The organism is Amycolatopsis sp. cg9 (genome assembly GCF_041346945.1).
In the GTDB taxonomy this organism is placed as follows: domain Bacteria; phylum Actinomycetota; class Actinomycetes; order Mycobacteriales; family Pseudonocardiaceae; genus Amycolatopsis.
Genome location: NZ_CP166850.1, coordinates 9,927,956 through 10,038,706 on the forward strand (window position 1 = coordinate 9,927,956; position 110,751 = coordinate 10,038,706).

Annotated in this window: 118 protein-coding genes, 2 pseudogenes and 1 riboswitch (2 of these 121 only partly in view); of the genes and pseudogenes, 46 read left to right on the top strand and 74 right to left on the bottom strand. The window is 71.8% G+C overall.

The features are described 5' to 3' along the window. From AB5J73_RS45655 to AB5J73_RS45665, 3 genes are all read right to left on the bottom strand, one after another. Positions 1-236 carry the beginning of a hypothetical protein gene (locus AB5J73_RS45655; protein ID WP_370965984.1) on the bottom strand. 535 nt of this gene lie to the left of the window's left edge, so only the first 236 of its 771 coding nucleotides appear in the window; its start codon is at positions 234-236; its stop codon lies off the left edge, out of view. Between the two features lie 63 nt (positions 237-299). After that, positions 300-866 carry a carboxymuconolactone decarboxylase family protein gene (locus AB5J73_RS45660; protein ID WP_370965986.1) on the bottom strand — a complete coding sequence of 189 codons (567 nt, stop codon included), beginning with the start codon at positions 864-866 and terminating at the stop codon, positions 300-302. Positions 867-887: 21 nt separating this feature from the next. Beyond that, on the bottom strand, positions 888-2,246 hold the full coding sequence (locus AB5J73_RS45665) for an MFS transporter (protein WP_370965989.1): 1,359 nt from the start codon (positions 2,244-2,246) through the stop codon (positions 888-890). A gap of 24 nt (positions 2,247-2,270) precedes the next feature. Here AB5J73_RS45665 and AB5J73_RS45670 point away from each other — a divergent pair, with 24 nt between their 5' ends. The 3 genes from AB5J73_RS45670 to AB5J73_RS45680 all read left to right on the top strand — a co-directional run bounded on the left by AB5J73_RS45670 (position 2,271) and on the right by AB5J73_RS45680 (position 4,598). Then, positions 2,271-2,720: a MarR family winged helix-turn-helix transcriptional regulator gene (locus tag AB5J73_RS45670; protein WP_370965992.1), complete on the top strand. Its 450-nt coding sequence runs from the start codon at positions 2,271-2,273 to the stop codon at positions 2,718-2,720. 51 nt (positions 2,721-2,771) lie between these two features. Then, on the top strand, positions 2,772-3,122 hold the full coding sequence (locus tag AB5J73_RS45675) for a VOC family protein (RefSeq protein ID WP_370965994.1): 351 nt from the start codon (positions 2,772-2,774) through the stop codon (positions 3,120-3,122). Between the two features lie 63 nt (positions 3,123-3,185). Next, complete coding sequence (locus AB5J73_RS45680; RefSeq protein WP_370965997.1) at positions 3,186-4,598, top strand: protein kinase; 1,413 nt, start codon at positions 3,186-3,188, stop codon at positions 4,596-4,598. Here the strand turns inward: AB5J73_RS45680 and AB5J73_RS45685 are convergent, their stop codons facing one another. Continuing rightward, positions 4,599-5,132 (bottom strand): DinB family protein, encoded by a 534-nt coding sequence (locus tag AB5J73_RS45685; protein ID WP_370965999.1) that lies wholly within the window; start codon positions 5,130-5,132, stop codon positions 4,599-4,601. It abuts the gene before it with no gap. 49 nt (positions 5,133-5,181) lie between these two features. Between AB5J73_RS45685 and AB5J73_RS45690 the strand changes: the two genes are divergently transcribed. After that, a complete protein-coding gene (locus AB5J73_RS45690; protein ID WP_370966001.1) occupies positions 5,182-5,862 on the top strand; it encodes an alpha/beta fold hydrolase in 681 nt (226 codons plus the stop codon). A 4-nt stretch (positions 5,863-5,866) separates the two neighbouring features. On the opposite strand, the gene AB5J73_RS45695 is transcribed toward AB5J73_RS45690, so the two are convergent. From AB5J73_RS45695 to AB5J73_RS45750, 12 genes are all read right to left on the bottom strand, one after another. Continuing rightward, the gene (locus tag AB5J73_RS45695) at positions 5,867-7,678 is read right to left on the bottom strand and encodes a glycosyl transferase (protein WP_370966004.1); all 1,812 of its coding nucleotides are present in this window, start codon (positions 7,676-7,678) and stop codon (positions 5,867-5,869) included. Continuing rightward, complete coding sequence (locus AB5J73_RS45700) at positions 7,675-8,754, bottom strand: serpin family protein (protein WP_370966006.1); 1,080 nt, start codon at positions 8,752-8,754, stop codon at positions 7,675-7,677. The genes AB5J73_RS45695 and AB5J73_RS45700 overlap by 4 nt, the downstream gene beginning before the upstream one ends. Positions 8,755-9,220: 466 nt before the next feature. Beyond that, complete coding sequence (locus AB5J73_RS45705; RefSeq protein ID WP_370966009.1) at positions 9,221-10,495, bottom strand: deoxyguanosinetriphosphate triphosphohydrolase; 1,275 nt, start codon at positions 10,493-10,495, stop codon at positions 9,221-9,223. A gap of 34 nt (positions 10,496-10,529) precedes the next feature. Next, on the bottom strand, positions 10,530-11,183 hold the full coding sequence (locus tag AB5J73_RS45710; RefSeq protein ID WP_370966012.1) for a YdcF family protein: 654 nt from the start codon (positions 11,181-11,183) through the stop codon (positions 10,530-10,532). A 32-nt stretch (positions 11,184-11,215) separates the two neighbouring features. Next, on the bottom strand, positions 11,216-11,821 hold the full coding sequence (locus AB5J73_RS45715) for a DNA-binding response regulator (RefSeq protein WP_370966015.1): 606 nt from the start codon (positions 11,819-11,821) through the stop codon (positions 11,216-11,218). Next, positions 11,818-13,014 carry a sensor histidine kinase gene (locus AB5J73_RS45720; RefSeq protein ID WP_370966017.1) on the bottom strand — a complete coding sequence of 399 codons (1,197 nt, stop codon included), beginning with the start codon at positions 13,012-13,014 and terminating at the stop codon, positions 11,818-11,820. The genes AB5J73_RS45715 and AB5J73_RS45720 overlap by 4 nt, the downstream gene beginning before the upstream one ends. Before the next feature lie 24 nt (positions 13,015-13,038). Next, a complete protein-coding gene (locus AB5J73_RS45725) occupies positions 13,039-13,779 on the bottom strand; it encodes an ABC transporter permease (RefSeq protein WP_370966019.1) in 741 nt (246 codons plus the stop codon). After that, the gene (locus AB5J73_RS45730) at positions 13,776-14,708 is read right to left on the bottom strand and encodes an ABC transporter ATP-binding protein (protein WP_370966021.1); all 933 of its coding nucleotides are present in this window, start codon (positions 14,706-14,708) and stop codon (positions 13,776-13,778) included. Before AB5J73_RS45730 ends, AB5J73_RS45725 begins: the two co-directional genes overlap by 4 nt. 94 nt (positions 14,709-14,802) lie before the next feature. Continuing rightward, on the bottom strand, positions 14,803-16,191 hold the full coding sequence (locus AB5J73_RS45735) for a glycine--tRNA ligase (RefSeq protein WP_370966023.1): 1,389 nt from the start codon (positions 16,189-16,191) through the stop codon (positions 14,803-14,805). Between the two features lie 83 nt (positions 16,192-16,274). Then, complete coding sequence (locus tag AB5J73_RS45740; RefSeq protein WP_370966026.1) at positions 16,275-16,916, bottom strand: class F sortase; 642 nt, start codon at positions 16,914-16,916, stop codon at positions 16,275-16,277. Between the two features lie 170 nt (positions 16,917-17,086). Beyond that, entirely contained in the window at positions 17,087-17,725 is a 639-nt protein-coding gene (locus AB5J73_RS45745; protein WP_370966029.1) for a class F sortase, read from the bottom strand. Next, positions 17,726-18,814 (bottom strand): hypothetical protein, encoded by a 1,089-nt coding sequence (locus AB5J73_RS45750; protein WP_370966032.1) that lies wholly within the window; start codon positions 18,812-18,814, stop codon positions 17,726-17,728. A 266-nt stretch (positions 18,815-19,080) separates the two neighbouring features. Between AB5J73_RS45750 and AB5J73_RS45755 the strand changes: the two genes are divergently transcribed. Together AB5J73_RS45755 and AB5J73_RS45760 are read left to right on the top strand one after the other, a co-directional pair. Continuing rightward, a complete protein-coding gene (locus tag AB5J73_RS45755) occupies positions 19,081-19,440 on the top strand; it encodes an ArsR/SmtB family transcription factor (protein WP_370966035.1) in 360 nt (119 codons plus the stop codon). Beyond that, complete coding sequence (locus tag AB5J73_RS45760) at positions 19,440-19,853, top strand: Fur family transcriptional regulator (RefSeq protein WP_370966037.1); 414 nt, start codon at positions 19,440-19,442, stop codon at positions 19,851-19,853. The genes AB5J73_RS45755 and AB5J73_RS45760 overlap by 1 nt, the downstream gene beginning before the upstream one ends. 13 nt (positions 19,854-19,866) lie before the next feature. Here the strand turns inward: AB5J73_RS45760 and AB5J73_RS45765 are convergent, their stop codons facing one another. The 22 genes and pseudogenes from AB5J73_RS45765 to hrcA all read right to left on the bottom strand — a co-directional run bounded on the left by AB5J73_RS45765 (position 19,867) and on the right by hrcA (position 37,069). Beyond that, entirely contained in the window at positions 19,867-20,700 is an 834-nt protein-coding gene (locus AB5J73_RS45765) for a helix-turn-helix domain-containing protein (RefSeq protein ID WP_370966040.1), read from the bottom strand. A gap of 9 nt (positions 20,701-20,709) precedes the next feature. Then, positions 20,710-21,516 carry an alpha/beta fold hydrolase gene (locus AB5J73_RS45770; RefSeq protein ID WP_370966042.1) on the bottom strand — a complete coding sequence of 269 codons (807 nt, stop codon included), beginning with the start codon at positions 21,514-21,516 and terminating at the stop codon, positions 20,710-20,712. Positions 21,517-21,561: 45 nt separating this feature from the next. After that, positions 21,562-22,083 (bottom strand): annotated as a pseudogene (locus AB5J73_RS45775) (TIGR03943 family protein); the annotation flags it as partial. Positions 22,084-22,413: 330 nt separating this feature from the next. Continuing rightward, positions 22,414-22,596, bottom strand: a pseudogene (locus AB5J73_RS45780) (TIGR03943 family protein); the annotation flags it as partial. Continuing rightward, positions 22,593-23,600 carry a permease gene (locus AB5J73_RS45785; RefSeq protein ID WP_370973539.1) on the bottom strand — a complete coding sequence of 336 codons (1,008 nt, stop codon included), beginning with the start codon at positions 23,598-23,600 and terminating at the stop codon, positions 22,593-22,595. The gene AB5J73_RS45785 and the pseudogene AB5J73_RS45780, both read right to left, overlap by 4 nt. Before the next feature lie 149 nt (positions 23,601-23,749). Next, the gene (locus AB5J73_RS45790; protein WP_370966044.1) at positions 23,750-24,166 is read right to left on the bottom strand and encodes a YbjN domain-containing protein; all 417 of its coding nucleotides are present in this window, start codon (positions 24,164-24,166) and stop codon (positions 23,750-23,752) included. Next, on the bottom strand, positions 24,163-24,978 hold the full coding sequence (locus AB5J73_RS45795; RefSeq protein WP_370966047.1) for an isoprenyl transferase: 816 nt from the start codon (positions 24,976-24,978) through the stop codon (positions 24,163-24,165). The genes AB5J73_RS45790 and AB5J73_RS45795 overlap by 4 nt, the downstream gene beginning before the upstream one ends. A gap of 40 nt (positions 24,979-25,018) precedes the next feature. Beyond that, a complete protein-coding gene (gene recO, locus AB5J73_RS45800) occupies positions 25,019-25,843 on the bottom strand; it encodes a DNA repair protein RecO (protein WP_370966049.1) in 825 nt (274 codons plus the stop codon). Positions 25,844-25,895: 52 nt separating this feature from the next. Next, on the bottom strand, positions 25,896-26,363 hold the full coding sequence (locus tag AB5J73_RS45805; protein WP_370966052.1) for a CD225/dispanin family protein: 468 nt from the start codon (positions 26,361-26,363) through the stop codon (positions 25,896-25,898). A gap of 63 nt (positions 26,364-26,426) precedes the next feature. Then, entirely contained in the window at positions 26,427-27,542 is a 1,116-nt protein-coding gene (locus AB5J73_RS45810) for an RDD family protein (protein ID WP_370966054.1), read from the bottom strand. Positions 27,543-27,723: 181 nt separating this feature from the next. Then, positions 27,724-28,179, bottom strand: a complete 456-nt coding sequence (locus AB5J73_RS45815) for a DUF2752 domain-containing protein (protein ID WP_370966056.1) — start codon at positions 28,177-28,179, stop codon at positions 27,724-27,726. Then, entirely contained in the window at positions 28,176-28,532 is a 357-nt protein-coding gene (locus AB5J73_RS45820) for a CD225/dispanin family protein (RefSeq protein ID WP_370966059.1), read from the bottom strand. Before AB5J73_RS45820 ends, AB5J73_RS45815 begins: the two co-directional genes overlap by 4 nt. Positions 28,533-28,558: 26 nt before the next feature. Beyond that, positions 28,559-28,918, bottom strand: a complete 360-nt coding sequence (locus AB5J73_RS45825; protein WP_086858935.1) for a CD225/dispanin family protein — start codon at positions 28,916-28,918, stop codon at positions 28,559-28,561. Positions 28,919-29,072: 154 nt separating this feature from the next. Beyond that, complete coding sequence (gene era, locus AB5J73_RS45830) at positions 29,073-29,969, bottom strand: GTPase Era (RefSeq protein ID WP_370966062.1); 897 nt, start codon at positions 29,967-29,969, stop codon at positions 29,073-29,075. Then, a complete protein-coding gene (locus AB5J73_RS45835) occupies positions 29,966-30,304 on the bottom strand; it encodes a cytidine deaminase (protein ID WP_360769690.1) in 339 nt (112 codons plus the stop codon). Before AB5J73_RS45835 ends, era begins: the two co-directional genes overlap by 4 nt. Further along, positions 30,297-31,643: a hemolysin family protein gene (locus AB5J73_RS45840; RefSeq protein ID WP_370966064.1), complete on the bottom strand. Its 1,347-nt coding sequence runs from the start codon at positions 31,641-31,643 to the stop codon at positions 30,297-30,299. The genes AB5J73_RS45835 and AB5J73_RS45840 overlap by 8 nt, the downstream gene beginning before the upstream one ends. Before the next feature lie 9 nt (positions 31,644-31,652). Further along, positions 31,653-32,219 (bottom strand): rRNA maturation RNase YbeY, encoded by a 567-nt coding sequence (ybeY, locus tag AB5J73_RS45845; protein ID WP_370966066.1) that lies wholly within the window; start codon positions 32,217-32,219, stop codon positions 31,653-31,655. Beyond that, entirely contained in the window at positions 32,216-33,289 is a 1,074-nt protein-coding gene (locus tag AB5J73_RS45850) for a PhoH family protein (RefSeq protein WP_290060595.1), read from the bottom strand. The genes ybeY and AB5J73_RS45850 overlap by 4 nt, the downstream gene beginning before the upstream one ends. Positions 33,290-33,372: 83 nt before the next feature. Further along, a complete protein-coding gene (locus tag AB5J73_RS45855) occupies positions 33,373-33,732 on the bottom strand; it encodes a histidine triad nucleotide-binding protein (RefSeq protein ID WP_370966068.1) in 360 nt (119 codons plus the stop codon). Between the two features lie 361 nt (positions 33,733-34,093). Beyond that, positions 34,094-34,846, bottom strand: coding sequence for a 16S rRNA (uracil(1498)-N(3))-methyltransferase (locus tag AB5J73_RS45860; RefSeq protein ID WP_370966071.1), 753 nt, complete (start codon positions 34,844-34,846; stop codon positions 34,094-34,096). A 2-nt stretch (positions 34,847-34,848) separates the two neighbouring features. Next, on the bottom strand, positions 34,849-36,015 hold the full coding sequence (gene dnaJ, locus AB5J73_RS45865; RefSeq protein WP_160703538.1) for a molecular chaperone DnaJ: 1,167 nt from the start codon (positions 36,013-36,015) through the stop codon (positions 34,849-34,851). Between the two features lie 31 nt (positions 36,016-36,046). Further along, on the bottom strand, positions 36,047-37,069 hold the full coding sequence (gene hrcA, locus AB5J73_RS45870) for a heat-inducible transcriptional repressor HrcA (RefSeq protein ID WP_370966074.1): 1,023 nt from the start codon (positions 37,067-37,069) through the stop codon (positions 36,047-36,049). Positions 37,070-37,517: 448 nt separating this feature from the next. Between hrcA and AB5J73_RS45875 the strand changes: the two genes are divergently transcribed. From AB5J73_RS45875 to AB5J73_RS45890, 4 genes are read left to right on the top strand one after another with little or no spacing between them, the layout of a single operon-like run. Further along, a complete protein-coding gene (locus AB5J73_RS45875) occupies positions 37,518-37,961 on the top strand; it encodes a YbaB/EbfC family nucleoid-associated protein (RefSeq protein ID WP_370966078.1) in 444 nt (147 codons plus the stop codon). Further along, positions 37,961-38,278 (top strand): type VII secretion target, encoded by a 318-nt coding sequence (locus tag AB5J73_RS45880; RefSeq protein WP_370966081.1) that lies wholly within the window; start codon positions 37,961-37,963, stop codon positions 38,276-38,278. Before AB5J73_RS45875 ends, AB5J73_RS45880 begins: the two co-directional genes overlap by 1 nt. Then, positions 38,275-39,483, top strand: coding sequence for a hypothetical protein (locus AB5J73_RS45885; RefSeq protein WP_370966084.1), 1,209 nt, complete (start codon positions 38,275-38,277; stop codon positions 39,481-39,483). Before AB5J73_RS45880 ends, AB5J73_RS45885 begins: the two co-directional genes overlap by 4 nt. Beyond that, positions 39,480-40,010, top strand: coding sequence for a hypothetical protein (locus AB5J73_RS45890; protein ID WP_370966087.1), 531 nt, complete (start codon positions 39,480-39,482; stop codon positions 40,008-40,010). Before AB5J73_RS45885 ends, AB5J73_RS45890 begins: the two co-directional genes overlap by 4 nt. Here AB5J73_RS45890 and AB5J73_RS45895 read toward each other — a convergent pair. Beyond that, complete coding sequence (locus tag AB5J73_RS45895; RefSeq protein ID WP_370966090.1) at positions 39,991-41,049, bottom strand: aldo/keto reductase; 1,059 nt, start codon at positions 41,047-41,049, stop codon at positions 39,991-39,993. The genes AB5J73_RS45890 and AB5J73_RS45895 overlap by 20 nt on opposite strands. Positions 41,050-41,161: 112 nt before the next feature. On the opposite strand from AB5J73_RS45895, the gene AB5J73_RS45900 reads away from it, so the two are divergent. Beyond that, positions 41,162-41,968 carry a helix-turn-helix transcriptional regulator gene (locus AB5J73_RS45900; RefSeq protein ID WP_370966092.1) on the top strand — a complete coding sequence of 269 codons (807 nt, stop codon included), beginning with the start codon at positions 41,162-41,164 and terminating at the stop codon, positions 41,966-41,968. A gap of 1 nt (position 41,969) precedes the next feature. Here the strand turns inward: AB5J73_RS45900 and AB5J73_RS45905 are convergent, their stop codons facing one another. After that, positions 41,970-43,460, bottom strand: a complete 1,491-nt coding sequence (locus AB5J73_RS45905) for a CoA-acylating methylmalonate-semialdehyde dehydrogenase (protein ID WP_370966094.1) — start codon at positions 43,458-43,460, stop codon at positions 41,970-41,972. 131 nt (positions 43,461-43,591) lie between these two features. On the opposite strand from AB5J73_RS45905, the gene AB5J73_RS45910 reads away from it, so the two are divergent. Both AB5J73_RS45910 and AB5J73_RS45915 read left to right on the top strand, forming a co-directional pair. Beyond that, entirely contained in the window at positions 43,592-45,226 is a 1,635-nt protein-coding gene (locus AB5J73_RS45910) for a PucR family transcriptional regulator (protein ID WP_370966096.1), read from the top strand. 58 nt (positions 45,227-45,284) lie between these two features. Next, positions 45,285-45,617 (top strand): SSI family serine proteinase inhibitor, encoded by a 333-nt coding sequence (locus AB5J73_RS45915; RefSeq protein ID WP_370966099.1) that lies wholly within the window; start codon positions 45,285-45,287, stop codon positions 45,615-45,617. Positions 45,618-45,708: 91 nt separating this feature from the next. Here the strand turns inward: AB5J73_RS45915 and AB5J73_RS45920 are convergent, their stop codons facing one another. From AB5J73_RS45920 to AB5J73_RS45935, 4 genes are all read right to left on the bottom strand, one after another. Further along, positions 45,709-47,019: a DUF4153 domain-containing protein gene (locus tag AB5J73_RS45920; RefSeq protein ID WP_370966102.1), complete on the bottom strand. Its 1,311-nt coding sequence runs from the start codon at positions 47,017-47,019 to the stop codon at positions 45,709-45,711. A 251-nt stretch (positions 47,020-47,270) separates the two neighbouring features. Next, entirely contained in the window at positions 47,271-47,399 is a 129-nt protein-coding gene (locus AB5J73_RS45925) for a hypothetical protein (RefSeq protein ID WP_370966104.1), read from the bottom strand. 187 nt (positions 47,400-47,586) lie between these two features. After that, positions 47,587-48,567, bottom strand: coding sequence for an ATP-binding protein (locus AB5J73_RS45930; RefSeq protein WP_370966106.1), 981 nt, complete (start codon positions 48,565-48,567; stop codon positions 47,587-47,589). Next, on the bottom strand, positions 48,564-49,256 hold the full coding sequence (locus AB5J73_RS45935) for a response regulator transcription factor (RefSeq protein WP_370966109.1): 693 nt from the start codon (positions 49,254-49,256) through the stop codon (positions 48,564-48,566). The genes AB5J73_RS45930 and AB5J73_RS45935 overlap by 4 nt, the downstream gene beginning before the upstream one ends. 220 nt (positions 49,257-49,476) lie before the next feature. Between AB5J73_RS45935 and AB5J73_RS45940 the strand changes: the two genes are divergently transcribed. The 5 genes from AB5J73_RS45940 (at position 49,477) to AB5J73_RS45960 (ending at position 55,728) form a co-directional block, all read left to right on the top strand. Then, a complete protein-coding gene (locus tag AB5J73_RS45940) occupies positions 49,477-51,030 on the top strand; it encodes an NCS1 family nucleobase:cation symporter-1 (protein WP_370966112.1) in 1,554 nt (517 codons plus the stop codon). 10 nt (positions 51,031-51,040) lie between these two features. Then, a complete protein-coding gene (locus tag AB5J73_RS45945; protein WP_249027179.1) occupies positions 51,041-51,823 on the top strand; it encodes a nitrilase-related carbon-nitrogen hydrolase in 783 nt (260 codons plus the stop codon). Continuing rightward, positions 51,823-53,205: a dihydropyrimidinase gene (hydA, locus tag AB5J73_RS45950; protein WP_370966115.1), complete on the top strand. Its 1,383-nt coding sequence runs from the start codon at positions 51,823-51,825 to the stop codon at positions 53,203-53,205. Before AB5J73_RS45945 ends, hydA begins: the two co-directional genes overlap by 1 nt. A gap of 7 nt (positions 53,206-53,212) precedes the next feature. Next, on the top strand, positions 53,213-54,211 hold the full coding sequence (locus AB5J73_RS45955) for a TIGR03842 family LLM class F420-dependent oxidoreductase (protein ID WP_370966118.1): 999 nt from the start codon (positions 53,213-53,215) through the stop codon (positions 54,209-54,211). A 71-nt stretch (positions 54,212-54,282) separates the two neighbouring features. Next, the gene (locus AB5J73_RS45960; RefSeq protein ID WP_370966121.1) at positions 54,283-55,728 is read left to right on the top strand and encodes an alpha/beta hydrolase; all 1,446 of its coding nucleotides are present in this window, start codon (positions 54,283-54,285) and stop codon (positions 55,726-55,728) included. Here AB5J73_RS45960 and AB5J73_RS45965 read toward each other — a convergent pair. Together AB5J73_RS45965 and AB5J73_RS45970 are read right to left on the bottom strand one after the other, a co-directional pair. Next, complete coding sequence (locus AB5J73_RS45965; protein WP_370966124.1) at positions 55,659-56,927, bottom strand: styrene monooxygenase/indole monooxygenase family protein; 1,269 nt, start codon at positions 56,925-56,927, stop codon at positions 55,659-55,661. The two genes, AB5J73_RS45960 and AB5J73_RS45965, sit on opposite strands and share 70 nt — an antisense overlap. Positions 56,928-57,000: 73 nt before the next feature. Next, positions 57,001-58,398 carry a PLP-dependent aminotransferase family protein gene (locus AB5J73_RS45970; protein WP_370966127.1) on the bottom strand — a complete coding sequence of 466 codons (1,398 nt, stop codon included), beginning with the start codon at positions 58,396-58,398 and terminating at the stop codon, positions 57,001-57,003. Here AB5J73_RS45970 and AB5J73_RS45975 point away from each other — a divergent pair. Further along, positions 58,397-59,002, top strand: coding sequence for a DJ-1/PfpI family protein (locus AB5J73_RS45975; protein ID WP_370966129.1), 606 nt, complete (start codon positions 58,397-58,399; stop codon positions 59,000-59,002). The genes AB5J73_RS45970 and AB5J73_RS45975 overlap by 2 nt on opposite strands. 1 nt (position 59,003) lies before the next feature. Here the strand turns inward: AB5J73_RS45975 and AB5J73_RS45980 are convergent, their stop codons facing one another. The 5 genes from AB5J73_RS45980 to AB5J73_RS46000 form a co-directional block, all read right to left on the bottom strand. Next, the gene (locus AB5J73_RS45980) at positions 59,004-61,202 is read right to left on the bottom strand and encodes a restriction endonuclease (RefSeq protein WP_370966131.1); all 2,199 of its coding nucleotides are present in this window, start codon (positions 61,200-61,202) and stop codon (positions 59,004-59,006) included. A gap of 93 nt (positions 61,203-61,295) precedes the next feature. Beyond that, positions 61,296-62,525 carry a serine hydrolase domain-containing protein gene (locus tag AB5J73_RS45985; RefSeq protein WP_370966134.1) on the bottom strand — a complete coding sequence of 410 codons (1,230 nt, stop codon included), beginning with the start codon at positions 62,523-62,525 and terminating at the stop codon, positions 61,296-61,298. A gap of 9 nt (positions 62,526-62,534) precedes the next feature. After that, positions 62,535-63,347: a siderophore-interacting protein gene (locus AB5J73_RS45990; protein WP_370966136.1), complete on the bottom strand. Its 813-nt coding sequence runs from the start codon at positions 63,345-63,347 to the stop codon at positions 62,535-62,537. A gap of 59 nt (positions 63,348-63,406) precedes the next feature. Further along, positions 63,407-63,742, bottom strand: a complete 336-nt coding sequence (locus tag AB5J73_RS45995) for a hypothetical protein (protein WP_370966139.1) — start codon at positions 63,740-63,742, stop codon at positions 63,407-63,409. Continuing rightward, positions 63,739-64,155: an SgcJ/EcaC family oxidoreductase gene (locus AB5J73_RS46000; protein WP_370966141.1), complete on the bottom strand. Its 417-nt coding sequence runs from the start codon at positions 64,153-64,155 to the stop codon at positions 63,739-63,741. The genes AB5J73_RS45995 and AB5J73_RS46000 overlap by 4 nt, the downstream gene beginning before the upstream one ends. Before the next feature lie 171 nt (positions 64,156-64,326). Here AB5J73_RS46000 and AB5J73_RS46005 point away from each other — a divergent pair, with 171 nt between their 5' ends. Next, on the top strand, positions 64,327-64,944 hold the full coding sequence (locus AB5J73_RS46005) for a TetR/AcrR family transcriptional regulator (protein WP_370973541.1): 618 nt from the start codon (positions 64,327-64,329) through the stop codon (positions 64,942-64,944). Here AB5J73_RS46005 and AB5J73_RS46010 read toward each other — a convergent pair. The 3 genes from AB5J73_RS46010 to AB5J73_RS46020 form a co-directional block, all read right to left on the bottom strand. Further along, the gene (locus tag AB5J73_RS46010) at positions 64,941-65,861 is read right to left on the bottom strand and encodes an NADP-dependent oxidoreductase (protein ID WP_370966143.1); all 921 of its coding nucleotides are present in this window, start codon (positions 65,859-65,861) and stop codon (positions 64,941-64,943) included. The genes AB5J73_RS46005 and AB5J73_RS46010 overlap by 4 nt on opposite strands. Before the next feature lie 62 nt (positions 65,862-65,923). Further along, positions 65,924-67,141 (bottom strand): radical SAM family heme chaperone HemW, encoded by a 1,218-nt coding sequence (gene hemW, locus AB5J73_RS46015; protein ID WP_370966145.1) that lies wholly within the window; start codon positions 67,139-67,141, stop codon positions 65,924-65,926. Positions 67,142-67,155: 14 nt separating this feature from the next. Further along, entirely contained in the window at positions 67,156-67,572 is a 417-nt protein-coding gene (locus tag AB5J73_RS46020; RefSeq protein WP_370966147.1) for a VOC family protein, read from the bottom strand. A 125-nt stretch (positions 67,573-67,697) separates the two neighbouring features. On the opposite strand from AB5J73_RS46020, the gene AB5J73_RS46025 reads away from it, so the two are divergent. The 11 genes from AB5J73_RS46025 to AB5J73_RS46075 all read left to right on the top strand — a co-directional run bounded on the left by AB5J73_RS46025 (position 67,698) and on the right by AB5J73_RS46075 (position 77,081). Beyond that, positions 67,698-67,832, top strand: a complete 135-nt coding sequence (locus tag AB5J73_RS46025) for a putative leader peptide (RefSeq protein ID WP_370973542.1) — start codon at positions 67,698-67,700, stop codon at positions 67,830-67,832. Between the two features lie 55 nt (positions 67,833-67,887). Beyond that, a complete protein-coding gene (locus AB5J73_RS46030; RefSeq protein ID WP_370966150.1) occupies positions 67,888-69,582 on the top strand; it encodes a nitrite/sulfite reductase in 1,695 nt (564 codons plus the stop codon). Then, the gene (locus tag AB5J73_RS46035) at positions 69,579-69,728 is read left to right on the top strand and encodes an Insertion element protein (protein WP_086860657.1); all 150 of its coding nucleotides are present in this window, start codon (positions 69,579-69,581) and stop codon (positions 69,726-69,728) included. Before AB5J73_RS46030 ends, AB5J73_RS46035 begins: the two co-directional genes overlap by 4 nt. Continuing rightward, positions 69,725-70,420: a phosphoadenylyl-sulfate reductase gene (locus AB5J73_RS46040; protein ID WP_370966153.1), complete on the top strand. Its 696-nt coding sequence runs from the start codon at positions 69,725-69,727 to the stop codon at positions 70,418-70,420. The genes AB5J73_RS46035 and AB5J73_RS46040 overlap by 4 nt, the downstream gene beginning before the upstream one ends. A gap of 11 nt (positions 70,421-70,431) precedes the next feature. Further along, positions 70,432-71,352 carry a sulfate adenylyltransferase subunit CysD gene (gene cysD / locus AB5J73_RS46045; RefSeq protein ID WP_370966156.1) on the top strand — a complete coding sequence of 307 codons (921 nt, stop codon included), beginning with the start codon at positions 70,432-70,434 and terminating at the stop codon, positions 71,350-71,352. Continuing rightward, entirely contained in the window at positions 71,352-72,614 is a 1,263-nt protein-coding gene (locus AB5J73_RS46050) for a sulfate adenylyltransferase subunit 1 (RefSeq protein WP_370966159.1), read from the top strand. Before cysD ends, AB5J73_RS46050 begins: the two co-directional genes overlap by 1 nt. Next, positions 72,611-73,348 (top strand): sirohydrochlorin chelatase, encoded by a 738-nt coding sequence (locus AB5J73_RS46055; RefSeq protein WP_370966161.1) that lies wholly within the window; start codon positions 72,611-72,613, stop codon positions 73,346-73,348. The genes AB5J73_RS46050 and AB5J73_RS46055 overlap by 4 nt, the downstream gene beginning before the upstream one ends. Before the next feature lie 595 nt (positions 73,349-73,943). Beyond that, positions 73,944-74,573, top strand: a complete 630-nt coding sequence (locus AB5J73_RS46060; RefSeq protein WP_370966163.1) for a cyclase — start codon at positions 73,944-73,946, stop codon at positions 74,571-74,573. 42 nt (positions 74,574-74,615) lie between these two features. Then, positions 74,616-75,119, top strand: a complete 504-nt coding sequence (locus AB5J73_RS46065; RefSeq protein WP_370966165.1) for a DUF3291 domain-containing protein — start codon at positions 74,616-74,618, stop codon at positions 75,117-75,119. A 38-nt stretch (positions 75,120-75,157) separates the two neighbouring features. Next, positions 75,158-75,931 (top strand): enoyl-CoA hydratase family protein, encoded by a 774-nt coding sequence (locus AB5J73_RS46070; RefSeq protein WP_370966167.1) that lies wholly within the window; start codon positions 75,158-75,160, stop codon positions 75,929-75,931. 364 nt (positions 75,932-76,295) lie between these two features. Then, the gene (locus AB5J73_RS46075) at positions 76,296-77,081 is read left to right on the top strand and encodes a hypothetical protein (RefSeq protein WP_370973544.1); all 786 of its coding nucleotides are present in this window, start codon (positions 76,296-76,298) and stop codon (positions 77,079-77,081) included. 100 nt (positions 77,082-77,181) lie between these two features. Here the strand turns inward: AB5J73_RS46075 and AB5J73_RS46080 are convergent, their stop codons facing one another. Continuing rightward, entirely contained in the window at positions 77,182-78,483 is a 1,302-nt protein-coding gene (locus AB5J73_RS46080) for an MFS transporter (RefSeq protein WP_370966170.1), read from the bottom strand. Positions 78,484-78,585: 102 nt separating this feature from the next. Between AB5J73_RS46080 and AB5J73_RS46085 the strand changes: the two genes are divergently transcribed. Beyond that, on the top strand, positions 78,586-79,563 hold the full coding sequence (locus AB5J73_RS46085; RefSeq protein ID WP_370966173.1) for an Lrp/AsnC family transcriptional regulator: 978 nt from the start codon (positions 78,586-78,588) through the stop codon (positions 79,561-79,563). Here the strand turns inward: AB5J73_RS46085 and AB5J73_RS46090 are convergent. From AB5J73_RS46090 to AB5J73_RS46100, 3 genes are read right to left on the bottom strand one after another with little or no spacing between them, the layout of a single operon-like run. Then, positions 79,538-79,906, bottom strand: a complete 369-nt coding sequence (locus AB5J73_RS46090) for a barstar family protein (protein WP_370966176.1) — start codon at positions 79,904-79,906, stop codon at positions 79,538-79,540. The two genes, AB5J73_RS46085 and AB5J73_RS46090, sit on opposite strands and share 26 nt — an antisense overlap. After that, on the bottom strand, positions 79,903-80,382 hold the full coding sequence (locus AB5J73_RS46095) for a ribonuclease domain-containing protein (protein ID WP_370966179.1): 480 nt from the start codon (positions 80,380-80,382) through the stop codon (positions 79,903-79,905). Before AB5J73_RS46095 ends, AB5J73_RS46090 begins: the two co-directional genes overlap by 4 nt. An 11-nt stretch (positions 80,383-80,393) precedes the next feature. Then, positions 80,394-80,597 (bottom strand): hypothetical protein, encoded by a 204-nt coding sequence (locus AB5J73_RS46100; RefSeq protein ID WP_086863451.1) that lies wholly within the window; start codon positions 80,595-80,597, stop codon positions 80,394-80,396. Positions 80,598-80,656: 59 nt separating this feature from the next. Between AB5J73_RS46100 and AB5J73_RS46105 the strand changes: the two genes are divergently transcribed. From AB5J73_RS46105 to AB5J73_RS46115, 3 genes are all read left to right on the top strand, one after another. Then, entirely contained in the window at positions 80,657-81,622 is a 966-nt protein-coding gene (locus AB5J73_RS46105; RefSeq protein WP_370966183.1) for a zinc-binding alcohol dehydrogenase family protein, read from the top strand. Positions 81,623-81,771: 149 nt separating this feature from the next. Then, positions 81,772-82,815 carry an alpha/beta hydrolase gene (locus AB5J73_RS46110; RefSeq protein WP_370966186.1) on the top strand — a complete coding sequence of 348 codons (1,044 nt, stop codon included), beginning with the start codon at positions 81,772-81,774 and terminating at the stop codon, positions 82,813-82,815. A gap of 90 nt (positions 82,816-82,905) precedes the next feature. Continuing rightward, complete coding sequence (locus AB5J73_RS46115; protein WP_370966188.1) at positions 82,906-84,369, top strand: amino acid permease; 1,464 nt, start codon at positions 82,906-82,908, stop codon at positions 84,367-84,369. Here AB5J73_RS46115 and AB5J73_RS46120 read toward each other — a convergent pair. The 3 genes from AB5J73_RS46120 to AB5J73_RS46130 are packed head-to-tail and all read right to left on the bottom strand — an operon-like array spanning position 84,366 to position 86,347. Next, positions 84,366-85,415 carry an NAD(P)H-dependent flavin oxidoreductase gene (locus AB5J73_RS46120; protein WP_370966190.1) on the bottom strand — a complete coding sequence of 350 codons (1,050 nt, stop codon included), beginning with the start codon at positions 85,413-85,415 and terminating at the stop codon, positions 84,366-84,368. The two genes, AB5J73_RS46115 and AB5J73_RS46120, sit on opposite strands and share 4 nt — an antisense overlap. 17 nt (positions 85,416-85,432) lie before the next feature. After that, a complete protein-coding gene (locus AB5J73_RS46125) occupies positions 85,433-85,789 on the bottom strand; it encodes a nuclear transport factor 2 family protein (RefSeq protein WP_370966192.1) in 357 nt (118 codons plus the stop codon). A 48-nt stretch (positions 85,790-85,837) separates the two neighbouring features. Beyond that, a complete protein-coding gene (locus tag AB5J73_RS46130) occupies positions 85,838-86,347 on the bottom strand; it encodes a MarR family winged helix-turn-helix transcriptional regulator (protein ID WP_370966195.1) in 510 nt (169 codons plus the stop codon). A gap of 108 nt (positions 86,348-86,455) precedes the next feature. Here AB5J73_RS46130 and AB5J73_RS46135 point away from each other — a divergent pair, with 108 nt between their 5' ends. The 3 genes from AB5J73_RS46135 (at position 86,456) to AB5J73_RS46145 (ending at position 89,357) form a co-directional block, all read left to right on the top strand. After that, on the top strand, positions 86,456-88,228 hold the full coding sequence (locus tag AB5J73_RS46135) for a family 20 glycosylhydrolase (RefSeq protein WP_370966198.1): 1,773 nt from the start codon (positions 86,456-86,458) through the stop codon (positions 88,226-88,228). 75 nt (positions 88,229-88,303) lie between these two features. After that, a complete protein-coding gene (locus tag AB5J73_RS46140) occupies positions 88,304-88,750 on the top strand; it encodes a pyridoxamine 5'-phosphate oxidase family protein (protein WP_370966200.1) in 447 nt (148 codons plus the stop codon). Positions 88,751-88,775: 25 nt separating this feature from the next. After that, positions 88,776-89,357, top strand: coding sequence for a hypothetical protein (locus AB5J73_RS46145; RefSeq protein WP_370966203.1), 582 nt, complete (start codon positions 88,776-88,778; stop codon positions 89,355-89,357). Between the two features lie 10 nt (positions 89,358-89,367). Here the strand turns inward: AB5J73_RS46145 and AB5J73_RS46150 are convergent, their stop codons facing one another. Together AB5J73_RS46150 and lepA are read right to left on the bottom strand one after the other, a co-directional pair. Then, positions 89,368-89,937 (bottom strand): Uma2 family endonuclease, encoded by a 570-nt coding sequence (locus AB5J73_RS46150; RefSeq protein ID WP_370966206.1) that lies wholly within the window; start codon positions 89,935-89,937, stop codon positions 89,368-89,370. A 130-nt stretch (positions 89,938-90,067) separates the two neighbouring features. Next, positions 90,068-91,909, bottom strand: a complete 1,842-nt coding sequence (gene lepA / locus AB5J73_RS46155; protein ID WP_370966209.1) for a translation elongation factor 4 — start codon at positions 91,907-91,909, stop codon at positions 90,068-90,070. Between the two features lie 115 nt (positions 91,910-92,024). Between lepA and AB5J73_RS46160 the strand changes: the two genes are divergently transcribed. Then, positions 92,025-92,645, top strand: a complete 621-nt coding sequence (locus AB5J73_RS46160; RefSeq protein WP_370966212.1) for a class I SAM-dependent methyltransferase — start codon at positions 92,025-92,027, stop codon at positions 92,643-92,645. Positions 92,646-93,271: 626 nt separating this feature from the next. On the opposite strand, the gene AB5J73_RS46165 is transcribed toward AB5J73_RS46160, so the two are convergent. Next, complete coding sequence (locus AB5J73_RS46165; RefSeq protein WP_370966214.1) at positions 93,272-93,646, bottom strand: VOC family protein; 375 nt, start codon at positions 93,644-93,646, stop codon at positions 93,272-93,274. Between the two features lie 23 nt (positions 93,647-93,669). After that, a complete protein-coding gene (locus AB5J73_RS46170; protein ID WP_370966217.1) occupies positions 93,670-94,533 on the bottom strand; it encodes a DMT family transporter in 864 nt (287 codons plus the stop codon). A gap of 328 nt (positions 94,534-94,861) precedes the next feature. Here AB5J73_RS46170 and rpsT point away from each other — a divergent pair, with 328 nt between their 5' ends. Further along, positions 94,862-95,122, top strand: coding sequence for a 30S ribosomal protein S20 (gene rpsT / locus AB5J73_RS46175; protein WP_003091058.1), 261 nt, complete (start codon positions 94,862-94,864; stop codon positions 95,120-95,122). Between the two features lie 57 nt (positions 95,123-95,179). Here the strand turns inward: rpsT and holA are convergent, their stop codons facing one another. Beyond that, the gene (holA, locus tag AB5J73_RS46180; RefSeq protein WP_370966220.1) at positions 95,180-96,160 is read right to left on the bottom strand and encodes a DNA polymerase III subunit delta; all 981 of its coding nucleotides are present in this window, start codon (positions 96,158-96,160) and stop codon (positions 95,180-95,182) included. A 148-nt stretch (positions 96,161-96,308) separates the two neighbouring features. Then, positions 96,309-96,442, top strand: a riboswitch (SAM riboswitch). A gap of 13 nt (positions 96,443-96,455) precedes the next feature. Here holA and thrC point away from each other — a divergent pair. Continuing rightward, positions 96,456-97,721 carry a threonine synthase gene (gene thrC / locus AB5J73_RS46185; RefSeq protein WP_370966223.1) on the top strand — a complete coding sequence of 422 codons (1,266 nt, stop codon included), beginning with the start codon at positions 96,456-96,458 and terminating at the stop codon, positions 97,719-97,721. A gap of 42 nt (positions 97,722-97,763) precedes the next feature. Here thrC and AB5J73_RS46190 read toward each other — a convergent pair whose 3' ends face one another. The 7 genes from AB5J73_RS46190 to nadD all read right to left on the bottom strand — a co-directional run bounded on the left by AB5J73_RS46190 (position 97,764) and on the right by nadD (position 104,229). After that, positions 97,764-100,142: a ComEC/Rec2 family competence protein gene (locus tag AB5J73_RS46190; RefSeq protein ID WP_370966225.1), complete on the bottom strand. Its 2,379-nt coding sequence runs from the start codon at positions 100,140-100,142 to the stop codon at positions 97,764-97,766. Continuing rightward, positions 100,139-100,852 (bottom strand): helix-hairpin-helix domain-containing protein, encoded by a 714-nt coding sequence (locus AB5J73_RS46195; protein ID WP_370966227.1) that lies wholly within the window; start codon positions 100,850-100,852, stop codon positions 100,139-100,141. Before AB5J73_RS46195 ends, AB5J73_RS46190 begins: the two co-directional genes overlap by 4 nt. 147 nt (positions 100,853-100,999) lie before the next feature. Beyond that, entirely contained in the window at positions 101,000-101,857 is an 858-nt protein-coding gene (locus tag AB5J73_RS46200; RefSeq protein ID WP_370966228.1) for a DegV family protein, read from the bottom strand. A gap of 4 nt (positions 101,858-101,861) precedes the next feature. Next, a complete protein-coding gene (gene octT, locus AB5J73_RS46205; protein ID WP_370966230.1) occupies positions 101,862-102,590 on the bottom strand; it encodes a diglucosylglycerate octanoyltransferase in 729 nt (242 codons plus the stop codon). A 3-nt stretch (positions 102,591-102,593) separates the two neighbouring features. Continuing rightward, positions 102,594-103,208, bottom strand: a complete 615-nt coding sequence (locus AB5J73_RS46210) for a histidine phosphatase family protein (RefSeq protein ID WP_370966233.1) — start codon at positions 103,206-103,208, stop codon at positions 102,594-102,596. Beyond that, on the bottom strand, positions 103,205-103,600 hold the full coding sequence (rsfS, locus tag AB5J73_RS46215) for a ribosome silencing factor (protein ID WP_003067112.1): 396 nt from the start codon (positions 103,598-103,600) through the stop codon (positions 103,205-103,207). The genes AB5J73_RS46210 and rsfS overlap by 4 nt, the downstream gene beginning before the upstream one ends. Positions 103,601-103,659: 59 nt before the next feature. After that, positions 103,660-104,229, bottom strand: a complete 570-nt coding sequence (nadD, locus tag AB5J73_RS46220) for a nicotinate-nucleotide adenylyltransferase (RefSeq protein WP_370973546.1) — start codon at positions 104,227-104,229, stop codon at positions 103,660-103,662. A 197-nt stretch (positions 104,230-104,426) separates the two neighbouring features. Between nadD and AB5J73_RS46225 the strand changes: the two genes are divergently transcribed. The 5 genes from AB5J73_RS46225 to AB5J73_RS46245 all read left to right on the top strand — a co-directional run bounded on the left by AB5J73_RS46225 (position 104,427) and on the right by AB5J73_RS46245 (position 110,396). Further along, on the top strand, positions 104,427-106,538 hold the full coding sequence (locus tag AB5J73_RS46225) for a RecQ family ATP-dependent DNA helicase (protein WP_370966237.1): 2,112 nt from the start codon (positions 104,427-104,429) through the stop codon (positions 106,536-106,538). A gap of 98 nt (positions 106,539-106,636) precedes the next feature. Continuing rightward, positions 106,637-107,923: an MFS transporter gene (locus AB5J73_RS46230; RefSeq protein ID WP_370966239.1), complete on the top strand. Its 1,287-nt coding sequence runs from the start codon at positions 106,637-106,639 to the stop codon at positions 107,921-107,923. A 69-nt stretch (positions 107,924-107,992) separates the two neighbouring features. Further along, the gene (gene argS, locus AB5J73_RS46235) at positions 107,993-109,714 is read left to right on the top strand and encodes an arginine--tRNA ligase (protein WP_370966242.1); all 1,722 of its coding nucleotides are present in this window, start codon (positions 107,993-107,995) and stop codon (positions 109,712-109,714) included. A gap of 11 nt (positions 109,715-109,725) precedes the next feature. Next, the gene (locus tag AB5J73_RS46240) at positions 109,726-110,115 is read left to right on the top strand and encodes a PPOX class F420-dependent oxidoreductase (RefSeq protein ID WP_370966244.1); all 390 of its coding nucleotides are present in this window, start codon (positions 109,726-109,728) and stop codon (positions 110,113-110,115) included. Continuing rightward, positions 110,112-110,396: a putative quinol monooxygenase gene (locus AB5J73_RS46245; protein ID WP_370966246.1), complete on the top strand. Its 285-nt coding sequence runs from the start codon at positions 110,112-110,114 to the stop codon at positions 110,394-110,396. The genes AB5J73_RS46240 and AB5J73_RS46245 overlap by 4 nt, the downstream gene beginning before the upstream one ends. Here the strand turns inward: AB5J73_RS46245 and AB5J73_RS46250 are convergent. Beyond that, positions 110,366-110,751 carry the 3' portion of a TetR/AcrR family transcriptional regulator gene (locus AB5J73_RS46250; protein WP_370966248.1) on the bottom strand. 214 nt of this gene lie beyond the right edge of the window, so the window shows 386 of its 600 coding nt (coding positions 215-600); its start codon lies beyond the right edge, outside the window; its stop codon occupies positions 110,366-110,368. The genes AB5J73_RS46245 and AB5J73_RS46250 overlap by 31 nt on opposite strands.

Genomic DNA, 110,751 nt, shown 5'->3' on the forward strand with positions numbered 1-110,751 from the left:
ATCGTGCCGGAGTGGTACTCGCTGGTCACCGCGAGCGCGCCCAGCACCAGCACCGCGACCAGCGCGAGCTGGTAGCCGAACTGGGTGCTCGCGACGGTGGGCGGCAGCCGGGACTCGGTGGCGGTGAGCGCCGTGAGCGCGGCCGGGAAGGCCAGCGCGACGAGCGCGAAGAGGCCGCACACCCAGGGCGTGGCGATGCTGAAGAGCTTGATCCGTTCACTGGCGACGAGGTGCATGCGCAGAACGGTCCCGCGGCGGACCCCGGCGGCGCGTCCACCCGGGGTCCGATCCCCGGTGTCCTACGGCAGCGGGACGCGGCAGGCGTCACCCGAGGTGAACCCCTGGTCGACGATGCCGAGCGCGCTGTTCATCCGGGCGCGGGAGTTCTCCAGCGCGATCTGGTAGGTCAGCTCGACGACGCCTGCGCGGCCGAACTCGCGCTCGAGCTCCGCGACCTGCTCGTCGGTCACCGTGACCCGCTCGCCGGACATCGCGTCGGCGTAGGCGATCGCGAGGCGTTCCTGGTGGCTGAACGCGGGCGACGTCGCGTAGTCGTCGATCTTCTTCAGCCGTTCGACGTCCAGGCCGTCGTGCTTCTGCAGCATGGTGCCGAAGTCGACGCACCACGAGCAGCCGATCCGGGTCGCGACCCGGTAGACGGCGAGTTCGCGGACGTTCACCGGCAGCTTCTTGGCGGCGCGTTCCACCAGCAGTTCGTGCGCGAGGTTCGCGCGCAGCAGGCCGGGGTGGTGCGCGACGACGGCCATCGGCTCCGGCACGGCGCCGTAGCGGCGGCCGGCGATCCGGTAGCACAGCTTGAGGAGCGGTCCGGCTTCGGTGGTCTTCTTCGCGGTGATGCGCGGCATGTCCGTTCTCCTTCGTCTCGGTCACGAGGGGGACGAGACGGCTCCGGCGGACGTGACAACGGGCGCTGTGAGCCAGGCCACCAGCAGCACGGCGGCCGCGCCCGCGAACACGACGGTCAGGCCCGGCGCCGCCAGCCCGCCGGTCGTGGCCAGCGCCAGCCAGCCGAACACCGCGGCGCCGGCCAGGCCGCCCGCCTGCCGGGCGAAGGTCAGCGACCCCAGCGTGACGCCCAGCAGCGCGCGGTCCGCCCGCGTCTGGCCCAGCACGGTGTAGGCGGAGGTGCAGACGGCGAAGGCGGCGCCGATCGCGAACAGCCCCGGGACGAGCAGCCACGGCGCGCCGTCCAGCGCGGCCGCCGCGGCGATCGCGGCGAGGCCCGCCGTGCCGAGCAGGCAGCCGGAACGACCCCACGCAGTCATGTCCGGGTGCCGGCGGGCCAGCGCGGCGAAGGACGCGGAGAGGGCGAGCTGCCCGGCGGTCATCGCGACGAGCAGCAGCCCGGTGCCGGCCGCGCCGGAGCCGAGCGCGGCGACCAGCGCGACGTAGGTGAAGGTGCCGTAGAGCCCGGCGCCCGCCAGGCCGTTGACCACCACCGCGCGCTTGAGGACGGCGTCCGCGAAGACCTTGGGCGAGATCAGGGGGTTCGGCGTGCGGCGCTGCCGCCGGACGAACAGGAACCCGGCCGCGACGGCGGCCACCGCCAGCACCGGCGTCCACAGTGGACTCCGGGCGAGGTCGTCGAAGGTGCCGAGCGCCACCACCGCGGACCCCGCGACGGCCAGTAGCGCGCTGCCCGGTACGTCGAGCTTTTCCCTGGTGCCACGGGGTTTCGCGGGCAGTCCGCGCCACCCGAGCAGGAGGGCGGGCACGCACAGCGGCAGGTTGACCAGGAAGATCCACCGCCAGCCGGGGCCGGCCGCGAGCAGCCCGCCCAGCGGCGGCCCGCCGAGGGTCGCGGCCGCGAAGACGGCGGTCTGCCAGCCCTGGCGGCGCAGCAGCTCGTCGCGCTCGAACAGTTCGCCGAGCGCGCTCATCGCCGTCACGACCAGGCCGCTCCCGCCCAGCCCCTGCAGCGCGCGGGCGGCGATCAGCGACCCGATGTCGGGCGCGGCAGCGCACCACGCGGAGGCGGCGGCGAACACGAGGACCGACGCGGCGAAGGACGCCCGGCGGCCGTGGAGGTCACCGAGCCTGCCGTGCAGCGGGGTCGCGATGGTCAGGGTGAGCAGGCCCGCGGCGGTCACCGCGACCAGGCCGGTGCGGGCGTGCAGGTCGGCGCCGATCGAGGGCAGGGCCGAGGTGACGATCAGGCCGTCGAGCTGGGCCATGGCCATGCCGAGCAGGAGCCCGGCGAACGCGAGGTTCCGAGATGCGTGCATAAAGCACACGTTATAGCGTGCGTTGTGCACACATCAAGCGACGGTGGCCCCGCCCTCTTCCGCCTGGTCCGCCACTGGGCCCGCCAGTGGGCCCCGGACGTCGTCGAGCGCTTCGCCGCCGACGCGCCGCCGACGTGGACGGTGCCGAACCTCTTCGTCATCCAGGCGATCGACGGCGCGGCAGCCGACGAGGTCACCGTCGCGGACGTGGCCCGCCAGCTGGGCATCGACCGCTCGGTGGCCAGCCGGATGACGACCGAAGCGGCCCGCGACGGCTTCGTGACGCGCTCGACGTCGACCCGCGATGCACGCCGCGCGGTGCTGACGCTCACCGGCGAGGCCCGGGAGTTCCTCGCGGCTTCACGAGCCCACCAGCGGCAGGCGTTCGAGGCACTGGTGGGGCACTGGCCTGCCGAGGACCGCGAACGGTTCGCGGGCTACCTGAGCCGGCTCGCGGGCGAGGTCCTCGGCTGAGACCGGCCACCGGCTTGTGATCACGCCGGGAAGCGGCTTGGGTGGGCGGGTATGAACCCGGCTCACCCGACAGTGCTCCCGCGGATGGTGGTGCGCGACGTCGTCGCCGCCGTCGCGTTCCTGCGCACGGTGTTCGGCGCCACCGGCGAGACCGAGAGCGGGCGGCCCGCCGAAATCCGCATCGGCGACTCGCCCCTGCTGGTGTCCGCGGAAGGCGAGCGCGAGCTCTTCCCCGCATTCCTCTACGTCTACGTCGCCGACGCGGACGACACGTACCACCGCGCGCTCGACTGCGGCGCGACGAGCCTCGAGGAACCGGTGGACCAGCCCTACGGCGACCGGCGGGCGATGGTCCGCGACCCGTTCGGCAACGTCTTCCAGATCGCCCAGCGCCGCGGCTGACGTTGTAACGCGGTGCCGGTCGCGCGGCGACTCCGTGGCGTAGTCCGCCTGCGAAGGAGCCCCGTGAACCCGGAATTCGGGCCGTACCTCATCGAACGGCCGATCGCGCGCGGCGGCATGGGCGAAGTCCTGCGCGCCCGCGACACCCGGCTGGACCGGGTGGTGGCGCTGAAGGTGCTGCCACCCCACCTCGCCGCCGACGAGGAGTTCCGCGAACGCTTCCGCCGCGAAGCGCACGCGGCGGCCCGGCTGCGCGAGCCGCACATCGTCCCGATTCACTCGTTCGGGGAAATCGACGGCCGCCTGTACCTGGACATGCAGCTCGTCGAAGGCGAAGACCTGGCGACGCGGCTGAGCACGCGCGGGCCGATGGACCCGGCCGACGCCGTCGACGTCGTCGGCCAGATCGCCCAGGCCCTCACCGCCGCGCACGCCGAAGGGGTCGTCCACCGGGACGTCAAGCCGTCGAACATCCTCCTGACCGGCACCGGCTTCGCCTACCTGGTGGACTTCGGGATCGCGCGGTCGCAGGAGTCGACGAGCGGGCTGACCGGCGCGGGCGCGGCGATCGGCACGCTCGACTACATGGCTCCCGAGCGGTTCACCGGGGCCCGGCCCGACCAGCGCGTCGACGTCTACGCCCTGGCGTGCGTGCTCCACCAGTGCCTGACCGCCACCAAGCCGTTCGCCGCGACGACCGCGGCGTCCCTGCTCCACGCCCACCTGAACCAGGCGCCACCGCGCCCGAGCCTGCTGCGCCCGGGGATCCCCCCGGCGCTCGACGGCGTCGTGGCCCGGGGCATGGCGAAGAGCACGGACGACCGGTACCCGACCGCCGCGGCGCTCGCGGCGGGCGCGAACGCCGCCCTCGGCTCGCCGACGGCACCGCTGGGCTACGTGGCTCCGCTGGCCGAGACCCGGGCCTTCACCAGGCTCGAACCGGAGACCGCGCCGCGGCGGACCGGGCTGCTGATCGCGCTCACGATCGTCGTCGTGCTCCTGCTCGGCGGGGCCGGCACCGTGCTCGCACTCCCCGCCCTGCTGTCCCGGACCCCGGCCGGGACGCCGACGCCGGCACCGCTCGCCGCACCGGTTCCGGTGCCGGTCCGCACGACCGCGTCGACGACCGTGCCCGTCGCGGTGACCACGGCCGGTGCGAGCCGGCCCGCCCCGGCCGACCTCGCCGGGTTCGTCGTCCACTACTACGGGCTGATGCCGGACACCGCCGCCGGCTGGGAGCTGATCGGCCCGAACCTGCGGCTGCGGACGCGGGACAGCTACGACAAGTTCTGGAGCAAGTTCAGCGGTGCCGAGGTCGTCGGGTCGCCCGCGGTCGAGGGCAGCACGGTGACCGCGCGGATCCGGCTGCACTACCGCGACGGCCGCCCGGACAGCACCGAAACGCACGTGCTCGGGCTCGCCGTGCAGGACGGCGAGCTGCGCATCGACTCCGACGCCCTCGCCAAGAGCCGCTGACTACTCGCCGGTGCTGCCGTCGATCGACTCCCGGAGGAAGTCGGCGTGGCCGTTGTGGCGCGAGTACTCCTCGACCATGTGCACCAGGATCCAGCGCAGGGTCGGGGTGCCGCCGTCCCGCAGCGAGCGCCGGGCCCGCCGCGTCAAGTCGCCGTTCGCCTCCCGCACCGCCGTCCGCGACCGCTCGACCGCTTCCTCCCACAGCAGGCGAAGCTGCTCCGGGGTGTCGTCCGCGGCGGAATCCCAGTCCCAGTCCGGGGTCGCCGCCCAGTCGACCGCGTCGAACGGCGGCATCCGGTCGTGCTCGGACCACACGAACGAGAACCAGTTGTCCTCCACGTAGGCGAGGTGCTTGAGCAGCCCGCCGAGGGTCATCGTGGACGGCGCCACCCGCGCGCGCAGGCCCGCTTCGTCCAGGCCCGCGCACTTCCAGGCCAGGGTCGCGCGGTGGAAGTCGAGGAAACCGAGGAGGGTCGCGGCTTCGTCGCCGTCATAGGGCGGTTCGGGCCGGCCCTGGTCGTCCGCAGAGGTCACGGGCGCCGACTCTACCGAAATTGTCGGACCCCTCCGCTAGGTTCCGATCATGGCTCAATTCGTACTGGTACCGGGCGCCTGGCTCGGTTCGTGGGCGTGGGACGAGGTGGTCCCGCGCCTGCGCGAGGCCGGCCACGGCGCCCACGCGGTGACCCTGTCCGGCGTGGCCGAGCGGCGTGGCGAGCCGGTCGGCGGGCAAACCCACGTGCAGGACATCGTCGGCGTCGTCGAGCGCGGCGACCTGCGCGAGGTCGTGGTGGTGGGGCACAGCTACTCCGGCATCCCGGCCGGCCAAGCGGCCGAACGGATCGGCGACCGGCTGAACCGGGTGGTGTTCGTGGACTCGAACGTGCCCACCGCCGGCGAGTCCTTCACCTCGCACTGGTCCCCCGAACGGGTCGCGGAGCTCACCGCGCGCGGCTTCTGGCCGCCGTTGCCGGCGGAAGACTATGCGGGGCAAGGGCTTTCCGGCGAGGCGATCGCCCGGATCGTCGGCGGCTCGACCCCGCACCCGGCGGCGTCGCTGACCGATCCGGCCGTGCTTTCCCGCCCGCTCGGCGAACTCCCGGCGACGTACCTCAAGTGCTTGCTCGACGGGGACACCCCGAGCCCGGACGTCGTCGCGCTCCTGGAAAGCGACCGCTGGGAGCTCGTGGAGCTGGCCACCGGTCACTGGCCGATGTTCTCGAAACCCGAAGAGCTGGCCCGGATCCTGCTGGCGGCGGCGTGATCGCTCAGGGCGTCAGCGGGCGCACGTCCCAGATCCACACCCCGCCGACGAACTCCGCGGGCTTGCGCAGCAGCAGTTCCACTGTGGACTTGAGGGCTTCCTGGTTCTGCCGCGGGCCGACCACGAGCACGTCGGCCTTCCAGTACCGCAGGTCGTCCAGGGCCTGGGTGCGGTCCGCTTCGGTGACGTCGGCGGCCTGACCGGTGCGCTCGACCTCCGCGAACAGGTCCGACGTCGGCCGCGGGACGGCGCCGTAGCGGCCGCGGCGGTCGTCCGCCGAAGTCGGGCCGACGAAGTAGCCCTCCGGCATCGGGTAGCCGAGGCCGGCGTCGACCTGCCAGTGCAGCGGCTCGGCTTCGCCGGTGCTCGGCAGCGGGACGGGAACCAGCGAGCCGCCGGGAGCGATGTACTGGCGCCAGATGCCGTCGGCGAAGAAGGGCGGCGAAAGCGGGCGCTGGTGCGTCACCAGCTCCGTCGGCGCGATCGGGAGCAGCACGGCGACGACGGCGCCGATCCAGAGCATCTTCAAGGGAAAGCGAGGTTTGCCTTCGAGCGGTTGCGGCAGCTCGGCCGCCGCCGTCCAGACGCGGTGCGTCGCGATCGCCAGTAGCCCGCCGACCACGGGGATGCAGCCCATCGCGAGCCGGGACTCGATGAGCGAGTCCAGCAGCGGCAGCTGGCCCAGCCACTTCCACAGCCCCGGGACGCCGGTGTCCTGGTGCGCCACCGTGATTTCGACACCCAGCGAAAGGAAGGCCATCACGTACATCGTGATCGCGAGCGCTCGCGAAACGACGTCGCGCCACAGCCAGATCGTGAGCACGACCATGAGCACGATGAGCGGCCAGCCGAAGAACGCGTTCTCTTCGGTGCGGTTCATCGAGACGTCCGCGGCCGCCTCCGGGGTGCCGGCGATCGACTGCGTCGCGAAGCGCGTGAGCGCCGCGGTGTCGTTGCCCGCCGAACCGTGCAGGAGGGAGTGGAAGCTGTACGGGCCGAAGAACTGCCAGTACAACGGGAATCCGGCGATGAGCAGTGCGACGACCGCGCCGATGCCGACCCCCTTGCCCAGCGGCGCCAGCATGCCGCGGATTTCCGCGCGGCGCGGGATCAGGTAGGAGATCGCGAAGACGAGGAAGGTGAGCGCGAAGATCGCCAGCGGCTCTTCGCCGAGCAGGATCTGCCACGCGACGAGGACGCCGAGCACGATGCCGTTGCGCACCGAGCGTTCGCCGTGCGCGATCTGGATGGTCTTGAGGGCGATGAACGGCATCACGAACAGCACGACGAAGTTCGGGTGCGCGTTGCCGTGCGAGATCATCGGCGGGGCGAAGCCGCAGAAGGCGCCGCCGATCGCGGCCGCGGTCCGGTTCGGCACCAGGTGGCGGGAAAACACCCAGTACCAGCCGAACGCGGTGCCGGCGAGGCCGGCGGTCAGGACGATGGCCCAGGTGAGCGTCGCGCCGAAGGTCAGCGTGATCGGCGCGAGCGGGATGTTCAGGCCGAACATCGCCGCGTTCGCCGCCATGTTCACGCCGAGCGGGTAGTTCTGCAGGTCCGTGGTGAACGGGTTCTGGAAGTGCAGCACGGACTTCGCGACGACCGTCGAGTACCACTCCCACTGGCTCTGGTCGGACGCGCCGTTCCAGAGGTAGCCGCGCTTGAGGTCGAACCAGAGCCCGTTGTAGAGCAGGATCGTGAAGAGCAGGAAGCCGCCGCCGATGGCGGTGTCCTGCCACGCCCAGCGTTTCGGGCCGGTGGGTGCTTCGGGGGCGGGCGGGACGAGCTCGGGGACGGCTTCGGACTTCAAGCTCACGGTTCGACCACCCTGGCGAAGAAGTAGAGGGCACCCGTGGCGGCGTGCCGGACCAGCAGCAGGAACGGCCGGTCGACCGTGACGACGACCGGTTCGTCGATGATCATCGAGGTGAGCCGCATCGTCAGCGCGGTCGCCGCGGCCCCTTCGAAGCCCTGTTCGTCGACGCGCAGCACCGCCTGGTGCAGCACTTCGGAGACGGTCAGCCGCGGATCCGGGGAAAGCCCGGTCAGGTCGGCTTCGTCGGTGAACATCGTCCGCACGCCGAGCCCGCGCAGCACGCCGGTCAGCGAGCTGGGCACGTCGAGCGAAACTTTCGGGAGCGCGAGCTCCACCGGCTTGAAGCGGATTTCGCCGAGCAGGCTCGCCAGCTTCGCCTGGTCGAGCGCGGCTTCGGCGTCGGCGAGGTCGCCGTCGGGCAGCAGCACGACCGCCTGCAGCCCACCGCCCCCGGCCAGCTGCACGGCTTGCCAGCCGTCCGCGTGCGCGTAGCCGACGCTCTCGCTGAGCCACATGGTCGGCACGTCCCGGGTGCCGGCGGGCGCGTGGAAGGGCGCGTCGGAGGTGTTGGCCTCGCGGAACGGCAGCTTCCAGGCGGCCTTCAGGTACAGCGCGTTGACCAGCACGGCGGCGACGTCCCGATCGATCGACCCGGGCGGCAGCAGCTGCGGGATCAGCCCCCGCGTGGTCTGCCCGACATCGTCGTTGATCAGCGCCCGCGCGGCCTCGGGTTCCCGCTCGAAAGGCGCACTGGCGACGGCGGCCCCGGGCCACCCGGCGAGTTCGCTCTTGAAGGAGTCCTCGAGCGGCAGCCGGTCGTCGGCCCACAGCGTGTTCGCGACGGCCAGTTCGGGCTGCTCACCACGCTCTTCCCCGAGCCGGGCGGCCTCCTTGAGCAGACCGGTCTGCTCCCCGACCAGGGCGACGAGCTCCTCACGGGTCCGCCCCCGCGCGGCGAGCGCGGCGAGGGTGAGCGCACTGGCCACCGAATACGGCGAGAAACAGCTGTTCCCGCCCTCGGCACCGAGGGCCCCGTGAACGGCGAGGGCGAACCGGAGGTGGCTGTCCGTGGCCATGCGGGCGAGACTACCGGAACGCCCCACCCCACCGGGCGGCCACGCGCAACTCCGCCCACCGGTGACAAATCCCCCGCCGGCCGACGCGGAGAAGGGTGCTAGTGCGGCTCCCCCGAATGCCCGGCGGCCTCACCACCGGTGAGCGGAACCCCCAGCTCGCAGCGGCGGATGGCTCCGGCTCGCGCGCGCTCATTTCGCACGCTGGCCCGCCGCCGGGCTCGCGGGAATGGGCCCGCCCGAACCGCCGGCCCACACCATTACCCCAGCCGCACCCCCGCTAAGCCGGCTCAAGCTGGGAGCGCCGACTCGGACCGTCGCCGGCCACGCACCTCCGCGAGTCGGCCCAGGCCGGGAGCCGCCACCCTCGCGGAGCCAACGTAGGCCCCGAGCGCCGCCCCGGCGCCCGCCGAAGCGGCCGACCCGGCCGCCCGCGAAAGCCACCGCGGCCCCAACGAATCACCGACGCTCAGCGGTGCAAGCGGGTCACGTGCCACGAGTACCACACGTGGGCCTGCGCGTCCGTCAGCGAAGCGACCTGGTCGATCACCACCCTCAGCAACCCCGCGTCGTCCTTCGCCGCGTTCCAAGCCGGGACGAACAGCGGATCCAGTGACTCCGGTGCCCGGCGGGCCAGTGCGTGGACCAGCTCCGCCAGCAGCTCGCGCTGGCCCTCCTGCATCGCCAGCCTTCGGCGGTCGCTCATCACGTACCGCAGCGCCAGTGCCTTCAGCAGCGCCACCTCCGCGGCCACCTGTTCCGGGACCGCCAGCCGGGCGCCGTAACCGCTCAAGGGGCTCGTGCCGAATGCCGCTCGGGTGCCTGTGACCGCCGCTGTCGTGAAGCGGCCGACCAGTTCGCTCGTCAGTCTCTTCAGCGCGACCTGGGCGCCCGGTGAGCCGTCCGGCTCCGCCTCCGCCAGGGCCGCCACCGCGGGCAGGGCCAGCAGCTCCGTCGCCGCGTTCTCCAATGTGGACACCGACTGGGACGAGAAGTGCTTGGCCGCGGCTTCCGCGACCGCCGCGCGCTCGTCCGGGTGGGCCAGTACGCGGAGCTTGATCCGGCCGGCCAGCACGCCGTCCTCGACGTCGTGGACCGAGTACGCCACGTCGTCCGCCCAGTCCATGATCTGGGCCTCCAGGCAGGTGCGCTCTTCGGGCGCGCCCTCGCGGAACCACGCGAACACCGCGGTGTCGTCCGGGTACACGCCGTACTTCGCCGTGCCCGGCTTGCGGGGCCACGGGTACTTCGTCGTCGCGTCCAGGCACGCGCGGGTCAGGTTGAGGCCCGCCGGGGCGCCGTCGGGGCCGAGGAGCTTGGGCTCCAGGCGGGTGAGGATGCGGATCGTCTGCGCGTTGCCCTCGAACCCGCCGCACGCCGCGGCGACCTGGTCGAGCGCGCGCTCGCCGTTGTGGCCGAACGGCGGGTGGCCGATGTCGTGCGCCAGCCCCGCGGTGTCCACCAGGTCCGGGTCAGCGCCCAGCTCCTCGGCGATGCCGCGGCCGATCTGCGCGACCTCCAGCGAGTGCGTCAGCCGCGTGCGCGGGACGCCGGTGACCTCGGCGCCCTCCCCCGGCCCGACCACCTGGGTCTTGCCGGCGAGCCGCCGCAGCGCGGCGGAGTGCAGCACCCGGGCCCGGTCGCGCGAGAACGCGCTGCGCCCGTCCGCCCGGGCGCCGGGCAGCGCCGCGGCCTTCGCCGGCTCCGGGAGCAGGCGGGCGGTGTCGTGTTCGGTGTAACCCACCCGGCCAGCTTAGGCGGGAGCACCGACAAAAAGCTCAGCCCAGGAAGGTGGCGAACAGGTCGTCGGCCGGCGTCTTGGTCAGCCGGTAGTAGAGCAGCGCGCCGGTCTCGCGGACGATGTACCGCACCTGGGTGACGCGCTCCTGCACGATCGGCCCGCTGTGCGTCGGCGCCGTCCAGGCGTCCAGCCCGAGGTCGTCGGCCATCGTCCGGGCGCGGAAGGAGTGCCACGGGTCGCTGACGAGCACCGCCGTGTGCCAGTCGCGGGCTTCGACCTGCTGGGCGACCGCGCGCAGGCTCCGCAGCGTGTCGCTGCCCTCGCCGACGGCCAGGGTCGCCGACGCCGGGACGCCGTGCCGGGTCAGCCACAGCTGGCCGGCCCGCGCCTCGGTGAAGTTGTCCTCGGCCTTCTTGCCGCCCGCGGTGACGATCGTCTTCGCGACGCCCGCGTCGTAGAGCTGCTTGGCCTTGACCAGCCGGGCCGCGTAGATGTCCGACGGCCTGCCGTTGTACTGCGCCGCACCCAGCACCACGATGACGTCGGCGGGCGTCCGGTCGTTTTCGCGGGCGACCTGCCACACCCGGAACGCCGTACCGCCGACGAGCGCGAGCACCACGAGCACCACGCCGAGGGCGATCCGGCGCGCCCAGTTCGCGAGCGACGGTTTGGTGCGTTCAGCGGTACCCACCCGCCCCATCTTGTCAGAACGCCCCGGCCCACTCAGAGCCAGCCGCGCTCCTCGGCGACGCGGACGGCCTCGGCCCGGGTCCGCGCCCCCGTCTTGCCGATCGCGGCGGACAGGTGGTTGCGCACGGTGCCCTCCGACAGGTGCAGGGCGCGCGCCACGTCGGCCACCGTGGCACCGTCCTTGGCCTCCCGCAGCACGTCCAGCTCCCGCCCGGTGAGCGGGCTGGCCCCGGTGGCCAGGGATTCCGCGGCCAGCGCGGGGTCCACCACCCGGAGTCCACTGTGGACTCGCCGGACGGCTTCGACGAGCTGCTCGGGCGGGGCGTCCTTGACGACGAACCCGGCCGCGCCCGCCGCCATCGCGCGGGCCAGGTAGCCGGGCCTGCCGAACGTCGTGCAGATGATCACCCGGCACGACGGGAGCGCGACCCGCAGGTCGGCCGCCGCTTCGAGGCCGTCCTTGCCCGGCATCTGCACGTCCAGCAGGGCGACGTCGGGCTTCGTCTCGCGAGCGGCGGCGACTACCTCGTCGCCCGAGCCGACCTGCCCGACCACCTCGATGTCGCTTTCGAGCCCGAGCACGGTGGCGAGCGCCCCGCGCACCATGGCCTGGTCGTCGGCCAGCAGCACCCGGATCAAGCGAGTCCTCCCGCGGGTTCGGCGCGCACGGCCGGGGCGGCCGCGCGCGGTTCGGGCTGCGGGACTTCCGCCCGCACCAGCAATCCTCCCCCGGGCCGGACGGACGTCCGCAACGCGCCCCCCACCGCGGCGAGCCGCTCGGAAAGCCCGCGCAGGCCGTTGCCCGCGACGACGTCGGCGGCCCGGCCGTCGTCTTCGATCTCCAGCCAGGTGTCGCCCAGCCGCACGGCCACCTGCTTCGCACCGGAGTGCCGCAGCACGTTCGTGACGGCTTCGCGCAGCACGTAGCCGAAGGTGTTCTGCAGCTCCGGCCGGACGTTGTCGACGGCGTGCGGCAGGTCCGCGTCGATCTCCGCGGCCCGCAGCGCCGCCCGCGCGCCGACGAGCTCCGCCGACAGGGACACTTCGCGGTATTCCGAAACGGTCGCGCGGACGTCGGAGAGCGCGCTGCGGGTCAGGCTCTCGATCTCGCGGATCTCCTCGACCGTGCGCGGGATGTCGCCGGAGCTCTCCAGCACCCGCCGGGCCAGCCCCGCCTTGACGGTGATCGTGGTGAGGCTGTGCCCGAGCAGGTCGTGCAGGTCGCGGGCGACGCGCTGGCGCTCGTTCGCCACCGCGAGCGTGGCGATCTCCTCGTTGGCCCGCTCCAGCCGCCGGACCGCGCGGACGAGGTTGGCCATGAAGAACATCGCCAGCGTCACCGAGCCGACCGTGATGAGGTCGCCGTAGTCGGCCAGGAACCGGCCCTCGAGCAGCAGCACGACGGCGCCGGCGGCCAGCGCGCCCACGTCCAGGATCACCGACCAGGCGGCCGGGACCAGGAACACCAGCACCGCCGTGCCGTAGAGCAGGACGAACGCGCTCGCGCTGGTCGTCGCGAGCGTCCCGATCCCCAGGACGTTCATGACGATCCCGAAGGTCAGCTTCACCCGGCGCTCCCGCTGGAAGAAGAACGGGAAGATCGCGTAGCACAACGCGTACGCGTAGATCAGCACGCCGGTGAGCACGGCCTGGACCGAAACGCCGGGCTCGGCCAGCAGACCCCGCGTGACCGGGAGGAGGAACGGCAGCAGGAACACCACCGACATGACCGACCACCGCAGGCCCTTCGGGCCGCCGCGGCGCCCGGCGTCGGGCAGCGGGTCCTCCCACCAGGATTCCTTGCTGTTCAGCCCGAACTTGCGCTTCGCCATCGCCGTTCCTCGTTCTTCCGGCCCTCAGACGCGGGCGCTGTCCTTACGGTAACGCCTGATCACGAGCGCTCCGAGCACGACCGCCCACGCCCCGAGCACGCCGGCCGCGGTCGGCAGGGACACCACCATGTCGCCGGTCACCGCGGGCCGCGCCACCTGCAGCACCCAGTACGTCGGCATGATCTGGGCGACGTCGTGCATCCAGCCCGGCATCGACTCGATCGGGATCCACAGGCCGCCGAGGAAACCCATGCCGAGGGTGACGATCATGGTGACCGGCTGCATCGAATCGGGTGTGCCGAACTGGCCGAGCAGCAGCCCGAGCAGGACGAGCGGGATCGTGCCGAGCCAGACGCCGGCGAAGATCCGGACCCAGCCCGCGGCGTCGAGGTGCACGCCCTCGACCGCCACGGCCAGCAGCGGCACCAGGATCAGCGCGGGCAGCCCCACGAGCATCCCGGAAATGCCTTTGCCCGCCAGGTAACCGGTGCCGGTCAGCGGGGTCAGGCGCAGCTGGCGCTGCCAGCCGACCGAGCGTTCGAGCGCGAGCCGGGCCCCGCTGTTCGTGGCCGCGGCGAACGTCCCGAACGTCATCATGTTGATCATGATCACGGCGGCGATCGCGGCGTGGTCCGGCGCGTCCGCCTTCGTGAAGACGTTGGCCTGCAACAGGAACATCAGCACCGGGAAGGCGACGACGAAGATCAGGAACCGCGGGGCCCGGAAGTTGCGGCGGATCTCGGTGAGCAGGTAGGTGGCGTTCATCGGACGGGCTCCGCGGTCTCGTCGGCGGTCAGGGAAAGGAAGGCGCCTTCGAGGCCGACGGCCCCGATCTCGACGTCGTGCACGGCCGGGACGGCGGCCTTGAGCGCCCAGAGCGTCTCGTCGGAGTCGGCGCTGGAGATCGCGACGCGGTCGCCGCGCAGCTCGAACTCCTTGACGCCGGGCAGCGCGGCGATCAGCGCCTCGGTGGCGCCCGGGACGGCGGCGCGCAGGGTGCGGCCGCCGGCCAGCGCGCGGACCTCGGCGACGCTCCCGTCGGCGACGATCCGGCCGCGGCGCATCAGCACCACGCGGTCGGCGAACTCTTCGGCCTCTTCGAGGTAGTGCGTGGCGAACACGACCGTGCGGCCGGACTCGGTGAACGCGTACATCGACTGCCAGAACTCGCGCCGGGTCCCGACGTCCATCGCCGCCGTGGGCTCGTCGAGGATCAGCAGGTCGGGGTCGCTGACCAGGGCGACGGCGAAGCGCACGCGCTGCTTCTGCCCGCCGGAGAGCTTGTTCGCGCGGCGCCCGGCCAGTTCCTCGACGCCGGCGGCGCGCAGGGCTTCGGCGACCGGCATCGGGCGGCGGTGCAGCGCCGCGACCATGCCGACGGTCTCGCCGACGGTCAGGTCGTCCATCAGGGCGCCGCCCTGCAGCATCGCGCCGATCAGCCCGGCGCGGACGGCGTCGATCGGCTTGCGCCCGAACACGCGGACGTCGCCGGCGCCGGGCGTGGTCAGGCCGAGGATCATGTCGACGGTGGTGGACTTGCCGGCGCCGTTCGGGCCGAGCAGGGCGACCACCTCGCCCGGGGCGATCGTCAGGTCGAGGCCGTCGACCGCGTGGACGTCGCCGTAGTGCTTGCGCAGGCCGGTGAGGTGGATCGCGGCCCCCGCCGCCACCGCCTGGATGTCTGTTTCTCGCATGCCCCCAGGCTGCCGCCCGGCGGGCCCGGGACCCCAGACCGTGCGTCACGACCTCACCGTGACAGGTGTCAGGGGTGCCCGGGCCCGGGCGGGTTCAGCAGCCGATGAGGCGGGCCGCCAGGTAGGACTCGAGCTTGTCGATCGCGATGCGCTCCTGCGACATCGAGTCGCGCTCGCGCACGGTCACGGCCTGGTCTTCGAGCGAGTCGAAGTCGACCGTCACGCAGTACGGCGTGCCGATCTCGTCCTGGCGCCGGTAGCGGCGGCCGATCGCCTGCGCGTCGTCGAAGTCGACGTTCCAGTGCTTGCGCAGGGTCGCGGCGACCTCCTTCGCCTTCGGGGTCAGGTCGGCGTTGCGCGACAGCGGCAGCACCGCGACCTTGAACGGCGAAAGCCGCGGGTCGAGCTTGAGCACCACGCGGGTGTCGGTGCCGCCCTTGGCGTTCGGCACCTCTTCCTCGTGGTAGGCGTCGACCAGGAACGCCATCATCGACCGGCCGACACCCGCCGCCGGCTCGATGACGAACGGCCGGTAGCGCTGCCCCGACGCCTGGTCGAAGAACGACAGGTCCTGACCCGAGTGGTTCGAGTGCGTGGTCAGGTCGAAGTCGGTGCGGTTGGCGATGCCCTCGAGCTCGCCCCACTCCTGGCCCGCGTTGAACGCGAAGCGGTACTCGATGTCGACGGTGCGCTTCGCGTAGTGCGAAAGCTTTTCCTTCGGGTGCTCGAAGTGGCGCAGGTTCTCGGCCTTGATACCGAGGTCCTTGTACCAGTTCGTGCGCTCGTCGATCCAGTACTGGTGCCAGCGCTCGTCCTCGCCCGGCTCGACGAAGAACTCCATCTCCATCTGCTCGAACTCGCGCGTCCGGAAGATGAAGTTGCCCGGCGTGATCTCGTTGCGGAAGGACTTGCCGATCTGGCCGATGCCGAACGGCGGCTTCTTCCGCGACGTCGTCTGGACGTTGGAGAAGTTCACGAAGATGCCCTGCGCGGTCTCCGGGCGGAGGTAGTGCAGGCCCTCTTCCGACTCGACCGGGCCGAGGTAGGTCTTCAGCATCATGTTGAAGTCCCGCGGCTCGGTGTACTTGCCGCGCGTGCCGCAGTTCGGGCAGGGGACGTCGGACAGGTCGTCCTCGGTCGTCTCCTTGCCGCTGCGCGCGGTGTACTCCTCGGCGAGCTGGTCGGCGCGGAACCGCTTGTGGCAGGACAGGCACTCGATCAGCGGGTCGGTGAACACGTTGACGTGCCCGGAAGCCACCCACACCTGCCGCGGCAGGATCACCGACGAGTCGAGGCCGACGACGTCGTCCCGGCCCTGGACGACGGTCTTCCACCACTGGCGCTTGATGTTGTCCTTGAGCTCGACCCCGAGCGGTCCGTAGTCCCACGCCGAGCGGGTACCGCCGTAGATCTCCCCGCTGGGGAAGACGAAACCACGGCGCTTGCACAGGCTGACTACGGTATCGATGGTGTTCGTGGGCACTCCACGCTCCGGAAGCATGCGGGGACGGTTATCGGACTAGAACGTCCAGGGTATCCGCCGGGGCCCAGCGGTTATCGCGCAGGCTACGGCCGCGACACCAGCGACGCCGTCACGACGCGGTTGTCCTCGTAGCCCTCGGTCCCGCCGACGTATTCGCCACCGCAGGTGACCAGCAGCAGCTTGTGCGGGCCATCGGGGTCGAAGAGCTGCTCGGAGCGGCCGGCGAGGTCGGTCTTGTGGACGGTCTCGGTGGCGTCGATCCGGTAGACCCAGGCGCCGCCCGCGGTGTCGGTCAGCTTGACCTCCTGACCCTGCTTGACCTGCCAGAGTTCCATGAAGGGACCCTTCTTGCCCTTCCAGTTCACGTGGCCGGAGAGCAGGGCGACCCCGTGGTCGGCGCCCAGTTTGGCGCCCCACCAAGCGGCTTCGCCGAGACCTTCGGGGATCTTCAAAGCGCCGTTCGCGTCGAGGTCTTCCTGGACGAGCTTCGCGGTGCCGCCGCCGGGCAGGCTCAGGTTCACGGGGTCGCGACCGGCGTCTTCCCGTTCGGCGGGCTGGCTCGTCGCGGTGGGCGTCCCGGCGCCGTTCGCGACCGCGGGTTCATCCTTTCCGGTGAAGATGAGCAGGGCGGCGACCAGCGCGGCGACGACGAAAGCGCCGGCGACGCCGACGATCCACCAGCGGCCGGAGCCCTTCTTCCGTTCCGCCGGGTTCTGCTCCTGCATGGGGTCGGGCTCCTTCGCTCGGATGAGTTGGCGAAGGAACACATGCCGCGGCGGGCCCGGGAGGTTGCACCGGGATCGGCCCGGCCCGGCGGACGTCATGAACGAGTCGTTCATGACGTTGGGCGAGCCGGTCCTGCGCGCGCAGGGAGCGGCGGTGGGACTGGCCGGGCTCAGCCGGTCGGGCGGGTCACCAGCTTCGCCGTGACCAGGCGGTTCTCGTCGTACCCCTCGGTGCCGCCCACGTAGTCGCCGCCGCAGGTGACCAGGACCAGGCGGTGGGGGCCGGTCTGGTTGAACCAGCGCTGGGCCTGCTGCGGGAGCGCTTCCTTGGGGAGCGTCACCACCTCGTCGACGCGGTAGACCCAGCGGCCGCCGCGGGCGTCGACGATGCTCACCTCGTCGCCGGCCCGGGTGCGCCACAGTTCGTCGAACGGGCCGCGCTGCCCTTCCCAGTTCACGTGGCCCGACAGCAGCGCCGCGCCGCGGTCCGCACCCAGCTTCGCGCCCCACCAGGCCGCGTCCGACAGGCCGCGGGGAATCGGCAGGACCCCGGTGTCGGTCAGTTCCGTGCGGACCAGCCGCGCGGTCGCGCCGCCGGGGAGGCGGACCGTGCCTGGGCGCTGCTGGGCCGCCGATTCGCTGTCCGCGGGCAGCACCGCCGGGGCCGCGTTCTCGCCCGGCAGCGCGCCGGGCGGTGGTGCCGCCAGCGGCGCCGACGTCGGCGGCAGCCAGGTCAGCACGACGATCCCGGCCGCGAACGCCGCCACGGCCAGCGCGGCCGCGACGGCGGCCAGCGCGGTGCGGAGCACCTAGTCCGTCCCGGTCTTGCGCCGCCGGCCGAGCAGCAGCGCGACCGCCGCGAAGAACACGCCGCCGAAGAGCAAGCCGATGCCGAGCGGGACGCGGGAGCCGTCGCCGTCGGTCGCGGGGGCCGCCGCGCCGAGGTAACCGGCCGGGACCTGCGTCGGGACCGCCGCCTGCGAGGCGCTCGTGCCGCCCGCCTGGTTGCCCGCCTTCGCGACGAACCCCTTCGGGACCGAGCAGCTGACCCCGCCGAGCACGATGTTCGTCTGCACGTCCTGCAGCGCCGCGCCCTGCGCGTCCTTGACGTGGGTGGTGATTTCGACGCGCCAGCCGGCGACGGCGGTGAAGTCGCCGCCGCGCCAGCCGTCCTGCCGGATCAGCTGGTCGAACGTGCCGACGCGGGTCAGCTTGAGGTCGGAGACCGTGGTGGCCTTGTCGGCGTTGGTGATGTCGCCGGGCGGCCCGAGCCGCAGGTTGGTCAGCTGGAGGCCGGCGGAGCCGCCGGGCACCGGGACGATGCCGAGCGCGCCGCCGGCCTGGCGCACCCACAGCCGCGCGACGGACGTGGTGGCGGTGAGCTTGGCGGGACCGGTGCAGTCGACCGCCGACTTCGCGCCTTCGAGTACCAGCACGGTGTTGTCGGCCGGCTTCGCCGCCTCCTGCCAGACGTCGCGAAGCGCGTAGTTCGTCTCCGCGACGGCGGTGGGCACGGTGGTCGCCTGCAACGCCGCGACGACGTTGTGGTCGCGGCTCGCGACACCCGGCGGGTACGGGTCCTGCGACGGGCTGTAGCGGCCCAGGTCGATCTGGTAGTGCCCGCCGAAGGTCGCACGCTCGCCGTCGTCCTTGGGGACGGTGACCCGGTCGGTGCCGAGCTTCGACTGGCCTGGCAACAGCGGCGAGCGCTGCGTCTCGGTGATGAGGGCGCCGCCGCGCTGCCCTTCGCCGCCGATCCGGACCGACGCGATGTTCGCGAACGAGACCGGCCCGGTCTTCTCGTCGACGGCCTGCGTCTGCGCCCCGGCCAGACCCACTCCGACCAGCGGGAACACCACAGCCGTCAGCGCGGCTGCTTTCGTTGCGAAACGGGTCATGTCTCCCCACTGGATCTGCTCGGCCGCGGCGCCGGCGGACGAGAAGCGACGAAACGCTCCGCGACAACCTTGCACCGTCGGCCACTACATGCGAAGCCGAAGAGCCAATATCCCACGAACTCACCCGAACGGGGTAATACGACCAGCCGTACCCCGCAGCTCGGCGCCGGGCGGGGCTCCCGTCCGGGGGAACACTAGGATGGGCGGGGCCGTTATCGGCAATGACTACGGAATTCATGGTCCGGACGGGCAGGGTGGAGGCGGGCATGGCGACGGTGACCGGGAGTGGCGCCCAGCCGGGCCTCGCGGAGTGCACGCCGGGGTCGGCGCCGGTCCACCCGTCACCCTCGGTACTGACGGACGCGGGCGATCTGCTGCGCGCGCTGGCCGCGCCGGTCCGGATCGCGATCGTGCTGCAGCTGCGGGCCGCCGACCGGTGCGTCCACGAGCTGGTGGACGCCCTCGACGTCGCGCAGCCGCTGATCAGCCAGCACCTGCGGGTGCTGAAGACCGCCGGGGTGGTGCAGGGCGAACGCCGCGGCCGCGAGGTGGTCTACCGGCTCGCCGACGACCACCTGGCGCACATCGTGGTCGACGCCGTGGCCCACGTGCAGGAAGGAAAGTGATGAACCCCGCCGCGCCGCGCAGCCAGGCCCCGGTGCCCGGGCGCCGATCGACCCGGCAGCGAGCCGCGGTCGTCGAGCTGCTGAGCACCGTCGACGACTTCCGCTCCGCCCAGGAACTGCATGACGAGCTGCGCAAACGCGGCGACGGCATCGGCCTGACGACGGTCTACCGCACCCTGCAGTCCCTTTCCGAGGCCGGCGAGATCGACGTGCTGCGCACCGACTCCGGCGAAGCGATCTACCGGCGTTGTTCCGCGCACCACCACCATCACCTGGTGTGCCGCCGGTGCGGCCGCACGGTGGAGGTCGAGGGGCCGGCGGTCGAGCGGTGGGCGGAGAAGATCGCGGCCGAGCACGGGTTTTCGGAGATCTCGCACACGGTGGAGATCACCGGGACGTGCGCGGAGCACTAGCCGACCGCCTCGATCACGTTCGCGGGCCGGCCGGCCAGGCCACGTCGTCGATGGCGAGCCAGGGGGCGGTGGCCAGCTCGGTGGGGGTCAGGCCCGCCACGGCCCTGGCCTCGCGGTGCAAGTGGGACTGGTCCGCGTAGCCGCTTCGGGCGGCGACCGCCGCCGCCGGGTGGCCGGCGGCCAGCAAGTGGGCCGCGTGGTCGAAGCGCACCAGCCGGGCTGCCCGCTTGGGCGTCAGGCCCAGCTGGGAGCCGAAGCGGGACCACAGGCGCTTGCGGCTCCAGCCGACCTCTTCGGCCAGGCCCTCGACCCCGACGCGGCCCCGGGCGGCGAGTGTCCGGCGCCACGTGTGGAGCACTTCCGGCTCGACGCGCGGGCGGGCCGCCATCCGGTGAGCGAGGATGTCCGCCGCGATGGCGAAGCGTTCGTCCCAGGACGGAGCCGCGCGCAACCGCTCCTCGACGCGTCCGGCGTCGCGGCCCCAGACCTCCTCCAGGGTGGCCACGGTGCCGGTCAGCTCGGCCGAAGCGCCGAGCAGCGCGGCCGCGACCACCGGGGACAGCCGGATCTGGAGGCACGCGCCCTCGTGACCGCCGGTTCGGAGCGGGCCGGGGAGGAGCCCGGCGACGAAGCTGCCGCATCGGCGCGTTCCGCCGGCTTCGCGGACGATGCCGCCCGTCTCGCTCAGGTCGAGGAACAGGGTGACGGACGGGTGCGCGACCATCGTGATCCCGACGTCCCCGCGGATCCGCTGGCGGAAGCCGGCCATCGTGACGCCCGGCAGCCGCGTGCCCGGGCGCGGCACGGCGACCTCCACGTCCGCCCACTTCCAGCCGGTCGGCAGCACGTACGCAGCTTAGGCCGGCGCGGCGAAGCGCAGCAGCAGTTCGCTCGTCGGTCCGGGGGCTTCGAAGAGGGGGACGTGCCCGACGCCGGGGAGCAGTTCGACGCGCGCGCCCGGCACCGCGTCGTACTGGTGCGCCGACCGCGGGTCCCAGCGCGGGTCCGCCGCACCGAACACGACCAGCACGGGCTTTCCGAGACCGGCGAGACGCTCGGGGACGCTCCGCTCGGCGATGTAGGCGGAATTGCCGCGCAGGATCTTCCGGAACGTGCGGTAGCCGATGTTCCTGAGGTCGGCGACGGCGTCGTCCGGGACGTCCACCGGCCGGGCGGTCGTCGCGCGGATTCCCTTGCGGATCACCGCGTCCGAACGCCGCGCCCAGAGGAGCGGGCCGAACGGCGGCGCGAGCAGCGCCCGGATGATCCACGGCTGCGGCAGGAGCGCGCCGAGGCTCGGTCCGGTGCTGACCAGCGCCAGCGACCGCACCAGCTCGGGGCGCTGCTCCGCCAGCGCCGTCGCGACGTAGCCGCCGCTGGAGTGCCCGGCCACCGCGACCTGCCGCAACCCGAGGTCGTCGAGCAGCGCGGCCACGCGAGCGGCCTGCCCGGGCACCGCGTACGACGGCGCGGGCGGGGACTGGCCGCACCCCGGCAGGTCCACCCGGATGACGTGGTGCCGGGCGGCGAGGATCCCGGCCACCGGCCCCCAGGAGGCACCCGAAGCGCCCGATCCGTGGATGAGCACCAGGGGCGGCGCCTGCCCCGGACCGTTGTGGACCACGTGCATCCCGTGCGCGTACGCACTCTCGTGAACACTCATGTGCCGGACGCTAGGACGCCGCCGGCCGTCCGTCTTGGACGAATGTCAGTACTCGTAAGGATCTTTCGGGGCCGGGACGGTCGCCAGTGACTCCGGGGTGAAGTCCGGCGTGTAACTGTTCGCCCTCGTCGCGGTGCCGGGGACGACCTGGCCCGTCACCCGGATCCACGCGTCGCTCGCGAGGTGGTCCGCTTCGCCGCCGCGGAGGCGGACCGTCACCGGGAACGCGTCGGCCGCGCAGCAGCTGATCACCAGGCGGGCCAGCAAGGTGCCGCCATCGGTGTGGACGACGAACCCGGTCAGGGCGACGGTGCGGCCGTTCAAGGTGCCCGCTGCGTCCCAGCCCGCCCGGCTGACGAACTCGTTGACCGCCAACGGGACCGGGTCGCCCGCCGGGAGCGGGGGGAACGACGCCGCGTTGGCCGCCGCGGCGCTCGCCGGGACCCGCGCCTCCGTGCGGATCACCGAGTCGGCGCCCAGGGCCGGGGGTGCGACGAGGAACACCGCCAGTACCGGGACCAGCAGCAGCCACGCCGGGCGGGCGGAGTGGGTGTGGCCGTGGCCGTCGTCGGGGGCCGCTGGGGTGTCCGGGGCGGCCGGGTGTGCGTGGCCGCTCTGCAGGGCCGCCGAGGAGTCGGGCTCGACCGACGAGGCCGTGCCGCGCCCGGCCGGGGGTGTGTGGCCGCCGCCCAGGGCCGTCGAGAATTCCGGCTCAGCCGACGAGGCCCTGCCGCGCCCGGCCGCGAGCCACGCCGGCCGGGTCGAGTGGGCATGCCCGTCATCACCGTCCAGAGCCGCCGAAGACTCCGGCTCGACCGGCGGGGCCGTGCCGTGCCCGGCCGGGGGTGCGTGGTCGTCGTCCAGGGAGCCCGGCGAGTGCGAAGGGGCGCCGCCGGTGCGGGCGGACAGCAGGTCTCGGACGATCGCCACCGCTCCCAGCAGCACCATCACCGCGCCGCCCGTGATGATCCAGGGTTGCTGGGCCGGCTTCACGTAGCGCAGGTAGTCGCCGTTCACCGCGATCTTGATCAACGCGCCGCCCAGCAGGAGGAGCAGGATGTTCTGCGTTTCGCGCTTCACGCCACACCCACCAGAAGTCCGGCCACGACCGCGCAGGCCGTTGCCACCGCGAACGTCGCCGGGGCGAAGCGGATCGCGAACGAGCGGCCGAACGTGCCTGCCTGCAAGGCGAACAGCTTGACGTCCACCGCCGGGCCGACGACCAGGAACACCAGCTTCGGCAGCAGCGGCAACGCCGTCAGGGACGCCGCCACGAACGCGTCCGCCTCGCTGCAGAGCGCCAGCACCACCGCGAGCACCGCCATCACCAGCACGCCGAGCACGAGCTGGTCGCCCAGCACGCCGAACCACTTGGCCGGCACCAGCACGTTCAGCGCCGACGAGATCAGCGCGCCCAGCACCAGGAAGCCGCCGGCCTCCACCAGGTCCGTGCGGGCCGTCTCGGCGAACACCCGCCACCGCTGCCCGCTCGCCACCTCCGGGAGCCGCCGCAGCGCCCGCGAAGCGATCCACTCGAGCTTGCCCCAGCGGGCCCACAGCCAGCCCATCACCACCGCTGTCGCCAGCGAGCCGGCGAAGCGGGCCAGCACCATCTCCGGCTTGCCGGGGAACGCGACCGCGGTGGCCACCAGCACCACCGGGTTCACCGCCGGCGCCGCCAGCAGGAACGTCAGCGCCGCGGCCGGCGCCACGCCCTGTCCCATCAGCCGGCGCGCCACCGGCACCGACGCGCATTCGCAGCCCGGCAGCGCGACCCCGGCCAGCCCGGCCACGCCGACCGCCGCACCGGACCGGCGGGGCAGCACCTTCTCCAGCACGCGGGCGGGCACGAACGCCGCGATGGCCCCGCTGATCAGCACGCCCAGCACGAGGAACGGCAGCGCCTGCACGCAGACGGCGACGAACACGGTCGACCCGGTGCGCAGCGCGGGCACGTCGAACAGCTGCTGCAGCCAGCCCTGGCCGAGGATCGCGACCAGCAGGATCGCGCACAGCACCTCGACCGAGCTGATCCGGAAGCGGCGGGTGCGCCGCCCGGGCTCGGTGCCGGAAGTGGAAACGATGTTCACGACGACGATGATGCCAGGGCCCACCGACAGGAAGTGACCCGCACGGGCCGCGAACGGCCGGATACGGTCCGTTTCCGACCGGAATCCGCCGTTCGCGGCGGAATCTCCACCCCGGGTGGGTTACCCGGAGGGCCGCAAACCGGTCAGGCGATCCCGGGCAGGTCGGTCCGCAGCTGCGAGGCCGTCGACACGACCAGCATGAGCAACGTCCCCAGCGCCGACGCGTCCAGGCCCGCGGCCGGGAACGCGTACCGCAGCGTGACGTCGACCCCGGAGTCCGTGTGCCCGACGCCGAGCGTGCCGAACAGCCCCTGCCCCGCCCGTTCGGCGACCGCGACCGACAGCCCCGGCCCGTCCGCCTGGTCCCAGGCGACCACGCAGGTCAGCGAGAGCACGGTGAGCCCCTCGCCGAGCCGGGTCGCCTGGATGACGCACGGGACGTCGCCGTGGGAGAACGTCAGCGCGCCGTCGTCGTCGACGCGCACCTCGAGGTAGCGCTCGAGCGCTTCCTTCGCCTGCGTCAGCAGCTCCGCGGTCTCCGCCGCTTCCGTCGCGCTCACGACGACGCCGCCTGGTCCACGGCGCCGCCGAAGCGGCGATCCCGCTTCGCGAACTCCAGGCACGCCCGCCACAGGTGCGTCCGGTCGAAGTCCGGGAACAGCGTGTCCTGGTAGACCATCTCGGCGTAGGCGGACTGCCACAGCAGGAAGTTCGACGTCCGCTGCTCCCCCGACGGCCGCAGGAACAGGTCCACGTCGGGCATGTCCGGCTGGTACAGGTACCTGCCGATGGTCTTCTCGGTGACCTTGCCCGGGTCCAGCTTGCCGTCCGCGACGTCGCGGGCGATCCGCTGCATCGCGTCGCCCAGCTCGGCCCGGCCGCCGTAGTTGACGCACATCGTCATGTTCAGCGCCGTGTTGTGCTTGGTCTTTTCCTCGGCCGCCTGCAGCTCCTTGATCACCGACGCCCACAGCTTGGGACGGCGGCCCGCCCACCGGATGCGCACGCCGATCGAGCCGAGGTAGTCGACCTGGCGGCGGATGGTGTCGCGGTTGAAGCCCATCAGGAACCGCACCTCTTCGGGGCTGCGCTTCCAGTTCTCCGTCGAGAACGCGTACACCGAGAGCCACTTGACGCCGATTTCGACGGCTCCGGCGGCGACGTCGATCATCACCGCTTCGCCGCGCTTGTGGCCCTCGATCCGCGGCAGGCCGCGCTGGTTGGCCCAGCGGCCGTTGCCGTCCATGACCAGTGCGACGTGCTTCGGCACCAGCTCGCGCGGGATCTCCGGTGGCTTCGCGCCGGACGGGTGCGGATCCGGGGCCCGCAGCTCGTACCGCGACGCCTTGCTCTCGCGTCCCCTGCGCAGCACTGCGAGCCTCCCTGGATGGGCGAAACCGATCAGCCCGACCCTACTGCCCGGGCACCACCTGTTCTTCGGGGGTCCGGGTGGCGGAGTCCCCGGCTCGGGGCGAAGCCACGGACGTCGCCGCGGTCTCCCGGGCCCGCCGCTCGACGAGGGGAAGGGACCGGAGCTGGCGCTCCAGGTGCCACTGCAGGTGTGCCGCGACCAGGCCGCTCGCGTCGCGGCGGGTGCCCGGCAGAGTCGCCTCGGCCATCGGCCACTCGCCGTGCAGCAGGGCCGTGAGCAGGTCGAGGACCTCGGGCGCGGGGTGCACGGAACCCGGGACGCGGCAGTCCTGGCACATCGAGCCGCCCGCCGGGACGCTGAACGCGACGTGCGGGCCCGGCAGGCCGCAGCGGGCACACTCGGTGAGCGCGGGCGCCCAGCCGGCGTAGGACATCGCGCGGAGGAAGAACGCGTCGAGCACGAGGGACGCGTCGCGCTCCCCGGCGGCGAGTGACCGCAGCGCGCCGCAGACGAGGAGGTAGAGCTTGAGCACCGGTTCGCCTTCTTCGGCGGAGAGCCGGTCGGCGGTTTCGGCGATCGCGCTGGCCGCGGTGTAGCGCTGGTAATCGGCGACCAGCGGCAGCTGGAACGCGTCGACGGTCTCGACCTGGGTGATGACGTCGAGCGTGCGCCCGGTGTAGAACTGCACGTCGACGTGGCCGAACGGCTCCAGCCGGGCCCCGAAGCGGGACGACGTCCGCCGCACGCCCTTCGCGACGGCGCGGACCTTGCCGTGCCGCCGGGTCAGCAGGGTGACGATCCGGTCGGCTTCACCCAGCTTGTGCGTGCGCAACACCACCCCGGTGTCGCGGTAGAGGTTCACCACCCCGACATCGTCCCACTTCCGGGCGATGCCGGGGCGGTGCGCCCCGCGGGAATCAGCAGTAGTAGCCCGAGCAGTAGCTGACGCTGGAGGCGGCGGCCAGCGCGATGATCCAGACGATGATCACCGTCACGCAGCTGAGGCCACCGATGATGGTCGCGATCAGGCAGAGCGTCTTGGTCGTCTTCGACGCCTGCTCCGCCATCGCGTAGTTGCCCTGCATCTTGTACGTCTGGACCTCGTTGGACTTCATGATCGCGAAGATCGCGAGGATCCAGAAGAGGAAGATGCAGCCGATCGCCCAGCCCTTGTAGTCCTTGATCTGGTTGATGTCGCCACCACCACCGGGCATGCCGTAGCCGGGGGCGCCGAACCCGCCGGTGGGCGGCTGGCCGTACGGCGCGGGCTGGCCGTACGGCGCAGGCTGACCGTAGGGCGCGGGCGTGCCGCCGGACGGCGGGCCGTAGCCCGGCTGCTGCGGCTGCTGGCCGTAGGGCTGCTGCTGGCCGTAGGGATTGGTCATGAACTTCTACCCCAACTACTCGTGATTTTCCGCCGGGTCACCCCGGCGGTCGTGCGGGAAGTGCTAGTGCTGGCCGAACTGGCCCGGGTCGATCTTGCGGGTCTGCTCGGCCTCGTCCTGGTTTTCGGGACGCAGCATCTGGGTGCGCTCGGCCTGCTCGTCGAAGGCGGACGCGCCGCCGGCGTCCGGGCGCAGCATCTGCGTGCGCTCGGGCTGGTCGTCGAACGGGGACCCGCCCGGCGGCGGGGCGAGCGGCTGGCCCGGCTGCGGGAACCCGCCGGAAGGCGGCTGCGGCTGGCCGAACCCGCCCGGCGCGGGCTGCTGCGCTTCGAACCCGCCGGACGCGGGCTGCTGCGGGAAGCCACCGGACTGCGGCGGCTGCCCGAACCCACCCGGCTGCGGCTGCCCGAACCCACCCGGCTGCGGCTGACCGAAGCCACCCGGGGCGGCCGGCGGCTGGCCGAACCCGCCGGGCGCGGACGGCGGCTGCTCGAACCCACCGGAGGGCGGCTGCTGCGGGAACCCGCCGGGCGCCGGCTGGCCGAACTGGCCGGGCGGCGGGTAACCACCCGCGAACTGCTGCGCGCCCGGCTGCCCGAAGGGTGCGGGAGCGGCGTCGTCGGCCTGGACGACGACGGTGCCGACGATCTTGTCGGCCAGCGTCTGGGACTTGTCGTCCCACAGCGGCCACAGCCAGCCGAGGTAGCAGATGACGTTGTCGACGAAGTGGGCGAGGTCGCGCAGGAACGCCATGCCCGCGCCGACCGGCTGCCCGTTGTCCTCGCGGACCAGCTTGATCTTGGCCATCCGCTTGCCCATGGACTGGCCGGTGTTGCCCTGCTGGATCCACCGGTTGTAGATGGTCCAGGCGAGCCAGCCGAGCCACGCGAGCACGGCCAGGATGGTGATCAGCGACGCGACCTGCCCGGCGACGAGGAACAGCAGGCCGAAGATCAGGTAGAGCACGACGATGGGGCCGATGTCGACGAGCCAGCCGAGGGCACGCTGTCCCCAGGTCGCGTAGTTCCGCGGGGCGCCGAAGGGGGTACCCGGCTGGCCGAACGGCGCGGGCTGCCCGTACGGCGCCGGCTGGCCGTACGGCGCCGGCCCCGGCTGTCCGAACGGCTGCTGGCCCCCGGGCTGCTGCCCGAAGGACTGCTGGCCGTAGGGATCGGTCATTGGGTCTTCCCCTCGCTGGTCACTTCCCCGACGCGCGGAAACGGATCCGCCCTCATCGGTCCGGTCCGCGGGAGCGTACTCGCTCCGGTCACGGCCGCGCCTCCCAGGCGTCGGCTGTCCGGGTGACCCGCGCACCGGTCCGACGCGGCGAACGGATCACCGGTTCCGGGTCGCCCGGGATTCAGACGCGCAACGCGGTGAACGGCGCGAACGGGAGGTTGCGGATGACGAACCAGACGACGAACACGACGGAAAACACCAGCGGTGTCCAGCGCCAGTGCAACCAGCTGTCCAGCGCGCGACCGCGCAGGCGCCCGAGGGTCCACGCGGCCGTGCTCCAGACGAACAGGAGCACGACCACGAACGACACGGCGTTGTAGTGCAGGGCGGCCGGGATGTCCCCGTGCATCAGGCTGTACGCCATCCGCATGCCGCCGCAGCCCGGGCAGTCGATCCCGAACAGCGCCTTGGTCGGGCAGACGGGCAGGAACCCGCCCGGGGTGGTCGGATCGCCGACCCAGACGACCGCGCAGCACACGCCGAGCCCGGCCACGAGGGCCAGCGGCGGCGCGAGCGCCCGCAGCTTGGCCTTCGTGCCCCGAGCCGGGATTCCCGTGTAGACGGTCGTCGCGGTCACGGCGTGAACCGGTCCGCGTTGGCTCCGACGACCACGATCATCACCACGATGAACGCGACGTAGAGCACCAGGAGGATCCCGGTCGTGATCGCCGACCACATCGCCCACTTGCGGGCGTCGTCGGCCGCCTTCTGCGCCTCGGCGTGCATGCCTTGGAACCACAGCGAACTGACCTGGCTGGACTTCACGATCGAGACGATGCCCAGCGGCAGGCAGCAGAGCACCGTGCTCAGGATCGCCCAGACCATGTTGTTGTCCGGCGGTGGCCCGTAGTTCGGCGGCGGATAGCCGTAGCCGTAGCCGGGCGGCGGCCCGCCCGGGGGCAGGTACGGCGGCGGGTACTGGTCGGTCACCGGGATCCTCCTGCTGTTCGGCTACGTCAGTATGACGTCGTGCCCGTGCCGAACGTGAAGACGCCCGCGATCATCAGGATGATCCACAGCACCAGCCACGCGACACCGACGACCGCCGAGATGATCGCCCACTTCTTGGCGGAGTCGGCGGCTTCCTGCGCGGCGGCGGTCTGGCCCTGCGCCCAGAGCCCGTTCACCTTCGCGGCCTGCACGATCGACACGACGCCGAACGGGAGGCAGCAGAGGATGGTGGTGAGGATGGCCCACACCAGGTTGTTGCTCGGGGGCGGGCCCGGCTGGTACCCGCCCGGCTGGCCGCCGGGGTAGTTCGGCTGCCCGCCGGGCTGGTCGCCGGGGTAGTTGGGCATGCCCTGGCTGTCGGTCATTTTCGGTCGGTCCCCTTCGTCGTGCTCCACGGACGACCACCGGTTCCGCCGCCGCCCCGATCGGCCGCGGTGTGGTCGAGGTGCGAACTGTAGGGGTACTGATCCGCCCGCGCGCGGGGATTGCTCCCGTCGCGACCGAAATGAGACCAGGAATTCAGAAGCCGAGACGCCGCAGCTGACGGGGGTCGCGCTGCCAGTCCTTGGCCACCTTGACGTGCAGATCGAGGTAGACCTTGGAGCCGAGGAGCCGCTCGATGTGCTTGCGCGCGGTGGCGCCGACCTCGCGCAGGCGCTCCCCCTTGTGCCCGAGGATGATGCCCTTCTGGCTGGGCCGCTCCACGTACAGGAACGCGTGCACGTCGATGAGGTCGTCGCGGCCTTCGCGGGGCAGCATCTCCTCGACGGTGACGGCGATCGAGTGCGGCAGCTCGTCGCGGACGCCTTCCAGCGCCGCCTCGCGGATCAGCTCGGCGACCAGGGTCTGCTCGGGCTCGTCGGTGAGCTCGCCGCCCGGGTAGAGCTGCGGGCCTTCGGGCAGCCGCTCGACGAGCAGCTTCGCCAGCGTGTCGACCTGGAAGCCGTCCACTGCGGACACCGGGACCAGCTCGGCGAAGTCCATCACTTGCTGCAGGGCAAGCAACTGTTCGGCGACCTGCTGGGGCTGGACGAGGTCGGTCTTGGTGACGATGCCGATCACCGGCGTTCGCTTGGCGATCTTCGTCAGCTCCGCGGCGATGAACTTGTCGCCGGGGCCGATCTTCTCGTTCGCCGGCACGCAGAACCCGACGACGTCCACTTCGGACCACGTCGTGTGCACGATGTCGTTGAGCCGCTCGCCGAGCAGGGTGCGGGGGCGGTGCAGGCCGGGCGTGTCGATGAGGACGAGCTGGGCGTCCTCGCGGTGGACGATGCCGCGGATGGCGTGCCGGGTGGTCTGGGGCTTGCTGGAGGTGATCGCGACCTTCGTGCCGACGAGGGCGTTGGTCAGCGTCGACTTCCCCGCGTTGGGGCGGCCGACGAAGCAGGCGAAGCCGGAGCGGTGTTCCGTCATCGCTCGAGCACCTCGAGCACCGTGCCGTCCGGGGCGGCCAGGATGATCGGCGCGTACTTCGCGATGTCGCGGACCGCGTGCACGGACGCGCCCTTGAGCAGGCCTTCTTCGCTGACGACGGCGGCGGCCTCGATGCCCTCGGCGCCGCTGGACAGGGCGGCGGCGACCGCGGCCTGGAGCGCGGTGAGCTTGAACGACGGCTGGTCGACCGTGCCGGCGGCGTAGGTGCGGCCGTCGGTGTCGCGGACCGCGGCGCCCTCGGGGGCCTGGATGCGGGCGCGCGAGGACCGGGCCAGCACGACCAGCTTCTGGTCATCCGCCTCGAGGTCAGGCATGTTCGACGCTCCTGTCGCGTTCGTCGGGGTGGGGTACGCGGGTGCGGCGGCGGGTGGTCCGGTCGGCCGGGTCCGTCATCGCGTCGGCGTCGGCCGGGTGCACCACGACGGAGGTGATCCGCATGCGGCCGCGCCGGTCCTTGCCCCCTTCGGCGAACAGCCGAAGGCCGGCGACCTCGGCTTCGGCCCCCGGCAGCGGGACCCTACCCAGTCGTTCCGCGAGCAGCCCGCCCACGGTCTCGACGTCGTGGTCTTCGAGGTCGATGCCGAACAGTTCGCCCAGGTCGTCGACGCCCATCCGGGACGACACGCGGACGGCGCCGCCGTCGAGCTCCTCGACCTCGGGGCGCTCGTCGGCGTCGGACTCGTCGGTGATCTCGCCGACGATCTCTTCGAGGACGTCTTCGATGGTGAGCAGGCCGGCCGTGCCGCCGTACTCGTCGACCGCGATCGCCATGTGGTTGTGCGAGCGCTGCATTTCCTTCAGCAGCTCGTCGAGGCGCTTCGAGTCGGGGACGAAGGACGCTTCGTTCATCAGCGTGCTGACGATGGTGCTCGCGCCGTCCGGGTCCATGTACGCGGCCATCAGGTCCTTGATGTTGACGACGCCGACGATGTCGTCGACCGATTCGTCGATCACCGGCAGGCGGGTGAAGCCGGTGCGCAGCGCCAGCGCCAGTGCCTGCCGGACGGTCTTGGTGCGCTCGATCCAGACGATCTCGGTGCGCGGCACCATGACTTCGCGGGCGACGGTGTCGCCGAGCTCGAACACCGAGTGGATCATCTCGCGCTCGGAGTCCTCGACGACGCCGCGTTCCTGGGCGAGGTCGACGAGTTCGCGCAGCTCGACTTCCGAGGTGAACGGGCCTTCGCGGAAGCCCTGGCCGGGGGTGATGGCGTTACCGATGAGGATCAGCAGCCGGGACAGCGGGCCGAGGACGGAGCCGAGGACGCGGACGGGCCCGGCGACGTAGCGGCCGATGCGGTAGGGGTGCTGGCGGCCGAGGGTGCGGGGGCCGACGCCGATGAGGACGTAGCTGACCACGACCATGACGACCCCGGTGACCAGCACGGCGAGGCCGAGCGGCTGGAGCCGGGTGCCGACGAAGACGGTGACCAGCACGGTGGCGGTGAGCTCGCAGCCGAGGCGCAGCAGGAGCAGCAGGTTGATGTGCCGGCGCCGTTCGGCGACGACCGCGGCGAGGTGGCGGGCGCCGGGCAGGCCCATCCGGGCGAGGCCGTCGGCCCGGGCCTGGGACACGGTGCTGACGGCGGCGTCGGCCGCCGCGAACACGCCCGCGAGCAACACGAGCGCGATCGCGAAGAGGAGCTGGACCATGGCTGACGCCTAGGGCGTTTCTCCCGGCGGCGCGGGGCTCGGCTCGGCCGCGTCGAGTCCGGCGATGCCGAGGACGCGGTCGTCGGTGTTGCGCTGGGCATCCTGCTTGTCCAGCGCGGCGACGGCGTCCTGGTACTCGCCGAGGATGCGCTTCTGGAGCGCGAACATCTCGCGTTCCTCGGCGGGCTCGGCGTGGTCGTACCCGAGGAGGTGGAGGCAGCCGTGCACGGTGAGCAGGTGCAGCTCGTCGATCAGGGCGTGGCCCGCGGTCTTGGCCTGGTCCTTGGCGAACGCCGGGCAGAGCACGATGTCCCCGAGCAGCGCCGGTGACGCGTCGGGCGCGTCGGGGCGGCGGGAGGAGTCGAGCTCGTCCATCGGGAAGGCCATGACGTCGGTGGGCCCCGGCAGGTCCATCCAGCGTTCGTGGAGGTCTTCCATGACGTCGAGGGTGACGAGGAGGATGGACAGCTCGGCGAGCGGGCTGACCTCCATCTTGTCGAGGGCGTAGCGGGCGGCGGAGACGATGGACGTCTCGTCGACGTTGACGCCGGACTCGTTGGCGATCTCGATGCTCAACGCCGGTTGCCCTTCCAGCCGTTGCCCTGCTGTCCCTGCGCGTCCTGCACGGCCTGCCACTTCTCGTAGGCGTCGACGATGTCGCCGACGAGCTTGTGCCGGACGACGTCCTGGCTGGTCAGCTCGGCGAAGTGCAGGTCCTCGACGCCGGTGAGGATGTCGCGGACGACGCGGAGGCCGCTGCGCTGCCCGCTGGGCAGGTCGACCTGCGTGATGTCGCCGGTGACGACGATCTTGGAGCCGAAGCCGAGCCGGGTGAGGAACATCTTCATCTGCTCGGGCGTGGTGTTCTGCGCCTCGTCGAGGATGATGAAGGCGTCGTTGAGGGTGCGGCCGCGCATGTAGGCGAGCGGCGCGATCTCGATGGTGCCGGCCTGCATGAGCCGCGGGATGGACTCGGGCTCGACCATGTCGTGCAGCGCGTCGTAGAGCGGCCGCAGGTAGGGGTCGATCTTCTCGTTGAGGGTGCCCGGCAGGTACCCGAGCCGCTCACCGGCCTCGACGGCGGGGCGGGTCAGCACGATCCGCGTGACCTGCTTGGCCTGCAGCGCCTGGACGGCCTTGGCCATCGCCAGGTAGGTCTTGCCGGTACCGGCGGGTCCGATGCCGAAGACGACGGTGTGCTTGTCGATGGCGTCGACGTACCGCTTCTGGTTCAGCGTCTTCGGCCGGATGGTCTTCCCGCGCCGCGAAACGATGTTGAGGCTGAGCACCTCGACCGGCGACGCGTCCCCGGTCGAGAGCATCCCGATGGTGCGCCGCACGGTGTCGGGCCCCACCTGCTGCCCCCCACCGGCGAGCTGCACCAGCTCAGCAAACACGCGCTCCGCGAACGCCACGTCAGCCGGCGAGCCGGTCAAGGTGACTTCGTTGCCCCGAACGTGCACATCAGCGGCAAGCAGCTCCTCGGCGACCCGCAGGTTCTCATCGCGGGACCCGAGCAAGCTCAGAGCGGCAGCATCAGGAATGGGAAACCGCGACTGCGCAGCCTGAACAGCGCCATCCTCGGTCTTGGCGACGTCCCCGGGGACGTCGGGTCGGGCGGCACCACCCGGTACGGTTCCGGCCACGTGGCCTCAGGCCTGCTTTCTCGGTGAGTGACGACTGGACCCCACCGATGCTACTGGCACCCCCCGACAAGACGCAGGCCGGTTTACGCACCGGCCCCGAACAACCCGAGCGGCTCCCCACCGAGAACATGGGCATGCACGTGAAAGACGGTCTGCCCAGCATCACCATCAGTGTTGAAGACCACCCGATACCCGCTCTCGAGCACACCCTCAAGCTCCGCAACGCGACGCGCCGTCAACGCAACGTCAGCAAGCAACTGCGGCTCGGCAGCAGCGAGCTCCCCAAGGTTCCGATACCGCTTCTTGGGCACAACGAGCACATGAACCCGAGCCTGCGGCCGAATATCCCGAAAAGCAAAGGTCGTCTCATCCTGATAGACGACATCAGCAGGGATCTCACCAGCAATGATCCGCTCGAAGAGCGTCTCAGCAGCGTCACTCATGCAAGCACCCTACCCAGCCGCCCCGCCCCACACACCCGCACCGAGCGGCACTCGCGGGGGTCCGGGGCATGCCCCGGCTGGGGGTCTGGGGGTCTGACCCCCAGAAGACACAACGAACGCAACGCGGCAACTGACGAAGCGAAGCGGAGGAAGATGCCGCGGCGCGGTAGACCCTGGGGGTCGATCTACCGCTGCCGCGGCTGCCGCCGGACCGAGGGGGGAGGTGCCCGGCGGGGTCCGTGTTCTTCCCAGTGGCGCGCCGAAACGGTGGGTGGCGCGTTAGTAAACGAGAGTAACGGGTCGGAGTGTGATCGCGCCATAACTGGGCGCAAATTACCCGGTTTTTTCGGGGTTGATCTTTTCAGCGCCAGCGGGTGGTCAGGGCCCCTAGTGCACCGAGGGCGACCGCGGCGGCGGTGGAGGTGCGCAGGACCGTCGTGCCGAGGCGCACGGCCTGGGCGCCGGCTTCGCGCAGGGTGGTGAGCTCGTCGTCGGTGATGCCGCCTTCGGGGCCGACGACGAGGAGGAGGTCGCCGGTGTCCGGGAGGGTGAGGTCGGGGAGGCGGTCGGGGACGTCGGATTCGAGCACGATCGCGAGGGAGGTGGTGGCGATGAGGCCGGCGAGTTCGCGAGTGGTGACCGGTTCGGTGACGTCGGGGATGTGGGCGCGGCGGGCTTGCTTGGCGGCGGATCGGGCGGTGGCGCGCCAGCGGGCGAGGGCTTTGCCGCCGCGGCCGCCGTCGTCCCACTTGGCGACGCTGCGGGCGGCGCGCCAGGGCACGATCGCGTCGATGCCGGCTTCGGTGGCGAGTTCGACGGCGAGTTCGCCGCGGTCGCCCTTGGCGAGGGCTTGGGCGAGCACGACGCGCAGGGCCGGGGGTTCCTCGGTCCAGCGCGCCTCGACGGTCAGGGTCAGTGCGGCGTCCCGGCCCGGCTGGACGGCTTCGACGACGCAGCGGGCCATGGCGCCGGCGCCGTCGGACAGCACCAGCCGCTCCCCCGCGCGCAGCCGGCGGACGGTGGCCGCGTGCCGGGCTTCCTCGCCGTCGAGGACCGCGGTGCCGCTGGTGGGCACCGCGGCCGCGAGGAAGACCGGCAGGGTGGTGTCGGGCACGGTCAGCGGTGGTTCTTGGCGCGCAGCTTGGCGAACAGGCCGCCGTGCTTGCCGTTCGACGACAGCGTCGGGGCTTCCTCGCCGCGCTGCTGGGCCAGCTCGACCAGCAGCTCGCGCTGGGCGTCGTCGAGCTTGGTCGGCACCTGGACGTCGATGTGGACGTGCAGGTCGCCGCGGCCGTCGACGCGGCCGGAGGAGCGCAGCCGGGGCATGCCCTTGCCGGTGAGGACGAGCTCGGCGTTGGGCTGGGTGCCGGGTTCGATGTCGAGTTCGTAGTCGCCGTCGACGAGGGTCGCGATGGGCACGGTGGCGCCGAGCGCGGCGGTCGTCATCGGGATGCGGAAGTTGCAGTGCAGGTCGTGGCCCTGGCGGACGAAGACCTCGTGCGGGGTCTCGTCGATCTCGACGTAGAGGTCGCCGGCCGGGCCGCCGCCGGGGCCGACCTCGCCCTGGCCGGAGAGGCGGATGCGCATGCCGTCGCCGACGCCCGGCGGGATCTTGGCGGTGACGTTGCGGCGGGCGCGGATGCGGCCGTCGCCGCCGCACTGGCGGCAGGGGTCGGTGATGACCTCGCCGAAGCCGCGGCAGACCGGGCAGGGGCGGGCGGTGACGACCTGGCCGAGGAAGGACCGCTGGACGGACTGGACCTCGCCGGCGCCGCCGCAGGTGTCGCAGGTCTTGACCGAGGTGCCCTCGGAGGTGCCGGCGCCGCGGCAGAGGTCGCAGACGATCGCCGTGTCGACGGCGATTTCCTTGTCGACGCCGGTGGCGCACTCCTCGAGGCTGAGGCCGAGCCGGATGAGGGCGTCGGAGCCGGGCTGGACGCGGCTGCGCGGGCCCCGGCCGCGGCCGCCACCGCCGCCGCCCGCCGCGCCGAAGAAGGCGTCCATGATGTCGCCGAGGCCGCCGAAGCCGGCGAACGGGTCGCCGCCGCCCCCGCCGCGCGCGCCGCCGTCCATGGGGTCGCCGCCGAGGTCGACGATCTTGCGCTTCTGCGGGTCCGACAGCACTTCGTAGGCCGTGGTGACCTCGCCGAACTTGTGCTGGGCGTCTTCCGACGGGTTGACGTCGGGGTGCAGCTCCCTGGCCAGCTTCCGGTACGCGCGCTTGATCTCCTGATCGCTCGCGTTCTTCGCCACCCCGAGGATGCCGTAGTAGTCCCTCGCCACCGTCTTCGCTTCTCCTTCTGCTCTGCGCGGCTCAGCGGCCGTGCAGGATCTGCCCCACGTAGTTGGCGACCGCGCGCACCGCGGCGATCGTGCCGGGGTAGTCCATCCGGGTCGGGCCGACCACCCCCATGCCGCCGAGCACCATGTCCTGGCCGTAGCCGATCGACACGACCGAGGTGCTGCGCATCTGCTCGTCTTCATTTTCCTCACCGATGCGCACCGTGATCGCACCGGGGTTGCGCGCGGCGGCCAGCAGCTTGAGCACGACGACCTGTTCCTCGAGGGCTTCGAGGACCTGGCGCAGTGAGCCGGGGAAGTCGGCGACGTTGCGGGTGAGGTTGGCGGTACCGCCGAGGACCAGGCGTTCTTCCGGGTGTTCGGCCAGCGACTCGACCAGGACCGTGGTGACGCGGATGAGCGCGTCGCGCAGTTCGCCGGGCGACTTGTCGGGCAGCTCGGCGACCCGCGCCGCGGCGTCGTTGAGCCGCCGTCCGGTCATGGCGGTGTTGAGGACGGTCCGGAGCCGGCTGACGTCTTCTTCGGTGACGACGTCGCCGAGGTCGACCGTGCGCTGGTCGACGCGCCCGTTGTCGGCGATCAGCACCAGCATCAGGCGCGCCGGGGTGAGCGGCACGACTTCGAGGTGCCGCACCTTGGCGTTGGTCAGCATCGGGTACTGGACGACGGCGACCTGCCGGGTCAGCTGCGCGAGCAGCCGGACGGAACGCTTGAGGACGTCGTCGAGGTCGGTGCCGCTGTCGAGGAAGGTGGTGATCGCCCGGCGCTCGGCGGCGCTCAGCGGCTTGATTTCGGAGAGCCGGTCGACGAAGAGCCGGTACCCCTTGTCGGTGGGCACGCGCCCGGCGCTGGTGTGCGGCTGGGTGATGTAGCCCTCTTCTTCGAGGGTGGCCATGTCGTTGCGCACGGTGGCGCTCGACACGCCCAGGTTGTGCCGCTCGACGATCGCCTTCGACCCGACCGGCTCCTGGTTGGAGACGTAGTCCGCGACGATCGCGCGCAGCACGTCGAAGCGGCGCTCCTCCGCGTTGGCCACCGGTTCCTCACCTACCTCGCTCGCTGCCGACCCCGAGTTTACGGAAGCCTGAGCCGGTCGTGCTCAACCCCGGTCGTCGCCGCGGGGTGGTGGAGGCAGGGTCGCGCACGGACGGTGGTCTCGCCGGGTGAGGAGCGGCCGCCGCCGGGCCCGCCGCGGCCGCGCCGATCGTGCTCGACCTGGGCGAGGCCGAGGCGTCGCGAATGACTCATTCGGGACCCGCCTGGTCCCGAATGAGTCATTCGCGACCCTGGCGCACTCGACACCGACGCCCGACCCCGGCGGCCCAGCCGGGTAAAGGGAACCCAAATCAATTCCCATGCGCGGTTCTCGAAAGGGATTTCCGGCTTGATGGGGGAACCGAAAAGCGGTTTGCTGCCTCTGATCCGCATGCCCTTCCCCGACTTCCGAGGTCGCCGTGAACCGAATTGAACCGGCTTCGGCCGGAATGCCCGAAATCGCCCGGCGCGCGGCCGAAGCGAAAGCCCGGCTCCAGCACGTCTCGGCGACCGCTTCGAGTGCCGACGGGGCCGTCACGGTCACCGTCAACACCAGCGGTGCGCTGCAGGAACTCAGCTTCGGCCCGCGGGCCGACGAGCTGCCGCGGACCCGGCTCGCCCAGGCCGTCCTCGCGGCCGCCAAACGCGCGCAGGTCGATGCCGCGCAGCAGCTGACCGCGATCATGGCGCCGGTGATCGGCCCGGACAGCGACGCGATGCATTTCCTCCAGGAGCAGATCCCCGCGCCCGAATTGCCCGAAGAAGCAGAAAAAGCACCGCGTTGGGAATTCGCGGCCGAGACACCTCCGCCACCGCCGGTGCGCCCGGCCCGGCCACCTCGGCGGGATGACGACGAGGACTTCGGCGGCCCGATCCTGCGCCGGGGGCTCTGATGGCGATGAAGGTCGACTTCGACGTCCTCGGCGGGCACGAGGACGAGATCCGTGAGATCGCCGACAAGGTGCAGCAGGCCCTCGACGCCGCCGGCAGCGCGCAGGCGCTCGACTTCGACGCCTTCGGGCTCGTCGGGCAGGTCTTCGCGGCGCCGATCCAGATCTGGACGAGCCAGGCCGAGGACTTCCTCCGGGCGGCCGTCGACGCCGGGCACGAGGTCGCCGACCGGGTGAAGACCGCCCACGGTGCCTTCACCGAGCACGAACAGACGACGAAGGGCCTGATCGAAGGCATCGGCAAGGAGCTGCCGGCATGACCGAGACGCAGGAGAACCCCCTGGTCGCGACCAGCGAGCCGAGCACCGGCTTCTGGAGCGGGATGGGCGATTCGTCGAAGGGCGAGCTCGACAACGTCAACGCCCAGACCGGCGGCGCGGGCATCTTCAGCGACGCCGCGTCGACGCTCACCGACGCCCGCAACGGCGACTGGGGCAACCTCGCGATGGACGTCGGCACCGACGCCCTCGACCTGCTCGGCGCGGCGATGGACCCGCTCGGCACGCTGGCGAGTGCCGGCGTCGGCTGGCTGATCGAGCACATCAGCTTCCTCAAGGACGGCCTCGACAAGCTCGCCGGCAAGCCCGAGGCCGTCACCGCCAAGGCCGTGACCTGGACGAACATCGCGAAGCAGCTCACCGAGACGGCCGAGCAGTACGAGCAGCAGGCCAAGAAGGTCCAGCAGTCGTACAGCGACTGCGGGTCCGCCGAGGCGTACCAGAAGACGGCGGAGAGCTACGTCGGCGTGCTGCGCGGAGCGGCTTCGCACGCCGACAGCGCGTCGACGGCGATGAACGTCGGCGCCGCGCTGGTCGGCACCGAGCGCGGGCTGATCCGCGACATGATCTCGTCGTTCGTGGGCGAGCTGATCGTCAAGGCGCTGGCCGCGCTGGCGGCGTCGTGGTGCACCTTCGGCGGCACGATCGCGGCGTTCATCGCCGACACGGTCGTCGAAGGCGGGGTCCTCGCCGAGAAGATCAGCACGCGGATCGCGAAGATCGTCGAGAAGCTCGAAGGCCTGGCCAAAGGCGCCGGCAAGTCGAAGGCGGCGCTCGAAGGCGCGGCGAACGCCCTGAAGAAGGTCGGCAAGGGCGTCGACAAGATCGTGGACAAGAGCGTCGACACGGCGGCGAACATCGAGCGGCGGGCCAACGAGCTGAAGCAGGCGGGCAAGGAGGCGAAGTCCGCCGAGGAGACGGCCAAGGGGTGGAGCGACGCCGCCAAGGAGCACGTCCCCGGCCGCGAGAAGGTCGAAGGGCTCGGCGACAAGCTGTCCGACGACGGCCGCAGCTTCCTCAGTCAGAAGGAGTGGCGCGAAGGCGGCGGCAAGGTCCCCGGCTTCAACGTCGCGGACGGCGTCGGCGTGGGTGCCGAAGCCCGCCGCCAGGAAAACGAGCAGATCGACCGCTACCACGAAGGCCAAGAGGCCTACGAAAAGGAACACCCGGAGGGTGAAGGCGAGTGACCACGGCCGGGCAGGCGGAGGTGGAGCTGGCCAACCGGCAGGGCCGGCTCCACCCCGCGCAGCGGGGGAAGGTGCTCGACGGCTCGTTCTGGGTGGCCGCGGTCGTCGCGGTCGCGGCGCTCGTCGTCGCGGTGGTCGTGCCGGTCTCGACGATCGACACCCGGTTCGGCGCCCGGCTCACCGGCGCCACCGTGGCCGCGGCCCTCGGCACGGCGCTCCCCCTCCTCGCGCTGGCCGCTTGGCTGGCGTTCGTCTGCGGCCGCCGGCTGGCCGACGTGCGGGACGGGCGGCTGGTCGCGATCACCGGCTGGACCCACGACTTCGGCAGGCAGCGGCCCGACCGCGAGTACCCGATCGTGCTCTCCACCCGGCTCAGCAAGGGCATGAACGAGCACCACTACCTCACGGCGGGCGGCAAGGAGTTCCAGCTCTACCGGACGAGTGGCCTGCGGATCCAGCCGGACCGGAACAACACCGTCCTGCTCACCCCGCGGGCCCGGCTGCTGATCACCGTCCTGCCGGCGTGACCCGGGGCTCGATCTCGAGGTCGCCGCGGGTGACCGCGCGGATGTGCCCGCTGCCGAGCAGGTCGTGCGGGTAGCCGAGGTCGAGCGCGCTCACCTCGTCGAGGCGGGCCAGCTGGTCCGGCGTGAACTCGACGTCGAGCGCACCCAGGTTGCCTTCGAGCTGGGCGAGCGTGCGGGCGCCGACGACGGGCGCGGTCACGCCCGGGTTCCGCAGGGTCCAGGCCAGCGCGACCTGCGCGGGCGTGTGCCCCGCCTCGGCCGCGACCTCGGACACGACGTCGGCGATGGCGAGCGTTCGGTCGGTGACCATGCCCAGGCCGACGTTGAAGCTCCGGCGGGTGCTCTCCTCGGCGGCGGCGGCGCGGTACTTGCCCGACAGCACGCCGCCGCCCAGGGGCGAATACGGCGTCACCCCGAGCCCCAGCTCCCGCGCCATCGGGATCAGGTCGCGTTCGGCGTCCCGCCGGATCAGGCTGTACTCGACCTGCAGCGCGATCAGCGGCGTCCAGCCCCGCAGGTCGGCGATCGCCTGCATCCGCGAAACCTCCCAGGCCGGGACGTTGGACATGCCCACGTACCGGACCTTGCCCTGGCGGACCAGGTCGTCGAGGCCGCGCAGGATCTCCTCGACCGGCGTGGTGAAGTCCCAGACGTGCAGGAGCAGCAGGTCGAGGTAGTCGGTGCCCAGCTGCCGCAGGCTCGCCTCCACCGACCCGAACAGGCTCTTGCGGTGCGGGCCGCCGGAATTCGGGTCGCCGGGACGGCGCAGCGTCGTGTACTTGGTCGCCAGCACCAGGCTTTCGCGGTGGTCGCGGGCGAATTCGCCGAGCAGCCGCTCGGAGCTGCCGTCGGTGTACGTCGGTGCCGTGTCGACGAAGTTGCCGCCGCGCTCGACGTAGGTGTCGAACAGCTTGCGTGCCTCGGCCGCCTCCGCGCCCCAGCCCCACTCGGTGCCGAAGGTCGCCGTGCCCAGTGCCAGCGGCGAGACCCGCAGCCCGGACCGGCCCAGCAGCCGGTAGGTGTCGAGGGTGAGCGCCATCGTGTCCTCCTGTGTCCGTGATCCGTGCGCCCAGCCTCGGCCGGCGGCGCTCGGCGGGTAAGGGAAGGACCTTCCTGGGAACAGCGCTCCCACCCTGCCGGTTGGACCCGGCATGAGCACCGCCACCGTGGAGCTGGCCGCGTTCCTGCGAACCCGGCGAGAACGCCTGGACCCGCGTGACTTCGACCTGCCCGTGCGCCGGTCGCGGCGGACGCCCGGACTGCGCCGCGAAGAGGTCGCCGAGCTGGCCGGGGTCAGCGTCGACTACGTCGTGCGGCTGGAGCAGGCACGCGGACTGCGGCCGTCGGCGGCCGTGGTGGAAGCGCTGTCCGGGGCGTTGCGCCTGACCGCCGCCGAGCGCGCCTACTTCTTCGACCTCGCCGGGCAGCGCCCCCGCGCCACCGGGGAACCCGCCACCACCGCGGTGCCGTCGCTCGCGCGGCTGGTCGAGGACCTGGCGCCGCTGCCCGCCATGCTGATGAACCACCGCTTCGACATCCTCGCCTGGAACGACGGGATGGCGCGGCTGCTGCTGGACTTCGGCGCCCTGCCGCCGTCTCGGCGCAACGCGATGTGGCTGTGCCTGCTGCACCCGGAGATCCGCGAGTACTACGTCGACCGCGAACGTGTCGTGCGCGAGGGGATCGCCCACCTGCGCACCGCGTGGGCCACGCACCCCGAGGACGAGGTGCTGACCGGCCTGATCGCCGAATGCACCGAAGGCAACGAGGAGTTCGCGCGGTTGTGGGCCGAGCGGGACGTGAAGGTCAACGGCCGCGGGAGCAAGGTGCTGCGCCACCCCGGTGCCGGGGTGATCGCCGTGGACTTCGAGGTCCTGATGCCGCTGCAGGACACGGACCAGCGGCTGATGATCTGCCGTCCCGCCGACGCCGAGAGCCGCTCGGCCCTCGGCGCTTGACTCAGGAGTTGCGCGGGAAGCCCAGGTTGACCCCGGCGTGCGAGCGGTCCGGCCACCGCGACGTCACGACCTTCGTCCGGGTGAAGAAGTGGAAGCCTTCCGGCCCGTACGCGTGGCTGTCGCCGAACAGCGAGTCCTTCCAGCCGCCGAAGGAGTAGTAGCCGACCGGGACCGGGATCGGCACGTTGACGCCGACCATGCCGACCTCGACCTCGTTCTGGAACTTCCGCGCGGCCGCGCCGTCACCGGTGAAGACGGCCGTGCCGTTGCCGTACGGGTTCGCGTTGATCAGCTCCAGCGCGTCGTCGTAGGACGCCGCGCGCGCCACCGAAAGCACCGGGCCGAAGATCTCGTCGGTGTAGATCGACATCTCCGGGCGGACGTGGTCGAACAGCGTCGGGCCGAGCCAGAAGCCGTCGCCGGGCACCTCGATGCCCCGCCCGTCCACGACCAGCGCCGCGCCCGACTCGACGCCGGCGTCCACATAGGACGCCACGCGCTCGTGGTGCGCCTTGGTGACCAGCGGGCCCATTTCGGACTCGGGGTCGCGGCCGTCGCCGACGCGCAGCCGCGCCATCCGCTCGGCGATCTTCGCGACCAGTTCGTCGCCGACCGGGTCGACGGCGACGACCACCGACACCGCCATGCAGCGCTCCCCCGCCGAGCCGAACCCGGCGGACACCGCGGCGTCGGCGGCCAGGTCGAGGTCGGCGTCCGGCAGCACGACCATGTGGTTCTTCGCCCCGCCGAGCGCCTGCACGCGCTTGCCGTGCCGGGTGCCGGTTTCGTAGACGTAGCGCGCGATCGGCGTGGACCCGACGAAGGAGATCGCCTTGACGTCGGCGTGCTCCAGCAGGCCGTCGACCGCGGCCTTGTCGCCGTGCAGCACGTTGAGCGCACCCGCGGGCAGCCCGGCCTCGGCGAACAGCTCGGCGATGAACACCGCCGCCGACGGGTCCTTCTCGCTCGGCTTGAGCACGACGGTGTTGCCGCAGGCCAGCGCGTTGGGCACGAACCACAGCGGCACCATGGCCGGGAAGTTGAACGGCGAGATCACGCCGACGACGCCGAGCGGCTGGGCGATCGAGTAGACGTCGACGCCGGTGGAGGCGTTCTCGCTGAAGCCGCCCTTCAGCAGCTGCGCGGCGCCGCACGCGTACTCGACGTTCTCGATCGCGCGGGCGATCTCCCCCGCCGCGTCCGATTCGACCTTGCCGTGCTCGCTCGTGATGATCTTCGCCAGCTCGTGCTTGCGGGCCGAGAGCAGCTCGCGGAAGGCGAACAGCACGCGCGTCCGCCCCGCCAGCGAAGTCCCGCGCCAGCCCGGCAGCGCCGCCTTGGCCGCGGCGACGGCGGCTTCGACCTCGGCGCCGCCCGCGAAGTCGACCTGCGCGCGGACCTGACCGGTGGCCGGGTCGAACACGTCGCCGCTGCGCGCGGGGGTCCCGGTGAACGGCTTGCCGTCGATCCAGTGGCTGATGCGGTCGCTCACGGCGGTGCGCTCCTTCGCTCGGGGGACGTCCACCCGAGTCTCCGGGCGGGCGCCACGCCAGGCCATCGGCAACGTGTACGCCAGTTGCCTCCCGGCCGTACAGTCTGTCCCTGCCGATCATCCGAGGAGCCATGTACCCGACCGTCGCCGAGGCGCTCGCGCTGCCGGTGCTGCGCCAGGGCCGCCCGCACGTCGTCGCCGGCGCGGCCGGACTGGACGCGCCGGTGCGCTGGGCGCACGTCGCCGAGGTCGCCGACATCGCGCACCTGCTGCGCGGCGGCGAGCTGGTGCTGACCACCGGGGTCGCGCTTCCCGACGACGGCCCGGCGCTGGCCCGCTACGTCGCCGACCTGGCCGGGGTCGGCGCCGCCGGCGTCGTGATCGAGCTGGTCCGGCACTGGAGCGACAAGCTGCCCGCCGCGCTGGTCGAGGCGGCCGAGGAGCACGGCCTGCCGCTGGTCACGCTCTCGCGCGAGACGCGGTTCGTGAGCGTCACCGAGGCGGTCAACGGCCAGATCGTCGACGCCCAGGTCGCCGAGCTGCGCGCCGCCGAGCGGGTGCACGAGACGTTCACCGCGCTGACCGTCGCGGGCGCCGAACCCGGCGTCGTGCTGGGTGAGGTCGCCCGGCTCACCGAGCAGCCGGTGGTGCTGGAGACGCTCTCGCACGAAGTGCTCGCCTACGACGCGGCCGGCACGGACCCGGCCGAGCTGCTCGCCGGCTGGCCGGCGCGCTCGCGGGTGGTCCAGGTCGGCGAGCGGACCGGCTACCACCCCGGTTCGGGCTGGCTGGTCACCGTGGTCGGCGCGCGCGGGCACGACTGGGGCCGGCTGGTCCTCGTCTGCGCCGACCAGCCGCCGCACCGCCACCGGGTGGTCGCCGAGCGGGCGGCGTCCGCGCTGGCCGTGCACCGGCTGGTCGCCAAGGACTCCGACGGTCTCGAACGGCAGGCCCACCGCGCGGTGCTGGCCGAGCTGCTCGCCTCGCCGGCGCCGTCGTCGGAGCTGCTGGCGCGGGCCTCGGCGCTCGCCGTGCCGCTGGCCGGGCGGCAGCTGGTCGGGCTGGCGGTCCGGCCGCGGCTGACCGGCACCCGGCCCGCGCTGTCCACGCCGCCGGTGCTGCGCGAGCTGGCCGAGGCGACGGTGCTGGCGGCCCGCCGCGCGAAGGTGTCGGCGCTGGTGGCGACCGACGACCTCGGGGTGCGGGCACTGCTCGCGCTGTCGCGGGAGGCCAACGCCGACGCCGTGCTGCACCGGCTAGCCACCGACGTCCACGAGGCCAGGGGCAGCGCGCCCGGCGTGCTGGCGGTCGGGACCACGGTGTCGTCCCCCGCCGAAGCGCGCCGGACGCTGCAGGAGGCGGCGCACGTCGCGGCGGCCGCGCTGGGTTCGGGCGACGAGCGCGTCCTGCACCGCTTGTCCGACGTCCGCCTGCGCGGCCTGCTGCACCTGCTGGCGGGCGACGAGCGGGTGACGGCGTTCGCGCACCGGGAGCTGGGCCCGCTGCTGCAGCGCGACGCCGCTTCGGGCAGCCGGCTGGTCCAGGCGCTGCGGCACTACTGCGAGCAGGGCGGCAACAAGTCGGCGGCGGCCGCGGCCGCGCACACCTCCCGGACGGCGTACTACCAGCAGCTCGCCCGGATCGAGCAGGTCCTCGGCGTCCGGCTGGAGGACCCGGAGTCGATGCTCTCGCTCTACGTCGCGTTGCTGGCGTCGGACCTCACCCGGCCGAGCGAAGAAGACTCACCCGGACGTGGAGCACAGTGATCGGCCCGGGGCTGCCGATGACACCGATATGGCCCTACTCCCCTTCGCTGCCTGCTTGATGAGCTTGAGCTGCCTCGCGCCCGCGCAGCCGCCGGCGTCGACGCTGCAGCTGACCACCCACGACACCGCCAACCGGATCGGCTCGGTCGTGCTCACCTGCGAGCCGACCGGCGGCACGCACCCCAAGCGCGGCAAGGCGTGCGCGGTGCTCTCCGGCGTGGACGGCGACTTCTCGAAGATCACCGCCCGGCACCAGGCCTGCACGCTGATCTACGCCCCGGTGGACGTCACGGTGGTCGGCACCTGGCGCGGCAAGCCGGTGTCGTTCCGCGCGACGTACCCGAACCGCTGCGCCGCCGACCGCGACTCGGACGACGTCTTCGCCTTCTGACCCCGGACGCGCGGAAGCCGCCGGACCGCCCCCACGACGGCCCGGTGGCTTCCGCGCATGTGGTTAACCACGCCTGACCGGCCGGTCCGGTTCAGCCGCAGCGCCCGAGAGGTACGTCACGTGCCGAGGCGCGGGCGAGGTTCCAGGCGGGCCAGCCGTCCGCGGTGTCGCCGGCCAGCACCTGCCGCAGCACGCAGGTGCGCAGCGGCTCCGGCAGCCGCGCCTCGACCACCGGCACGACGTCGGCGGAGAACCCGGCCAGGTACCGGTGGTCCAGCGGCTTCCCGGCGGCGGCGCGGTCGAGGTTGGCGTCGGCGATGAGCCGTTCGGGGTCGAGCACGGCGAGCCCGAGCAGCGCGACGGCGGCCGTCCCGATCGCGGCGCGCGGCAGCCACCCCGGGCGCAGCCGGATCAGGGAGCCGAGCACCAGGACGAACACGGCGCCGAACCACAGTTCGCAGACCTCGACCAGCAGCCGCAGCACGGTGAAGCCGTACGCCTCCTGGTAGGTCCCCATCCGGCTGAGCGCCGAGCCGACGAGCACGAGGCTCAACGCGCTCAGCGCACCGAGCAGGACGCGCTGGCGGAGCCGGTCGGCCTTCGTCGTGTTCGGGGCCCAGCGCAGGGCGGCGGAGACGATGGCGAGCGTGAGCACGGTGACGGCGCAGAGCTGCCAGAAGCCGCTGCGGGCGTACTCCGCCGACGTCAGGCCGCTGGTGCGCAGGACGTACTCGGTGCCGCCGAAGAGCACGACCAGCCGGACGGCGACGAAAACGCTGAACAGCACGATGAGGACGACGAGCGGGACCGTCCATTCCAGACCGTATTTGGTTCGCTTAGGACTTTCGCTGCCTGCCTTTTCCGCGGGCGCGGCGAGGAAGTAGCAGGCCCCGGCGACGAGCAGCGCGACGACGAAGAAGACCACGCACCACCGCACGAGCACCGCGGGACTGAGATCGGGGATCACGGCGGTGACGACGGCGGCGAAGGCGGCATCGGCACTGGCGAGCAGCGGCACGAAGACGGCGACGAGCGCGGCGGACCCGAGCACGGCGAGCGCGATCCGCCGGGCGACGCCGTCCCTCCGTGCAGCGAAGCGCCCGAGGCCGCGCCCGGCCCACGGAATGGCGCGGAGGGCTTCGAGGGGCACCGCGACCATGTCGTAGAGGACACTGTGGACGGTCCGCGGCCCGACGACGGCCAGCGACCCGGCCACGACGGCGGTGGGCACGCAGAGGGCGAACAGCCAGCCCGAGGCGCGGAAGGTCCCGACGCTCAGGAGGGCGAGGGCCAGGAGGGCCCAGCTCGCATCGGCCCAGCTGAAGCGACCCCGGTTGGCGACGGTCACGGCGATGGCGACAGCGAGGGCGGCGAGCAGCCACCCGATGCCGGGCCGGTCCACGGGAAGGACGAGGGCCCCGGCGACACCGGCGATGCCGGCGGCGGGGAGGACAGCCGGGGGCAGGGGGACGGTTGCGGACTTCGGTGGCGGGAGCTGGTGGAGGAGGACGGGCGGTGCGGCGACGGCTACGCCACCGCCGGTCGCACCCGCGGCGCCCGCCACGCCCGCCCCTCTGCCGGTCGCACCCGCAACACCCGCCACGCCGGCACCGCCCGCCACGCCCGCCCGCCGCACACCACCAGCCGCACCCATCACTCCTTCGGTCGCATCCGCACCGCCCGCCACACCCGCCCGCCGCACACCACCAGCCGCACCCACCCCGCCGCCATCCGCACCCGCACCACCCGCCACGCCCGGCCGCCGCACACCACCAGCCGCACCCGCCCCTCCGCCGTCCGCGGTCGTCTGCCGCTTTCCCCGCGGCACCCCTTTCCCTTCCCCAGACGTCCCCGCCCCACCCACGCTGCTCTTCGGCATCCCACCCACTCCTCACGTTCACATTCGCAAATTTCCACGCCCGGCCGCCGCCCCAAGGTCTTGAATGAGTCATTCAGGACACCGCGGAGGTCAGCCGGTCGGCAAAGTCACCCTGATCCGGGAGCCCGGCGAAGAATCGACCACCCCGATCGTCCCGCCGTGCAGCTCCACCGCCCACCGGGCGATCGCCAGCCCCAGCCCCGTCCCGCCACCGGACGGCCGCTCGCCCCGGGTGAACCGCTCGAACACCCGCACCCGATCGGCGGGAGCGATCCCCGGTCCCTCGTCGCACACGTCGATGCGCACCTCGCCCGGCCGGACCTCGGCCAGCACCCGCACCGACCCTCCCGCGGGGCCGTGGCGGACCGCGTTCTCCAGCAGGTTCGCCACCACCTGGAACAGCCGCCCGCGGTCCGCGGTCACCAGCACGTCCGGCGCCGACACCGAGAAACTCACCCCGCGCACCAACGCCGCCTCGGAAACCGCTTCCGACAACAAAGAGGAGAGCGAAAACGAAGTCTTGTGCAGCGGGATCGCCCCCGCGTCCAGCCGCGACAGGTCGAGGAGCTCGTCCACCAGCGTCGCCAGCCGCTCGGTCTGCTGCAACGCCGTCTTCAACGTGGCGGGGTCGGGGTCTTCGACGCCGTCGACCAGGTTCTCCAGCACGCCGTTCAACGCCGTGATCGGCGTCCGCAGCTCGTGGGACACGTTCGCGATCAGCTCACGCCGCTGCCGGTCCGCGTCGCCGAGATCCCCCGCCATCTGGTTGAACGCCGAGGCCAGCGAGCCCACCTCGTCACGCGTGGTCGCGCGGATCCGCCGCGTGTAGTCGCCCTTCGCCATCGCGCGCGCCGCCGCCGTCATCTCCCGCAGCGGGCGCGTCATCCCGTGGGCCAGCAGCTGCGACAGCACCAGCGCCAGCACCATCGCGGTGATCGTCGTCTTGGGCGGCAGCCAGCCGATCTGCCAGTTGAAGAACGCGAACGCGACCCCGCCGGACGCGACCATCAGGATCGCCAGCTTCAGCTTGATCGACCGGATCCGGTCGAGCGGCCGTGGTACGAAGTTCACGATCCCGCCTCCAACGCGTACCCGACGCCGTGCACGGTCCGGATGAGATCCGCACCGAGCTTCCGCCGCAGCGCCTTGATGTGGCTGTCCACCGCGCGCGTGCCGGCGGACGTGCCGTGGACGTCCCAGTCCCACACCTCCGACAGCAGCCGTTCCCGCGGCTGCACCACCCGCGGCCGCCGGGCGAAGTGCACCAGCAGGTCGAACTCGATCGGCGTCAGCTGCGCCGCCACCCCCGCACGCGCGACCCGCCGCTGGTCGACGTCGATCTCGAGGTCGCCGAGCACGATCCGCGTGCCCGCGACCGACGCCGAACGGTCGACCCGCCGCAGCAGCGCGTGCACCCGCGCGGTCAGCACCCGCATCGAGAACGGCTTCGTGAGGTAGTCGTCCGCGCCGACCCCCAGCCCGACCAGCAGGTCCGTCTCGTCGGCGCGCGCGGTCAGCATGAGCACCGGCACCGGCCGCCGTCCCTGGATCCGGCGGCAGACCTCCAGGCCGTCGAACCCCGGCAGCATGACGTCCAGCACCACGAGGTCGGGCTCCAGCGCGGCGTCCGCCTCGACCGCGGCCGGCCCGTCGTGGGCGACGTCCACGGTGAACCCCTCGGCCCGCAGCCGGGCCGCGATCGACGCGGCGATCGTGCCGTCGTCCTCGACGACGAGCACCCGCCGCATTCCCGGTTCCATGGCCACGACCTTAAGCACCCCCGGTGGAGACGGTTCGCGTGAACTGTGGAGATCCTGTGGAGACGTTTCAGCCGCTTTGCCGGTTCGTGACGACCAGATGTGTGACGCAGGTCATGCACTCGGGAGCCCGTTCGCGCAATCGACAGACTGCACTCCAGGCCGTGGAAGAGTGAACACTCTGCCGTTGCCCCGGCGATGACCAGGCGCGCAGGATGCCGCAATGGCGCCGACACCCGCAGACCAGCGCGTGCACGACGACGGCCGGGTCGAGCTCGACCCCGCCGGCGTCGGGTCTCTCGAAGGCAGCCGGTTCTTCAACGAGGAGCTGGCCCCCGTCCCCGTCGAAAAACGGACCTGGACCACCTACAACTACTTCGCGCTCTGGATGGGGATGGCGCACAACATCCCCAGCTACGCCTTGGCCGCGTCGCTCATCGCCCTGGGCATGAACTGGGTGCAGGCGCTGATCACGATCACCATCGGCAACCTGATCGTCCTCGTGCCGATGCTGCTCAACAGCCACGCCGGCACGAAGTACGGCATCCCGTTCCCGGTGTTCGCCCGCGCGTTCTACGGCCTGCGCGGCGCCAACCTGGCCGCGCTGCTGCGCGCGTTCATCGCGTGCGGCTGGTTCGGCATCCAGACGTGGGTCGGCGGCGAGGCCATCTACGTCATCCTCGGGCGCCTGCTCGGCTCGTGGTGGCGGGACGCGCCGGTGATCGCCGGCCAGCACTGGACGCTGTGGCTGTCCTTCGTGGTCTTCTGGATCGGCCAGATGCTGATCATCTGGCGCGGCATGGAGGCGGTCCGCCGGTTCGAGAACTGGACGGCGCCGCTCGTGTCGGTCGGCTTCCTGATCATGCTGGGCTACGTGCTGGTCAAGGCGGGCGGCCTCGGCCCGATCCTGTCCGACGGCGGCAAGCTCGGCTGGGGCCCGGACTTCTGGAAGGTGTTCGCGCCGTCGCTGATGGCGATGATCGCGTTCTGGTCGACGCTGTCGCTGAACATGCCGGACTTCACCCGTTTCGGCGGCAGCCAGCGCAAGCAGGTCCGCGGGCAGATCCTCGGCCTGCCCACCACGATGACGTTCATCGCGATCGTGGCCATCCTGACCACGTCGGGCGGGCACGTGCTCTACGGCGAGGACATCTGGGACCCGGCCCAGCTGGCGGACAAGTTCACCAGCCCGGTCGTGGTCGTCGTCGCGCTGGTCGCGCTGGTGCTCGCCACCATCTCGGCGAACCTCGCGGCCAACGTCGTCAGCCCGTCCTACGACTTCTCGAACGCGTTCCCGAAGAAGATCACGTTCGCGGTCGGCGGCGGCATCACCGGCGTCATCGGCATCCTGATCCAGCCGTGGCGGCTCTACTCCGACCCGAACATCTACATCTTCGCCTGGCTCGGCTTCTACGGCGGCCTGCTCGGCGCGGTGGCGGGGGTGCTCGTCGCGGGCTACTGGGTGATCGCCCGCACCAAGCTCAAGCTGAAGGACCTCTACACACCCGATGGGGTGTATTGGTTCAGCGGCGGCTGGAACTGGCGCGCGCTGGTCGCCACGCTGGTGGGGGCCGTCCTCGCGGTGGGCGGCGCGTACGGCGGGCCGTTCCCCGACGCCGGTCTCATCCCGTTCCTCAAGCCGCTTTACGACTACAACTGGGTGGTCGGCTTCGTCGGCGCGTTCGTCGTCTTCGCCGCCCTGTCCACGTCCACAACCAAGGAGGAAGCAAGTGAGCGTCGTCCGAGCCGGTTTGATCCAGCAGCGGTGGACGGGTGACAAGGAGTCCATGATCAAGGCGGCGGTCGACCACATCGCCACCGCCGCCTCGCAGGGCGCCCAGGTCGTCTGCCTCCAGGAACTGTTCTACGGGCCGTACTTCTGCCAGGTGCAGGACACCGACTACTACTCCTACACCGAGGGCATCCCGGACGGCCCGACGACCAAGCTCATGCAGGAGGTGGCCGAGCGCCACGGCGTCGTGCTGGTCGTGCCGATGTACGAGGTCGAGCAGCCCGGCGTGTACTACAACACCGCCGCGGTGATCGACGCCGACGGCACGTACCTCGGCAAGCACCGCAAGAACCACATCCCGCAGGTCAAGGGCTTCTGGGAGAAGTTCTACTTCCGGCCCGGCAACCTGGGTTACCCGGTGTTCGACACCGCCGTGGGCCGCATCGGCGTCTACATCTGCTACGAGCGGCACTTCCCCGAAGGCTGGCGCGCGCTGGGCCTGGCCGGGGCGAAGATCGTGTTCAACCCGTCGGCGACCAGCCGCGGCCTGTCGCAGTACCTGTGGCGGCTCGAGCAGCCGGCGGCCGCGGTGGCGAACGAGTACTTCGTCGGCGCGATCAACCGCGTCGGCAAGGAACCGCTGGGCGACAACGACTTCTACGGCCAGACCTACTTCGCCGACCCGCGCGGCCAGCTGATCGGCGACGCCGCGTCGGACACCGAGGACGAGGTCGTTGTGCGCGACCTCGACATGGCGCAGCTCGACGAGGTCCGGGACCTGTGGGCGTTCTACCGCGACCGCCGCCCGGACACCTACGGCCCCCTCACGGAGGCCTGATGACCACGCTCATCAAGGGTGGCCAGGTCGTTTCGCCCTCCGGCGCGCTGACCGCGGACGTCCTCGTCGACGGCGAGACCATCGCCGCCGTCGGGGCGCCCGGGACGCTGGCCGGCGACGAGACGATCGACGCCACCGGCAAGTACGTGCTGCCCGGCGGGATCGACGCGCACACGCACATGGAGATGCCGTTCGGCGGCACGCACTCGGTCGACACGTTCGCGACCGGCACCACCGCGGCCGCGTGGGGCGGCACGACGACGATCATCGACTTCGCCGTGCAGGCCAAGGGCACGTCGCTGCTGTCCACACTGGACAAGTGGCACGCGAAGGCCGACGGCAACTGCGCGATCGACTACGGCTTTCACATGATCGTCAGCGACGTCAACGACCAGTCGCTGAAGGAGATGGAAGCCTGCGTCGACGGCGGGGTCGGCAGCTTCAAGATGTTCATGGCCTACCCGGGGGTGTTCTACTCCACGGACGGCGAAATCCTGCTGGCCATGCAGAAGGCGCGTGAGATCGGCGCCACGATCATGATGCACGCGGAAAACGGCATCGCGATCGACCAGCTGGCGGCGCAGGCCTTCGAGGCCGGCCACATCGACCCGGTGCAGCACGGCTTGACGCGCCCGCCGGAGCTGGAGGGCGAGGCGACGTCGCGGGCGATCCAGCTCGCGAAGGTCACCGGCTCGCCGTTGTACATCGTGCACCTGTCGGCGTCGCAAGCGCTCGCGGCGGTCGCGGAAGCGCGCAACGAGGGCCAGAACGTCTTCGCCGAGACGTGCCCGCAGTACCTCTACCTGTCCATCGAGGACCTGGCCAAGCCGGACTTCGAGGGCGCGAAGTACGTCGCGTCGCCGCCTCTGCGGGAGAAGTCGCACCAGGCCGACCTGTGGCGCGGGCTGCGGACCAACGACCTGTCCGTGGTGTCGACCGACCACTGCCCGTTCTGCTTCAAGGACCAGAAGGAGCTGGGCCGCGGGGACTTCCGGGCCATCCCGAACGGCATGCCCGGCGTCGAGCACCGGATGGACCTGCTGCACCAGGGCGTCGTCGCCGGTGAGCTGACGCTCGGGCGCTGGGTCGAGACGTGCTCGGCGACGCCGGCGCGGATGTTCGGGCTGTACCCGCGCAAGGGCGTCATAGCGGCGGGTTCGGACGCGGACATCGTGATCTACGACCCCGCCGCCACGCAGACGTTGTCCGCGGAGACGCACCACATGAACGTGGACTACTCGGCGTACGAAGGGTTCGAGCTCACCGGACGCGTGCACACCGTGCTGTCCCGCGGGCGCGTCGTCGTGTCGCCGGAGGGGTTCACGGGGTCGACGTCGCACGGCAAGTTCCTGTCCCGCTCGCTGAATCAATATCTGAACTGAGGTGGCGATGGACTTCGGGATCGTGCTGCAGACCGACCCGCCCGCGCGGGACGTCGTGCGGCTGATGAAGGACGCCGAGGACGCCGGGTTCCGCTACGGCTGGACGTTCGACTCCTGCGTGCTGTGGCAGGAGCCGTTCGTCATCTACTCGGCGATCCTCGCGGCGACGTCGTCGCTGGTCGTCGGGCCGATGGTGACCAGCCCGGGGACGCGGGACTGGTCCGTCATGGCCTCGACGTTCGCCACGCTCAACGACATGTACGGCAACCGGACGGTCTGCGGCATCGGCCGCGGCGACTCCGCGCACCGGGTGGTCGGGAAGCCACCGTCCACTTTGGCCACCGTCCGCGACTGCATGCAGGTCGTGAAGGACCTCGCCGAAGGCCGCGCGGTGACGGTGAACGACAAGACCGTGCAGATCCCGTGGATCCGCAACGGGCGCCTGGAAATGTGGATGGCCGGGTACGGGCCGAAGGCACTGAAGACGGTCGGCGAGCACGCCGACGGCTTCATCCTGCAGTGCGCGGACCCGGCGATCGCGCGCTGGACGATCGGCGCGGTGCGCGACGCCGCCCGGGCCGCCGGCCGCGATCCCGGCGGCATCACGATCTGCGTCGCGGCCCCGGCGTACGTCGGCGACGACCTGGCGCACCAGCGCGAACAGCTGCGCTGGTTCGGCGGGATGGTCGGCAACCACGTCGCGGACCTGGTGGCGCGCTACGGGTCTTCCGGTGCGGTGCCCCGCGAACTGACCGACTACATCCGCGAACGGGAAGGCTACGACTACAGCCACCACGGCAAGGCGGGCAACCCGTCGACGGAGTTCGTCCCGGACGAGATCGTCGACCGCTTCTGCCTGCTGGGGCCGGCCTCCTCGCACGTGGAACGGCTGCAGGAGCTGGCGGAACTGGGCGTCGACCAGTTCTCGCTGTACCTGATGCACGACGACCGCGAGGCGACGCTGGCGTCCTACGGTTCGCAGATCATCCCGAAGCTCACCGCGTAGGGCCCGCCCTACCCCGGTTCCGGGGGCGCGCACCAGCGCGCCCCGGTCCCGGTGCCGGGACGATCGGGGTCATGAATTCTCCGAAACTCCGTGCTGCGCTGGTGCTGGGGGCCGCCGCGAGCGTGGTCGCCTTGAGCGCGCCCGCGGCCACGGCGAGCCCCACCGGAATCGTGTGGGAATCCGCGTGCGCCACCGGGTACCAGTGCGGCCACCTCGACGTCCCCCTGTCCTACCAGGACTCATCGGCCGGCACCGTGTCGATCGCCGTCGGCCGGTTGCCCGCCACCGACCAGGCCCACAAGCTGGGCACGATCTTCTACAACCCGGGCGGGCCCGGCTCGTCCGGCCGCTTCGCGCCTGCCCTGACGCCGTTCCTGCACGAGCGCTACGACATCGTGGGGTTCGACCCGCGCGGAGTCGGGGCCAGCTCGAAGATCCACTGCTTCACCGACCCTTCGCAGCTCGAGGTGCTCCAGCGGGCGCTCGGCACGTTCCCGCTCACCCGGGCCGCCGAGCAGCGGCAGATCGCGGACACCCGAACGGTCACCGACCTCTGCGAGCAGAACGCGGGTCCGCTGGCGAGTCACCTCTCCACCGGCACGATCGCGCGCGACCTGGACCGGCTGCGAGCGGCGTTAGGCGAGCCGAAGCTGCGGTACTACGGGAAGTCCTACGGCACCTACCTCGGCGAGACGTACGCCAACCTGTTCCCCGGCCGGGTGGGTTCCCTGGCGCTCGACGCGGTCGACGACCCGGTGCGCTGGGCGACCGGAACCGGACCGATGAGCTACCGGCTGCGCGGCTACGAGGACGGACCTCGCGCTCTCCAATCCTTTTCGGACGCCTGCGGGACGCGCTGCGCGTTCGACTACGACGCGATCCTGGATCGGCTGGAGTCGGGCCCGATCACGGTGACCGACACTTCGGGCAAGCAGACCAGCGTCACCTACCAGAGCGCGATCGCGCGGATCCACAACTACCTGACCGACGCGCAAGCCGCCCCGCAACTGGCCGCCTTCCTGACCGCGTTGGCCGATCCGGCGTCGCGCGCACCGGCGTCCGCGGGCGGCCCGCCGGACATCGACTCCCTGCTGGGCGGCGGCGCGACGCTGTGTTCGGACGCGGCGAACCCGCGCGATCCGGCCGTGTGGTGGGACTACGCGCAGCGCGCCGACCAGGTCGGCCGCGGCTTCGGCCCGTACGACGTCTACAAGACACTCCCCTGCGCCACGTGGGAGGTCTCGGACACCGGCCGGTACACCGGACCGTGGAACCGCCCGACCGCCCCGGTCCTGCTGCTCGCCAACCGCCAGGGCGACCTGGAAACGCCGTACGCCGGCGCCCGGCGGACCGAGAAGCTGCTCGGCAACGCGCGCCTGCTGACGCTCGACGCGTACGGCCACGGTGCGCGCGGCAAGAGCGCGTGCGCCGACGCCTGGCTCGACCGCTACTTCGGCACCGGCGCGGTGCCGGCCCCGGGCACGGTCTGCGCGCCGGACCGCGGTCCCTTCGACTGAAGGTACGCCATCGCCGCTTCGGGATCCCCGAGCCAGCCTTCGTAGTCGGCCGGGTTCTCGAAGAGGTGCGCGAACCGGTGCGCCACTTCGGGAACGCGCTGCGCGGTGTCCAAAGTGGCCAGGACGTGGTCCGCCGGCGGGGCCAGGAGGTCGTTGTTGAAGCGCGTCGCGTGCCGGGCGTGCCGCCAGTAACGGGCGAAGGCGTCGTGCATGAACTCTTCGTCGAACGGCCGGTCCGCCTGCTCGACGATGGCCTCCTGGTACGCCCGGGCCGCGCGGGCGGCCATGTTGGCGCCCTGGCCGCCGACCGGATCGTTGGTCACCGCGGTGTCGCCCATCGCGAGGACCTTCGCCCCGGACGGCAGGGTGCCCACCGGGTGCCGGACCACCGGCGTGATCCGGCCGTGCAGCAGGTCGACGGGCGCCGCCGGCCGGGCGTCGTCGAGCAGGGCGGCTTGCCACGGGTAGTGCGCGCGCAGCAGCTTCCGCGCGGTCTCGTAGTGCTGCTCGACGTCGGCGACCTCGTCCCAGACGTCCATCGGGCCGCCGGGCACGCCGAAGAAGCCGATGCCGTGCACGGGCCCGCGCACCGACAGCACGGGCAGCAGGAAGAACTCGCCGACCGGGGACATCCCGAACGTCAGACCGGGCACCGCGTCGAGTTCCCCGGCGACGTAAAGGATCCCGATCGCCCGCTGCGGCTCGCGGTAGGGCGACCGCTCGTCGTCGCGCGGGAAGAGCGCGTCGAACTGCGCGCCGCGCCCGGCCGCCACGATGAGCAGCTCGAACTCGCGCGCGCACTCGTCCAGCGCGTCCGGGGTGACCCGGCGGAACCGCAGCTCGCCACCGAGGCGCGCGAACTCCGCCAGCCAGTCCGCGACCTTGACGCGCTGGTCGACCGACTGCGCGGGCCGGTCGAGCCCCACGCGCCAGGACATCGCGGGTTCGGTTTCCACCCCCGCGGCGGCGAAGGAGACTTCCCGGATCGGCGGCGCTTCGGCGTCCCAGAAGTTGATGCCGAGCTCGCGTTCCCGCTGGAGCGCGGGCGCGAACAGGCACTGGTTGGAGACGAGCCGGCCGGCCCGCACTTCGTCCGCGGGCCGCTCGGCGAACACCGTGACGTCGTAGCCCCGCTGCCGCAGCCCGATGGCAAGGACCAATCCCGCTTGCCCCGCTCCGACGATCCCGATCCGCCGCATGGCCGCCCCTCCCGGAAACCCTGTTCCCCCAACGTACTCGTGACCGGGCGAGTTTCCTCGCCCGATCGGGCGGTCAGCGGTACGCGTCGTGCTCGGCCTCCTGCCGGACGGCTTCCAGCGCGGCGCGCAGCTGCGCGAGCCCGACGGAGCCGAGCGCCAGCCGGAGCGCCTGGGGCACGGCGGGCGTCGTCGCGAACGGCTCGGCGGTGGCGACCGCGACCCGCCGCCGCGCCAAGGCCGCGGCGATCCGGTCCGGGCGCGAATCGGGGGCCAGCGGCAGCCACAGGAAGTACGACGAGGGGTGCGCGATCAGGGGAAGCCCGTCGAGCACCTCGGCGGCGACGGCCTGCCGCTGCCGGGCGTCCGCGCGTTTCCGCCCTTCGAGGCGGTCGACGGTGCCGTCCTCGAGCCAGCGGCGGGCGATCTCGGCGGTCAGCGCGGGCGTGTTCCACGTCGTGGCCCGGATCGCGCGTTCGAATGAGGGCACGAGCGCGTCCGGCGCGGCGACGAACCCGAACCGCAGCCCGGTGGCGACGTTCTTCGACAGCCCGGACACGTACACGGTGGCTTCGGGCGCCAGCGCCGCGAGCGGCGGTGGCGCGTCCTCGGCGAGGTAGGCGTAGGAAGCGTCCTCGATGATCGTCAGCCCGTGCGCGCGGGCGATGGCGACGAGCCGCGCGCGGCGGGCGTCGTCGAGCACCCAGCCCAGCGGGTTGTGCAGGGTCGGCATCGCGTACACCGCGCGGACCCGGCGACGGCGGCACAGCCGGTCGAGGACGTCGAGGTCGGGCCCGGCCGCGGTCACCGGCAGCGGCGCCGGTTCCAGCCCGAGCGTGCGCGCGAGCATCCGGAACCCGGGGTAGGTGAGGGCGTCGACCGCGACGACGTCACCGGGCCGGAACAGGGTCATGGCCGTGACCGCGAGCCCGTGCTGAGCGCCGTCGACGATCAGCACGCGCTCCCGGCCGGCGTCGAGCCCCCGCCGCCGCAGGTGCCGCGCGACGGCGGCGCGGTCGTGGGCCCGCCCGCGGTGGGGCTGGTAGCGCAGCAGCGCGTCGAGGTCGCCGGCGGTGGCGAGGTCCCGCAGGGCCTGGCGCAGCAGATCGGCCTGCCCGGGCACGGCGGGGTGGTTGAAGCTGAGGTCGAGCGCATCGGCGGCGACGGACCGCTCGTCGGCGGCCTCGCCGGTGGCGGGATCGCGGACGAAGGTGCCCCGCCCCTGCTCGCAGCTCACGAGTCCCATCGCTTCGAGCTCGGCGTACACCCGGGACGCGGTGACGACGGCGATGCCCTGATCGGCGGCCAGGCGCCGGTGCGTGGGCAGCTTCGTCCCGGCGGGCAGGTGTCCGTCCCGGATCTGCTCGGCGAGGGCGTCGACGACGCCTTTGTACTTCGGTACGCGCCCCCTCCGGATTGTAGGCAGGACAATTCTTGGACTGTCCTGGATCGGCGGTCCTACCGTGGCGGGCATGCACACCGCGATCCTGACCTTCGACGGCTACAACGAACTCGACTCCCTGATCGCACTGGGCGTCCTCAACCGCGCGGGTTCGCGGGTGTCGATCGCCAGCCCGACCCCCGAAGTGACTTCGATGAACGGCGTGCGCCTGTACGCGATGACCGACCTCGAGCAGGCCCGCACCGCCGACGCGGTCATCATCGGGAGCGGCGTGCGCACTCGCGAGGTGGTGGAGGACGCGGCGATCATGGGGGTGTTGAGCCGCCTCGACCCGGCCCGCCAGCTCCTGGCGGCACAGTGTTCGGGAACGTTGGTGCTGGCGAAGCTGGGCCTGCTCGGCGGAGTGCCGGCGTGCACGGACCTCACATCGAAGCCGTGGGTGGTCGCGGCGGGCGTCGAGGTCCTGGACCAGCCGTTCTTCGCGCGCGGCAACATCGCAACGGCGGGCGGGTGCCTGGCTTCGGCGTACTTGGCGACGTGGGTGATCGCGCGGCTGCATGGGGTGGCGGCTGCGGAGAGCGCGATGCACTACGTCGCACCGGTCGGGGAGAAGGAGGAGTACGTCGCGCGGGCGATGGGCAATGTGACGCCGTACTTGGAGCCTGCGCTGAGGTAGCTCAGCCGCGTTTGGCCTTCCGGCGCCGTCGCCGCACGTCGAAGATCACGAGGGTGAGCAGCCCGAGGAAGGGGAGCTCGGTGACCAAGTTGCCGCCGAGCACGGTCGCGACCGAGTGATCGGGCCAGCCACCGGTCGCCGTGAGGCCGATCGAGCCGATGGCCGACAAGCCGAAGAACAAGGTCGCCAGCCACAGCGCGATGCGGAGGGCCCACATCCACGAAGTCCGGCCCTTCTCCTTGTAGGACTGGGCACGCACCTCCTTCGGGGTCATCGAGCCCCGAGGCCGGGCTGGCACGCCGGTCGGTTCGACCAGCCACTGGCTCAGCACGTTCACGTCGCCCGGCACCAACCCGCGCTGCACCAGCGAGGTCCAGACTTCGCGCAGCCCGGCCGAAAACCCGAGCACGTACGGCGGGGTCGGGGTGAAGTGCGATTCGAGGGTCTCCTCCGGAGCCGCGTAGGAGCCGAGGAGGTGGGCGATCGCCGGGAGCCAATCCGGCAGCACGGGAGCCTGCCCGGAAACGACTCCCCGCCAGTGCTCACGCCACGGCTTCAGCCAGCGCACGACGTCGAAACTGACCCGCATGGCTCCTTCGAGGACGTGCAACGGCAGCTTCTCCGCCAGCGAGGCCGCTTCGCGTTCACCGCGACGACGGTCGGCGAGCCGGGTTTCCTCGGACGACACCAGTGGAACGCCTGCGGCCCGAGCACCAGCCGGCTGAGCTGCTTCGGCCCCCTGGCTTCCCCGCACGGCTTCCGGAACGGCCACCGGCTCGGACTCGGCTCGAGCAGCCTCGTCGGAGCCGGTCTCCGCCAGTAGGCGGGCCGGCAGCCACGGCCCCTCGGAACGCACGCGCATCAAGGAAACCCGGCTCTTCCCGCCCGGACCGCGATAGCGAACGGCCAGGTGCACGGAGGACGATGAATCCTTCGAAAGCCGGCCATCGAGCACCTCCACGCTGTGCACCCGGCCTAGGACCGCGCTGCGCCCTGTGCGCACTTCGGTCGCCCACAGCGAGGCGTCCTCGGCCAGCGACAAGGTGTGCGCAGAGTCGATGGCGACCGTCGCCACGGGGTGCGAGCTCGGCAGCGTCCAGCGCCGGGGTTCGCCCGATTCCGGCACCAGGACGAAGTCCGGATCCCCGGCCACGACCAGCTCGGTGCCGTTCACCCATGTGGCACCGGTCGCGGCACCGGGCCGGTAGGGGATTCCGCGCTCCGCCCCGGGCCCGCCGTCGAGCGGGCTCATCGTGGCCGGGGCGTCGTGGTTCCGGCCGACCGACCCGGGATCGAAGCACCACACGGCTCCTCGACCGTCCGGCACGAGCTGGCTCCGCCCGCCCGCCGCCCCGCCGGCCGACACGACTCCCACCGCGCCGTTCGCGCAGCGCCCGACCCCGTGGGCCCGGTGTACCAGGATCCCGGTCCCGGAACGCACCGCGTTGCCGTCGCACCCGCTGACCGGTGCCGCCCAGGCGGCCGCCGCGCGCCCGAGGTCGACCGACAGCACGCCGTTCTCGGCCGTGACGAGAACCGTGCCGTCGTGGTCGGCCGAAACGCCCAGCCTGCCGGACTCGAAGTCGGCGGTGGCCGCCTCGACCCGAACGTGGTCCGCCGCCGCCCGGAAGTCCGGACGACCCGGCCCCGCGCGCCCACCGAAGTTCAGGTCCGGCACCGGCGCTTTCCGGTCGAGTAGAACGCGCAATGGCGTGTAAGCGCTTCCGTCGTAGGACGCCCGTGCGGTGACCAGATCCAGCAGTTCCGCCGGCGGGACGAACCCGCTGAGCATCGCCTCCCAGTGCTCCCGGTCCAGGAGGACCAGATCCAGCCGCCGTCCCTTGTCGATATCGGCGAGGGCGTGCTTGGTGTACCCGTCCATCGAAAGAAAAACGCCGGTCACACCTGCCATGCGTTGCTCGACTCGCCGCTGCAACTTCGCGATCGGGTCGAACGAAGCAGGTCCCTGCACCCATTTGGCTTCGAGGATGAAGTAGCGTCCCGCGTGCCTGAACACCACGTCGATTTCGCCGACGCTCCGCCGATCCGACTCGGCCTGGATCCCGAACGCCGTGAACAACTCGGCGATCAACCCGTTGAAGCGCTGACCGCGAGCCTGCGGACTCACTCCCGGGGGCAACTGAGCCAGCGTCGAGTATTCGCGGACCAACTTTCGCCAGTGGATCGGATCGTCGAGCACGGGTCACACCTTGCCCCATGATCGCTGCGACCAAAAGCGGTACCGGCTTGACCAGGTCGGCCGGTACTGCCCTTCACCCGAATGGACGCCCGCTCAGTCCAGCAGCGCCTGGTAAACCAGCTGCCGCAGCTGTGGCCGCAGCCGGTAAGTGCTCGACGGCAACAGCTGCGTGTAGAACCCGACCGTCAAATCCTCGTCCGGGTCCACCCAGAACGCCGTCGAAGCCGCCCCGCCCCACGCGAACTCCCCCGCCGATGACAGCGTCCGCGCCTTCACCGGGTCCTCCAGCACCGAGAACCCCAATCCGAAACCGTGGCCGTCGAACGGCATCTCCGCGAACAGCGGGCGGCCGAACGCCTCCAGGTCCACGTGTCCCGGCAGGTGGTTGCTCGCCATCAGGGAAACGGTCCGCGGGGACAGCAGCCGGACGCCGTCGAGTTCGCCGCCGCGGAGGAGCATTTCCGTGAAACGCCGATAGTCCGCCGCCGAGGACACCAGGCCGCCGCCGCCGGAAAGGCAGGCTGGGCGGGTTGTTCCCGCGCGGCTGAACGCCTCGTTGCGCACGGCGCGGCCCGAAGCCGGATCGCGGACGTACAGCGCCGCCAGGCGGGACAGCGAGGGGGCGGCGAAATCCGTGTCCGTCATGCCCAGCGGGGTGAAGATCCGCGACGAAAAGAACTCGTCCAGCGGAAGTCCCGAAACCACTTCGACGAGCCGTCCGAGCACGTCGGTCGCGATCGAGTAGTTCCATTCCGTGCCCGGCTGGAACAGCAGCGGCAGCGACGCCCACAAGCGGCTGCACTCCGCCAGGTCCGCGCCCGGCGGGGTCCCCCACTCGAAGCCCGCCGCCCGGTAGATCGCGTCCACCGGGTGGCCGTGGTGGAAGCCGTAGGTCAGGCCCGCCGTGTGCGTCAGCAGGTGCCACACGCGGATCGGCGATGTCGCCGGTTCGGTGACGGGCGCCAGCGCCGACCCCTTGACGAACACGCGCGGTGAAGCGAACTCCGGCAGCCAGCGCGAAATCGGGTCGTCCAGCTCCAGCAGGCCTTCCTCGGCGAGCATCATCGCCGCCACCGAGGTGATCGGCTTGGTCATCGAGAAGATGCGCCAGAGCGTGTCGGTTTCCACCGGGAGGTCCGCTTCGACGTCGCGGTGCCCGCCGCGGCCGATGTGCACGACGCGGCCGTGCCTGCTCACCACCGCGAGCCAGCCCGGCAACCGGCCGTCTTCGACATACCGGTCGAAGTGCGCGTCGAGCCGCTTCAGCCGGTCCGCGTCGAACCCGGCTTCGGCCGGGTCGACTTCCACCTTGAGTTCTGCCATGCGGCGAGGCTACTTCTCCCGCGCGCGTTCGGCCGCCTTCTCTTCACGCCACGCTTCGTCGTTCTTGCCGACACGCCAGTAGCCCGAGATCGACAGCAGCTCGCGCCGCAGGCCGCGCTCGTCGAGCAGGTACCGCCGCAGCTCCCGCACGAAGCCCGCTTCGCCGTGCACGAACGCCTGCACGACGCCGTCGCGCCACGGCAGCTCACGCACCGCCGAAGCGACGTCGCCGCCCGAGGCCCGGTGCAGCCAGGTGATCTGCGCGTCCGCCTTGGTGGCCAGCGGCTGCTCTTCGTCCGCGCTCTCGACGAGGATCACGGCGTGCGCCGGGACGCCGGCCGGGAGCGCTTCGAGCGAGGCCGCGATGGCCGGCAACGCGCTTTCGTCGCCCGCCAGCAGGTGCCAGTCCGCTTCGGTGCCCGGCGCGTAGGCGCCACCGGGACCGGACAGCAGCAGCTCGTCACCCGGCTGGGCGGAGGCCGCCCACGGGCCCGCGATGCCCTCGTCGCCGTGGTGGACGAAGTCGATGACGAGCTCGCCGGCCTGCGGGTCGAACGCCCGGACGGTGTAGGACCGCTGCCGCGGCCAGTGCTCCCGCGGCAGCGTCGCGCGGCACTCCTGGACGTCGAACGGCTCCGGGTACTCGACGCCGGGCACCTTGAACAGCACCTTCACGTAGGCGTCGGTGAACTCGTTCGGCGTGAAATCGGCGATGCCCTCGCCGCCCGCGACGATCCGGATCATGTGCGGGGTCAGCCGCTCGGTGCGCAGGACCCGCAGCCGCACCGCGGGACGCCCGGACCGTCGGGGTGCTTCAGCCATCGACCACTCCAATGCTAAGGCTTACCTAACTCAGCCTACGCGCCGATTCCGGCCCGCGCTTATCCAGGTGTACCCAGTTCTTCGAGCAACCGCGCGAACCCGGCGGCGGTCCGCGCCCGGAACCCGACGAAGAACCGGTTCGCGAGCGGTACTCCCCACCGCGCCCGCGAAGCCGCGTTGACCACCCGGTGCTCGACGCGGGCACCCGCCGGATCCGGCGTGACGCGGTACTCCCCGCGGTACCACCAGCCGCCCTGGACCGCGACGAACCCGCGCTCGCGGTCCGCGTCCATCCGCATCGGGTACGCGCCCCCGTTCAGCAGCCGCCGCAGCCGGTCGAACACCTCACCGGGCGGGCGCGCGACGACTCCCGAAGCCTCCGCAAGCGCTTTCACGACCGCGGATCCGAGACGCGCGTGTTCTGGAACGCCGTGATCAGCCACTCGCCGTCCTCCTGGACGAGCACGAAGGTGACGGTTGATTCGCGGCCTTCGTCCGTGGTGTCCGAACCGGTCACCGACGAGCCGCCGCCCACGACGGCGACCGCGACGTCCGGGCGGACGAACCGCACCTTCGCCGCCACGCCCGGTCGCCCGGTCAGCTTGATCCCCTTGAGCGGCCCTTCGAAGAGCGCGCGGTGCGAGCTCTCGATCCCGGCGCGGCCGGGGAAGTTGGCCCCGAAGAACGTCACGTAGTCGGCGTCTTCGGTGAAGAGCCGCCCGTACGCGGTCGCGTCCCCGTCGTTCCAGGCCTGGGTGAGCTTGCCGAGCACGGCGCGAACGTCGGCTTCGGCGGTGGTCGTGGTCATGGGATCCCCTTTACGAACGCTGTTCGTTTGACGAACACCGTTCTACTTACGAACAGCGTTCGCGTCAAGTACAGTGTTCGTGTGACCGTTCCCCCGCCGCCGTGGCGCAGCGCCCCGCGCCGCCGCGCCGCGAAACCCGCCCTGTCCCAGGACCTCGTCGTGAAGACGGCGCTGGAAGTCCTGGCGAAGGAGGGCTTCGACGCGGTCACCATGCGGCGGGTCGCGCAGGAACTCGAGACCGGGCCCGCGTCGCTCTACGCGCACGTCTCCAACAAGGACGAGCTGGCCGAGCTGATGCTCGACGCCGTCCTCGCCGACGTGCCGCTGCCGGACCCGGACCCGGCCCGCTGGGACGAGCAGGTCAAGGACCTCGTCCGCGCGCAGATCCGGGTGATGGTCGCCCACCCCGGGATCGCGCGCGTGGCGTGGGACATCGCCGTGCCGGTCACGCCGAGCTCGCTGCGCCAAGGCGAGGCGATGCTCGCCCTGCTCCGCGCCGGCGGCCTCGAACTCAAGCAGGCGACCTTCGCGGGCGACGCGCTTTCCCTCTACGCGAAGGCGTACGCGTACGAAGCCAGCGGCTGGACCTGGGGCGACATCGACCAAGCCGAGACGGCGAAACGCGGCGAGCAGATGGTGGCCTACATGCGCTCACTGCCCGCCGAGGCGTTCCCGAACATGCTGCGCATCGGCGAGTTCTTCTCCGCCGAAACCGCCGCCGAACGCCTCGAGTTCGCCCTCGACACCTACCTCGCCGGCCTCAAGGTGCTCGCCGCGAAGAACGCTTAGGGCCGCAGCACGATCTTGCCGCGCGTGTGCCGCCGTTCCAGCTCGCGGTAGGCGGCCCGGACCTCGTCCAGCGGGTAGACGCGGGCCACAGGCAGGGTCAGCAACCCCTTGTCCAGCAACAAGCCCAGCTCCCGCAGGATTTCGGCCGACGAACCGGCCGCGTTGCCGTCGGTCTTGACGTTGTACTTCCCCGCCGCCTCGAAGTCGATGATCGTGTCGATCCGCCCGGGGTGGATGCCCAGGTGCAGAGCCAGTTCCACGTACCCGGAGCCGAACGTGTCGACGAACGCGTGCACGCCGTCCGGCGCGGCTTCCCGGATCCGCTCGAGAACGCCTTCGCCGTAGGACACCGGGACGACGCCGAGCTCGCGCAGCCACTCGTGGTTCGCCTCGCCCGCGAGGCCGATCACCGTGGCGCCGGCCAGCTTCGCCAGCTGGACCGCGAGCGACCCCACGCCGCCCGCCGCACCCGAAACGACGACCGTCTCCCCCTCGCGCGGGCACACCGCGCCCACCGCCGCGTACGCGGTCGTCCCGGCGACGAAGAGCGCGCCGGCGACTTCCCACGGCAGGCCGGCGGGCTTCGGGGTGAGGTTCTCCGCCTCCGCCACGACGAAGTCGGCGTGGCTGGAGCGGGTGTCGACGAACCCGATCACCTCGTCGCCGACGGCGATCTCCTCGACGCCGTCGCCGAGCTCGGCGACCACGCCGGCGAAGTCGCTGCCCTGGCCGGAGGGGAACGTCGCCGGGTAGCGGTCGTGCAGGAAGCCGCGCCGGATCGACGCCTCGCCGGGGTTGATCCCGGCGGCGCGCACCTCGACGAGCACCTGCCCCCGTCCCGGCACCGGCCGCGGCACGTCCTCGACCCGGAGGACCTCCACGTCGCCGTACTCGTCGAACCTGATCGCGCGCGCCATGAGGCCTCCTCGAAAGTCGTTGCTGAATACAAGCAACGACCGGGCCCCGCCGTTGATTCCCGTCAGCCGGCAAGCCGCCGGACGACGCCGTCCGCCAGCAGGCGCCCGCGGTCGGTGAGCACCGCGCGGCCCCGGGTGTCCAAAGCGGACGGGTCGAGCAGGCCTTCCGCCGCGGCCGCGCGGGCTTCGGCGAGCCCGGGCTCGTCGAGGACGTCGAGCGGCAGCCCTTCGGCGACGCGGAGTTCGAGCATGATCCGCTCGAGGTGCTGGTCGTCGTCGGTGAGCACTTCACGCCCGCCGGCCGGCGAATCGCCGCCGGCGAGCAGTGCGGCATAGCGGGCCGGGTGCTTGACGTTCCACCAGCGCACGCCGCCGACGTGGCTGTGCGCGCCCGGGCCGGCGCCCCACCAGTCGTCCCCGCGCCAGTAGCCGAGGTTGTGGCGGCAGCGGGCCGCGTCCGATGCCGCCCAGTTCGACACCTCGTACCAGCGCAGCCCCGCCGCCGTCAGCGCGGCGTCGATCATCTCGTAGTCCGCGGCCAGCACGTCGTCGTCCGGGGCGGGCAGCTCGCCGCGGCGCACGCGGCGCGCCAGCGCGGTGCCCTCCTCGACGATCAACGCGTACGCCGACACGTGGTCGACGCCGGCGGCCAGCACGGCGTCGAGGGTGGCGAGGAGGTCGTCCGGGCGTTCTCCCGGCGTGCCGTAGATCACGTCGAGGTTCACGTGGTCGAACCCGGCCGCGCGCGCTTCGGCGGCGGCCCGGCCCGGCCGGCCCGGCGTGTGCACGCGGTCGAGGATCTTCAGCACGTGCGGCGCGGCCGACTGCATGCCCAGCGAAACGCGGGTGTAGCCCGCTTCGCGGATCCCGGCGAAGAACTCCGGCGACGTCGACTCCGGGTTCGACTCCGTCGTCACCTCGGCGCCCGGCGCGAGCCCGAAGACGTCGCGGACGGCGTCGAGGACCGACGCGAGCCCGTCGGCGCCGAGCAGCGACGGGGTGCCGCCGCCGACGAACACGGTGTCGGCGGCCGGCGGCACGACCAGCACGCGCGCGGCCAGCTCCAGCTCGCGCCGCAGCCCTTCGAGCCAGGACTGCGGCGACGAGCCGGAGTCCAGCTCGCCCGCGGTGTAGGTGTTGAAGTCGCAGTACCCGCAGCGCGTCGCGCAGAACGGGACGTGCACGTACACCCCGAACGCTCTGCTGCCGAGCCCGTCCAGCGCGCTCTCCGGCAACGCCGGATCGATCGGGGTCGCGGGGTCGGGACGCAGTGCGGGCACGCCCCGATTGTCCCCTACGAAGCCGGGAGGTTCGCCGCCGCCCACTCGGGGTCGACGGGGATCATTTCGATGACGTCGAGCAGCACGCCGTCCGGGTCCGCGACGTAGAAGTGCCGCTGCCCGTAGACCTCGTCGACGAGCGGCACGACGAGCTCGACGCCCGCCGCCTCGAGCCGCTCGGCCTCGGCCGCCGCGTCCTCGACGACGAGCCCGAACATCACCCCCGTCGTCTCGGCCGCCCGGTAGCCCTCCGGCACCGAAGCGTGGCCGCGCTGCACGAAGCTGATCTCGTAGCCGGGCGCACCGGCGTTGACGCTGGCGAACCAGTCCAGCTCGACGGTGACCGGCAGCCCGATCACGTCAGCGTAGAAGCGGGTGGTCGCGGCGACGTCGTCGACCAGGTACCCCGCCCCGAAACCCTTGACCTGCATCCCCAGTTTCCTCTCTCCAAACCACTGTGCTCGAAGTACTCTACATGTAGTGGTTTGAACGGCGCAAGAGTCCGCACGCAGCACGGTTGACACGATTTTCGCAGGTGAGTGACGCTTCTCCCAGCATGCGGTCAGGCCTGGACCACATTGTGGACACGTGGCACGCTCACGTCGTGACTCATGCCGGTGTCTTCCTGGTGGCCCGCCGCCACGTCGACCTCGTGCGCGTCGCGAGCGCCCTCTGCGCACCCGTTCGCTGACTCCCGTCGCCACCACCTGCCACGAAATCGGACAGCCCCCTCGGAGGAGGCCGCCATGGCCACGCCCACGCGTCAGACCCCCGCCCGACCCGCGCGCGCGAAGCAGAAGCGCGGTGAAGGGCAGTGGGCGCTCGGTTACCGGGAGCCGCTGAACCCCAACGAGCGGTCGAAGAAGGACGACCACCCGCTCAACGTGCGGGCGCGGATCGAAAACATCTACGCCCACCGGGGATTCGACGCCATCGACCCGGGTGACCTGCGCGGCCGGTTCCGCTGGTTCGGCCTGTACACCCAGCGCAAGCCGGGGATCGACGGCGGCCGCACCGCGACCCTGGAGCCCGAAGAGCTCGACGACCGCTACTTCATGCTGCGGGTCCGGCTCGACGGCGGCGCGCTGACCACCGCGCAGCTGACCGTGCTCGGCGAGATCTCGCAGCAGTACGCGCGCGACACCGCCGACATCACCGACCGGCAGAACATCCAGTACCACTGGATCCGGATCGAGGACGTCCCCGCGATCTGGGCCAAGCTCGAGAACGCCGGCATGACCACGATGGAAGCCTGCGGCGACAGCCCCCGTGTCATCCTCGGCTCGCCGGTCGCGGGCATCGCGGCCGCCGAGGTGATCGACGGGACTCCGGCGATCGACGAGATCAAGCGCCGCTACATCGGCAAGCCGGAGTTCGCCAACCTGCCGCGCAAGTTCAAGACCGCGATCTCCGGCCAGCCGGACGTCGCGCACGAGATCCACGACATCGCGTTCGTCGGCGTGGACCACCCAGAGCACGGGCCGGGCTTCGACCTCTGGGTCGGCGGCGGCCTGTCCACCAACCCGATGCTCGGCCAGCGCCTCGGCGCGTGGGTGCCGCTGGACGAGGTCCCGGACGTCTGGGAAGGCGTCATCTCGATCTTCCGCGACTACGGCTACCGGCGGCTGCGCTCCCGCGCCCGGATCAAGTTCCTGGTCAAGGACTGGGGCGCGGAGAAGTTCCGCCAGGTGCTGCAGGACGAGTACCTCAAGCGCGAGCTGATCGACGGCCCGCCGCCGGCCGACCCCGCCGTCCCGATCGACCACGTCGGGGTGCACCCGCAGGTCGACGGCACCTTCTACGTCGGCGCCGCGCCGATCGCCGGCCGGTCCTCCGGCGGCACGCTGGTCGCCGTCGCCAAGGCGGCCGAGCGCGCCGGGTCGGGCCGCGTGCGGCTCACCCCGCAGCAGAAGCTCGTCGTGCTCGACGTCCCCGAGGCCCAGGTCGCGACGCTCTCGGCCGAGCTGTCCGAGCTGGGGCTGGAGACGAAGCCGTCGGTGTGGCGGCGCGGCGTGATGGCCTGCACCGGGCTGGAGTTCTGCAAGCTCGCCATCGTCGAGACGAAGGCACGCGCGCAGCAGCTCGTCGCGGACCTCGAGAAGTCGCTGGCGGACATCCAGAAGGACCTCGACACGCCGGTGAGCGTGCACCTCAACGGCTGCCCGAACTCCTGTGCGCGGATCCAGACCGCGGACATCGGCCTCAAGGGCCAGATCGTCACCGACGCCGACGGCAACCAGGTCGAGGGCTTCCAGGTGCACCTGGGCGGCGGCCTCGGCCTCGACGCCGGGTTCGGCCGGAAGCTGCGCGGGCACAAGGTGACCTCGGGCGAGCTGACCGGGTACGTCGAGCGGGTCGTGCGCAACTACGTGGCCGGGCGCGAACCCGGCGAACGGTTCGCGCAGTGGGCCGCCCGCGCCGAGGAAAGCGCCCTCCAGTGACCGAGCGAGCGGCTCCGTACTACTGCCCGTACTGCGGTGACGAGGACCTGCGGCCGGAAGAGAACGGCGGGTGGCTGTGTTCTGCCTGTCGCCGGGTCTTCTCGGTCAAGTTCCTCGGCCTGTCCCTCCCGGAGGTTTCCCGATGACCGCCACCGCCGACTACAAGACCCTCGCCGAGCGCGCGTCCGAGGAGCTCGCGGACGCCACCGCCGACGAAGCGATCCGCTGGACCGTCGACACGTTCGGCGACGACTTCATCGTCGCGTCCAACATGCAGGACGCCGTGCTCATCGACCTCGCCACGAAGGTGAAGTCCGATGTGGACGTGCTCTTCCTCGAAACCGGCTACCACTTCCCGGAGACCCTCGGCACGCGCGATGCCGTGCAGACGGTCTACCCGGACGTGAAGATCGTGAACGCCCAGGCCGAGCAGAGCGTGGCCGAGCAGGACGCGGAGTACGGCGCGAAGCTGCACGACCGCGACGCCACGCTGTGCTGCAACCTGCGCAAGGTCGTGCCGCTGCGCAAGACGCTGGCGAACTACTCGGCGTGGATCACCGGCGTCCGCCGGGTCGACGCGCCGACCCGCGCGAACACCCCGATCGTCACCTGGGACGACCGCAACGGCCTGGTGAAGGTCAACCCGATCGCGGCGTGGACCGACGACGAGTTCAACGGCTACATCCGCGAGCACGGGATCCTGGAGAACCCGCTCGTTTCGATCGGCTACCTCTCGATCGGGTGCGCGCCCTGCACGGCTCGCGTGGAGCCGGGCCAGGACCCGCGCAGCGGGCGCTGGGCGGGTCAGTCGAAGACCGAGTGCGGACTGCACGGCTGAGGAAGGGACGCATGACGACTCTGGAGCCCGCCACCGACGCGGCACAGGACAACCTGGCCGCTCTCGAATCCGAGGCCATCCACATCTTCCGCGAAGTGGCGGGCGAGTTCGACCGGCCGGTGATCCTCTTCTCCGGCGGCAAGGACTCGACGCTGCTGCTGCACCTGGCGATCAAGGCGTTCTGGCCGGCGCCGGTGCCGTTCCCGCTGCTGCACGTGGACACCGGGCACAACTTCGACGAGGTCATCGAGTTCCGCGACCGCGTCGTCGAGCGGCACGGGCTGCGCCTGGTCGTCGCGAAGGTCCAGGACTGGATCGACGACGGGCGCCTCGAAGAGCGCTCCGACGGGATGCGCAACCCGCTGCAGACCACGCCGCTGCTCGACACCATCGCCGAGAACAAGTTCGACGCCGTCTTCGGCGGCGGCCGCCGCGACGAGGAGCGTGCCCGGGCGAAGGAGCGGATCTTCAGCCTGCGCAACGCCTTCGGCCAGTGGGAGCCGCGGCGGCAGCGGCCCGAGCTGTGGAACCTCTACAACGGCAGGCACCGCCCCGGCGAGCAGGTGCGCGTCTTCCCGCTGTCCAACTGGACCGAGGCCGACGTCTGGAACTACATCGCCCGCGAGAAGGTCGAGCTGCCGTCGATCTACTACGCGCACCGGCGCGAGGTCTACCTGCGCGACGGGATGCTGCTGGCCGAAGGCCCGTGGGGCGGTCCCCGTCCCGGCGAAGAGGTGCGCGAGCTGACCGTGCGGTACCGGACCGTCGGCGACGGCTCGTGCACCGGCGCGATCGAGTCCGACGCCGCCACCGTCGAAGACGTCATCGCCGAGGTGTCCGCGTCGCGGCTCACCGAGCGCGGCGCGACCCGCGCCGACGACCGGATGTCCGAAGCGGCCATGGAAGACCGCAAGCGTGAGGGGTACTTCTGATGAGCTCGCTGTTGCGCCTGGCCACGGCCGGGAGCGTCGACGACGGCAAGTCCACCCTGGTCGGCAGGCTGCTGTACGACACGAAGTCGGTGCTCGCCGACCAGCTCGACGCCGTCACCCGCGCGTCCGTCGACAAGGGACTGTCCACTCCGGACTTGTCGCTGCTCGTCGACGGGCTGCGCTCGGAGCGCGAGCAGGGCATCACCATCGACGTCGCCTACCGGTACTTCGCCACGCCGAAGCGGTCGTTCGTGCTGGCCGACACGCCGGGGCACGTGCAGTACACGCGCAACACGGTGACCGGCGCGTCCACCGCGCAGCTGGCGGTGCTGCTGGTCGACGCGCGCAAGGGCGTGATCGAGCAGACCCGGCGGCACGCGGCCGTGCTGGCCCTGCTGGGCGTGCCGCAGCTGGTGCTGGCGGTGAACAAGATCGACCTGGTCGACTACGACGAGGCGACCTTCACGGTGATCGCCGAGGAGTTCGCCGAGCACGCCGAGTCGCTGGGCTACGCGCGCGGCTCGGTGCTCGCGATCCCCGTTTCGGCGCTGGAGGGCGACAACGTCGCCAGCCGGTCGGAGCGGACGCCGTGGTACAGCGGCCCGAGCCTGCTGGAGCACCTGGAGGACGTGCCGGTCGCCCCCGACCCGCACGACTCCGCGCTGCGGTTCCCGGTGCAGTACGTGATCCGCCCGCGCACGGCGGAGTACCTGGACTACCGCGGCTACGCGGGCCAGATCGCCGCGGGCACGGTCCGCCCGGGCGACGAGATCGTCGTGCTGCCGCAGGGCATCCGCAGCCGCGTCGAACGCATCGACACCGCCGACGGCCCGCTCGCGGAGGCCGGCGCCGGGACGTCGGTGACACTGCTGCTGACCGACGACATCGACATCTCCCGCGGCGACCTGATCGCGGCCGCGGAAGCGCCGCCGAAGGTCACCGACGAGATCACCGGCACGCTGTGCTGGCTGTCGTCGAAGCCGCTGAAGCCGGGCGCGCGCGTCCTGGTCAAGCACGGCACCCGCACGGTGCAGGCGCTGGTCGACGAGCTGCACGCGCGGTTCGACGAGCAGACGTTGTCCAGTGTGGACGGCCCGGCCACGCTGGAGCTCAACGACATCGGCCGCGTCACGCTGCGGCTGGCCGAGGAGCTGGGGGTCGACGACTACGGCGTCAGCCCGCGCACCGGCGCGTTCCTGGTGATCGACCCGAAGGACGGCGACACGCTGGCCGCCGGCCTGGTGGGCGAGCGCTTCTCGTGACGCCACCCCTGGTCGCCGTCGCGCACGGCAGCCGCGACCCCCGCTCGGCGGCGACCGTGCGGGCGCTCGTGGACGTCGTGCGCGCGCAGGCGCCGGGTATCGAAGTGCACGAGTCCTTTTTGGACCTGTCGGCGCCGCTCGTCACGGACGTCCTGCGAGGGCTCTATTCGGACGGCCACCGCGCGGCGGTCGTGGTGCCGTTGCTGCTGGGCAGCGCTTTCCACGCGCGGGTGGACCTGCCCGCGCTGATCGAGGCGGTCGTGGCCGAGTGCCCCGGCTTCCACATCCAGGTGTCGGACGTGCTCGGCGCGGACCCGGCCCTGGAGGCGGTGGCCCTGGACCGGCTGGCCTCGGCTTCTCACCGCCGGGGCGCGGGCGTGCTGCTGAGCGCGGTCGGCTCGTCGAACGCTTCCGCGAACGCGGTCGTCGCTTCGCTCGCCGCGCGCTGGGAGGAGCGGCTGGGCGTCCCGGTGAGCGAGGCCTTCGCGTCCGCCACCCAGCCGGACATCCCCGCGGCCGCCGCCCGGCTGCACGAGCGGGGCGTGCGGCACCTGATCGTCGCATCGTGGTTCCTCGCGCCCGGCCTGCTGCCGGACCGGATCGCCCGGCTGGCCCTGGAGGCCGACCCGAAAGCGTTCATCGCGAAGCCGCTGGCGGACGACCCGCGCGTGGCGGACGTGGTGATCAGCCGGTACGCGTCCGCGGTGAGCGGATTGCTCCGCCAGTACGCCTAGGGCGGGAAGGTGCGGCAGGCTTCGCGCCTGCGACCTAGAGATCAGAAGGTTCTTGCTCGACCACCGGTGCGCGAAGCCCGCTCGGGCATCTGACTACGGATCAGAAGGACCGGGGTTCGGATCCATCCGGGCACTCGCTGACGGAGACAGGTCGCGTCAAGGAGGCAGCGTCGACGGCGAAGTGCCCATGCGCAAGGCTCCCTTGCCACTTGGAGGACCAGAGAAGCGCCGGCCGCCAGCACTAGACAATCCGTGAGCGTGGCGAGCAAACAAGCCCTGTCGACGCTGGGCGCGTCCAACTTGCGGCGTGAACGACGACCGAACCGGCGGCGCTTCGCCCCCCCCCCGGGCCAGCACGGATCAGACCTGCTCCCAGTACGCACTTCGGGAAGGACATCTGAGCCACTGTCCGTACCCCAGAACAGCAGGTCAGCGGCGCCACCACCGCCAAAAGGCGAGTCTTATTCACATTTGCCGTCACCCCGCGTGCATGGGAACGGTAAATCCTTGACGCGCTAGTTAACTTGCCGGTAACTATCTAAGCGCTGCGCAGCTTTCTCCCTCCCCTCTTGAAACCGCAGGTAGGTGGATACAGATGAAAGCTCTTCACCTTTCCCGGCTCGCCGCTCTGACCGCGGCCGCCGCCCTTCCGATCGCCCTCGCCGCCCCGGCGTCGGCGGCCACCACCGTCACCTTCGACTGCCAGGCCGATGCCCCGATCGTCGGCCCGCAGAAGGTGTCGCTGAACCAGGACGCGGACGTCACCGCGCCCGCCACGGTCGCCCCCGGCGGCGCGTTCGACGTCGTCATCGACCCGGCACCGAACACCGTGCCCGGCGACGTGAGCGGGAACAAGGTCAAGAACATCAACACCTTCGCGCTCAAGTTCCCGATCCCGGCGAACTCCACCTACGTCGGCGCCGACCTCGCCGGCGGGTCCGGCCTCGGCAGCACGGCACCGACCATCGCGGTCGCGAACGGCGTCGCGACGCTCAGCTTCCCCGGCCCGATCGCGGGCGGCGCGACCTTCGAGCTGCCGACGATCACCGCGCACCTGACGGCCGGCCAGTCGGGCACCATCGAGACGAAGCTGTCCGGGACCAGCTACAGCGACCCGGGCCTGACCTTCAAGGCGGTGGCGAGCAGCATCATCGGCGACGTCACCGCGCCGACGGCCTGCTTCCCCAACCCCAGCCCCGTCTTCACCACGACGACCATCGGCTGATTTCCCCGGCCACCCTGCGGGTTCCGCCCGTAGGGTGGCCGCATGGGGAACTTCGAACTCGCTCAGGTCAACATCAGCCGGATGAAGGCACCGCTGGACGACGAGTCCTTCCGGGACTTCGTCGACGCGCTCGAGCCGGTCAACGCGATCGCCGACCGCGCGCCGGGCTTCGTCTGGCGCCTGCAGACCGAGGACGGCGACGCCACCTCGGTCCGCGCCTTCGAATGGGACGTCCGCGGCACGTCCGGGATCCTGGTCAACATGTCCGTGTGGACGTCGGTCGAGGCGCTGGCGGACTTCGTGTTCTCCGGCGAGCACCTGGCCGTCCTCAAGCGCCGCCGCGAATGGTTCCACCGCGTCCAGGACGTGATGACCGCGCTGTGGTGGGTGCCCGCCGGGTACCGGCCGACGACCGCGGACGCCGAAGCGAAGATCAAGCACCTGCGCGTCCACGGCCCGACCCCGGAGGCGTTCACGCTCAAGCAGCACTTCTCGCCCACCGCCGGCGCCCGCGAGGGTGACCCCGGCTGGCTGTGCCCCGCGTAACACCGGCGCCGCGCGGCGAGTGTGCAAGGGTGACGGGCATGGCTGACGAACTGGTGCACTACGACGTGGTGGGCGGCACCGCCACGATCACCCTGGACTCCCCGCACAACCGCAACGCGCTGTCGGCGCAGCTGCGCCGCGAACTGTCGGCCGCGCTGGCCGCCGCGGCCGCCGACGACGCCGTCCGCGTGATCGTCCTGACCCACACCGGCCCGGTGTTCTGCGCGGGGATGGACCTCAAGGAAGCCCGCGGCGGCAGCGCGGGCGACCAGGGCGTCAACGAGTTCCCGAAGATCCTCGAGCAGCTGTGGACCAGCCCGAAGCCGGTCGTCGCCCGCCTGGCCGGCCCCGCCCGCGCCGGCGGCATCGGCATGGTGGCGGCGTGCGACATCGCCGTCGCGGTCCCGGAAGCGACGTTCGCCTTCTCCGAGGTCCGCATCGGCGTGGTCCCGGCGATCATCTCCCTGACGGTCCTCCCCCGCCTGAACCCGCGGGCGGCCCACGAGCTGTTCCTGACCGGCGACACGTTCGACGCCCGCCGCGCGGTGGAGATCGGCCTGCTCAACTCGGCGGTCCCGGCGTCCGAACTGGACACCGAGGTCACGCGCTTCGTCAAGGCACTCGCGGCGGGCGGCCCGAAGGCGCTGGCCGAAACGAAGGCCCTGCTGAGCCGCCCCCGGTACGCGACGCCGTCGGAGGGCTTCGAGGAGATGCTCGGCCTGTCGGCGAAGTTCTTCGCCGGCGAGGAAGGCCAGGAGGGCATCCTGGCCTTCGCCCAGAAGCGCAAGCCGAACTGGGTCCCGCAGGACTGAAGCACCCCAATGTGGCGTTGGTTGCGTCCAGCGCACCCAATGTGGCGTTCGGTGCGTCCAACGCACCGAACGCCACATTGGGGCGCATGAGCCGGGACGTCACGAACGGCTGAATTCTGGCCAATTGCGTCACCAACGGACCGTTCGCGGCGCCCTGAGCTGGCCTTTTGCCGACCGGTTCGAGGATCCTCCAAGCGTGAAGAGGGGAATCTGGGCGCGGCACCCGCTGGTTGCCGGCCACACAAACACTCCGGACGTCGTGCGAACAGCCGAGCTCGAAGAGATCGGCATGCAACGCAGCAGCGTCTATCGCCGCTGCCTGCCCGGCGGTCCATGGCGGCGGTTGTTGCCGGGAATCATTTTGCTGCACCCGGCAGAACCGACTGATGAACAGCGCTTGCAGGCCGCACTGATCCGCGGTGGTGGCGCCGCGGTACTCACCGGGCTCTGGGCACTGCGAAGACAGGGACTTCAGGAATTTCCGGAGCCCACCGACGTGCACATCCTCGTCCCGGATGAGCGTGAGATCACCAGCTGCGGCTTCGTCCTCGTCGAACGGACGACCCGGCTACCCGACCCGGTCACGCGAGACGGTCTGCCCGTCGCGCCGGTCTACCGCGCAGCGCTCGATGCGGCGCGCCGCATCCGGGATTTCGACGCCGTGCAGGCATTGCTTGCCGAGGCAGTACAACGCAGGCGTTGCACACCGGAGCAACTCGAGAAGGAGCTCCGCCTCGGCAGCCAACGGGGTTCGGCGCTGGCTCGGCGAGCTCTACAAGCGATCCTCGGCGGTGCGGAATCGGTTGCCGAAGCCGAAGCGTGGGAGATCTGGAAACTCGCCGGGCTGCCACCGGCCGAATGGAACGTCCGGGTCTTCGACGAGCACGGCGAGTTCATCGCCAAGCCGGACGCCTGGTGCGACGACGTCGCGTTCGCCTGGGAGATCGACTCACGCAAGTGGCACAGCGAGGGGACCGGTTACTCCGACACCCTCGCCCGAAACGCCCGCTACACGGCAGCGGGGATCACCTTCCTCCAGACGTTGCCGATCCACCTGCGCACCGAGCCGGACCGGGTGATCGCCGACCTGCGCGCGGCCTACGCTGTCGCGCAACGACGTCCGCGTCCTCCCGTGGCCCGACACCCGTAGCGCGCGAAAGCACCCCAATGTGGCGTTGGTTGCGTCCAGCGCACCCAATGTGGCGTTCGGTGCGTCTGACGCACCGAACGCCACATTGGGGTGCTTGGGACTAAGCCGGCACGCGGGCCTGCTTGTGCGGCAGCGGGAGCAGTGCGAGCAGGCCCGCCACCGCGCCGCACGCCGCGGCCGCGAAGTAGACCGGGCGCAGACCTCCGGCCTGGTAAGCGATTCCCAGCACCGCGACGCCGAGCGTCTGGCCGAACTGGCGGGTCGTCGTCAGGATCCCGGCCGCCATCCCGGCCCGGCCCGGGGGTGCCGCGGCCGCGATCGCCGCGCCTGTCGCCGGGCCCGCGATGCCGACGCCGATGCCCGTCACCGCGAGGCCCGCCGGGACGCCGGCGACCAGCAAGAGGACGCAGCCGAGCGCGCCCAGCAAAACCCCGGCGCCCAGCAGGAGCCGCGGTGGGAAGCGGTGCAAGAAGCGTCCCAGCAGCGTGGAAGTCAGGAACGACGCCACGGCCAGCGGCGCCAGCGCGAGACCGGCCTCGACCGGCGACGAAGGACCCAGCCACAGGGAAACGTAGACCAGCGCCGCGAACGTGAGCGTCGACGCCGCCGCGCAGGCGACCAGCGTCGTGAACCCGCGGTCGCGGAACAACCTCAGGTCCAGCAACGGATCCGGGCGCCGCTCGACGACGCCGAACACCGCGAACGCGACCGCCGAAACGCCCAGCGCCCCGAGCGTCACCGGCGACGTCCAGTGCCCCGAGTCGCCGAGGGTGAGCCCGTGCACCAGGCTCGCCGCCGCCACCGCGAACCACGCCGCACCCGCGAGGTCGAAGCGGCCGCGCCGGGCCGGGACGTCCCGCCGGATCGCGGCCACGGCGAACACCGCCGTCGCCGACGCCAGCGGCACGTTGACGAAGAAGATCGCCGGCCAGCCGAAGTACTCGGTCAGCACGCCGCCCACCAGCGGCCCCGCCGCCGCGCCGAGGCCGCTGACCGCGAAGAAGACGCTGATCGCCGTCCCGCGGGCACGTCCTTCGTAAGACGCGGTCAGCACCGCGAAGCCGGTCACCGCCAGCGCCGCCCCGCCGATCGCCTGCACCCCGCGCGCGGCGATCAGCGTCCCGATGTCCGGCGCCAGCCCGCACGCCGCCGACGCCGCCCCGAACACGGCCAGTCCGGCTACGAACACCCGCCGCGCACCCCGGCGGTCGGCGAGCGAACCCGCCGCGAGCATCAGCACCGCCAGGACCAGCGTGTAAACGTCCGGTACCCACTGCAGCTGCCCCACCGACGCCGTCAGATCGGCGCCGATCCGGGGCAGCGCCACCGTCACGACGGTCGTGTCCAGCAGGAACAGGAACGAACCCGCACAGACCGCGATCAACGGCCACCACTTGCGCATCGAAACTCCCTTCGGTTGGCCCGAAGGGTGCGGTCGCGGCGCCGATCACCACCAGACAAATCGACAAATCCGCCGCATGCCGTCATCGAATACGCTCGGCGCATGGAAACCGTCACCCTGGACGACGTCGACCGCGGCCTGGTCCACGCGCTGCAGCTCGACGGCCGCGTCCCGATGCGCACGGCCGGCCGGGTGCTCGGCGTCTCGGAGAACACCGCGGCCCGGCGCTACCAGCGGCTGCGGACCGCCGGCGTCCTGCGCGTCACCGGCGCCGTCAGCGGCGGCGAAGCCGGCTACACGACGTGGACACTGCGGCTGCGCACCACCCCGGACGCGGGGGCCGCCGTCGCGGACGCGCTGGCCGACCGGCCCGACGTGTCGTGGGTGCACCTGCTCTCCGGCGGCACCGAGATCTCCTGCACCGTCCACGCCCCCGACACGACCGGGCGGGACGACCTGCTGCTGCACAAGCTCCCGCGGGCGAGCCGCGTCACCACCGTGTCCGCGCACGAGCTGCTGCACACGTTCGCGCTCCCGGACGGGTGGCGCGGGCTTCACTGCCTCTCGCCCGCCCAGGTGGAACAGCTGCGGCCGCCGGCCCCCGAAGGCACCGGCCTCCCGCCGGCACCGGAGGACCAGCCGCTCGTCGACGCGCTGGCCCACGACGGCCGGGCGAGCTACACGGCGCTGGCGAAGGCGACCGGATGGTCCGACTCCGCGGTGCGGCGCCGGATGGACGTGCTGCGGCGGCACGGCACGCTGACCTACCACCTCGACGTCTCGCCGGCCCGGCTCGGGTTCCGGTCGGAGACGCGGCTGTGGCTCACCGTCTCGCCCGCGCACCTGGCCGCGGCGGGCAAGGCGCTGGCGAGCCACCCGGAGACGTCGTTCGCGGTCGCCACCACCGGCACGACGAACCTCACGGCGATGGTGAACTGCCGCGACGGGCGCGACCTCTACCGCTACCTCACCGATCGCGTCGCGGGGATCCGCGGCGTGCAGACCCTCGAGAGCGCGCCGGTGATCCGCACGGTCAAGCGCGCGGGGACACCGCTCAGGCGTCCGGCAGGACGACCGTGAGCCGCCACGAACCGGCGCTGCGCCCGGTCGGGCCGAGCGCGCGCTGCGCGTCCGAGAGCACGCTGCGGATCGCCAGGTAGGTCTTGGGCTCGGCTTTGCGCAGCGCGTCCGAGCCCGGCCAGATCAGCACGTGCTCCCCCGGCGGCAGCCACGACAGGTCGGTCAGGCAGTCGTAGAGCGCGTCGAGGTTGTGCCCGAAGTGGTCCGGAAAGGACAGTGCGGCGGCGAACGCGCTCAGCGTGCTGGCCTTGTCCACGGTGGGCCGCGAGTTCACCAGGTGCGGGTACGCGCCCCGGGCGAACGCTTCTTCGGCGGCGGCCTTCGCCTGCTCCGACGCGCTCATCGGGCCGGGTCCACGACGACGAACGACGAGTAGTGGTCACCGGTGTAGTACAGCTCGTGCGCCTGCCCGGTGATCAGCCGCCGCGCGCCGCGGTCGGGACTGCCCGGCGTCTTCACGGTGTACTCGTGGTAGTAGCCGGACTTCTTGCCGGGCAAGCGCTTCTCGCGGTTCTCGAACACGACGTCGTCGTTGCGGGGGTACGGGTACGGCCCGCCCTTTTCGATCAGCTTCCACGTGTCCGCGGCTTGGGCGGGCAACGCGGAAAGCGCCTTCAGCGGCAGCCCGGAGTCGGACCCCGGCACGGTGGCGCCGCCCTTGGCCGGGGCGCCCGAAGACGCACTCGAAGACGAGCTGGGGGCACTGCTCGAAGCGGGGGACGAAGATCCGCCGCCGACGGCGTCCTTGACCAGCCAGCCCCCCAGCACCAGCACGAGGAGCCCGATCAGCGCGGCGGTGATCCGCCTTCGGTTGAACATGGTGCGCGAGCCTATGCCGACCCGTCGGAGCGGTCGTCGTCACGCCCCGGGGTCAAGCGGCGGGCGAAGAGCCCGACGAGCTTGTCGAGCACCCACGCGGCGGCCAGGCACAGCGGCACGACGACCACCATGACCAGCACGAATTGGACCGGGAACCAAGCCTGCGCGAGCCACAGCTCGACCCCGTCCCACCAGTCGGCAAGCCCGTTGAACACGGTGTGAGCCTACGCGCGCTCTGCTGCCTCCGCGTGCCAGGGGCGGTACGTTGCTGGACATGTTCGCCGTGTACGCGCAGGAACCCAACGCAGACAGCCCGCTGGACTCGCTCGTCGTCGGCGAGCGACCCGAACCCGACGCGCCGGACGGCTGGGTCCGCGTGCACGTCAAGGCGGCCAGCCTGAACATGCACGACCTCTGGACGCTGCGCGGGGTCGGGATCAAGCCGGAGCAGTTCCCGATGATCCTCGGCTGCGACGGCGCCGGCACCCTCGACGACGGCTCCGAGGTCGTCATCCACTCCGTGATCAACGCGCCGGGCTGGCAGGGCGACGACACCCTCGACCCGAAGCGCACCTTGCTCACCGAGAAGCACCAGGGCACGTTCGCCGACCAGGTGATCGTCCCGGCCCGCAACGTCGTCCCCAAACCTGCCGCGCTCAGCTTCGCCGAAGCCGCCACCATGGGCACGGCCTGGCTGACCGCCTACCGGATGCTCTTCGTGAAGTCCGGGCTGCGGCCGGGCCAGACGATGCTCGTGCAGGGTGCCTCCGGCGGCGTGTCGACGGCGCTGGTGCAGCTCGGCCGCGCGGCCGGGTTCCGGGTCTGGGTCACCGGCCGCACCGAGGAGAAGCGCGCGCTGGCCGAGAGCCTCGGCGCGCACCAGACGTTCGAATCGGGCGCGCGGCTGCCCGAGCGCGTCGACGCCGTGTTCGAGACCGTCGGGAAGGCGACCTGGTCGCACTCGGTCAAGTCGCTCAAGCCGGGCGGCATCATCGTCGTCTCCGGCTCGACCAGCGGCCCGGACGCGGGTGCGGAGCTGCAGCGCGTCTTCTTCCTGCAGCTGCGCGTCTCCGGCTCGACCATGGGCACCCGCGACGAGCTCGCGGACCTGCTCGCCTACCTCGACCTGACCGGCGTGCGGCCGCAGATCGGGCAGGAACTGCCGTTCGAAGAGGCAGCCAAGGGGTTCCGGGCGATGCTCGACGGCGACACCGCCGGCAAGATCGTTTTCACCCGCTGACGCTCTGACCTGGGCGGATCGACCACCAGCCCGCCCAGGTCACCGCTTGTACCGCCCACTTGGTGAATTGTCAACGTACTCGGATCGAGATCTGGTCGTTAGCACCCAAATTCGACCAAAACCCAAGGGCGGCAAGCTAATCTGTAAACATGACCGCAACGAAGCGGCCCGCACCGGCTGGACCGGGCGGCCGGCCCAGCACTGATCCGGACCCGATCCGGGTCTCCTTCCGGCGCTACGCCGGCGTCCGCACCCGCGTCCTCGAGGTCGGCGACCCCGGCCCCGAACCGGAGCTCCCCCGCCGCTCGCTGCGGCGCCGCGCCGCCGTTCCGCACCTGCGGCCCACCGCGCCGCGCCTGGTGCTGCTGCACGGTTACTGCGACAGCGCCGACACCTGGCGCCCCGCCCTGGAACAGCTCGCGGCCGCCGGGATCCCGGCCGTCGCGGTCGACCTGCCCGGGTTCGGCGACGCCCAGCCGCTGCGGCCCGGCCCGATGCTGCCGCAGCTCGACGCGTTCACCACCGCCGTCGTCCGCGAACAGGCCGTGCTCGGCTCGGTCGTGCTGGCGGGCAACTCCCTCGGCGGCACGATGAGCCTGCGCGCGGCGCAGAACAGCAGGCTGCCGATCTCCGGCGTCGTCTCGATCGCCGCGCCGGGGTTCGTCGACTCGTGGCTGATCCGCACGGTGGCGCGCTACCCGCTGCCGCTGCGGCTGTACTCGTCCCTGCCCGTCCCGGTGCCGGGCTTCCTGGTGCGCAAGGTCGCCGAGCAGCTCGTCCCGCGGCTGCTCTACGCCGACTCGGCGGCGGCCGACGCCACGCAGGTCGAGCGCTTCACCGCGCTGTTCCCGGACTACCGCGCGACCAAGAGCCGGCTGGAGCAGGCCCGGCAGCTCGTCGCGGAGCTCGCCGACGCCTACCGCCTCGACTCGGTCCAGGTCCCGCTGCTGGTCGTCGCGTGCGGCAAGGACAAGCTCGTCACCGCGGCGTCCGGGCGGCAGCTGCACACGCTGGTGCCGCACAGCAGGCTGCTGGTCCGCGAGGACTGGGGGCACTGCCCGCAGCTGGACGACCCGGTCGAGATCGCGGAGCTGCTCACCTACTTCGCCGCGAGCGCGGTCCGGACCACCCAGGCCAAGCGCGCCGCGGCGACCGCGTCGGAAGCCGTGAGCGAAGACACCGCGGCGGGCTGATCCGCTCACGCTGTCTTCACGCGGAGTTGGCGGTAGGTTCCCCCGTTGGGTCCGTGATCCGGGCCGTCCACCGACGTTCGGGAGACGAAGATGTCCGCTCCAAGCCTGGGCTCCAGCTCCGGCATCTTCCGGCGCAAGCCGATCGACCAGATCCAGGACACCAGCGAAGCCGGCGGCCTCAAACGCACGCTGGGGCTGTGGCAACTGACCGCCATCGGCATCGGCGGCATCATCGGCGCGGGGATCTTCGCCCTCGCCGGCAGCGTCGCACACGGCGACGACTCCGCCGGCATCCCCGGAGTCGGGCCCGCCGTGCTCATCTCGTTCCTCATCGCCGGGGTCGCCAGCGCCGCCGCCGCGTTCTCCTACGCCGAATTCGCCGGCCTGATCCCCAAAGCCGGCTCCGCCTACACCTACGGCTACGCCGTCCTCGGCGAAATCGTCGGCTGGTTCATCGGCTGGGACCTGCTGCTCGAATACACCGCCATCGTCGCGGTCGTGGCCATCGGCATCTCCGGCTACTTCAGCTTCCTGCTCGGCCAGCTCGGCCTCGACCTGCCCGCCTGGATGCTCGGCGCCCCCGGCACCGGGCCCGGCCACAAGGTCGACCTCTTCGCCATGCTGCTCTGCCTGCTGATCGCCTACCTGCTCAACCGCGGCATCCGCAGCGCCGCCCGGTTCGAGACCGCGATGGTCGGCATCAAGGTCCTGATCGTGCTGGTCGTCATCCTGGTCGGCTTCTTCTACGTCAAGACCGGCAACTACACGCCGTTCGCCCCGGCGGGCTTCGGCGGCGCGGTCACCGGCGCCGCGACGGTCTTCTTCGCGGTCTTCGGTTATGACGCGATGTCCACGGCCGCCGAGGAATCCAAGGACGCGCAGCGGCACATGCCGAAGGCCATCATCTACTCGCTGGCCATCTCGATGGTGCTGTACGTGCTGGCCTGCCTGGTGCTGACCGGCATGCAGAAGTACACCGAAATCGACCCCAAGAGCGGCTTCTCCACCGCGTTCAAGTCCGTCGGCCTCGACGGGCTCGCCACCGTGATCGCGATCGGCGCCATCGTCGGCATCCTCACCGTGCTGTTCACGTTCCTGATGGGCGCCACCCGCGTCGGCTACTCCATGAGCCGCGACGGCCTGCTCCCGGCGTGGCTCGGCAAGACCAACGCGAAGCGCCAGGTGCCCAGCCGGATGACGTGGATCCTCGGCGGCGCGTCCGCGATCATCGCCGGCGTCCTGCCGATCGGCGAAGCGGCGGAACTGACCAACATCGGCATCCTGCTCGCGTTCGTCGTGGTCTGCGTCGCGGTGATCGTGCTGCGCTACAAGCAGCCCGACCTGCCCCGCACGTTCAAGACACCGGGCATGCCCGTGGTCCCCGCGATCGGCATCGTGTTCTCGATCTGGCTCATCACGTTCCTGCAGCCGGAGACCTGGATCCGGTTCGCCGTCTGGTTCGTGCTCGGGATGCTCGTCTACTTCCTCTACAGCCGGCGGAATTCGGTGCTGAACCGCACCGGCGGCGCTCCCGAGGCCGGGAAGACCGACTAGCGGATGCGGTCGAGGCGGGCGGCGGCGTCGCGCGCCTCGACCTTCAGCCGCTCGAGGATGACGGCGGCGGAGGCGTCGTAGGCGAGCGGGTACGTCTGGCCCGCCCACAGCGAAATCGCTTCCGGGTCCCCCGCCTTGGCCGACGCCTTGCGGACCGGCCCGGCCAGGTGGTTCAGCTGCGGGTAGGCGGCGGGCGCGCCCTCGGACAGCGCGTCCGTGAACTTGTTGACCAGCCCCCGCGCCGGGCGCCCGCTGAAGGCCCGGGTGAACGCCGTCTCGCGTTCGGCGAGCGCCAGCGCCTTCCGGTGGGCCTCCGACGTCCCGGCTTCGTCCGCGCGCAGGAAGACGGTGCCGAGCTGGGCGGCGACGGCCCCGGCGGCGAGCACGGCCGCGACGTCCGCGCCGTGCACCAGGCCGCCGGCGGCGATCAGCGGCAGGTCGACGCGCGCGGCGACGAGCCGCAGCAGCGCCAGCACGCCGTACTCCGCGCCACCACCGGGCCGATTCGCGTCGTCGGTGAACAGGCTCCGGTGCCCGCCCGCTTCGAAGCCCTGCAGGACGAGCGCGTCGGCTCCGAGGTCCGCGGCCCGCTGCGCGGCCTCGGGCGTGGTCACGGTGACGACCACCTTCGCCCCGGCTTCCTTGAACCGCTGCACCTCGGACGGCGACGGCGGCCCGAAGGTGAACGACACGACCGGCACGCGCTTCTCGAGCACGACGTCCAGCTTCGCCGGGTAGCTGTCATCGTCCCACTTCGGTTCGCCGAGCTCGACGTCGTACTCGCGGGCGAAGGCCTCGAGGCGCTCGCGGTGGGCCCCGATGTCGGCGCCGGTGTCGGGCTGCGGGACGAAGAGGTTGACGCCGAACTCGCCGCCGGTGAGCTCCCGCGTCCGGTCGATCTGCGCCGCCAAGGCCGCGGGCGTGAGCATGCCGGCCGAGAGGAAGCCGAAACCGCCGGCTTCGGTAACCGCGGCGACCAGCTCCGGGGTGGTGGGCCCGCCCGCCATCGGGGCGGCGATGACCGGGAACGCCAGCTCGTCGAACATGCTCCCGAGCGTAGTACTCAGGCGGGCAGCAGCATCGTGTAGAGCTTCTTGATCACGCCGTCCGCCACGAGGGCGACGTCGATCCCGCGCACGACCGGCGGTGCGCCTTCCGGGCCGAGCTCCCAGGCCAGGTGGCCGAGGTCGTGGTTCACCAGCACCGGGCCCGCGGCCTTGAACACGAAGCCCGGGGACTGCGCCAGCAGGCCCTTCGCCTTGGCGTTCAGCTCCTCGTGGCCGCTCGCGACCCCTTCCGGATCGGCGAACTCGACGTCGGCCGCGTAGGTCGCGGCGATCGCCTTCGCCCGCCGCTCGTCGTCGCGCTCGTTGAAGACGTCGAGCAGGTTCGCCCGCATCAGCTCGGCCACGGTCGCCATCGCACCTCCTGGGTTCGCCGCCATATTACGTGACATGTCACGCAACTGTCAGGGGTGATCCTCCGGCCGCGGCAACGTGCCCCGCTCGACGAGCCGGTCGTAGACCCGCTCGAGCAACGTCGTCAGCTGCGCCTGCTCGCCGGGCTCGAGGGCGTCCAGGACCGCCTGCCGCACGAACCCGACGTGGTCTGGCGCGGCCTGCCGCAACGACTCCCAGCCGGTTTCGGTCAGCGCCACCTCCGTGCCCCGGCGGTCCTCGGCGGCGGTTTCGGTCCCGACCAGCCCGCGGTCCCGCATCCGCTTCAGGTGGTGCGACAGCCTGCTGCGCTCCCAGCCGATGCGGATCGCGAGGTCGGTGACCCGCATCCGGCCGCCGGGCTCGCTCGTCAGTGCGACCAGGACGTGGTAGTCGGCGAGCGAGAGGCCGCTGTCGGCCCGCAGCTGCCGGTTCAGCTCGTAGTCCAGGCGGAGGTGCACCTTCATGTAGGCGTACCAAGCGGCCGTTTCGGCTGCCGACAGCAGCGCGAACGGCGACCCCGGTGCGAAGTCCCGCGTCACGGCGCGAGCTTAACCACCCAGACTGGTCTAGACCATGACCGCCGAAAATGCGACGATCCGGGCAGGCGCGACGGCGATGCCGCGCCCATCCCGCCAGGAGGTCCCCCGGTGAAGACGTCCAGAACGCGGCGCCTCGGCCGCGTACTCGCCGTGCTGGCGCTGCTCGGCGCCGGCACCACAGCCGCCCAGCTGAGCCCGGCCACGGCGGCCACGCCGGCCCTGCAGTCGATCGTGCCCGTGCCCGTTTCGGTCACCCCGGCCGCCGGGGTCACCTTCCCGCTGGTCTCGACGACGAAGATCGTCACCGAGGCCGGGTCCGCCCCCGCCAAGCAGGTGGGCGACTACCTGGCCGGCGTGCTGCGCCCGTCGACCGGCTTCGCGCTGCCGGTGTCCGACGCCCCGGCGTCCGTGCCGTCGGACAGCATCGCGCTGCTGCTCAGCGGCGCGCCCGCCTCGGTCGGCGCGCAGGGCTACCAGCTCGTGTCGGCGGCGTCGTCGGTCACCATCCGGGCGACCACCGCCGACGGGCTCTTCGCCGGCGTCCAGACGCTGCGGCAGCTGCTGCCCGGCAGCATCGAAAGCGCTTCGGCGCAGCCGGGCCCGTGGAGCGTCCCGGGCGCGACGGTCCTGGACTACCCGCGGTTCGGCTACCGCGGCGCGATGCTCGACGTCGCGCGGCACTTCCACCCGGTGTCGACGGTCAAGCGCTACCTCGACCAGCTCGCCCAGTACAAGATCAACAACCTGCACCTGCACCTGGCGGACGACCAGGGCTGGCGCATCCAGATCGACAGCTGGCCGAAGCTGGCGACCTACGGCGGCAGCACCCAGGTCGGCGGCGGCCCGGGCGGCTATTACACGAAGGCGCAGTACACGGAGATCGTGGACTACGCGGCTTCCCGCCACATCACGATCATCCCGGAGATCGACATGCCGGGCCACGTCAACGCGGCGCTGGCGTCGTACGCGGAGCTGAACTGCAACGGGGTGGCACCGGCGCTGCGCACGGACACGGCGGTCGGTTACAGCTCGCTGTGCATCTCGAAGGACATCACGTACACGTTCATCGCGGACGTCCTGCGCGAGCTGGCGGCCCTGACCCCGGGCCCGTACCTCCACATCGGCGGCGACGAAGCTTCGTCGACCTCGGCCGCCGACTACCTCACGTTCGTGAACAAGGTCCTCCCGCTCGTGGCGGCGACCGGCAAGCAGGTGGTGGGCTGGCACGACATCGCGAAGGCGACCCTGCCCGCCTCGGCCACCCCGCAGTTCTGGGGCACGACGACGTCGGACTCGGGCGTCTCGGCGGCGGCGTCCCGCGGCAGCAAGGTGATCCTGTCGCCGGCGAACAAGGCGTACCTGGACATGAAGTACAACAGCTCGACGCCCATCGGCCTGTCGTGGGCGGGCTACATCGAGGTCCAGGACGCGTACGGCTGGAACCCGGGCGCGTACCTCTCGGGCGTGGCGGAGTCCGCGGTCCGCGGCGTCGAATCCCCGCTGTGGGCGGAAACGGTGACCAAGCCGGCCGACATCGACTACCTGGCGTTCCCCCGCCTCGCCGCCCACGCGGAACTGGGCTGGTCGCCCTGGTCGACCCACGACTGGACGACGTTCCGCACCCGCCTCGGCGCCCAGGCCCCCCGCTGGGTGGCGCAGGGGATCAACTTCTACCGGTCCACCCAGGTCGCGTGGGACACCGGCGGCACGACGAACCCGGGCACGTGCACGGATGCGGCGTGGAGCGCTTCGCAGGTCTACACGGGAGGGAACGTGGTGTCCCACAACGGCCACAAGTGGACGGCGAAGTGGTGGACGCAGGGCGAGGAGCCGGGCACGACGGGCCAGTGGGGAGTGTGGACCGACAACGGCGCCTGCTGAGACGAGGGCCGTCGACGCGGTGTTCCGCTCGGTGAAAGCGGAACACCGCGCCCGCCCCGCGGGTTAGGTTGGGGCATGAGCGCTGATCTGGAGCAGGTTCGGACGCTGTCACTGCAGGAACACGGTCTCGCCACCGTCGCCACCACGCGGGGCGACGGGACCGTGCACTCCTCCGTCGTCAACGCCGGCGTCTTCGACGACCCGGTGACCGGGGCACCCGGGATCGCTTACGTCGCCGTCGGGAAGGCGCACAAGCTCGCACTGCTGCGGCGGGCCGGGCACGCCACCGTGACCTTCCGGCGGGGGTGGAACTGGCTCTCCGTCACCGGCGCCACCCACCTCGTCGGGCCGGACGACCCCGATCCCGCGTTCGACCCGGCGGGGCTGCCCCAGCTGCTGCGTGACGTCTTCATCGCCGCGACCGGGACGCACGACGACTGGGCCGAGTACGACCGCGTGATGGCCGAAGAGCGGCGGGTTGCGGTGTTCATCCGGGCGGACCGGATAATCGGCAATTCCTGATCCTGCCGCCTCCGGGAGTCGTTCGTTGTCCGAGTCACCGCCTCGCGTCACCACGCCGGTCAAGGTCCTGCTCGGCGTGCTGTTCGCCGCCGACGCCGGGTTCGGCGTGGTCCTCGCCCTCGGGCTGGTGCGCGGCCAGTCCCCGTGGCTGATCGGCGGCGCCTACGCGGCGACCGTGCTCGTCGCCGTGCTGGCCTACCGCGCGTCCCGCGCCCGCGAGCTCAAGCGCGGGTTCGCGAGCCTCCAGGACCTCACCGTCGGCGAAGAAGGCCTCCGCCTGCCCGCGGGCACGCTCAGCACGCGCGTGATCCCGTGGACGCAGATCGCCGACATCACGCCCCGCCGTTCGGCCCGCTTCGGCGACGGCTTCGTGCGCGACGCCCTCTGGGTCGACCTGGTCACCGGCGGCGGTGTCGAGAGCTCGGTGCAGCGCTACGCGCCCCGCGGCCGGCTCGCACCCGCACCGCCGGGCCGGCGGCAGTTCGAGCAGACCGCGATCCTCGACCCGGCCCTGTTCGACGCCGTGGTCGAGCGGCTCCGGAAGGAACTGCGGCACCGGCAGCTGCACGCCCAGCTCCGCGGCTCACCCCGCATCCGCCACCACTGACCGGCCCGGCTCAGCCGCGCCGCCCCAGCAGCTCCCGGGGCACGATCCGCACCGGGAACGGCAGCTCGACCTCCAGCACCTCGTCACCCGCCGCCTTGGCCACCTGCTGGTAGTGACCGTCCACGTCCAGCTCGAACACCGTCAGCGCGGGGTCGGCCGGGTCGATCACCCAGTAGCAGCCCGTGCCGAGCCGTTCGTAGACCGCCTTCTTGAGGTTCAGGTCGTAGATCGCCGTGCTGGGCGACAGCACTTCGACGGCGAGCACGGGCGGCGCCGGGAGGTCCTTCTCGGTGAAGTCCGCCGCCCGGCCGACCAGGACGTCCGGCTGCAGTTCGATCCGGTCGCCGTGGTGCACCGCGAACGGGGCGCCGAGGACGTCGAACTCGGCCGGGCACACCGCTTCCAGCACGCCGTAGAGGCGGTAGGCGATCTTCTGGTGCCGCAGCCCGGGTGCCGGGGTCACGAGCAGCGCCCCGTCGATGAGTTCGTATCTTCGGCCGTCATCCGGCATCCCCTCCAGGTCGCGCACCGTCATGGGGCCCGACCCGGTCGGATACTGGAAGTCCATCATGAGAGTCATCGTGCCCTCCTTTCGCTCTTCGCACCAGAGCACCAGAGAGCACCGACAGAAACCGCATCGAACACGGGTTCGGCGTCGTTATTCACGCGTAAGAGTGAATAACGACGCCGGTGTCACTTCGAGGCGACACTCACTTCTTGCTCTTGCCCGAGTCCTCAGTGGACAGTGCGGCGACGAAGGCTTCCTGCGGGACCTCGACCCGGCCGACGGTCTTCATCCGCTTCTTGCCTTCCTTCTGCTTTTCCAGCAGTTTCCGCTTCCGCGAGATGTCACCGCCGTAGCACTTCGCCAGCACGTCCTTGCGGATCGCGCGGATCGTTTCGCGCGCGATGATCCGCGAACCGACGGCCGCCTGGATCGGGACCTCGAACTGCTGGCGCGGGATCAGCTCGCGCAGCCGCGTCGCCATCCGGTTGCCGTAGCCGTAGGCCGCGTCCTTGTGCACGATCGCGGAGAACGCGTCGACGGTTTCGCCCTGCAGCAGGATGTCCACCTTGACCAGGTCGGCGATCTGGTCACCCGCTTCTTCGTAGTCGAGGGACGCGTAGCCGCGCGTACGCGACTTCAGCGTGTCGAAGAAGTCGAAGATGATTTCCGCCAGCGGGATGTTGTAGCGCAGTTCGACGCGGTCCTCGGACAGGTAGTCCATGCCGAGCAGGGTGCCGCGCTTCGTCTGGCACAGCTCCATGATCGTGCCGACGAACTCCGACGGCGCGAGGATGCTGACCTTCGACACCGGCTCGTGCACTTCGGCGATCTTCAGCCCGGTCGGCCAGTCCGACGGGTTGGTCACGACGACCTCGCTGCGGTCTTCGAGCACCACGCGGTAGATGACGTTCGGCGCCGTCGAGATCAGGTCGAGCCCGAACTCGCGCTCCAGCCGGTCGCGCGTGATCTCCAGGTGCAGCAGGCCGAGGAAGCCGCAGCGGAAGCCGAAGCCCAGCGCCACCGACGTCTCCGGCTCGTAGTCGAGCGCGGCGTCGTTGAGCTGGAGCTTGTCCAGCGCCTCGCGCAGCTCGGGGTAGTCGGAGCCGTCCACCGGGTACAGGCCGGAGTAGACCATCGGCTTCGGCTCGCGGTAGCCCGCCAGCGCCTCCTTGGCGCCGTGACGCTCGGAGGTCACGGTGTCACCGACCTTCGACTGCCGGACGTCCTTCACGCCGGTGATCAGGTAGCCGACCTCGCCGACGCCGAGCCCCTTGCTGGGCTTGGGCTCCGGCGAGATGATCCCGACCTCGAGCAGCTCGTGCGTCGCGCCGGTCGACATCATCTTGATCTTCTCGCGCGGGGTGATCTTGCCGTCGACCACGCGGATGTAGGTGACGACGCCGCGGTAGGTGTCGTACACCGAGTCGAAGATCATCGCGCGGGCGGGCGCGTCGGCGTCGCCCTGCGGCGCCGGGACCGTCTTCACGACCTCGTCGAGCAGCTCGCCGACGCCCATGCCGGTCTTGGCCGAGACCCGCAGGACGTCTTCCGGCTCGCAGCCGATGATGTGGGCCAGCTCACCCGCGTACTTGTCGGGGTCGGCCGAGGGCAGGTCGATCTTGTTGAGCACCGGGATGATCTGGAGGTTGTTCTCCAGCGCGAGGTAGAGGTTGGCCAGCGTCTGGGCCTCGATCCCCTGCGCCGCGTCGACCAGCAGGATCGCGCCTTCGCACGCCTCCAGCGCCCGCGAGACCTCGTAGGTGAAGTCGACGTGGCCCGGCGTGTCGATCATGTGCAGGACGTGGTCCTGCCCGTCGACCTGCCAGGGCAGCCGGACGTTCTGCGCCTTGATCGTGATGCCGCGCTCGCGTTCGATGTCCATCCGGTCGAGGTACTGAGCGCGCATGGCCCGCTCTTCCACGACGCCGGTGAGCTGCAGCATGCGGTCGGCCAGGGTGGACTTGCCGTGGTCGATGTGCGCGATGATGCAGAAGTTCCGGATGAGCTCCGGAGGCGTGAAGGTGGTGTCGGCGAACGTCGTCACTCGAATGAGTCCTCGGAAAGTCGGGGATGGCCACCTCTATGTTCCCATGGCCCTCCGGGTGCGGGTGGGGGTCATCCCCGATGCGGGGTTTCGCGATCCGTGGTGCCCTCGAAGTATGAGCACTCCGCACCAGCCGGCACCCCCTCCCCAGCCGGAGACCAGCGGCTTTTCCCGCGTTCTCGACCGTGCGTTCGGTCACCCCTCCGGCCCCATCGGCCGCCTCGGCGGCTGGGTGATGGCACGGGGCAACGCCGCCACCGAACACCGCGTCGTCGACCTGGCGAAGATCGAGCCGGACGAGACCGCCCTGGTCGTCGGGCCGGGCCCCGGCGTCGGCCTGGCCGCCACCGCCCGCCTGGCCGGTCGCACCATCGGCGTCGACCCGTCCCCCGAGATGCTCGCGTTGTGCCACGAGCGCTGCGGCGACGGCGCCGAACTGCGCGAAGGCTCGGCCGCGCACACCGGCGAGCCCGACGAGTCGGTGGACGTCGTCCTGACCGTCAACAACGTCATGCTCTGGGACGACCGCGCGGCGGGCTTCGCCGAGCTGTACCGGGTGCTGCGCCCGGGCGGGCGGCTGCTGCTGTCCGCGCACGAGAAGTGGCTGCCGGTGAGCAGGCACGTGCTGGCCGACGAAGCCGCGGCCGCGGGCTTCGCCGACCTGCAGACGTGGACGTGGGAGCCGCCGGGCTTCGCCGCGCTGGCCGCGCAGCTGCGGGCCGTCAAGCCCGCTTAGCGGGTGTCGTGGGGATTGGCCGCGCGGGCTGCGGGGCCTCAGCCCCACTTGGCGGGTTCCGCCCGGACTCGCCCGCAGCCGCAGGTCGTCAGCCCGCCTGGCGAGTTCCACCCGGTCTCGCCCGCAGCCGCAGGCCGTCAGCCCGCCTGGCGAGTTCCACCCGGTCTCGCCCGCAGCCGCAGGCCGTCAGCCCGCCTGGCGAGTTCCACCCGGTCTCGCCCGCAGCCGCAGGCCGTCAGCCCGCCTGGCGAGTTCCACCCGGTCTCGCCCGCAGCCGCAGGCCGTCAGCCCGCCTGGCGAGTTCCACCCGGTCTCGCCCGCAGCCGCAGGCCGTCAGCCCGCCTGGCGAGTTCCACCCGGTCTCGCCCGCAGCCGCAGGCCGTCAGCCCGCCTGGCGAGTTCCACCCGGTCTCGCCCGCAGCCGCAGGCCGTCAGCCCGCCTGGCAGGCGCCCGGCCGGACTCACCGCCCAGCTGCGGGTCGCCAGACCGCCCGGCCGGTGTCCGTCCGGACTCACCGCGCAGCCGCCAGGCCACCGAGCGGCCGTCCATCCGGATTCGCCGCCCAGCTGCGGACGGCAGCCCCGCCGAGCCGCCGTCCAGCCCGAACTTCGCGCGGCCGGACCGCCTAGCGGGTGTCCGTCCGGATCGGGTGGCCCTCGGGCACCTCGACCAGGACGATGCGCGTGCCGTCCGGGTCGGCGATCCAGGCCTCGTCGAGGCCCCAGGGCTCGCGCTGGGCGTCCCGCACCGGCTCGAGGCCCCTCGCCTTCAGGTCGGCCAGCGTCCCGGCGAGGTCCCGGACCTGCAGCCAGAGCACCAGGTCGGGCGACGAGCCCGCTTCGCCCGTGCCGGAGACCTCCAGGGAGCCGTGCCCGAGGAAGAACACGGTGCCGCCGGGGAACTCGCGCTCCACGGCCAGGCCGAGGGTGTCGCGGTAGAACGCGGTGGTCGCCGCGGTGTCGCGCGGGCGGATGATCAGCCTGCTCTTCAGGACTTCCATCGCACCATCCCTACCGGACGGGTTCAGGCGGCCGCAATCGCGGCGATGCCGGACAGCACGATCACCGAGCCGGCGAGTCGCCGCACCGCGTCGCTCTCGCCCAGCACCAGCCACGCGGCGAGGCCGCCGAGCACGATGCTCAGCTCCCGGGCCGGTGCGACCAGGCTCACCGGCGCCATCGTGAGGGCGAACAGGACGAGGATGTAGGCGACCGGCGACAGCAGCCCGACGACGAACACCTCGCGGCGCTGCTCGCGCCAGATCCGGGCGACCGCGCCGCGGTCGGCCAGCGCGCCGGGCACGAGCAGCACGCTCTGCAGGATCGAGCCGAGCCCGAAGTAGACGACCGGCGGCACGCCGAGGCCGGTCACCGAGTGCGCGTCCCAGAGCGTGTAGCCGGCGATGACGGCGCCGGTCAGCAGGCCGTAGACGATCCCCGCCCGGCGGCCGCGGGGCTCGCCGTCCGTGCGGCCGGTGCTGATCACCAGCACCCCGGCGATCACCAGGAACGCGCCGAGCAGGCCGAGCCGGCCGGGCCGTTCGCCGAGCACGAGGACGGCGGCCAGCACCGACAGCAGCGGCCCGGTGCCCCGCGCCACGGGGTAGACGACGGAGAGGTCGCCGACGCGGTACCCGCGTTGCAGGACGATGCCGTAGGCGATGTGCAGCACGGCCGTGACGACCCCGGCCAGCAGCCAGCTCCACTGTGGACGGTCGGCCTCGACGACGAGCTGCACGACGGTGACCGGCAGCAGCACGACCGCGCCCACGGTGTAGTAGAGCCAGACGAACTGCGTGCCCCCGGCGGAGATCCGCTTGGCGGCGAGGTTCCACGCGGCGTGCACGACGGCGGCGACGAGGACGAGGGACAAGGCGGTGGCGTTCACGGGACCCCTTCGGGTTTTCGCGCGCGCGAAAACCGGGTCCTCCAGGCTTTTGCCCCGTCAGATGAACGACCGGCCGTCCGGGCCCGCCGATGGTGCCGCTCGGACCAGGCCCGCCGGTCCTGGTTGTGTCGAGCTGGCTGCGCGGACCGGCGACGGAACCCTAGGCACTGCCGTCACCCACCGTACTCCCGGCTCCGGACGCCCGCGGCCCGGCTGTTAAAGTGGTCGCTCGCTGCCCGTGCGGCATTCCGTCATGGAGGAAACCCGCTTTCCGCGGGGCCACTTCAGCGCGGCGGCGATCTCACCGAGTGAAAGCAGGAGTTGCCTCATGGCCAACATCAAGTCGCAGATCAAGCGCATCACCACGAACGAGAAGGCGCGTCAGCGCAACCAGGCGATCCGGTCCTCGGTGAAGACCGCGATCCGCAAGGTCCGCGAAGCCGCCGAGGCCGGCGACAAGGCCAAGGCCACCGAGCTGCAGCGCGACGCCGCCCAGAAGCTGGACAAGGCCGTCTCGAAGGGCGTCATCCACGCCAACCAGGCCGCCAACAAGAAGTCGGCGCTGGCGAAGCGCGTCAACGCGCTCTGAGCTGGTTGATTTCTGGGAAGGCCCCGGCTCCGGCCGGGGCTTTCTCCGTGTCCGGGGTCAGCGGTCGCCCTTGGCCGCCGCGACCTCGAGGACCGCTCGTTCCAGCGCGTAGCCCGGGTCCGCCGCCACGCCCTTGACCTCGGCGTTCAGCCGCGCGACCACCCGCATTGCCGTGGCCAGGCCGTCCTGGTTCCACCCGCGGGACTGGCCCTGCGCCTTCCGGATCTTCCACGGCGGCATGCCCAGCTCGCCCGCCATCTGGTTCGGGTTCCCGCGACCGGCGCCCGAGACGCGCGCGATCGTGCGGACCGCGTCGGCCAGCGCGTCGGCCACCAGGACGTGCGGGACCCCCAGCTGCATCGCCCAGCGCAGCGACTCCAGCGCCGCCGAACGGTCGCCGCTGACCGCCTTCTCCGCGACCGCGAACCCGGTCACGTCGGCACGGCCGCGGTGGTACCGGTGGACCGCGTCGGTGTCGATCGTCCCACCCGTGTCGGCCACCAGCTGATTGGCCGCCGACGAGAGTTCGCGCAGGTCGGAGCCCACGGCGTCGATCAGCGCGGCGACCCCGGCCGGGTCGATCTTGCCGCCCGCCCGGCGCACCTCGTGCCGCACGAACTGCTCGCGCTCGGCCGGCTTCGTCAGCTTCGGGCATTCGGTGATCTCGGCCCCGGCCTTCTTCAGCGACGCCGGGAGCGACTTGCCCGCCTTGCTGCGGCCGCCGCCGGTGTGGACGACGACGAGCACGACGCCGTCCGCCGGGTCCTTCAGGTAGGACGCCACGGCGTCGGCCAGCTCCTGCGAGATGTCCTGAGCCGATTCGAGGACGATCACGCGGCCTTCGCTGAAAAGCGACGGGCTCACCAGTTCGGCCAGCTCGGGCGCTGTGAGATCGGACACCCGAGCCCGCGTCAGCTCGGCGGTGGGGTCCAGCGCGCGGGCGGCGGCCAGCGTGTCGCGGACGGCCCGCTCGATCAGCAGTTCTTCTTCACCCAGGACCAGGTGCAGCGGGGCCGGGGCGGTGGCTTGCGCGGTCACCCCCGAATCCTCTCACCCGCGCCGCGGTGCGCCCGCTCCGGTGATGTCGGGCGGCCACCGTGGCACGGTCGGAGCACGATGTCGTACGGTGTAGCCGAGGCAGCCCGCCCCGGGAACACCCGGTGTGCGCGCACCGACAACCGAATACCGCTCATCCAGAGGGGCAGAGGGAACGGCCCGACGAAGCCCCGGCAACCGGCGTACAGCCCGTCATCCCGCGATCGCGGGGTAGCTGACGACCACGGTGCCAATTCCGGCCCGCTTCGGCGGGGCAGATGAGGAAAGGAACCTCGCGATGACCGCAACCCTCGGCACGACCTCCACCACCAAGACCCCGGACCTCGGTCCCGCCGTCGAACTGGTGTCGAAGGAAGAGGGTCACCGGCAGCCGCTCGCCCCCGAATTCGTCTCCGCCGAAGACTTCTCGCCGCTCGAGGTCGCCTACGACTTCGGCCGCGTCCGCCGCGAAGACATCGAGGCCGGCCCCAAGAACATCTGGCGCTACAAGAAACTCCTCCCGGTTCCGTCCAACGTCGAAGAGATCCCCAACACCGAGCCGGGCGCGACCCGCCTGGTCCGCGCCGACCGCCTCGCCAAGGAACTCGGCCTCAAGCGCGTGTGGGTCAAGGACGACACGGGCAACCCGACGCACTCGTTCAAGGACCGCGTCGTCGCCGTCGCGCTGGCCGCGGCCCGCGAGTTCGGGTTCGAGGTGCTCGCGTGTCCGTCGACCGGCAACCTGGCCAACGCGACGGCCGCCGCCGCGGCCCGCGCCGGCTGGCGGTCGGTCGTGCTGATCCCGAAGACCCTCGAGCGCGCCAAGATCCTCACCACCGCCGTGTACGACGGCGACCTCGTCGCGGTCGACGGCAACTACGACGACGTCAACCGCCTCGCCACCGAACTGGCCGGCGAGCACCCGAAGTGGGCGTTCGTGAACGTGAACGTCCGGCCGTACTACTCGGAAGGCTCGAAGACGCTGGCCTTCGAGGTCGCCGAGCAGCTCGGCTGGCGCATCCCGCCGCAGATCGTCGTGCCGATCGCCTCCGGTTCGCAGTTGACCAAGGTGGACAAGGGTTTCCGTGAGCTGGGCCAGCTCGGCCTCGTGGACGCCAGCCCCTACAAGGTGTTCGGCGCGCAGGCCACCGGCTGCTCGCCGGTGTCGGCCGCGTTCCGCGCCGGCCACGACGTGGTCCAGCCGGTGAAGCCGGACACCATCGCCCGCTCGCTGGCGATCGGCAACCCGGCCGACGGCCCCTACGTGCTCGACGTCGTCAACCGCAGCGGCGGCGCCATCGAGGACGTCACCGACGAAGAGGTCGTCGAAGGCATCCGCCTGCTGGCCCGCACCGAAGGCATCTTCACCGAGACGGCCGGCGGCGTCACCGTCGCCACGGCGAAGAAGCTGGTCGAGACGGGCAAGCTGGACCCGGACGCCGAGACCGTGCTGCTGATCACCGGCGACGGCCTCAAGACCCTCGACGCGATCGAGAACCACGTGGGCCCCAAGGCGATCGTGCCCCCGTCGGCCGCCGCCGTGAACGAGGCGCTCGGCTACTGACGTTCCGCCGCCCGGGGCGGGCCGCGTGGCCCGCCCCGGGTTTCAGCGGCGAGGCGGGCCACGGGGCTCGCCCCGGCGCGCCACCGCCGGACCAGCCGTGTCCGCGACGACCGCCGTGTCGCCGTCCGCATCGGTCCGGGTGACCAGCGCGCCGAGCGCCGTCAAAGTGTCCATTGTGGACTTACTCGGGTGGCCGTAGGTGTTGCCGGCGCCCACGCTGACCAAGGCCACCCGTGGCGCCACCGCCGCGAGGAACGACGGCAGCGAGTAGCGCGAACCGTGGTGGGGGACTTTCAGCACCTCCGCTTTCAGATCACCGATGTCGGCCAGCAGGTCGGCCTGCGCGGCCAGTTCGACGTCGCCGGTCAGCAGCACCCGGCCCGCCGGCGTGTCCGCGCGCAGCACGACCGAGCTGTTGTTGATGGCCGTCCCGTCCTGGCCGGCCGAGCGCGCCGGGACGTAACGCGGCCCCAGCACGTCGAGCGACAACCCGGGCCAGGCCAGCCGCTCCCCCGGGTTCAGTTCGACCAGTGGCACCGCCTGCCGTTCCGCTTCCGCGGCGACCTGCCGCCACGCCCACTCCGGCGCCCGCCCCGCGCCGACGGCGATCCCGCCGACCGCCCGGCCGTCGAAGACCGACGCGAGCCCGCCGATGTGGTCGGCGTGCAGGTGGCTGAGCACCAGCAACGGGATCCGGTCGACGGCGAGCCGGTGCAGGCATTCGTCGACCGGCCCCGGTTCGGGCCCGGTGTCCACGACGACCGCCCGCCCGGGCTCGGCGGTCGCCAGCACCACCGCGTCGCCCTGGCCGACGTCGCACTCGACCACGGCCCAGTTCCGCGGCGGCCACGCCGGCGCCAGCACCCGGACCGGCACGAGCACCACCAGGGCGCAGGCGGCCAGGACAGCCATGAGCAACCGCGCCTGCCGTCGCCGGGCGGCCAGCACCAGCACCCCGAGGACGGCGGCGGCGAGAAGCCCGCCCCACCAGCCGCCCGGCCACGCGATGACCGCACCCGGAGCCCGCGCGCCGTGCCGCGCCACCGTGATCAGCCACCGCGCTTCGGGATCGGCGAGGTGCACCAGGAACTCCCCGGCACCCGGCCACCACGGGCCGGTGACCGTCGCCAGCACGCCGAGCACCGTCGCCGGGGCCACCACCGGCGCCGCGAGGACGTTGGTCAGCACCGACACCAGGCTCACCGACCCCGCCATGCCCGCGAGCACCGGCGCCGTCACCAGGAAGGCCGCCAGCGGGACCGCCAGCCCTTCCGCGACGCCCGGCGGGACCCCGCGGCGGACCAGCCCGCCCGCCCAGCGCGGCGCGAGCAGCACCAGCCCGGCGGTGGCGCACACCGACAGCGCGAACCCGAAGTCCGTGGCCATCGCCGGATCCACCACCACGAGCAGGCACACCGCGAACGCCAGCGCGGGCAGCGCCGAACCCCGCCGGCCCAGCGCCAGTGCCAGCAACGCCACCGCCGCCATGACCCCCGCCCGCAGCACGCTCGGCTCCGGCCCGACCAGGACGAGGAACCCCGCCAGGCAGGCCCCGGCCGCCACCGCCGACAGCCGCGGCCCGAGCCGCAGCAAGCGAAGCAGCAGCAGGACCGCACCACAGGCCACGGCGAGGTTCCCGCCGCTGACCGCGGTCAGGTGGGCCAGGCCCGCGGTGACGAACTCCTGCTCGACGCGGGGCGACAACCCGCTCGTGTCGCCCAGGACCAGCCCCGGCAGCAGGCCGGCGGGTTCGTCCGGCAGGACCTGGCACCGGTCGTGGAGGCCGGCGCGGAGCCCGGCCGCCATCCGCTGCCACCACGGTGCCGGGCCGGGCTCCCCCGGCGGGCCGCGCACCGAAAGCACCGCCACGGTCAGGTCCGAGCCGCGCGGCGGCATCAGCAGCCCGGGCACCGTCACTTCCTGGCCTGGGAGCAGCGAAGCCCACTGCGCGACCGGAGCCAGCAACAGGACGCGCCCGGACGACGGCACCGGCCGTCCGTCGACCGACGCCGTGCGCACGTCGGCCGCCAGCACCACCGACCGCGCACCGGCTTGGCGGTCGGCGTACCCCGCACCGCGCACGGGCTTCGGACGTTCGGCCACGACGACCCGCAGCACCGCGGGCAGTCCCTGGGCCGCTTCGGCGAGAAGCGGATCGTGCTGCGCGTCGCGGATCCGCCAGGCGACCGGACCGGCGGCGACGAGCCCCAGCACGAGCAACGCCGCCGCCGCACTGGGCACCCGGGGACGGTCGCGGACCCGCCAGAGCACGAGCCCGGCCAGTACCGCCGAGGCGAGCCCGGTGGCGACGGCCGTCCACCACCCGAGGAGCAAGCCGGCGAGCGCGGCCAGCCAGCACACCAGCGCCGCCGGGACCAGCCGCATGTCCTGCCGGGTGTCGGTCGCGAGGAAGGCGCTCATCCGACCGTCACCTTCTCCCGCAGCTTTTCGAACTTGCTTTCGCCGAGGCCGTCGACATCGCGCAGCTGCTCGATCTTGGTGAAGCCGCCGTGGTCGGTCCGCCACTGGACGATCCGCTTCGCCATCACCTCTCCGATGCCCGGCAGCGTGTCGAGCTGGTCCGCGGTCGACGCGTTGAGGTCGACCTTCGCGCCCTCGGCCGGCGCACCGGGCCCGGCGGCGGGCGCCGGGACGCCGACCGCGAGCTGTTCGCCGTCGGTCACCTTGCGGGCGAGGTTCAGCCCGGAGACGTCCGCGCCGGGCTCGGCCCCGCCCACCGCGCGCAGCACGTCCGCGACGCGGGCGCCCGCCGGCACGGTGACCAGCCCCGGTGACCGGACGCGCCCGATCACGCTGACGACCAGGCCGGCCTGGGGCGCGGCCCGCGCCTCCGCCGCCGGTTTCGCGCTCGGCAGCGCGGGCAGCGGCTCGGGTGCCGGACGGCCGCCGAACAGCGCGACCGAACCGAGGACGATCACCACGACCGCGGCGAGGACACCGGCGAGCGCCCACCGGCGGCGGCCGGGACCGGCCGATCCGCCCGGCAGCCAGCGCCGGACCAGCCGGCCGCCCGGCCCGACCGTGCTCGCATCGGGCGAGAGCTGGTCGGCCAGCCAGGAGAGCCGGTCGTTGACGGGAGGGCCCGGATCCCGGGCGGACTGCTCGAACACACGATCGACGTTAGGGCCCGCGGGGAGGCGTCCGACAGGGGTGCCGCCGCGTCCTGTGGACAACCGGGGTGTTGTGGACGGATTCCCCCGGCCCGGCCCGGGAACGACCGTTTCCGTCGTACCCGGGTGGCATGCTGGCGGGTTCGGCTAGCTCCGGGACGGGACCGTGCGCTGGACGACCACGCCCAGCACGCCGGGCCCGGTGTGCGCCCCGATCACCGCGCCCAGCTCCGAGACCACGCAGCCCGCCGAGCGCGGCACGGCTTCCTCGAGCCGGTTCGCCAGTTCGACCGCCCGTTCCGGCGACGCGAGGTGGTGCACGGCGAGTTCGACGTCGTCTTCGGCCGCCGCTTCGGCGGCGAGCTCGACCAGCCGCGCGATCGCCCGGTTCATGGTGCGGACCTTCTCCAGCGGCAGGATCCGGCCGTCGGCCATGTGCAGCACCGGCTTGACCGCGAGTGCGGTGCCGAGCAGCGCCGCCGCCGGGCCGATCCGCCCGCCGCGGCGCAGGTGGTCGAGGGTCTCGACGACGAACAACGTCGACGAGCAGCCGGCCGCCGTCACCGCGGCGGCCTCCACCGCGGCCGGCTCGGCTCCCCTGGCCGCGGCGCCGGCGGCGTGCAGCGCGGCGAACCCCAGCCCCATCGCCGTGGTCCGCGAATCGACCACGCGGACCCGGTCGGGCCCCACTTCCTGGGCCGCCAGCACCGCCGCTTCCCAGGTGCCGGACAGCTCGCGCGACAGGTGGACCGAGACGATCGAGTCCGCGCCGTCGGCGAGCGCCGCGCGGTACACCTCGGCGAATTCGGTGGGCGTCGGCCGCGAGGTCGTGACGATCTTGCGCTGCTTCATCGCTTCGGCGACCGCCGCGGGCCCGGTCTCGACGCCGTCGAGGGAGACGACGCCGTCGACGAGGACGTGCAGCGGCACCACCCGGACCGCGTGCCGTTCGGCGAAGCCCTCCGGCAGGTGGGCGGTGGAATCCGTGACTACGGCGACCGACACGCCGTCAGCCTACGTGGCCGGGTGCCAGCGCCGGCGCCAGCAACACGGACATCGCGTCGCCCACCGCCGCGTGCCCCTGCCAGCCCCAGTGCATGCCGTCCGGGTTGCCCTCGCCGCTCAGGACGTGCTCTCCGACAACGGCTTCGAGGTCGAGCAAGGGGACGTTCGCCCGCGCGCCCCACGCCGCCATCGCGGCCGCCGCGGCCGGCCGGGCGGTGTGCACACCGCCGTACGCCGCAGCCCGGTGCACTGACGGGAGCATCCCGAAGACCGGCAGTTCGGGCCGCAGGGCGCGCAGCGCGCCCACGGCGGTGTCGAGGTACTGCACGGTGAGCTTGGCCGGCAGCACCGTGGGACGGCCGCGGAAGGCGACCGAAAGCCGGGGCTGCGCGGCGAGGTAGGCCTTGCGCACCACCCGGCGGACGGGGTCGGGCCGCAGGTACCGCAGCCCGGTGCGCAGGTAGGTCGGCAGCGGCGAAGGCAGCGTGTCCATGCTGCCGACGGCGAACACGACGGCGTCGACGTGGTGCAGGTCGGCCCAGACGCGCGGGTCGCCGGTCAGTGACCACCAGGCGTCGCGGGCGTTCCAGCCGATCCCGGCGACCAGGTCGGCGGTGCCGCCGAGGGCGGAGGCCGCGACGTTGGGCCACAGCCGCGGTTCGTCCGCGGCGCAGGGTCCTTCGGGACCGTGAAAGCTCAGCGAATCGCCGAACACCAGCAGGCGCGGCCCCATCGGTTAGCCGTGCATCCCCGCGTTGTAGGCGTGCAGCCGCCACTTGCCGTCGCGCAGGCCGAGCTCGACCCAGTGGCAGTTCGAGATCCCGCCCAGCGACGGCCAGATCGCGACCGGCAGGTTCAGCAGCCGGGCGGTGAGCGCGATGATCAGTCCGCCGTGCGCGGCCAGCAGCACGGTCTCGCCGACGTCGGAGTTGGCCTGCTGCAGGTCGGCGACCACTTCGCCGGCGCGGTCGGCGACGTCGACCCGGTTCTCCCCGCCCGGCGGGGCCCAGGTCGCGTCGGTGCGCCAGCGGTCGCGTTCACCGGGGTAGGCCGAGTCGACCTCCGCGCCGGTGAGCCCCTGCCACTCGCCGAGGTGCGTCTCGCGCAGGCGCTTGTCGATGCGCAGCGGCACCCCGATGGCGTCGGTGAGCACGGTGGCCGTGTCGGTGGCGCGGCGCAGGTCGGACGCGATGACGAGGTCCGGCGAGAACCGGGCCAGCGCGGGTACCGCGAACCGGGCCTGGTTCCAGCCGCGCGGGGTCAGCGCCGAGTCGAGGTGTCCCTGCATCCGCCCGGCGGCGTTGTAGTCCGTCTCGCCGTGGCGCCAGAGCACGAGCCGCCGCGGGCTCACGGGACGTCCGGGTCCTCGTCGGCGGGTGGCTCCTCGAGCCCGGCCACCTCGATGCGCGGGCAGTCCTTCCACAGCCGCTCGAGGCCGTAGAACGTCCGCTCTTCGACGTGCTGGACGTGCACGACGACGTCGACGTAGTCGAGCAGGACCCAGCGCCCTTCGCGGGCGCCTTCGCGGCGGACCGGCTTGTGACCGCTCTCCCGCAGCTTCTCCTCGACGTTGTCGACGATGGCGCCGACCAGGCGCTCGTTGGACGCGGAGGCGATGACGAAGGCGTCGGTGATGACGAGCTGCTCGGACACGTCCAGCACGACTACGTCGCTGGCCTTCTTGTCCGCCGCCGCGTGTGCGGCCGCTACGGCCAGCTCTCGTGCCTCGGACGTGGCTGCCACGGTGCTCCTCTACAGATCGGGTTCGCCCGAGAAGGGTACCCGCCGGGACCAGCGGGCCTTCAGTCGCTCTTCCGGTACAGGTCCTTCTTGGCGATGTAGCGGACGACGCCGTCGGGGACGAGGTACCAGACCGGCTCCCCGCGTTCGACCCGGTCGCGGCAGCCGGTCGACGAGATCGCCATCGCGGTGACCTCGACGAGGCTCACCTTCCCGCTGGGCAGGTGGTGGGAGTTGAGCCGGTAGCCGGGCCGGGTGACGCCGATGAAGTGCGCGAAGTCGAACAGCTCGTCCGCCTTGTGCCAGGTCAGGATCTGCTCGAGCGCGTCGGCGCCGGTGATGAAGAAGAGCTCGTCGTCGGGGTACTCGGCGTGCAGGTCGCGGAGGGTGTCGACGGTGTAGGTCTGCCCGCTGCGGTCGATGTCCACGCGGCTGACCGAGAACACCGGGTTCGACGCGGTCGCGATGACCGTCATCAGGTAGCGGTCTTCGGCCTTGGTCACCTTGCGGTCGGTCTTCTGCCACGGCTGCCCGGTGGGGACGAAGATCACTTCGTCGAGCCCGAACCGGGACTGGACCTCGCTGGCCGCGACGAGGTGACCGTGGTGCACGGGGTCGAAGGTGCCGCCCATGACCCCGATCCGCCGTGGTGACATGACTCGGGAGCCTATACATCGCGCGCGCGAGGCGCCGGGTGCTGTTCGCCACCTCGCCCGACCGGGCAAGGAGTGTGATTCAGGTCACATAACCACCTGTATTCGTCACGAACGGTCCGTTCGCGCCGCCGCCGATTCCCGGTTCGTCGGTGCCATGGGGTAGACGTGGGGACGTGGACACCACCGGCACCACCTCAGCCCTCCGCGACCGCGCCGAGACCCTCCTCCGGGCGCTGGCCGGCGACTCGGCGAAGCTGCGCGAAGACCAATGGACGGCCATCGAGGCCTTGGTCGCTCAGCGGCGCCGGGCGCTCGTCGTGCAGCGCACCGGGTGGGGCAAGTCGGCGGTGTACTTCCTGGCCACGGCGTTGCTGCGGGAACAGGGAAGCGGGCCGACGGTCATCGTCTCGCCGCTGCTCGCCCTGATGCGCAACCAGATCTCGGCGGCGGCGCGCGCCGGGATCCACGCGGCGACGATGAACTCCGCGAACCCCCAGGAGTGGGACCAGGTCCAGGCGGCGGTCGCGGCCGGCGAGGTGGACGTCCTGCTGGTCAGCCCCGAACGGCTGAACAACCCGGACTTCCGCGACAACGTGCTGCCGAAGCTGACCGCGAGCACCGGCCTGTTGGTGGTCGACGAGGCGCACTGCATCTCGGACTGGGGCCACGACTTCCGGCCCGACTACCGGCGTCTGCGCACGCTGCTGGGCGACCTCCCGCAAGGCGTACCGGTGCTGGCGACCACGGCGACCGCGAACGACCGCGTGGTCACCGACGTCGCCGAGCAGCTGGGCCTCGGCACCGGCGGCGACACGCTCGTGCTGCGCGGCAGCCTCGACCGGGAAAGCCTGCGGTTGTCGGTGTGCCGGCTGCCGACGTCGCAGGCACGGCTGGCGTGGCTCGCCGAGCACCTGGCCGAGCTGCCGGGGTCCGGGATCATCTACTGCCTGACCGTCGCGGCGGCGCACGACGTCGCGTCGCTGTTGAAGGACCGCGGGTACCCGGTGGCGGCCTACACCGGCAAGACCGACCCGGCCGACCGGCAGGCGGCCGAGGACGACCTGCTCGGCAACCGCGTCAAAGCGCTCGTCGCGACTTCCGCGCTGGGCATGGGTTTCGACAAGCCGGACCTCGGGTTCGTCGTGCACCTCGGCGCCCCGTCGTCGCCGATCGCCTACTACCAGCAGGTCGGCCGCGCCGGGCGTGGCGTGGAACGCGCCGAGGTCGTGCTGCTGCCCGGCGAGGAGGACAAGGCGATCTGGGCGTACTTCGGGTCGCTGGCCTTCCCCGACGAGCTGCGGGTGACGCAGGTGCTGAACTCCCTCGCCTACGCCGACCGTCCGCTTTCGACGGCCGCACTCGAACCGTCCGTCGAACTCTCGCGCTCCCGGCTGGAAATGGTGCTCAAGGTGCTGGACGTCGACGGTGCGGTCCGGCGCGTCAAGGGCGGCTGGACGAGCACGGGTGAGGACTGGCAGTACGACCGCGAGCGCTACAAGCGGGTCGCGGAGGCGCGCGACCGCGAGCAGAACGCGATGCTCGGCTACCTGGCGACCGACGGCTGCCGGATGGAATACCTGCGGCGCCAGCTCGACGACCCCGAAGCGGTGCCGTGCGGGCGGTGCGACAACTGCACCGGGAACCACTGGGACACGACGGTGGCGGACGACGTCGCCGAAGCGACCCGGGAACGCCTGCAGCGACCGGGCGTCGAGGTCGCACCGCGGAAGCAGTGGCCCACCGGGATGTCCTCTTTGGACGTTCCGGTGTCCGGCCGGATCTCGGCCGACGACCAGGCCGAGCCGGGCCAGGTCCTCGGGCGGCTCACCGACGTCGGCTGGGGCAACCGGTTGCGGGAGCTCGTCGGCCCCGGCGCCCAGGACACCGACGTGCCCGAATCGGTGTTCAAGGCCTGCGTCCAGGTGCTCGCCGGGTGGCAGTGGGCGGACCGGCCGGTGGCGGTGGTCGCCGTCCCGTCGGAGACGCGGCCGCAACTCGTGTACAGCCTCGCGACCCGGCTGGCCGAGATCGGCAAGCTGGACTTCCTCGGCGCGCTCGACGCGGAAGGGCCACCCCCGCGGCAGGCCAACAGCGCGCAGCGGCTGGCCGACCTGTGGCGGCGGATGAGCATGCCGGCCGACCTCGCCGCCACGCTGCCGGCCGGACCGGTCCTGCTGGTGGACGACGTCATCGACACCGGCTGGACGATGACGCTGGCCGCGCGGCTGCTGCGGCGGGCCGGAGCACCCGCCGTGCTGCCGTTCGCGCTGGCCAGCACGGCCTGAGCGGAAGGAGGACGAAGAAACCGGGCAGTCAGGATCTTTCGCACCGCGAACGGATGTGGCAAAGTCCCGTTCCACCTTCGGGTGACGTGGAGGCCGCCATGACCGAGTCCACCGTGCAGGTGTCGCAGCGCCACCGGCTGCCGGTGCGCAAGCTGTTCGCGGCGAGCGCAGGCAACGCGCTGGAGTGGTTCGACTGGACGATCTACGCGACGTTCAGCATCTACTTCGCCGGTGCGTTCTTCCCCTCCGGGAACGACACCCTGGCCCTGATCAACACCTTCGCGACCTACGCGCTGGCGTTCTTCTTCCGGCCGCTCGGCGGCGTCCTGCTCGGGCGCTTCGCCGACACCCGGGGGCGGAAACCGGCCATGATCCTCACCATCCTGCTCATGGCGGGTGGCTCGGTGGCGATCGGCCTGCTGCCGACGTTCTCGCAGGTCGGCTGGCTCGCACCGATCCTGCTGCTGCTCGCGCGCATCGCGCAGGGCCTGTCGCTGGGCGGTGAGGTGTCCAACGCGTCGGCGTACCTGGGCGAGATCGCGCCGGCGGAACGCCGCGGCCGCTACTCGGCGTTCTTCTACATCTCGACCGGCACGGCGGTGCTCATCGCGACCGTCCTCGGCTTCGTGCTCGCGCGGACCTTGGACAAGGCGGAGCTCACGTCGTGGGGCTGGCGGCTGCCGTTCCTGCTGGGCGGCGTCTTCGGCCTGGTCGGGTTGTGGCTGCGCCGCAGCATCGCCGAAACCGAGCTGTTCGAGCAGACGAAGACCAAGGCCCGCAAGATCGAACGGCCGCTGCTGACCACGCTGACGCACCACCCGAAGGCCGTCGTCCGGCTCGTCGGCTTCACGATGCTCTCGACCCTTTGCTACTACACGTTCTTCAGCGCGCTCACGTCGTTCGCGGTCAAGACCCGGCACGCCGACGCCGACGCCGTCTTCCTCGCCCTTTCGGTAGGCACGGCGTTGTTCATCGCGTTGCAGTACCCGCTCGGCGCTTTGTCGGACCGGTTCGGGCGGAAACCGCAGCTGCTCGTGTGGTCCGGTGCGACCGCGATCGTCGTCGTCCCGCTGTCCACTTTGATCGGTCCGGGCGTCGGCGGCCTGCTCGTGGTGTTCTGCGTCGGGCTCGGGCTGTACACCGCGATGACGTCGATCGCGCCGGCGATCATGAGCGAACTGTTCCCCACCGAGCTGCGCGCGCTGGGGATCGGTGCGTGGTACAACCTGACCGTCGCGGTCTTCGGCGGCACCGCGCCCCTGCTCATCACGCTGTTCGGCGAGGTGTCGCAGACGCTCTACTTCTGGTACGTCGCCGTCGGTGCCGCGATCGCGTTCGCGGTGATCCTCACGCTGCCGGAGACCAAAGGCCGCGAGCTGGAGTAAACCCTTCGTCACCGGCCGGTCACGCTCGCTACGCTGCGGCATCCGCGACCGAGCCGAAGGAGGGACACCGTGCAGACCGCCGACGTTACCGAGGAGCTGGCGCGCCGCGTCGTGACCGCCGCCGGCCGGGCACTGGCCGTCGACCTGACACCGGAGCAGGCGCTGATCCAGGCGTCGCCGCGCGAAGGCGTCGACTACCAGGCGAACCTCGCGATGAGCCTCGGCAAACGGCTCGGCCGCCCGCCGCGTGAGGTCGCTGAAATGATCGCCGGCGCACTGGAGCTCGACGGCATCGCGGGGCCGCCCGAAATCGCCGGGCCCGGCTTCCTCAACTTCGCGCTGCGCGAGGAATGGCTCGAAACGCGCGTCGGCGCGGTGCTCGGCGATCCGCGGCTGGGTGTGCCGGAAACCGCGTCGCCACGGCGGATCGCGCTCGACTACAGCAGCCCGAACGTGGCCAAGGAGATGCACGTCGGGCACCTGCGGACGTCGGTGATCGGCGACGCCCTCGCGCGCCTGCTGCGGTTCGCCGGCCACGAAGTGCTGCCGCACAACCACCTCGGCGACTGGGGTACGCCGTTCGGGATGCTCATCGAGCACCTGCTCGACGTCTCGGCCGGGCGAAGCGGCATCGCCGACCTCGACGCCTTCTACCGTGAAGCGCGCCGGAAGTTCGACACCGACGAGGCGTTCGCGGCCCGTGCGCGCGAGCGTGTCGTGCGGCTGCAAAGCGGTGACGAGGCGACGCTCGCCGTCTGGCGGGAGCTGATCGCCGAGTCGACGCGGCACTTCGACGAGGTCTACGCGCTGCTCGGGATTTCGCTGACGGACCAGGACAGCTACGGCGAGAGCTTCTACAACCCGTACCTCGCCGCGGTGGTCGACGACCTCGAAGAGGCCGGGCTGACCGAGATCAGCGACGGCGCGGTCTGCGTGTTCCCCGAAGGGTTCCGCAACCGCGAAGGCGACCGGCTGCCGCTGATCGTCCGCAAGCGCGACGGCGGCTACGGGTACGCCGCCACGGACCTGGCCACCGTCCGGTACTGGACGGCCGAACGCGGGGCGACCGACCTGCTCTACGTCGTCGGGGCGCCGCAGGCCCAGCACTTCGCCATGGTGTTCGCCGTCTGCCGCGCGGCGGGCTGGCTGACCGGGCGCGCCGAGCACATCGGGTTCGGCACAGTCCTCGGCGCGGACGGCAAGACGATGCGGACCCGGTCCGGCGAGACCGTCAAGCTGGCCGACCTGCTCACCGAGGCCGTGACGCAGGCCGCCGCGGTCGTCGCCGAACGCAGCGAGCTCGATGCGGCGGGCCAGGCCGAAGTCGCCCGGGCGGTGGGCATCGGCGCGGTCAAGTACGCCGACCTGTCCGGCGACCGCGAACGCGACTACGTCTTCGCCTGGGACCGGATGCTCGCCAAGGAAGGCAACACCTCGGTGTACCTGCAGTACGCGCACGCGCGGACGCGGTCGATCCTCCGGAAGGTGGGCGAGCTGCCCCGCGGCGCGGAAATCGTGCTGGAAGCGCCCTCGGAACGGGCGCTGGCGCTGAAGCTGCTCCGGTTCGGCGAAGCGCTGAAGGCCGCGACGAACGGCTACGCGCCGCACAAGCTGTGCACGTACCTGTACGAGACGGCGGTCGCGTTCTCCCGGTTCTTCGAGGAATGTCCGGTTCTGAAAGCGTCTTCACCGTCGCTGCGCGCGTCCCGGCTGCACTTGACTACGCTGACATCGCAAACGCTCGCGCTCGGGCTCTCGCTGCTCGGCATCGAAGCGCCCGACCGGCTTTAGCGGAGACCACTGTGGAACTGCCCGCCGACCTCCTCGCGTTGCTGCGCGAACCCAGCCTCTGCTTCCTGGCGACGTCGATGCCGGACGGCTCGCCGCAGCTCACCCAGACCTGGGTGGACACCGACGGGACGCACATCCTGGTCAACACCGTGCTGGGGCACCAGAAGCAGCGCAACATCGAGCGCGACCCGCGGGTGGCGCTCAACGTGGCCGACCGCGACCGGCCGTCGCGGTACTACGCGGTCCGCGGGCGGGTCGTCGACACGACCGAGGAAGGCGCCGTCGAGCACATCGAGGAGCTCGCGCAGCGCTACCTCGGCGGTCCGTACCCGTGGTGGGGCGGCCGGGACCAGACGCGGCTGCTGCTGACGGTCAAGGCCGACCGGATCAGCCCGTCATGATCATCATCGCCGGCTGGCTCGCGGTCGCGCCCGAAACGCGGAACTCCTACCTGGCAGGGTGCGCCGAAGCCGTGCGGCTGGCGCGGGAAGCGCCGGGCTGCCTCGAGTACGCGCTGGGCGCCGACCTGCTCGACGCCGGCCGGATCACCGTGTACGAGCGCTGGGAGTCCGACGAGGACCTCGAGCGATTCCGCGGGTCCGGGCCGTCGGACGAGCAGTCCGCGCAGATCCTCGACGCCTCGGTGGCGCGCTACCGCATTTCGGCGGTCGAGGCGCCGTGAGCCGCTAGCAGCGTCACGAGTTCGCCGGCCAGGCTCCGGCCGAGCGGCTCGCGGGTCGCGAGCAGGCGGTACCAGAGCACGCCGAACACGACGTCGATCACCGTGCGAGGTGCGACGCCGTCGGGCAGTTCGCCGCGCTCGGCGGCGCGGCCGACGATCGTGCCGAGCGCTTCGCGGCGGCGGTCCAGGAAGTCTTCGCGGAACCGTTTGCCGAACTCCGGGTCGAGCTGCGCCTGCGCCATGAGCGCGCGCAGCGTGTCCGAGACCTGGTTCTTCTCCCCCAGCGCGAACGTGCTGACCAGGAACTGCCCGAGGTCGGCGCGGAAGGACCCTTCGTCGGGGATCGGGATCTGCA

Excerpts from the sequence above, each read along its gene's own strand:
- AB5J73_RS46160 (WP_370966212.1), top strand. The coding sequence starts at position 92,025 with ATGAGCACTCCGCACCAGCCGGCACCCCCTCCCCAGCCGGAGACCAGC.
- AB5J73_RS46095 (WP_370966179.1), bottom strand. The coding sequence starts at position 80,382 with ATGTTCAACCGAAGGCGGATCACCGCCGCGCTGATCGGGCTCCTCGTG.
- AB5J73_RS45880 (WP_370966081.1), top strand. The coding sequence starts at position 37,961 with ATGGCGATGAAGGTCGACTTCGACGTCCTCGGCGGGCACGAGGACGAG.
- AB5J73_RS45900 (WP_370966092.1), top strand. The coding sequence starts at position 41,162 with ATGAGCACCGCCACCGTGGAGCTGGCCGCGTTCCTGCGAACCCGGCGA.
- AB5J73_RS45875 (WP_370966078.1), top strand. The coding sequence starts at position 37,518 with ATGCCCGAAATCGCCCGGCGCGCGGCCGAAGCGAAAGCCCGGCTCCAG.
- AB5J73_RS45720 (WP_370966017.1), bottom strand. The coding sequence starts at position 13,014 with ATGGCGAAGCGCAAGTTCGGGCTGAACAGCAAGGAATCCTGGTGGGAG.
- rpsT (WP_003091058.1), top strand. The coding sequence starts at position 94,862 with ATGGCCAACATCAAGTCGCAGATCAAGCGCATCACCACGAACGAGAAG.
- cysD (WP_370966156.1), top strand. The coding sequence starts at position 70,432 with ATGACGACTCTGGAGCCCGCCACCGACGCGGCACAGGACAACCTGGCC.
- AB5J73_RS46040 (WP_370966153.1), top strand. The coding sequence starts at position 69,725 with ATGACCGCCACCGCCGACTACAAGACCCTCGCCGAGCGCGCGTCCGAG.
- AB5J73_RS46025 (WP_370973542.1), top strand. The coding sequence starts at position 67,698 with ATGCGGTCAGGCCTGGACCACATTGTGGACACGTGGCACGCTCACGTC.
- AB5J73_RS45985 (WP_370966134.1), bottom strand. The coding sequence starts at position 62,525 with ATGGCAGAACTCAAGGTGGAAGTCGACCCGGCCGAAGCCGGGTTCGAC.
- thrC (WP_370966223.1), top strand. The coding sequence starts at position 96,456 with ATGACCGCAACCCTCGGCACGACCTCCACCACCAAGACCCCGGACCTC.
- AB5J73_RS45740 (WP_370966026.1), bottom strand. The coding sequence starts at position 16,916 with ATGCAGGAGCAGAACCCGGCGGAACGGAAGAAGGGCTCCGGCCGCTGG.
- AB5J73_RS45770 (WP_370966042.1), bottom strand. The coding sequence starts at position 21,516 with ATGAGTGTTCACGAGAGTGCGTACGCGCACGGGATGCACGTGGTCCAC.
- AB5J73_RS46080 (WP_370966170.1), bottom strand. The coding sequence starts at position 78,483 with ATGCGCAAGTGGTGGCCGTTGATCGCGGTCTGTGCGGGTTCGTTCCTG.
- AB5J73_RS45730 (WP_370966021.1), bottom strand. The coding sequence starts at position 14,708 with ATGCGAGAAACAGACATCCAGGCGGTGGCGGCGGGGGCCGCGATCCAC.
- AB5J73_RS45755 (WP_370966035.1), top strand. The coding sequence starts at position 19,081 with ATGGCGACGGTGACCGGGAGTGGCGCCCAGCCGGGCCTCGCGGAGTGC.
- AB5J73_RS46190 (WP_370966225.1), bottom strand. The coding sequence starts at position 100,142 with ATGAGCGCCTTCCTCGCGACCGACACCCGGCAGGACATGCGGCTGGTC.
- AB5J73_RS46020 (WP_370966147.1), bottom strand. The coding sequence starts at position 67,572 with ATGCAGGTCAAGGGTTTCGGGGCGGGGTACCTGGTCGACGACGTCGCC.
- AB5J73_RS45835 (WP_360769690.1), bottom strand. The coding sequence starts at position 30,304 with ATGCCTGACCTCGAGGCGGATGACCAGAAGCTGGTCGTGCTGGCCCGG.
- hydA (WP_370966115.1), top strand. The coding sequence starts at position 51,823 with ATGACCACGCTCATCAAGGGTGGCCAGGTCGTTTCGCCCTCCGGCGCG.
- AB5J73_RS45725 (WP_370966019.1), bottom strand. The coding sequence starts at position 13,779 with ATGAACGCCACCTACCTGCTCACCGAGATCCGCCGCAACTTCCGGGCC.
- AB5J73_RS45910 (WP_370966096.1), top strand. The coding sequence starts at position 43,592 with ATGTACCCGACCGTCGCCGAGGCGCTCGCGCTGCCGGTGCTGCGCCAG.
- AB5J73_RS46230 (WP_370966239.1), top strand. The coding sequence starts at position 106,637 with ATGACCGAGTCCACCGTGCAGGTGTCGCAGCGCCACCGGCTGCCGGTG.
- AB5J73_RS46245 (WP_370966246.1), top strand. The coding sequence starts at position 110,112 with ATGATCATCATCGCCGGCTGGCTCGCGGTCGCGCCCGAAACGCGGAAC.
- AB5J73_RS46010 (WP_370966143.1), bottom strand. The coding sequence starts at position 65,861 with ATGGCGCGCGCGATCAGGTTCGACGAGTACGGCGACGTGGAGGTCCTC.
- AB5J73_RS45700 (WP_370966006.1), bottom strand. The coding sequence starts at position 8,754 with ATGGCCACGGACAGCCACCTCCGGTTCGCCCTCGCCGTTCACGGGGCC.
- AB5J73_RS45885 (WP_370966084.1), top strand. The coding sequence starts at position 38,275 with ATGACCGAGACGCAGGAGAACCCCCTGGTCGCGACCAGCGAGCCGAGC.
- AB5J73_RS45750 (WP_370966032.1), bottom strand. The coding sequence starts at position 18,814 with ATGACCCGTTTCGCAACGAAAGCAGCCGCGCTGACGGCTGTGGTGTTC.
- AB5J73_RS46065 (WP_370966165.1), top strand. The coding sequence starts at position 74,616 with ATGGGGAACTTCGAACTCGCTCAGGTCAACATCAGCCGGATGAAGGCA.
- AB5J73_RS45825 (WP_086858935.1), bottom strand. The coding sequence starts at position 28,918 with ATGACCGACAGCCAGGGCATGCCCAACTACCCCGGCGACCAGCCCGGC.
- era (WP_370966062.1), bottom strand. The coding sequence starts at position 29,969 with ATGACGGAACACCGCTCCGGCTTCGCCTGCTTCGTCGGCCGCCCCAAC.
- AB5J73_RS45955 (WP_370966118.1), top strand. The coding sequence starts at position 53,213 with ATGGACTTCGGGATCGTGCTGCAGACCGACCCGCCCGCGCGGGACGTC.
- AB5J73_RS45690 (WP_370966001.1), top strand. The coding sequence starts at position 5,182 with ATGGCTCAATTCGTACTGGTACCGGGCGCCTGGCTCGGTTCGTGGGCG.
- AB5J73_RS45810 (WP_370966054.1), bottom strand. The coding sequence starts at position 27,542 with ATGACCGATCCCTACGGCCAGCAGTCCTTCGGGCAGCAGCCCGGGGGC.
- AB5J73_RS45975 (WP_370966129.1), top strand. The coding sequence starts at position 58,397 with ATGCACACCGCGATCCTGACCTTCGACGGCTACAACGAACTCGACTCC.
- AB5J73_RS46070 (WP_370966167.1), top strand. The coding sequence starts at position 75,158 with ATGGCTGACGAACTGGTGCACTACGACGTGGTGGGCGGCACCGCCACG.
- AB5J73_RS45935 (WP_370966109.1), bottom strand. The coding sequence starts at position 49,256 with ATGGAACCGGGAATGCGGCGGGTGCTCGTCGTCGAGGACGACGGCACG.
- AB5J73_RS46125 (WP_370966192.1), bottom strand. The coding sequence starts at position 85,789 with ATGGCGACCGTGGCCGAGCTGATGCGGGCGAACCTGCTCGACGTCTTC.
- AB5J73_RS46120 (WP_370966190.1), bottom strand. The coding sequence starts at position 85,415 with ATGTTCGACGAGCTGGCGTTCCCGGTCATCGCCGCCCCGATGGCGGGC.
- AB5J73_RS46110 (WP_370966186.1), top strand. The coding sequence starts at position 81,772 with ATGACCGCAACGAAGCGGCCCGCACCGGCTGGACCGGGCGGCCGGCCC.
- AB5J73_RS45805 (WP_370966052.1), bottom strand. The coding sequence starts at position 26,363 with ATGACCAATCCCTACGGCCAGCAGCAGCCCTACGGCCAGCAGCCGCAG.
- AB5J73_RS45895 (WP_370966090.1), bottom strand. The coding sequence starts at position 41,049 with ATGGCGCTCACCCTCGACACCTACCGGCTGCTGGGCCGGTCCGGGCTG.
- AB5J73_RS45960 (WP_370966121.1), top strand. The coding sequence starts at position 54,283 with ATGAATTCTCCGAAACTCCGTGCTGCGCTGGTGCTGGGGGCCGCCGCG.
- AB5J73_RS46150 (WP_370966206.1), bottom strand. The coding sequence starts at position 89,937 with ATGACTCTCATGATGGACTTCCAGTATCCGACCGGGTCGGGCCCCATG.
- AB5J73_RS46115 (WP_370966188.1), top strand. The coding sequence starts at position 82,906 with ATGTCCGCTCCAAGCCTGGGCTCCAGCTCCGGCATCTTCCGGCGCAAG.
- AB5J73_RS46085 (WP_370966173.1), top strand. The coding sequence starts at position 78,586 with ATGGAAACCGTCACCCTGGACGACGTCGACCGCGGCCTGGTCCACGCG.
- AB5J73_RS45675 (WP_370965994.1), top strand. The coding sequence starts at position 2,772 with ATGAACCCGGCTCACCCGACAGTGCTCCCGCGGATGGTGGTGCGCGAC.
- AB5J73_RS46000 (WP_370966141.1), bottom strand. The coding sequence starts at position 64,155 with ATGACCACGACCACCGCCGAAGCCGACGTTCGCGCCGTGCTCGGCAAG.
- AB5J73_RS46090 (WP_370966176.1), bottom strand. The coding sequence starts at position 79,906 with ATGAGCGCGTCGGAGCAGGCGAAGGCCGCCGCCGAAGAAGCGTTCGCC.
- AB5J73_RS46165 (WP_370966214.1), bottom strand. The coding sequence starts at position 93,646 with ATGGAAGTCCTGAAGAGCAGGCTGATCATCCGCCCGCGCGACACCGCG.
- AB5J73_RS45665 (WP_370965989.1), bottom strand. The coding sequence starts at position 2,246 with ATGCACGCATCTCGGAACCTCGCGTTCGCCGGGCTCCTGCTCGGCATG.
- AB5J73_RS45840 (WP_370966064.1), bottom strand. The coding sequence starts at position 31,643 with ATGGTCCAGCTCCTCTTCGCGATCGCGCTCGTGTTGCTCGCGGGCGTG.
- AB5J73_RS45760 (WP_370966037.1), top strand. The coding sequence starts at position 19,440 with ATGAACCCCGCCGCGCCGCGCAGCCAGGCCCCGGTGCCCGGGCGCCGA.
- AB5J73_RS45970 (WP_370966127.1), bottom strand. The coding sequence starts at position 58,398 with ATGCCCGCCACGGTAGGACCGCCGATCCAGGACAGTCCAAGAATTGTC.
- AB5J73_RS45855 (WP_370966068.1), bottom strand. The coding sequence starts at position 33,732 with ATGAGTGACGCTGCTGAGACGCTCTTCGAGCGGATCATTGCTGGTGAG.
- AB5J73_RS46060 (WP_370966163.1), top strand. The coding sequence starts at position 73,944 with ATGAAAGCTCTTCACCTTTCCCGGCTCGCCGCTCTGACCGCGGCCGCC.
- AB5J73_RS45915 (WP_370966099.1), top strand. The coding sequence starts at position 45,285 with ATGAGCTTGAGCTGCCTCGCGCCCGCGCAGCCGCCGGCGTCGACGCTG.
- AB5J73_RS45940 (WP_370966112.1), top strand. The coding sequence starts at position 49,477 with ATGGCGCCGACACCCGCAGACCAGCGCGTGCACGACGACGGCCGGGTC.
- AB5J73_RS45945 (WP_249027179.1), top strand. The coding sequence starts at position 51,041 with ATGATCAAGGCGGCGGTCGACCACATCGCCACCGCCGCCTCGCAGGGC.
- AB5J73_RS45990 (WP_370966136.1), bottom strand. The coding sequence starts at position 63,347 with ATGGCTGAAGCACCCCGACGGTCCGGGCGTCCCGCGGTGCGGCTGCGG.
- AB5J73_RS46105 (WP_370966183.1), top strand. The coding sequence starts at position 80,657 with ATGTTCGCCGTGTACGCGCAGGAACCCAACGCAGACAGCCCGCTGGAC.
- octT (WP_370966230.1), bottom strand. The coding sequence starts at position 102,590 with ATGGGGCCGCGCCTGCTGGTGTTCGGCGATTCGCTGAGCTTTCACGGT.
- AB5J73_RS46030 (WP_370966150.1), top strand. The coding sequence starts at position 67,888 with ATGGCCACGCCCACGCGTCAGACCCCCGCCCGACCCGCGCGCGCGAAG.
- AB5J73_RS46140 (WP_370966200.1), top strand. The coding sequence starts at position 88,304 with ATGAGCGCTGATCTGGAGCAGGTTCGGACGCTGTCACTGCAGGAACAC.
- AB5J73_RS45660 (WP_370965986.1), bottom strand. The coding sequence starts at position 866 with ATGCCGCGCATCACCGCGAAGAAGACCACCGAAGCCGGACCGCTCCTC.
- nadD (WP_370973546.1), bottom strand. The coding sequence starts at position 104,229 with ATGGGCGGCACCTTCGACCCCGTGCACCACGGTCACCTCGTCGCGGCC.
- AB5J73_RS46050 (WP_370966159.1), top strand. The coding sequence starts at position 71,352 with ATGAGCTCGCTGTTGCGCCTGGCCACGGCCGGGAGCGTCGACGACGGC.
- AB5J73_RS45965 (WP_370966124.1), bottom strand. The coding sequence starts at position 56,927 with ATGCGGCGGATCGGGATCGTCGGAGCGGGGCAAGCGGGATTGGTCCTT.